The organism is Bradyrhizobium sp. Pha-3 (assembly GCF_042258325.1).
Taxonomy (GTDB): domain Bacteria; phylum Pseudomonadota; class Alphaproteobacteria; order Rhizobiales; family Xanthobacteraceae; genus Bradyrhizobium; species Bradyrhizobium elkanii.
Map to the genome: position 1 here is coordinate 4316362 of NZ_CP170151.1, position 109679 is coordinate 4426040.

General features: G+C 65.2%; 113 protein-coding genes and 5 pseudogenes (1 of these 118 running past the window's edge). 59 read left to right on the forward strand and 59 right to left on the reverse strand.

The genetic code is table 11. From position 1 onward, the window contains the following. On the forward strand, window positions 1-780 hold the 3' portion of the coding sequence (locus tag ACE10X_RS19985) for an ArgE/DapE family deacylase (protein WP_375764478.1). It extends 498 nt beyond the left edge of the window; 780 of the gene's 1278 nt are visible here — the last part of the coding sequence; its start codon lies off the left edge, out of view; it ends in the stop codon at window positions 778-780. Window positions 781-994: 214 nt separating this feature from the next. Here the strand turns inward: ACE10X_RS19985 and ACE10X_RS19990 are convergent, their stop codons facing one another. Beyond that, window positions 995-1780, reverse strand: a complete 786-nt coding sequence (locus ACE10X_RS19990) for a cobalamin-binding protein (RefSeq protein ID WP_375764592.1) — start codon at window positions 1778-1780, stop codon at window positions 995-997. A 148-nt stretch (window positions 1781-1928) separates the two neighbouring features. Between ACE10X_RS19990 and ACE10X_RS19995 the strand changes: the two genes are divergently transcribed. Then, window positions 1929-2327 carry a PaaI family thioesterase gene (locus tag ACE10X_RS19995; RefSeq protein WP_038383747.1) on the forward strand — a complete coding sequence of 133 codons (399 nt, stop codon included), beginning with the start codon at window positions 1929-1931 and terminating at the stop codon, window positions 2325-2327. A 140-nt stretch (window positions 2328-2467) separates the two neighbouring features. Then, window positions 2468-3091 carry a GNAT family N-acetyltransferase gene (locus ACE10X_RS20000; RefSeq protein WP_038383748.1) on the forward strand — a complete coding sequence of 208 codons (624 nt, stop codon included), beginning with the start codon at window positions 2468-2470 and terminating at the stop codon, window positions 3089-3091. 135 nt (window positions 3092-3226) lie between these two features. Here ACE10X_RS20000 and ACE10X_RS20005 read toward each other — a convergent pair whose 3' ends face one another. The 3 genes from ACE10X_RS20005 to ACE10X_RS20015 form a co-directional block, all read right to left on the reverse strand. After that, window positions 3227-3535: a hypothetical protein gene (locus ACE10X_RS20005; RefSeq protein WP_016843036.1), complete on the reverse strand. Its 309-nt coding sequence runs from the start codon at window positions 3533-3535 to the stop codon at window positions 3227-3229. A gap of 89 nt (window positions 3536-3624) precedes the next feature. After that, complete coding sequence (locus tag ACE10X_RS20010) at window positions 3625-3924, reverse strand: putative quinol monooxygenase (RefSeq protein WP_024581535.1); 300 nt, start codon at window positions 3922-3924, stop codon at window positions 3625-3627. A gap of 107 nt (window positions 3925-4031) precedes the next feature. Then, a complete protein-coding gene (locus tag ACE10X_RS20015; RefSeq protein WP_038383753.1) occupies window positions 4032-4715 on the reverse strand; it encodes a DUF2161 domain-containing phosphodiesterase in 684 nt (227 codons plus the stop codon). Between the two features lie 135 nt (window positions 4716-4850). Between ACE10X_RS20015 and ACE10X_RS20020 the strand changes: the two genes are divergently transcribed. Then, window positions 4851-5195, forward strand: a complete 345-nt coding sequence (locus tag ACE10X_RS20020) for a GrlR family regulatory protein (protein ID WP_035634127.1) — start codon at window positions 4851-4853, stop codon at window positions 5193-5195. 279 nt (window positions 5196-5474) lie between these two features. Here ACE10X_RS20020 and ACE10X_RS20025 read toward each other — a convergent pair whose 3' ends face one another. Further along, window positions 5475-5684, reverse strand: coding sequence for a hypothetical protein (locus tag ACE10X_RS20025; protein ID WP_375764479.1), 210 nt, complete (start codon window positions 5682-5684; stop codon window positions 5475-5477). Window positions 5685-5732: 48 nt separating this feature from the next. Beyond that, the gene (gene fabG, locus ACE10X_RS20030) at window positions 5733-6413 is read right to left on the reverse strand and encodes a 3-oxoacyl-ACP reductase FabG (protein WP_038383755.1); all 681 of its coding nucleotides are present in this window, start codon (window positions 6411-6413) and stop codon (window positions 5733-5735) included. A gap of 125 nt (window positions 6414-6538) precedes the next feature. Between fabG and ACE10X_RS20035 the strand changes: the two genes are divergently transcribed. Next, window positions 6539-7228 carry an SGNH/GDSL hydrolase family protein gene (locus ACE10X_RS20035; RefSeq protein WP_051002897.1) on the forward strand — a complete coding sequence of 230 codons (690 nt, stop codon included), beginning with the start codon at window positions 6539-6541 and terminating at the stop codon, window positions 7226-7228. A gap of 134 nt (window positions 7229-7362) precedes the next feature. Further along, the gene (locus ACE10X_RS20040) at window positions 7363-7569 is read left to right on the forward strand and encodes a hypothetical protein (protein ID WP_035634033.1); all 207 of its coding nucleotides are present in this window, start codon (window positions 7363-7365) and stop codon (window positions 7567-7569) included. A 75-nt stretch (window positions 7570-7644) separates the two neighbouring features. On the opposite strand, the gene ACE10X_RS20045 is transcribed toward ACE10X_RS20040, so the two are convergent. After that, window positions 7645-8388 (reverse strand): tyrosine-protein phosphatase, encoded by a 744-nt coding sequence (locus tag ACE10X_RS20045; RefSeq protein WP_038383750.1) that lies wholly within the window; start codon window positions 8386-8388, stop codon window positions 7645-7647. A gap of 85 nt (window positions 8389-8473) precedes the next feature. Here ACE10X_RS20045 and ACE10X_RS20050 point away from each other — a divergent pair, with 85 nt between their 5' ends. Further along, a complete protein-coding gene (locus tag ACE10X_RS20050) occupies window positions 8474-8785 on the forward strand; it encodes an MliC family protein (protein WP_038383751.1) in 312 nt (103 codons plus the stop codon). A gap of 90 nt (window positions 8786-8875) precedes the next feature. Here ACE10X_RS20050 and ACE10X_RS20055 read toward each other — a convergent pair whose 3' ends face one another. Beyond that, window positions 8876-9088 (reverse strand): DUF2735 domain-containing protein, encoded by a 213-nt coding sequence (locus ACE10X_RS20055; protein ID WP_051002896.1) that lies wholly within the window; start codon window positions 9086-9088, stop codon window positions 8876-8878. Window positions 9089-9627: 539 nt separating this feature from the next. Between ACE10X_RS20055 and ACE10X_RS20060 the strand changes: the two genes are divergently transcribed. The 5 genes from ACE10X_RS20060 (at window position 9628) to ACE10X_RS20080 (ending at window position 13320) form a co-directional block, all read left to right on the forward strand. Continuing rightward, window positions 9628-10662, forward strand: coding sequence for a glutamine synthetase beta-grasp domain-containing protein (locus tag ACE10X_RS20060; RefSeq protein ID WP_024581543.1), 1035 nt, complete (start codon window positions 9628-9630; stop codon window positions 10660-10662). Between the two features lie 198 nt (window positions 10663-10860). Further along, on the forward strand, window positions 10861-11565 hold the full coding sequence (locus ACE10X_RS20065; protein WP_038383752.1) for a hypothetical protein: 705 nt from the start codon (window positions 10861-10863) through the stop codon (window positions 11563-11565). A gap of 4 nt (window positions 11566-11569) precedes the next feature. After that, window positions 11570-12256 carry a substrate-binding domain-containing protein gene (locus ACE10X_RS20070; RefSeq protein ID WP_375764480.1) on the forward strand — a complete coding sequence of 229 codons (687 nt, stop codon included), beginning with the start codon at window positions 11570-11572 and terminating at the stop codon, window positions 12254-12256. Between the two features lie 32 nt (window positions 12257-12288). Beyond that, window positions 12289-13107 (forward strand): tetratricopeptide repeat protein, encoded by an 819-nt coding sequence (locus ACE10X_RS20075; protein ID WP_304555580.1) that lies wholly within the window; start codon window positions 12289-12291, stop codon window positions 13105-13107. A 63-nt stretch (window positions 13108-13170) separates the two neighbouring features. After that, entirely contained in the window at window positions 13171-13320 is a 150-nt protein-coding gene (locus ACE10X_RS20080) for a hypothetical protein (protein ID WP_016843021.1), read from the forward strand. 115 nt (window positions 13321-13435) lie between these two features. Here the strand turns inward: ACE10X_RS20080 and ACE10X_RS20085 are convergent, their stop codons facing one another. The 4 genes from ACE10X_RS20085 to ACE10X_RS20100 form a co-directional block, all read right to left on the reverse strand. Beyond that, window positions 13436-14053 carry a hypothetical protein gene (locus ACE10X_RS20085; RefSeq protein ID WP_038383759.1) on the reverse strand — a complete coding sequence of 206 codons (618 nt, stop codon included), beginning with the start codon at window positions 14051-14053 and terminating at the stop codon, window positions 13436-13438. An 11-nt stretch (window positions 14054-14064) separates the two neighbouring features. Continuing rightward, window positions 14065-14589 (reverse strand): (2Fe-2S)-binding protein, encoded by a 525-nt coding sequence (locus ACE10X_RS20090; RefSeq protein WP_038383760.1) that lies wholly within the window; start codon window positions 14587-14589, stop codon window positions 14065-14067. Continuing rightward, a complete protein-coding gene (locus ACE10X_RS20095) occupies window positions 14586-17360 on the reverse strand; it encodes a xanthine dehydrogenase family protein molybdopterin-binding subunit (RefSeq protein WP_038383765.1) in 2775 nt (924 codons plus the stop codon). Before ACE10X_RS20095 ends, ACE10X_RS20090 begins: the two co-directional genes overlap by 4 nt. 145 nt (window positions 17361-17505) lie before the next feature. Beyond that, a complete protein-coding gene (locus tag ACE10X_RS20100) occupies window positions 17506-18597 on the reverse strand; it encodes a hypothetical protein (protein ID WP_038383761.1) in 1092 nt (363 codons plus the stop codon). Window positions 18598-18883: 286 nt separating this feature from the next. Between ACE10X_RS20100 and ACE10X_RS20105 the strand changes: the two genes are divergently transcribed. After that, a complete protein-coding gene (locus ACE10X_RS20105; protein ID WP_375764481.1) occupies window positions 18884-19588 on the forward strand; it encodes a GrlR family regulatory protein in 705 nt (234 codons plus the stop codon). Between the two features lie 11 nt (window positions 19589-19599). Here ACE10X_RS20105 and ACE10X_RS20110 read toward each other — a convergent pair whose 3' ends face one another. Beyond that, entirely contained in the window at window positions 19600-20043 is a 444-nt protein-coding gene (locus ACE10X_RS20110; protein WP_016843015.1) for a DMT family transporter, read from the reverse strand. A gap of 159 nt (window positions 20044-20202) precedes the next feature. Between ACE10X_RS20110 and ACE10X_RS20115 the strand changes: the two genes are divergently transcribed. After that, on the forward strand, window positions 20203-21825 hold the full coding sequence (locus ACE10X_RS20115; RefSeq protein WP_304555575.1) for an ABC-F family ATP-binding cassette domain-containing protein: 1623 nt from the start codon (window positions 20203-20205) through the stop codon (window positions 21823-21825). 1 nt (window position 21826) lies between these two features. Here ACE10X_RS20115 and ACE10X_RS20120 read toward each other — a convergent pair whose 3' ends face one another. The 3 genes from ACE10X_RS20120 to ACE10X_RS20130 form a co-directional block, all read right to left on the reverse strand. Further along, window positions 21827-22459 carry a DapH/DapD/GlmU-related protein gene (locus tag ACE10X_RS20120; protein ID WP_038383763.1) on the reverse strand — a complete coding sequence of 211 codons (633 nt, stop codon included), beginning with the start codon at window positions 22457-22459 and terminating at the stop codon, window positions 21827-21829. Between the two features lie 75 nt (window positions 22460-22534). Beyond that, window positions 22535-23509 (reverse strand): glycerophosphodiester phosphodiesterase family protein, encoded by a 975-nt coding sequence (locus ACE10X_RS20125; RefSeq protein WP_304555572.1) that lies wholly within the window; start codon window positions 23507-23509, stop codon window positions 22535-22537. A 65-nt stretch (window positions 23510-23574) separates the two neighbouring features. Further along, window positions 23575-24486: a dienelactone hydrolase family protein gene (locus tag ACE10X_RS20130; protein ID WP_080583294.1), complete on the reverse strand. Its 912-nt coding sequence runs from the start codon at window positions 24484-24486 to the stop codon at window positions 23575-23577. A 110-nt stretch (window positions 24487-24596) separates the two neighbouring features. On the opposite strand from ACE10X_RS20130, the gene ACE10X_RS20135 reads away from it, so the two are divergent. Beyond that, window positions 24597-25472: an MBL fold metallo-hydrolase gene (locus tag ACE10X_RS20135; protein WP_038383768.1), complete on the forward strand. Its 876-nt coding sequence runs from the start codon at window positions 24597-24599 to the stop codon at window positions 25470-25472. 28 nt (window positions 25473-25500) lie between these two features. On the opposite strand, the gene ACE10X_RS20140 is transcribed toward ACE10X_RS20135, so the two are convergent. From ACE10X_RS20140 to ACE10X_RS20150, 3 genes and pseudogenes are all read right to left on the reverse strand, one after another. Then, window positions 25501-25698, reverse strand: a complete 198-nt coding sequence (locus ACE10X_RS20140) for a hypothetical protein (RefSeq protein WP_375764482.1) — start codon at window positions 25696-25698, stop codon at window positions 25501-25503. 52 nt (window positions 25699-25750) lie between these two features. Beyond that, window positions 25751-26054 (reverse strand): annotated as a pseudogene (locus ACE10X_RS20145) (PilZ domain-containing protein). A gap of 4 nt (window positions 26055-26058) precedes the next feature. Continuing rightward, the gene (locus tag ACE10X_RS20150) at window positions 26059-26850 is read right to left on the reverse strand and encodes a DUF2336 domain-containing protein (RefSeq protein ID WP_038383770.1); all 792 of its coding nucleotides are present in this window, start codon (window positions 26848-26850) and stop codon (window positions 26059-26061) included. A gap of 89 nt (window positions 26851-26939) precedes the next feature. Here ACE10X_RS20150 and ACE10X_RS20155 point away from each other — a divergent pair, with 89 nt between their 5' ends. The 3 genes from ACE10X_RS20155 to ACE10X_RS20165 all read left to right on the forward strand — a co-directional run bounded on the left by ACE10X_RS20155 (window position 26940) and on the right by ACE10X_RS20165 (window position 28447). Then, window positions 26940-27203: a hypothetical protein gene (locus ACE10X_RS20155; RefSeq protein ID WP_162136640.1), complete on the forward strand. Its 264-nt coding sequence runs from the start codon at window positions 26940-26942 to the stop codon at window positions 27201-27203. A gap of 94 nt (window positions 27204-27297) precedes the next feature. After that, window positions 27298-28131 carry a helix-turn-helix domain-containing protein gene (locus ACE10X_RS20160; protein WP_338132065.1) on the forward strand — a complete coding sequence of 278 codons (834 nt, stop codon included), beginning with the start codon at window positions 27298-27300 and terminating at the stop codon, window positions 28129-28131. Window positions 28132-28201: 70 nt separating this feature from the next. Then, a complete protein-coding gene (locus ACE10X_RS20165) occupies window positions 28202-28447 on the forward strand; it encodes a PilZ domain-containing protein (RefSeq protein ID WP_028344868.1) in 246 nt (81 codons plus the stop codon). 125 nt (window positions 28448-28572) lie between these two features. Here the strand turns inward: ACE10X_RS20165 and ACE10X_RS20170 are convergent, their stop codons facing one another. Further along, window positions 28573-28821: a hypothetical protein gene (locus ACE10X_RS20170; protein ID WP_028344869.1), complete on the reverse strand. Its 249-nt coding sequence runs from the start codon at window positions 28819-28821 to the stop codon at window positions 28573-28575. 150 nt (window positions 28822-28971) lie between these two features. Between ACE10X_RS20170 and ACE10X_RS20175 the strand changes: the two genes are divergently transcribed. Genes ACE10X_RS20175 through ACE10X_RS20185 form a run of 3 tightly spaced genes read left to right on the forward strand, consistent with a single transcriptional unit; the run spans window position 28972 to window position 31048 of the window. Further along, the gene (locus tag ACE10X_RS20175) at window positions 28972-29649 is read left to right on the forward strand and encodes a nitroreductase (RefSeq protein WP_304555565.1); all 678 of its coding nucleotides are present in this window, start codon (window positions 28972-28974) and stop codon (window positions 29647-29649) included. A gap of 35 nt (window positions 29650-29684) precedes the next feature. After that, window positions 29685-29855 carry a hypothetical protein gene (locus ACE10X_RS20180; RefSeq protein ID WP_157787913.1) on the forward strand — a complete coding sequence of 57 codons (171 nt, stop codon included), beginning with the start codon at window positions 29685-29687 and terminating at the stop codon, window positions 29853-29855. A 29-nt stretch (window positions 29856-29884) separates the two neighbouring features. Continuing rightward, window positions 29885-31048 (forward strand): acyl-CoA dehydrogenase family protein, encoded by a 1164-nt coding sequence (locus tag ACE10X_RS20185; protein ID WP_038383776.1) that lies wholly within the window; start codon window positions 29885-29887, stop codon window positions 31046-31048. Window positions 31049-31093: 45 nt separating this feature from the next. Here the strand turns inward: ACE10X_RS20185 and ACE10X_RS20190 are convergent, their stop codons facing one another. Then, window positions 31094-33175 carry a methyl-accepting chemotaxis protein gene (locus ACE10X_RS20190; RefSeq protein ID WP_375764483.1) on the reverse strand — a complete coding sequence of 694 codons (2082 nt, stop codon included), beginning with the start codon at window positions 33173-33175 and terminating at the stop codon, window positions 31094-31096. Between the two features lie 164 nt (window positions 33176-33339). Then, complete coding sequence (locus ACE10X_RS20195) at window positions 33340-33654, reverse strand: hypothetical protein (RefSeq protein WP_244435747.1); 315 nt, start codon at window positions 33652-33654, stop codon at window positions 33340-33342. Between the two features lie 134 nt (window positions 33655-33788). Between ACE10X_RS20195 and ACE10X_RS20200 the strand changes: the two genes are divergently transcribed. Together ACE10X_RS20200 and ACE10X_RS20205 are read left to right on the forward strand one after the other, a co-directional pair. Further along, on the forward strand, window positions 33789-34379 hold the full coding sequence (locus tag ACE10X_RS20200) for an NADPH-dependent FMN reductase (RefSeq protein ID WP_038383779.1): 591 nt from the start codon (window positions 33789-33791) through the stop codon (window positions 34377-34379). A gap of 34 nt (window positions 34380-34413) precedes the next feature. After that, a complete protein-coding gene (locus tag ACE10X_RS20205) occupies window positions 34414-35196 on the forward strand; it encodes an SDR family NAD(P)-dependent oxidoreductase (protein ID WP_038383780.1) in 783 nt (260 codons plus the stop codon). Window positions 35197-35280: 84 nt separating this feature from the next. Here the strand turns inward: ACE10X_RS20205 and ACE10X_RS20210 are convergent, their stop codons facing one another. After that, the gene (locus ACE10X_RS20210; RefSeq protein WP_016843931.1) at window positions 35281-35664 is read right to left on the reverse strand and encodes a hypothetical protein; all 384 of its coding nucleotides are present in this window, start codon (window positions 35662-35664) and stop codon (window positions 35281-35283) included. A gap of 175 nt (window positions 35665-35839) precedes the next feature. Here ACE10X_RS20210 and ACE10X_RS20215 point away from each other — a divergent pair, with 175 nt between their 5' ends. Further along, entirely contained in the window at window positions 35840-36469 is a 630-nt protein-coding gene (locus ACE10X_RS20215) for a L,D-transpeptidase (RefSeq protein ID WP_016843930.1), read from the forward strand. 75 nt (window positions 36470-36544) lie between these two features. Here the strand turns inward: ACE10X_RS20215 and ACE10X_RS20220 are convergent, their stop codons facing one another. After that, complete coding sequence (locus tag ACE10X_RS20220; protein ID WP_375764484.1) at window positions 36545-37630, reverse strand: hypothetical protein; 1086 nt, start codon at window positions 37628-37630, stop codon at window positions 36545-36547. 382 nt (window positions 37631-38012) lie between these two features. Between ACE10X_RS20220 and ACE10X_RS20225 the strand changes: the two genes are divergently transcribed. The 3 genes from ACE10X_RS20225 to ACE10X_RS20235 all read left to right on the forward strand — a co-directional run bounded on the left by ACE10X_RS20225 (window position 38013) and on the right by ACE10X_RS20235 (window position 40761). Further along, entirely contained in the window at window positions 38013-38597 is a 585-nt protein-coding gene (locus ACE10X_RS20225) for a septal ring lytic transglycosylase RlpA family protein (RefSeq protein ID WP_375764485.1), read from the forward strand. A gap of 286 nt (window positions 38598-38883) precedes the next feature. Further along, complete coding sequence (locus tag ACE10X_RS20230; RefSeq protein WP_375764486.1) at window positions 38884-40449, forward strand: serine hydrolase domain-containing protein; 1566 nt, start codon at window positions 38884-38886, stop codon at window positions 40447-40449. Between the two features lie 105 nt (window positions 40450-40554). Next, window positions 40555-40761, forward strand: a complete 207-nt coding sequence (locus ACE10X_RS20235; protein WP_038383782.1) for a hypothetical protein — start codon at window positions 40555-40557, stop codon at window positions 40759-40761. Here ACE10X_RS20235 and ACE10X_RS20240 read toward each other — a convergent pair. Continuing rightward, window positions 40758-41487, reverse strand: a pseudogene (locus ACE10X_RS20240) (class I SAM-dependent methyltransferase). The gene ACE10X_RS20235 and the pseudogene ACE10X_RS20240 sit on opposite strands and share 4 nt — an antisense overlap. 128 nt (window positions 41488-41615) lie before the next feature. On the opposite strand from ACE10X_RS20240, the gene ACE10X_RS20245 reads away from it, so the two are divergent. Next, window positions 41616-41801 (forward strand): hypothetical protein, encoded by a 186-nt coding sequence (locus ACE10X_RS20245; protein WP_016840754.1) that lies wholly within the window; start codon window positions 41616-41618, stop codon window positions 41799-41801. Between the two features lie 87 nt (window positions 41802-41888). Here the strand turns inward: ACE10X_RS20245 and ACE10X_RS20250 are convergent, their stop codons facing one another. The 7 genes from ACE10X_RS20250 to ACE10X_RS20280 all read right to left on the reverse strand — a co-directional run bounded on the left by ACE10X_RS20250 (window position 41889) and on the right by ACE10X_RS20280 (window position 45046). Continuing rightward, the gene (locus ACE10X_RS20250; protein ID WP_016840755.1) at window positions 41889-42125 is read right to left on the reverse strand and encodes a hypothetical protein; all 237 of its coding nucleotides are present in this window, start codon (window positions 42123-42125) and stop codon (window positions 41889-41891) included. A 322-nt stretch (window positions 42126-42447) separates the two neighbouring features. Next, window positions 42448-42621 carry a hypothetical protein gene (locus ACE10X_RS20255; protein ID WP_375764487.1) on the reverse strand — a complete coding sequence of 58 codons (174 nt, stop codon included), beginning with the start codon at window positions 42619-42621 and terminating at the stop codon, window positions 42448-42450. Between the two features lie 9 nt (window positions 42622-42630). Further along, complete coding sequence (locus ACE10X_RS20260; protein ID WP_038383784.1) at window positions 42631-42861, reverse strand: DUF6894 family protein; 231 nt, start codon at window positions 42859-42861, stop codon at window positions 42631-42633. 139 nt (window positions 42862-43000) lie between these two features. After that, window positions 43001-43345, reverse strand: a complete 345-nt coding sequence (locus ACE10X_RS20265; RefSeq protein ID WP_375764488.1) for a tRNA-binding protein — start codon at window positions 43343-43345, stop codon at window positions 43001-43003. Further along, window positions 43345-43971 (reverse strand): LysE family translocator, encoded by a 627-nt coding sequence (locus ACE10X_RS20270; protein WP_038383786.1) that lies wholly within the window; start codon window positions 43969-43971, stop codon window positions 43345-43347. Before ACE10X_RS20270 ends, ACE10X_RS20265 begins: the two co-directional genes overlap by 1 nt. A gap of 18 nt (window positions 43972-43989) precedes the next feature. After that, the gene (gene pdxY / locus ACE10X_RS20275) at window positions 43990-44862 is read right to left on the reverse strand and encodes a pyridoxal kinase PdxY (protein ID WP_063709662.1); all 873 of its coding nucleotides are present in this window, start codon (window positions 44860-44862) and stop codon (window positions 43990-43992) included. A gap of 10 nt (window positions 44863-44872) precedes the next feature. Further along, window positions 44873-45046, reverse strand: coding sequence for a hypothetical protein (locus ACE10X_RS20280; protein WP_016840760.1), 174 nt, complete (start codon window positions 45044-45046; stop codon window positions 44873-44875). Window positions 45047-45755: 709 nt separating this feature from the next. Between ACE10X_RS20280 and ACE10X_RS20285 the strand changes: the two genes are divergently transcribed. Both ACE10X_RS20285 and ACE10X_RS20290 read left to right on the forward strand, forming a co-directional pair. Continuing rightward, window positions 45756-45998, forward strand: a complete 243-nt coding sequence (locus ACE10X_RS20285) for a hypothetical protein (RefSeq protein ID WP_038383787.1) — start codon at window positions 45756-45758, stop codon at window positions 45996-45998. Window positions 45999-46083: 85 nt separating this feature from the next. Next, window positions 46084-46752 carry an FMN-binding negative transcriptional regulator gene (locus ACE10X_RS20290; RefSeq protein ID WP_038383792.1) on the forward strand — a complete coding sequence of 223 codons (669 nt, stop codon included), beginning with the start codon at window positions 46084-46086 and terminating at the stop codon, window positions 46750-46752. Window positions 46753-47024: 272 nt separating this feature from the next. Here the strand turns inward: ACE10X_RS20290 and ACE10X_RS20295 are convergent, their stop codons facing one another. Beyond that, window positions 47025-47828: an alpha/beta fold hydrolase gene (locus ACE10X_RS20295; RefSeq protein WP_038383788.1), complete on the reverse strand. Its 804-nt coding sequence runs from the start codon at window positions 47826-47828 to the stop codon at window positions 47025-47027. 116 nt (window positions 47829-47944) lie between these two features. Here ACE10X_RS20295 and ACE10X_RS20300 point away from each other — a divergent pair. The 7 genes and pseudogenes from ACE10X_RS20300 to panD form a co-directional block, all read left to right on the forward strand. Further along, window positions 47945-48397, forward strand: a pseudogene (locus tag ACE10X_RS20300) (LysR family transcriptional regulator); the annotation flags it as partial. A 115-nt stretch (window positions 48398-48512) separates the two neighbouring features. Next, window positions 48513-48884 carry a LysR substrate-binding domain-containing protein gene (locus ACE10X_RS20305; protein WP_375764489.1) on the forward strand — a complete coding sequence of 124 codons (372 nt, stop codon included), beginning with the start codon at window positions 48513-48515 and terminating at the stop codon, window positions 48882-48884. Window positions 48885-49380: 496 nt separating this feature from the next. After that, window positions 49381-50082: an ROK family protein gene (locus tag ACE10X_RS20310; RefSeq protein ID WP_028344887.1), complete on the forward strand. Its 702-nt coding sequence runs from the start codon at window positions 49381-49383 to the stop codon at window positions 50080-50082. 130 nt (window positions 50083-50212) lie between these two features. After that, window positions 50213-50473 (forward strand): PepSY domain-containing protein, encoded by a 261-nt coding sequence (locus ACE10X_RS20315; protein ID WP_016842771.1) that lies wholly within the window; start codon window positions 50213-50215, stop codon window positions 50471-50473. 182 nt (window positions 50474-50655) lie between these two features. Next, a complete protein-coding gene (locus ACE10X_RS20320) occupies window positions 50656-51939 on the forward strand; it encodes a cystathionine gamma-synthase family protein (RefSeq protein ID WP_018271374.1) in 1284 nt (427 codons plus the stop codon). Between the two features lie 60 nt (window positions 51940-51999). Next, on the forward strand, window positions 52000-52302 hold the full coding sequence (locus ACE10X_RS20325; protein WP_038383797.1) for a putative quinol monooxygenase: 303 nt from the start codon (window positions 52000-52002) through the stop codon (window positions 52300-52302). Between the two features lie 242 nt (window positions 52303-52544). Then, the gene (panD, locus tag ACE10X_RS20330; RefSeq protein WP_051002906.1) at window positions 52545-52934 is read left to right on the forward strand and encodes an aspartate 1-decarboxylase; all 390 of its coding nucleotides are present in this window, start codon (window positions 52545-52547) and stop codon (window positions 52932-52934) included. An 11-nt stretch (window positions 52935-52945) separates the two neighbouring features. Here the strand turns inward: panD and ACE10X_RS20335 are convergent, their stop codons facing one another. Then, window positions 52946-53296 (reverse strand): zinc ribbon domain-containing protein YjdM, encoded by a 351-nt coding sequence (locus ACE10X_RS20335; protein WP_028344891.1) that lies wholly within the window; start codon window positions 53294-53296, stop codon window positions 52946-52948. Window positions 53297-53570: 274 nt separating this feature from the next. Between ACE10X_RS20335 and ACE10X_RS20340 the strand changes: the two genes are divergently transcribed. After that, window positions 53571-54803, forward strand: a complete 1233-nt coding sequence (locus ACE10X_RS20340) for a S1C family serine protease (protein WP_375764490.1) — start codon at window positions 53571-53573, stop codon at window positions 54801-54803. Here the strand turns inward: ACE10X_RS20340 and ACE10X_RS20345 are convergent. Further along, window positions 54796-55797: an LLM class flavin-dependent oxidoreductase gene (locus tag ACE10X_RS20345; protein ID WP_038383799.1), complete on the reverse strand. Its 1002-nt coding sequence runs from the start codon at window positions 55795-55797 to the stop codon at window positions 54796-54798. The two genes, ACE10X_RS20340 and ACE10X_RS20345, sit on opposite strands and share 8 nt — an antisense overlap. 84 nt (window positions 55798-55881) lie before the next feature. Here ACE10X_RS20345 and ACE10X_RS20350 point away from each other — a divergent pair, with 84 nt between their 5' ends. After that, complete coding sequence (locus ACE10X_RS20350) at window positions 55882-56022, forward strand: hypothetical protein (protein ID WP_375764491.1); 141 nt, start codon at window positions 55882-55884, stop codon at window positions 56020-56022. Window positions 56023-56236: 214 nt separating this feature from the next. Here the strand turns inward: ACE10X_RS20350 and ACE10X_RS20355 are convergent, their stop codons facing one another. Beyond that, window positions 56237-57058: a hypothetical protein gene (locus ACE10X_RS20355; protein WP_375764492.1), complete on the reverse strand. Its 822-nt coding sequence runs from the start codon at window positions 57056-57058 to the stop codon at window positions 56237-56239. Between the two features lie 400 nt (window positions 57059-57458). Here ACE10X_RS20355 and ACE10X_RS20360 point away from each other — a divergent pair, with 400 nt between their 5' ends. Together ACE10X_RS20360 and ACE10X_RS20365 are read left to right on the forward strand one after the other, a co-directional pair. Next, window positions 57459-58583 (forward strand): metallophosphoesterase, encoded by a 1125-nt coding sequence (locus tag ACE10X_RS20360; protein WP_375764593.1) that lies wholly within the window; start codon window positions 57459-57461, stop codon window positions 58581-58583. A gap of 275 nt (window positions 58584-58858) precedes the next feature. Then, complete coding sequence (locus ACE10X_RS20365; RefSeq protein ID WP_375764594.1) at window positions 58859-59248, forward strand: lysozyme inhibitor LprI family protein; 390 nt, start codon at window positions 58859-58861, stop codon at window positions 59246-59248. A gap of 433 nt (window positions 59249-59681) precedes the next feature. Here ACE10X_RS20365 and ACE10X_RS20370 read toward each other — a convergent pair whose 3' ends face one another. Then, the gene (locus tag ACE10X_RS20370) at window positions 59682-60023 is read right to left on the reverse strand and encodes a DUF952 domain-containing protein (RefSeq protein WP_375764493.1); all 342 of its coding nucleotides are present in this window, start codon (window positions 60021-60023) and stop codon (window positions 59682-59684) included. Window positions 60024-60263: 240 nt separating this feature from the next. Between ACE10X_RS20370 and ACE10X_RS20375 the strand changes: the two are divergent. Together ACE10X_RS20375 and ACE10X_RS20380 are read left to right on the forward strand one after the other, a co-directional pair. Continuing rightward, window positions 60264-60386, forward strand: a pseudogene (locus tag ACE10X_RS20375) (glyoxalase superfamily protein); the annotation flags it as partial. Continuing rightward, a pseudogene (locus tag ACE10X_RS20380) lies at window positions 60384-60593 on the forward strand (ClpX C4-type zinc finger protein); the annotation flags it as partial. The pseudogenes ACE10X_RS20375 and ACE10X_RS20380, both read left to right, overlap by 3 nt. A gap of 229 nt (window positions 60594-60822) precedes the next feature. On the opposite strand, the gene ACE10X_RS20385 reads toward ACE10X_RS20380, so the two are convergent. Then, window positions 60823-64596 carry a vitamin B12-dependent ribonucleotide reductase gene (locus tag ACE10X_RS20385; protein ID WP_375764494.1) on the reverse strand — a complete coding sequence of 1258 codons (3774 nt, stop codon included), beginning with the start codon at window positions 64594-64596 and terminating at the stop codon, window positions 60823-60825. A gap of 822 nt (window positions 64597-65418) precedes the next feature. Between ACE10X_RS20385 and ACE10X_RS20390 the strand changes: the two genes are divergently transcribed. Beyond that, window positions 65419-66312 (forward strand): DMT family transporter, encoded by an 894-nt coding sequence (locus ACE10X_RS20390; RefSeq protein WP_038383803.1) that lies wholly within the window; start codon window positions 65419-65421, stop codon window positions 66310-66312. A 6-nt stretch (window positions 66313-66318) separates the two neighbouring features. On the opposite strand, the gene ACE10X_RS20395 is transcribed toward ACE10X_RS20390, so the two are convergent. After that, on the reverse strand, window positions 66319-68556 hold the full coding sequence (locus ACE10X_RS20395; protein ID WP_375764495.1) for a CHASE3 domain-containing protein: 2238 nt from the start codon (window positions 68554-68556) through the stop codon (window positions 66319-66321). A gap of 19 nt (window positions 68557-68575) precedes the next feature. Then, on the reverse strand, window positions 68576-68980 hold the full coding sequence (locus ACE10X_RS20400) for a response regulator (protein WP_026192708.1): 405 nt from the start codon (window positions 68978-68980) through the stop codon (window positions 68576-68578). Window positions 68981-69160: 180 nt separating this feature from the next. On the opposite strand from ACE10X_RS20400, the gene ACE10X_RS20405 reads away from it, so the two are divergent. Then, entirely contained in the window at window positions 69161-70057 is an 897-nt protein-coding gene (locus ACE10X_RS20405) for a DMT family transporter (protein WP_375764496.1), read from the forward strand. A gap of 68 nt (window positions 70058-70125) precedes the next feature. On the opposite strand, the gene ACE10X_RS20410 is transcribed toward ACE10X_RS20405, so the two are convergent. Continuing rightward, window positions 70126-70650: a BA14K family protein gene (locus ACE10X_RS20410; RefSeq protein WP_375764497.1), complete on the reverse strand. Its 525-nt coding sequence runs from the start codon at window positions 70648-70650 to the stop codon at window positions 70126-70128. Between the two features lie 269 nt (window positions 70651-70919). On the opposite strand from ACE10X_RS20410, the gene ACE10X_RS20415 reads away from it, so the two are divergent. Next, window positions 70920-71330 carry an NADH:ubiquinone oxidoreductase subunit NDUFA12 gene (locus tag ACE10X_RS20415; protein WP_375764498.1) on the forward strand — a complete coding sequence of 137 codons (411 nt, stop codon included), beginning with the start codon at window positions 70920-70922 and terminating at the stop codon, window positions 71328-71330. A gap of 392 nt (window positions 71331-71722) precedes the next feature. Here ACE10X_RS20415 and ACE10X_RS20420 read toward each other — a convergent pair whose 3' ends face one another. Continuing rightward, window positions 71723-72409, reverse strand: coding sequence for a DJ-1/PfpI family protein (locus ACE10X_RS20420; RefSeq protein ID WP_375764499.1), 687 nt, complete (start codon window positions 72407-72409; stop codon window positions 71723-71725). A 227-nt stretch (window positions 72410-72636) separates the two neighbouring features. On the opposite strand from ACE10X_RS20420, the gene ACE10X_RS20425 reads away from it, so the two are divergent. Then, a complete protein-coding gene (locus ACE10X_RS20425) occupies window positions 72637-73575 on the forward strand; it encodes a GlxA family transcriptional regulator (protein ID WP_375764500.1) in 939 nt (312 codons plus the stop codon). A gap of 122 nt (window positions 73576-73697) precedes the next feature. Beyond that, window positions 73698-73916 carry a hypothetical protein gene (locus ACE10X_RS20430; protein WP_375764501.1) on the forward strand — a complete coding sequence of 73 codons (219 nt, stop codon included), beginning with the start codon at window positions 73698-73700 and terminating at the stop codon, window positions 73914-73916. A 247-nt stretch (window positions 73917-74163) separates the two neighbouring features. On the opposite strand, the gene ACE10X_RS20435 is transcribed toward ACE10X_RS20430, so the two are convergent. The 4 genes from ACE10X_RS20435 to ACE10X_RS20450 all read right to left on the reverse strand — a co-directional run bounded on the left by ACE10X_RS20435 (window position 74164) and on the right by ACE10X_RS20450 (window position 77857). Next, window positions 74164-74598: a hypothetical protein gene (locus ACE10X_RS20435; protein WP_229193149.1), complete on the reverse strand. Its 435-nt coding sequence runs from the start codon at window positions 74596-74598 to the stop codon at window positions 74164-74166. A gap of 114 nt (window positions 74599-74712) precedes the next feature. Continuing rightward, a complete protein-coding gene (locus ACE10X_RS20440; protein WP_375764502.1) occupies window positions 74713-75936 on the reverse strand; it encodes an SLC13 family permease in 1224 nt (407 codons plus the stop codon). Between the two features lie 163 nt (window positions 75937-76099). Next, entirely contained in the window at window positions 76100-77041 is a 942-nt protein-coding gene (locus ACE10X_RS20445; RefSeq protein ID WP_038388317.1) for an alpha/beta hydrolase, read from the reverse strand. A 36-nt stretch (window positions 77042-77077) separates the two neighbouring features. Next, complete coding sequence (locus ACE10X_RS20450; protein WP_038388318.1) at window positions 77078-77857, reverse strand: SDR family NAD(P)-dependent oxidoreductase; 780 nt, start codon at window positions 77855-77857, stop codon at window positions 77078-77080. A 257-nt stretch (window positions 77858-78114) separates the two neighbouring features. Between ACE10X_RS20450 and ACE10X_RS20455 the strand changes: the two genes are divergently transcribed. Continuing rightward, entirely contained in the window at window positions 78115-79119 is a 1005-nt protein-coding gene (locus ACE10X_RS20455; protein ID WP_038388319.1) for a DUF2155 domain-containing protein, read from the forward strand. A gap of 106 nt (window positions 79120-79225) precedes the next feature. On the opposite strand, the gene aat is transcribed toward ACE10X_RS20455, so the two are convergent. Next, window positions 79226-79906 (reverse strand): leucyl/phenylalanyl-tRNA--protein transferase, encoded by a 681-nt coding sequence (gene aat / locus ACE10X_RS20460; protein ID WP_038388320.1) that lies wholly within the window; start codon window positions 79904-79906, stop codon window positions 79226-79228. A gap of 223 nt (window positions 79907-80129) precedes the next feature. On the opposite strand from aat, the gene ACE10X_RS20465 reads away from it, so the two are divergent. The 7 genes from ACE10X_RS20465 to ACE10X_RS20495 all read left to right on the forward strand — a co-directional run bounded on the left by ACE10X_RS20465 (window position 80130) and on the right by ACE10X_RS20495 (window position 91581). Next, a complete protein-coding gene (locus ACE10X_RS20465) occupies window positions 80130-81575 on the forward strand; it encodes a DASS family sodium-coupled anion symporter (protein ID WP_038388321.1) in 1446 nt (481 codons plus the stop codon). Window positions 81576-81831: 256 nt separating this feature from the next. Continuing rightward, on the forward strand, window positions 81832-83061 hold the full coding sequence (locus tag ACE10X_RS20470) for an MdtA/MuxA family multidrug efflux RND transporter periplasmic adaptor subunit (protein WP_304555527.1): 1230 nt from the start codon (window positions 81832-81834) through the stop codon (window positions 83059-83061). Then, a complete protein-coding gene (locus ACE10X_RS20475; protein WP_038388323.1) occupies window positions 83058-86165 on the forward strand; it encodes an MdtB/MuxB family multidrug efflux RND transporter permease subunit in 3108 nt (1035 codons plus the stop codon). The genes ACE10X_RS20470 and ACE10X_RS20475 overlap by 4 nt, the downstream gene beginning before the upstream one ends. 3 nt (window positions 86166-86168) lie before the next feature. Continuing rightward, on the forward strand, window positions 86169-89453 hold the full coding sequence (locus ACE10X_RS20480; protein WP_304555526.1) for an efflux RND transporter permease subunit: 3285 nt from the start codon (window positions 86169-86171) through the stop codon (window positions 89451-89453). 36 nt (window positions 89454-89489) lie between these two features. Continuing rightward, the gene (locus ACE10X_RS20485; protein ID WP_375764503.1) at window positions 89490-90926 is read left to right on the forward strand and encodes an efflux transporter outer membrane subunit; all 1437 of its coding nucleotides are present in this window, start codon (window positions 89490-89492) and stop codon (window positions 90924-90926) included. An 8-nt stretch (window positions 90927-90934) separates the two neighbouring features. Further along, window positions 90935-91243: a hypothetical protein gene (locus tag ACE10X_RS20490; RefSeq protein WP_038388326.1), complete on the forward strand. Its 309-nt coding sequence runs from the start codon at window positions 90935-90937 to the stop codon at window positions 91241-91243. 11 nt (window positions 91244-91254) lie between these two features. Further along, the gene (locus ACE10X_RS20495) at window positions 91255-91581 is read left to right on the forward strand and encodes a BA14K family protein (protein WP_244436036.1); all 327 of its coding nucleotides are present in this window, start codon (window positions 91255-91257) and stop codon (window positions 91579-91581) included. A gap of 25 nt (window positions 91582-91606) precedes the next feature. On the opposite strand, the gene ACE10X_RS20500 is transcribed toward ACE10X_RS20495, so the two are convergent. The 10 genes from ACE10X_RS20500 to ACE10X_RS20545 all read right to left on the reverse strand — a co-directional run bounded on the left by ACE10X_RS20500 (window position 91607) and on the right by ACE10X_RS20545 (window position 101813). Next, complete coding sequence (locus ACE10X_RS20500) at window positions 91607-92242, reverse strand: hypothetical protein (protein ID WP_375764504.1); 636 nt, start codon at window positions 92240-92242, stop codon at window positions 91607-91609. 203 nt (window positions 92243-92445) lie between these two features. Next, window positions 92446-93540: a sensor histidine kinase gene (locus tag ACE10X_RS20505; protein ID WP_375764505.1), complete on the reverse strand. Its 1095-nt coding sequence runs from the start codon at window positions 93538-93540 to the stop codon at window positions 92446-92448. After that, window positions 93537-93977 carry a response regulator gene (locus ACE10X_RS20510; RefSeq protein WP_038388329.1) on the reverse strand — a complete coding sequence of 147 codons (441 nt, stop codon included), beginning with the start codon at window positions 93975-93977 and terminating at the stop codon, window positions 93537-93539. Before ACE10X_RS20510 ends, ACE10X_RS20505 begins: the two co-directional genes overlap by 4 nt. Then, window positions 93974-95503, reverse strand: coding sequence for a CHASE3 domain-containing protein (locus ACE10X_RS20515; RefSeq protein WP_375764506.1), 1530 nt, complete (start codon window positions 95501-95503; stop codon window positions 93974-93976). Before ACE10X_RS20515 ends, ACE10X_RS20510 begins: the two co-directional genes overlap by 4 nt. A 99-nt stretch (window positions 95504-95602) precedes the next feature. Continuing rightward, window positions 95603-96961 (reverse strand): acetyl-CoA carboxylase biotin carboxylase subunit, encoded by a 1359-nt coding sequence (accC, locus tag ACE10X_RS20520; protein ID WP_028344933.1) that lies wholly within the window; start codon window positions 96959-96961, stop codon window positions 95603-95605. Window positions 96962-96985: 24 nt separating this feature from the next. Beyond that, on the reverse strand, window positions 96986-97477 hold the full coding sequence (gene accB / locus ACE10X_RS20525; RefSeq protein ID WP_375764507.1) for an acetyl-CoA carboxylase biotin carboxyl carrier protein: 492 nt from the start codon (window positions 97475-97477) through the stop codon (window positions 96986-96988). A gap of 52 nt (window positions 97478-97529) precedes the next feature. After that, window positions 97530-98003 carry a type II 3-dehydroquinate dehydratase gene (gene aroQ / locus ACE10X_RS20530; protein WP_038388332.1) on the reverse strand — a complete coding sequence of 158 codons (474 nt, stop codon included), beginning with the start codon at window positions 98001-98003 and terminating at the stop codon, window positions 97530-97532. A gap of 337 nt (window positions 98004-98340) precedes the next feature. After that, window positions 98341-99159: a DUF1236 domain-containing protein gene (locus tag ACE10X_RS20535; protein ID WP_051003323.1), complete on the reverse strand. Its 819-nt coding sequence runs from the start codon at window positions 99157-99159 to the stop codon at window positions 98341-98343. A 392-nt stretch (window positions 99160-99551) separates the two neighbouring features. Continuing rightward, window positions 99552-100319, reverse strand: a complete 768-nt coding sequence (locus ACE10X_RS20540) for a DsbA family protein (RefSeq protein WP_038388333.1) — start codon at window positions 100317-100319, stop codon at window positions 99552-99554. A gap of 87 nt (window positions 100320-100406) precedes the next feature. Continuing rightward, window positions 100407-101813, reverse strand: a complete 1407-nt coding sequence (locus ACE10X_RS20545) for a M48 family metalloprotease (protein WP_038388334.1) — start codon at window positions 101811-101813, stop codon at window positions 100407-100409. A 227-nt stretch (window positions 101814-102040) separates the two neighbouring features. Between ACE10X_RS20545 and ACE10X_RS20550 the strand changes: the two genes are divergently transcribed. Both ACE10X_RS20550 and ACE10X_RS20555 read left to right on the forward strand, forming a co-directional pair. Further along, window positions 102041-103228 (forward strand): pyridoxal phosphate-dependent aminotransferase, encoded by a 1188-nt coding sequence (locus ACE10X_RS20550; protein ID WP_375764508.1) that lies wholly within the window; start codon window positions 102041-102043, stop codon window positions 103226-103228. Window positions 103229-103441: 213 nt separating this feature from the next. Beyond that, window positions 103442-104776 (forward strand): dicarboxylate/amino acid:cation symporter, encoded by a 1335-nt coding sequence (locus ACE10X_RS20555; protein ID WP_038388337.1) that lies wholly within the window; start codon window positions 103442-103444, stop codon window positions 104774-104776. 10 nt (window positions 104777-104786) lie between these two features. Here ACE10X_RS20555 and ACE10X_RS20560 read toward each other — a convergent pair whose 3' ends face one another. Continuing rightward, the gene (locus ACE10X_RS20560; RefSeq protein ID WP_304500075.1) at window positions 104787-106019 is read right to left on the reverse strand and encodes an FAD-binding oxidoreductase; all 1233 of its coding nucleotides are present in this window, start codon (window positions 106017-106019) and stop codon (window positions 104787-104789) included. Between the two features lie 106 nt (window positions 106020-106125). Then, window positions 106126-108609 carry a ribonuclease E/G gene (locus ACE10X_RS20565; RefSeq protein WP_304557913.1) on the reverse strand — a complete coding sequence of 828 codons (2484 nt, stop codon included), beginning with the start codon at window positions 108607-108609 and terminating at the stop codon, window positions 106126-106128. 63 nt (window positions 108610-108672) lie between these two features. Between ACE10X_RS20565 and ACE10X_RS20570 the strand changes: the two genes are divergently transcribed. Further along, window positions 108673-109398 carry a hypothetical protein gene (locus ACE10X_RS20570; RefSeq protein ID WP_375764509.1) on the forward strand — a complete coding sequence of 242 codons (726 nt, stop codon included), beginning with the start codon at window positions 108673-108675 and terminating at the stop codon, window positions 109396-109398. The last annotated feature ends 281 nt before the right edge of the window (window positions 109399-109679 follow it).

Here is a 109679-nt window from a genome sequence, read left to right on the forward strand (position 1 = left end):
GTCATCGAGGAGGAGAGCACCGGTGTCGGCGCGCTCTCGACCCTGCAGCGCGGCTATCGCGCCGATGCCTGCTTCATCCCGGAGCCGACCAACGGCAAGATGATCCGCTCGCAGGTCGGCGTGATCTGGTTCCGCCTGAAGGTGCGCGGCTTCCCGGTGCATGTGTTCGAGGCCGGTGCGGGCTCGAACGCGATCATGGCGGCGTATCATCTGATGCATGCGCTGGAGAAGCTCGAGATCGCCTGGAACGAGCGCGCCAAAGCCGACCGCCATTTCAAGGACGTCAATCACCCGATCAATTTCAATCCGGGCATCATCAAGGGCGGCGACTGGGCCTCCAGCGTGCCGGCCTGGTGCGACGTCGACTGCCGCATCGCGGTCTTGCCGGGTTGGTCGATCGCCGAGTGCCAGAAGGAGATTCTGGCGTGCGTGTCGGCGGCGGCGCGCGATCATCGCTTCCTCTCCAACAATCCGCCGCAGGTCGAATGGTCGGGCTTCCTGTCGGAAGGCTACGAGCTGGTCAACTCCGAGGCACCGGAAGCTGCCTTTGCCAAGGCGCATCAGGTCGTCTATGGCGGCGTGGTGGAAGACCGCGCCTTCACCGCGTTGACCGACACGCGCTTCTACGGCCTGAACCACAACATCCCGAGCCTCTGCTTCGGCGCCACCGGCGCGGCGATGCACGGCTTCAACGAATATGTCGAGCTGGAGTCGCTGCGGAAAGCGACCAAGGCGATGGCGCTGTTCATCGCGGAATGGTGCGGCGTGGAGAAGGCGTAGGCAGCCTCTCGCTCACGTCATTGCAATGACAGTCTTGCGCGCGATAGCGCAGCAACAAATTCGCTGTCGTCCCGGCGAAAGCCGGGACCCATACTCCGCGGCGGATGTTGTGATTGGACTCGTCCTTGCAGAGCCGCACAACAAGCAAGATCTGTGGTTATGGGTCCCGGCTCCGTGCGCAATCGCGCACTCGGCCGGGACGACGCTGGAGGGGTCACCACTCCTCCCACAACGCCTTCACGATCGCATCGAGCCCATCGGTCAGCGCGGCGGGGCCGGGCTGCAGGATGATCGGCGACTTGATCTCGACGATGCGGTCGTTGCGTACCGCCGGGATGTCGCTCCAGCCCTCACGCTTGCGGATGCGGTCGGGCACGACCTTCTTGCCGCACCAGGACGCCAGGATCACGTCGGGCATCGCCGCACGCACGGCGTCAGGCGTGACGATGCGATCCTTGGCCGCCTTGTGCGCGCGCAGATGCGGCAGCGCATCGGTGCCGCCGGCGATCCCGATCAGTTCGGACACCCAGCCGATCCCGCTGATCAGCGGATCGTCCCATTCCTCGAAATAGACTTTTGGCCGCGGTGCCGGACGCGGCGTTGCCGCGATCGTGGCCAGCCGTTGTGCGAGGTTTTGCGCAAGCCGTTCGGCGCGGTCGGCGGCACCGACCATCGCGCCGAGGCTGCGGATCATCGCGAGGATGCCGGCGACGTCGCGCTGGTTGAAGACGTGGACGGCGACGCCGGCGCGCACGAGATCGGCGACGATGTCGGCCTGCAGATCCGAGAAGGCGAGCACCAGATCGGGGTCCAGCGCCAGGATTTTTGGCTTGTCGGCGGAGATGAACGCCGAAACGCGCGGCTTCTCGCGGCGGACCTGCGGCGGCCGCACGGCATAGCCGGAGACGCCGACGATGCGGTCCTGCTCGCCGAGCAGATAGAGCGTCTCGACCGTCTCTTCGGTCAGGCAGACGATCCGACGGGGAGGGAAGTCGCGCATCGATGACGGTATGCAGGCTCGACGGCACATTGTCACGGATGTCATGACGTCATTCGCGCCATTACCTCAGACGTCATTGCCGGGCCCGCTCGGGCAATCCATCATGCCAATATCAACCTCGAAGAAGGCCACGAAGCCGGGAGTGCCCATGACGCCGCTCGAAAAGATCCAATCGATGAAGATGCCGTTTGCGGAACTGAAGGGCGTCACCTTCACCGAGGCCGACCAGGACCGGGTGGTCGCGAAAATGGTGGTGCGGCCGGACCTCTGCACCCTCCGCAACACGATCCATGGCGGCGCGGTGATGGCCTTTGCGGATTCGGTCGGCGCCGCCGCGACCGTGATCAACCTGCCGGAGGACGCCAAGGGCACCACGACGCTGGAGAGCAAGACCAACTTCATCGGCGGCGCCAAGGAAGGGACGACCGTGATTGCGACCGCGACGCCGGTACACCGGGGTCGGCGGACCCAAGTGTGGCAAACCAGGCTGGAGACCGAAGACGGCAAGCTGGTCGCCGTCGTCACCCAGACACAACTGGTATTATAATGAGGCGATGATGTGATTTTGCAATCACAGCATTGTTTACTTAAATGAATCTGAGTGCTTGAATTTTATGGTGCGACGCACAATATAGGAGCTGCTAGGGACTCGACGCCTCCTCGAGGGCTACCAAGAGGAGTTATGAAATGAACTATGATTCCATTCGCGCGACGCCCGCCAAGGGCACCGTGCGGACGTTGAGCCAGCAGGAAGAGCTTCCGCTGCTGCGCGATCACCTGCTGCGGCTGGATCGCACCAGCCGCCATGATCGTTTTCATGGCTTCATCGACGACAGCTTCATCCGCCGCTACGCAGAGCGCTGCGCCAATGACGGCACCGTCATCATCGCCTATTTCGAGGACGGCGTGGTCCGCGGCGCGGCCGAATTGCATCCCCCGGAACAGTCTCCGGATGCACAGCCCGAGATCGCCTTCAGCGTCGAGCGGTCGGCGCGGCGGAAGGGCGTCGGCAGCACCTTGTTCCGCAAGCTGATCGCCGAGGCGCATGCCAAGGGCTACGGCAGCCTGCGCATCACCACCGGCGCCCAGAACGATGCGATGCGGGCGCTGGCCACCAAGTTCGGTGCCCAATTGACCTTCCGTCATGGGGAGTCGACCGGCAGCATCGACCTGAGCGAGCAGCAGCAGCCCGAAACGGCGCCGGCTGTCGCCGCGGTGACGCCGGTCGAGGCCGCGCGCGCGATCGTCGACATGAACCGCGCCTATTGGCGCATGGTGATGCAGATCTCCGGCTGGGGCCGGGCGGCCTGAGCCGGTAGCGTTCCAAGCGAAGTGGATACCGGTTCGCGTGAAGGAAACGCGTCCAACAAGAATCTCAAATCAGACGAAAAAGGGCAATCAATTCAATGGATTGCCCTTTTTCTTTCAGCAATTGGATGGTGCTTCTCAGGTGCCGGTGCGCTTGTCGGTCGCAAAGCGGCGGACCACGCGGCGCTCGACCACAACGGAGCGCTGCGCGCCCTGTTCGCCGGCGATGACGCGGGTTGCCGTGCCGGTCCGGGCACTGACGCGCGCAGTCTTCTTCACCTCGGCGAGCACATCGTCATAGGGCAGCCCCATCAGGGCCGACGCGATCTCGGCCTGGGCCTCCACGTCATCGGTGATGCCGATGGCAGCGAAGATTGCTTCTTCCAGCGTCGGGGGATCATGCCGCACGCGCCGGGTGCCATACTTGGTATTCCAGTCTCCGCTCATCGCCGCCTCATCTTTGAATCGCGGGAGATACGTAAGGTCCCCAATGTTGCATTGCAATATGAATGTGAGATGGCAATCCAGCCATGCAGCTAGAGTCTCTCAATCTTGTGAGCGTCATAAAGTTCGATGGTGGTCGCCGCGGCCGCGAGAGATTGCAGCGAGCGGACGAAATCGCGTGACGCAGGGACCGCGAAATGCGCAGCCAGCGCGGCGCGGTCGGCCCATTGCTCGAAGAACACCAGCCTGAGCGGATTCTCGCAGTCGACATGGACCGCATGCGAGATGCAGCCGGGCTCGGTGCGCGAGCGATGGACATGCTCGAGGCTCAAGCGCCGCACCTCGTCGAACGAGTCGGGGCGGGCGGTGACGCTGCCGGTGACGACGATCATGATATCCCCCTCCAATGCGCGATGAAGCCAGGTCATCATCGCGCTTTAGGTTCTTGTTTGAGCATGATCTTTTCGGAAAACCGCTTCGCACTTTTCCGGATCATGCTCTACGGGGTGGCTTCTGCCCCGGATGCACCCATCTGTTGCTGCGGCCAGCGCTTCAGCGCGGCGCGGCCGGCATCGGTCAGCTCATAGATGCCGCGCTCGGCCCGATCGAACCAGCCATAGACATTATGCAGCAGGATCTTGCCGGCGTCGGGAATGTCGGCCCGCAGGTCGCGCACCCGCCGCGGCCCATCCGAAAGCGCCGAGGCGCAGGCCAGCGCCTGCTGCCGGTAGGCGGTCATGATCGGCGCCCGCGTCGATCCGCCCATCGCGGGATCGCCCTTGCGCTTCCGGTGCTCGGTGATCAGCCGTGAACGTTTCTTCGGATTGCGGCGGGGCGCCGCGGTCGGCGGCGGTACCAGCACCTCGACGTCGCCGCGATCGGTCACGCCGAGCATGCCGAAGCCGAGCCGCCGGCACAGATTGCGATAGCGCGCGTCGCTCTCGCGGCCCTTGCCTCGGGCTGACACCTTGGCCGCGATCCACACCTCGTCGGCGGCGCCGGCGCGATCGACCGCCTGCAGGATCAGTTCGAGATTGAAGGCGAGCTTGAGCTCTCCGATCACGACGACCGGTGGATCGTCGCCGCTCAGCGCCACGAGATCGCAGCCGCCAATCTCGCCCTTCACCGTGAAGCCGAGCTTCTCCAGGAAGCGTTTGACGGGAAGATAAAGCGCGGTTTCCAACAGGCAGGCTCCTGCGGCAGCATCGGCCGCGACTCGGTGCGCCAGCATAGCGCGGAATTGCGCCCGCCGAGGCGGATGGAATTTGCTCAAGGCACGGCCGAGCGGCTATTGTCGGAACCGGGACCAGGGCAGCTCATGATCCGGAACGGGCTCTATCACATCACCGTCGAATTTCTCGACGGCGTCTCTGGCGGCAACCAGGGCGTCATGGTGCTGCGCGACGGACAGATGCGCGGCGGCGACTCGTTTTTCTTTGCCTATGGCAGCTACACCGCAGCCGACGGCAAGTGGAAGGGCGAGGTCACCAACGAGGAGCATTCGCCGACCTATGGCGAGCGCCCGGTGTGGGAACGCAAGGTGGTCACGATCGGATTTACCGGCACCTATACCGATCAGACCGCCGAAGGCGACGGCATGGCGCTCGCCGGCAAGCAGAGCATCCGCTTCAGGTCGAAACTGCGGCTGCTGGTTGCGGACTGACCTGCCGATGCTGGCCGCGCCCGCGGCGTCAGCGGATCAGGCGATCATATTCTGCGTGAGAGCCGATCCAGAACCAGAGATATCCCTCGTCTGTTTCGACGGCGAGTGCGCGATAACGCAAGCCAACCCGAACGGACCAAAATCGCCCGATCTTCTTGAGTTGCAGAGATGGATGACGTGGATTGCGTTTCAATAGCGCAAAGTTCGCGTCGGCGAGCTCACGCATTGGAACGGGTAGTTGTTCGTAGGCAGTCCAAAATTTGGGTGAGGCCGAGTGCTTCACAAGTCGCGCGACTGTCCGGCGCGATGAGCTGCCAAGGCCTCGTCCGCCAAGGCGTCGAGTTTCCCGGCCTTTGCGTCCCGTTCGATCGCTGCATCGAAACGTTCGGCATCGAACGTTTCAAACCAGGCGCGAAAGCGGGCCAGCTCACGAGGAGGCAGCCGTTCGACGGCCTTTTCGATGTCTTCTGCAGTAGTCATCACGAACATATAGCATTGGCCAGATCGACCCGAAAGGCGTCCAGGAGAGGGGCGGGTCTAAACCCGCCCGTTGACCGGCAGCAGCGCGCCGGTGACGGCGCTCGCGGCATCGCTGGCGAGGAACAGGATCACCTCGGCGAGCTCCCTCGGCGTCACCCATTTGGAGATATCGGCCTTCGGCATCGCGGCGCGATTGGCTGCGGTGTCGATGATCGAGGGCAGCACCGCGTTGACCGTAACCTTGCCCTTGAGTTCCGCGGCGAGCGACTCCGTGAGGCGGTGCACGCCGGCCTTCGAGGCGGCGTAGGGACCCATGCCGGAGGCGGCCTGCAAGGCGCCGAGTGCGCCGATATTGATGATCCGCCCGGCGCCCGACTTGGTGAGATGCGGGATGGCGGCGCGCGAGGTGTTGAGCGCCGTCATCACGTTCATCGCATACATGCGCTGCCAGGTCGCCGGGTCGCCGTCGCTGACCGCCTCGAAGGTAAAGCCGCCGGCGATGTTGATCAGCCCGTCGAGCCGGCCGAAATGCGCAGCCGCTTTGTCGATCGCGGCGGTCGCCTGCGCGGTGTCGGTGAGGTCGACACCGCCCAGCTCGATATGGTCGGCTGTCGCCGCAAGCGTTGACGCGGCATGATCGATGCCGGCGACGCGCACGCCGCGCGCCAGCGCCTCTGTGGCGACCACTTTGCCAAGCGCGCCGAGGGCGCCCGTGATGACGATGGCTCTTCCGTGCATGGCGGTCTCCGCATTCGCGAGCAAACGAATGCCCACTATGATCAGGCGGAATTCATTTGCAATGCCGCCAATTTCGCCTCCTACTGCGCGCATTCATCAATTCATTCGCCTCAAGGATGTTTGCGATGCCGACACCCAGACCGTGCGAAACCCATCTCGACCTCGTCAGGTTCGGACATAAGCTGCCGCACTTCGCGGATGCGCTCCGGCATCAGCGCAAGATCAAGCTGGTGGCGCTCGGATCGTCGTCGACCGCGGGCGCCGACAACATCCTGCCGTTCCCGCCGCGGCTCGAGATGCTGCTGCGGCAACGCTTCTTTGGCCGGATGATCGACGTGATCAACCGGGGGATCGGCGGCCAGGAGGCGCCGGAGGAGTATTCGCGCATCGAGTCCGACGTGACCGTTGAGGCGCCGGTGCTGGTGATCTGGCAGGTCGGCACCAACGCCGTCTACAAGAGCTACAATCCCGCCGAGGTGCGCGCGACGCTGGAGGCCGGGCTCGACGTGCTCGCGGCGCTTCCGCTTGACGTCGTCGTGATGGATTCCCAGTACACGCAGGCGATCGTCGGGACGGAAGCTGTGCTCAATCTTGCCAACGTGATCATGCCGATGATCGCCGAAGTGGCCGCAAGCAGGAAGGTGAATCTGTTCAGCCGCTTCGCGCTGATGAAGCGCTGGACCGATGACGGGATTCCGCTTGGCGAGCTCGACGATGGCGGACAGCTTCACACCAGCGAGTGGGCGACCAATTGCGTGACCCAGTCGCTGTTCGGCGCGATCGACGACTCATTGAAGCCGGAGGCGATCACGTAAGCCCAACGACGTCGGCCCGACTACGTAAGACTACGGGGTAGGGCCGGTTGGATAAAATTTGCAGTAGTTCCGTAAGTCGTTTGCAGAACCCTTTCCTTAGAAGCGGAACTCCAGCCAAGGTAGGGGTTATGCGAATGGGAAATCTTCCGGACCACGGTTTACCGCTCGTTCAGCTTAAGGAGCAGCGGCGCGATCTCGTGGTGGCGCTGCAAAATCGCAAGGGACCAGTGGGCAGCTGGGAATTGATGCAGATCGCGGCGATCCAGCAGGCGATCTCGGCGTTCGAGGATGTGATTGCCGACCTCGATGCGGAGCTCGAGCTCGAGGCCGCGGCGGCCTGAGCTTTTCGGCTTGGAGCCGTTTTCTTCACGCGAACCGGTGTCCACTTCGCTCGAAAACGCTGTCGCTCGGACTGATCAGGCCTGCAGATAGCGGCCTTCAAGCGCCTTGCGCTCGGCCTCGCCGAGCCCGAGGCCTTCGCGGAAATAACCGTCGAGGCCGCCGTAGTCGGCATCGATCGCCTCGAATGCAGCCTCCAGAAACGCCGCGCGCACCGTGCCAAGCACTTGCTTCACATCATCGGGCAACTCGGTGCTGTGGGCCGGGTCGCGTTTGTAGAACTGGTTGGTCAGGAGATAGTCGTCCGCGATCACCTGATCGGACACGCCGAGCGCGTGCAGGATCAGCGCGCAGGCGAAGCCGGTGCGATCCTTGCCGGCGGTGCAGTGGATCACCAGCGGCGCGCGGTCTTCCAATAGATGGGCAAACAGCGTGCGATAGCGCGCGGTGTTGTCCTGCACATAGCCCCGGTAGGAATCCCGCATCACGTCGATCGCATCGGCTTCCGAGAGCTGACGGTTGCTGGCGATCTCGCGCAGCGAAGCCACCACGGTCGGCTCGACAGGGAGTGAATGCACGGTGACGTCGCTCATGCCGCACAGCGCCTCGGCGCGCTCGGCGACGCCGCGAAAATCGAACGCGCTTCTGACCCCGAGCGAGCGCACCACGGCGACGTCGTGCTCGGTGAGATGCGCAAGATGGTTGGAGCGGAAGATCTGGCGCCAGCGCACCGTCCGCCCGTCGCGCGTCTGGTAGCCGCCGAGGTCGCGAAAATTGCTGGCGCCGGCGAGATTGAGGTGACGGGCAGGGGCATCGGACATCGGGCAGGCCTGTTGCAGCTGATGAGGTCTTGGCGCAGGAATAGCGGCGCAGACAGGTCTATAACCGGCCCGTCAGGGGGAGAATATGACTTATCGCGGGGGCGCCATTGTCATCGGCGCAATTCTTTTCGAACTCTTCGGTTCCGCGAACGTGTCGGCGCAGTCCGCCTTCCGGAATTATCGCTGTGCCGACGGCACGCAGTTCATTGCCGGGTTCTTCAACGGGGATACGCGCGCGCATCTTCAACTCGACGGCAAGGCGGTGACGCTGAAGAAGCGCCTGTCGCTGACGGGCACACGCTACAGGGGTGGCGGGGTCACGCTCGAGATCAACCGGGCCGGGCTTGCCAGGCTCCGGCATGCGAGGCGGCCGGCGACGGCCTGCGAGCTGGCATGAAAAAAGGGCCGAAACGCTCGCGTTCCGACCCTTGTTATTGCTCTGCTGCTGTCTGACGTCTTTGCGTCACGCCCCTCTGTCGCGTCGGCATCAGTGATCGCGGCCCGGCTTGGCGTCATCGATGGCCGCCTGATGGTACCAGCTCTCGCTGCAGGCCGAGGTCTCGACTTCAGCGGCGAGTTCGAGCGCGGTCCGCGTCTCGCCGTAGCGGCGTCCGCCAAGAGCCGCGCGGCCCCCTGCGGGGAATTGATAGATCGTTGCCGATCCCTGGATCGGTCCTTGGTTTTGGCCCGTGGTGATCATGTCAAAGTCTCCTTTGGCCGGAGCGAGCCTCCATGGTGCGCCCGACTCATTCGCGTGTGGTTACCGTGTTTTCGATATCGGCCCGGGCTGCGTGGGGTGCAAGTGACCAAGAAATAGTCATTGTTTGGCTAATTCGTGGGCAGATTCGGGTTTGCTTCCTGTGAGGCAGGATGCAGCTGACCAACGCTTGAGCCGTGGCGGTGGTTGCAGGGCGCCCGACCGTTGGACACGAACTGTCACATCGCGCTGCCGCCGCATTAAGCGGCAGGCGATGCCGTAGCCGAATTTGCTGCAGAAACGGGCGGTGGAGGGCGCTGAGAGAAGATTTTGACTGACCGCGGCGCATGCCAGCCGCGCTGCTATGTCGCAGAAAAAAATGCGATGTCCGCTGTGGACATCCGCGACCGGGCGGGCGCCGCAGTGCAGCGACTGGCATTTTAATTGCTTAGTAAGAGCCGGCCGATGGTGGCCGGGTACGCGTGCGGCGGCCGACTGGCTTTCGGTTCCTCACGGTTTTGCATCATCAACAGAGAGGTTCAATGACCAAGTACAAGCTCGAGTATATCTGGCTCGACGGATATACGCCGACGCCGAGCCTGCGCGGTAAGACGCAGATCAAGGAATTCGCGTCGTTCCCGACCCTCGAACAGCTTCCGCTGTGGGGCTTTGACGGTTCGTCCACCCAGCAGGCTGAAGGCCACAGCTCTGACTGCGTGCTGAAGCCGGTCGCCTGCTATCCCGACGCCGCGCGCGAGAACGGCGTGCTGGTGATGTGCGAAGTCATGATGCCCGACGGCAAGACGCCGCATGTCTCGAACAAGCGCGCCACCGTTCTGGATGACGAAGGCGCCTGGTTCGGCTTCGAGCAGGAATACTTCTTCTACAAGGACGGCCGTCCGCTCGGCTTCCCGGAAGAGGGTTATCCGGCGCCGCAGGGCCCGTACTACACCGGCGTCGGCTACAAGAACGTCGGCAGCGTCGCCCGCAAGATCGTCGAAGAGCATCTCAATCTCTGCCTCGCCGCCGGCATCAACCACGAAGGCATCAACGCCGAAGTGGCGAAGGGCCAGTGGGAATTCCAGATCTTCGGCAAGGGCTCCAAGACCGCCGCTGACCAGATGTGGATGGCCCGCTACCTGATGCTGCGCCTCACCGAGAGCTACGGCATCGACATCGAATTCCATTGCAAGCCGCTCGGCGACACCGACTGGAACGGCTCGGGCATGCACGCCAACTTCTCGACCAAGTACATGCGCGAAGTCGGCGGCAAGGAGTACTTCGAGAGCCTGATGAAGGCCTTCGACAAGAACCTGATGGATCACATCGCCGTCTACGGCCCGGACAACGACAAGCGCCTGACCGGCAAGCACGAGACCGCGCCCTGGAACAAGTTCAGCTACGGCGTGGCTGACCGTGGTGCCTCGATCCGCGTGCCGCACTCGTTCGTCAACAACGGCTACAAGGGCTATCTGGAAGACCGTCGCCCGAACTCGCAAGGCGACCCCTACCAGATCGCTTCGCAGATCCTGAAGACGATCTCCGAGGTTCCGACCGGCGCCAAGGCTGCGGCTTAAATGGCTGCGGCCTAAGCTGCTATCGGACCCGGATGGAGCCATCCGGTACCGCAAATCGGGTCCGCCAGGGCGACAGCCTTGGCGGACCTTCGCTATTTAGCGATACCCTTTGCAGGTGACGTTCCGCCGAAACCGGTTTCGCGGCGTTATGAACCGCGCTAGATAACGGGTGCATCTTGGCTGCCGGGGACACGGCGCTTGTTTGAGGGGTTTTACAAGGTCCGGTTCGAACTCGGCGGCGCCGTCGGCCGCAGCGTGATGTATGTCGGCGACGGCAAGATGCTCGGCGGCAATTCGGCGTTCGCCCATATCGGAACCTACCAGAAAGCCGGCGACGAGGTCGCAGTCGAGATCCAGACCGTCCGCCACAACCCCGATCCGAACTACCGCGCGATGGCCGGTACCGATGACGCCACGCTGATTGCCAAAGGCCGGCCGGACGGCGAGCTCTATCGCTTCAAGGGCGAGCTGAAGGAGTTGCCCGGCGTGCCGTTCCAGTCGGTGATGACGCCGATCACCGAGGAGGACATCCCGATCGCCGGCGGGGTCGGCGAGGGCGGTGTTATCAACGGGCTCTATTCAATCGACATCCGCGTGCTCGACGGGGTCGACGGCGGCCTCACCGGCGTGATGCTGCTGAACAACGGTCGCATCCTCGGCGGCGACGCCTTCTTCTACTATCTCGGCACCTACACCTCCGAGAAAGGCCGCTGGAAGGGCCAGATCCTCAATCAGGAGCACACTTCGGCGATGGGTGAGAATCCGATCTTTGGCGGCCACGAGGTCGGCATCGGCTTTGCCGGCACCTGCGACGCCGAGGGCGCCGTGCTGGAGGCGACCGCGCTTGCCGGCAAGCGCAGCCTGCGCCTCACGGCCGCGCTCAAGCTGATGCGCCGGGCATAGACATATGGGCAATTCGGTTCGCGTGCTCTCGACACTGGCGCTGAAGGGCGCCGTCGCGCGGCTTGCCGCCGCCTATCAGGCGGCGAGCGGCGTTGCGATCGACGCCGATTTCGCCCCGACGCTGGCGCTGCTCGAACGCCTGCGCGGCGGCGAGGGCGCCGACCTCGTGATCCTGACCCGCGAGGGCCTCGACGAGATGATCGGCGAGGGCCGCGTTGCGCGGGAGAGCGCCGTGGATCTTGCGCGCTCCTATGTCGGCGTCGCGGTAAAGGCGGGGGCCGCGCATCCCGACATCGCAACCGAAGCCGCGCTGCGTGCGGCGCTGCTCGGAGCGCGGGCGGTGGCCTATTCGCGGCTTGGTGCCAGCGGCATCCTGTTCGCGCAGCTGATCGCGCGTCTCGGCATTGTGGAGGCGATCAACGCGCGGGCGGTGATCATTCCGAGCGGCTTCACCGCGGACAAGCTCGTCAGCGGCGACGCCGATCTCGCAATCCAGCAGATCAGCGAGCTGAAGCAAATCGAGGGCATCGAGGTCGTCGGGCCGATCCCGCTGGATTTGCAGACCCCGGCGGTGTTCTCCGCCGGCCGCATGGCAGCGTCGCAGCGCGCGGCGGCCGCCGATCATCTGCTGCGCTATCTGTCGTCGGCTGACGTCGCGCCGGTGCTGCGCGAGACCGGGCTCGAGCCTTGAATTCGCCCGCACCGCGACGCAACCTGCCGGTCATGTTCAAACCACTTCACGCGATTGTCTTCGCTGTGGCGCTGGCCGCGCCCGTGCTTGCCCATGCGCAATCGGCCGACCTCGTGCTGTGCGACCGGCTTGCCGCCGATCCCACCGATCCCGACAAGCCGGCCGACGTGAAGGGCGTGCCCGACATCGCGTCGGCCGACATCGCGACCGCGATCAAGTACTGCGCGGTGGCCGCACGATCGTCGCGCCGCGCGATGTACCAGCTCGGCCGGGCCTATGCCGCCAACCGGCAGACGGCGGAAGCCGCAAGCGCGTGGCGCAAGGCGACCGACAAGGGCTCGACATCGGCGATGGTCGAGCTCGGCGTGCTCTACGGCAACGGCACCGGCCTCGCCAGGGACGAGGCCCAGGCGCGCAAATTGTTCGAGCGCGCGGCGCAGGCCGGCAATGCGCGCGGCGTCAGCAATCTCGCCGCGCTCGGCGGCGGCGCGGCGGCTGATCCAGCACGCGCGCGCGAATTGCTCGCCAAGTCCGCCGAGACCAATGCCGAAGCGCAGTACCAGCTCGGCATGATGCTGGCCGAGGGCAAGGGCGGCGCGCAGGACGACGCCGCCGCGCGGGCGCTGTTCGAGAAGGCCGCCGCGCAGAACCATCCCGGCGCGCTGGAGCGGATGGGGGCGTTTTCGCAGGCCGGCCGCGGCGGGCCGAAGGATAGCGATGCCGCAAAGGCCTATTACGAGCGGGCGGCGGCGCTCGGCGACGAGGATGCCAAGAAGGCGCTGGAGCGGGCCCGCTGTCCCTATGTCATCAAGGACAAGCGCGGCAATGCCGTGACCAATCTCTGCTTCTAACCGAACTGGAACGCTCGCCGCGGCATGTCGTTGACATGCGAATGGCATTGGCGAGGCGATGCGATGATCCGCAAACTGCGTTCCGGCGAGTACCGGCTCTATTCCCGCAAGGTCAATCCGAAAACCGGCAAGCGCCGCAATCTCGGCACCTTCAAGTCGCGCGCGGCGGCGGAGAAGCACGAGCGCGACGTGCAGTATTTCAAGCGCCACTAAGCGCGATGAGATTTGGGTAAATCGTCATCGCGCTTTAGCTCTTTGTTTGAGCATGATCTTTCGGGAAACCGCTTCGCACTTTTCCGGATCATGCTTTAGTTCGGACGCTGCGCCGTTACGGAGGCGGGCAGGCCGCGCCGGTTTTCACCCAGGCCTCGACCAGTGCGCCGGCCTGCGCTTGCGTGCCCGGTGCGGGTGCGCGGCCGAAGCCGGGATGCCAGGCCCAGCCCACCAGCGTGTCCTTGCCGATATGCTCGATCAGTTCCTCGACCTTGCGGCCGCCATTGCGCGCGGGGTCGCGGATTTGTGCGCAGATCTCGCCGACGGTCTTGCCGGCCCATGCCATCTCGCGCGGCGCGAGGTGCCATTCCGGGTGGCCCGGCACCCGACCGGGATCGAAATTGGCGTGCTGGTGACAGATCGAGCAGCGCATGGCGTCCTTGCCGTGGCCGTCGGCACCCCGTGTCACCGGTGGCTGATGCATGCGGCTGATATCGCCCTGCCGCGGGCTGTCGCCGGCGGGATGGCAGTTCGTGCAGCGCGGATGCGTCAGAACCTTGCCGAGCTCGGTGAAGATCGCCGCCGAGCGCTGCTCGACATTCTCGATGCCGGCAAAGCTTTCCGGCGAGGCGAGGGCATGGCTCGCGCTCTCCGACGCCGCGTAGCCTGCGCACAGGCTGGTCGCGAGTGCCGTCAGCACTGCAACGATCCGAAACCGCGTTTCCGATGGCATTGCTCGCGCGCTCACTTGTTGGCGGTCAGATAGCGTTTGGAATCGGCGAGGATCACGTCGCGCACCGCCTGGTGATACTTGATGTAGCCGGTGCAGCGGCACAGATGGCCATCGAGCGCATCCGCAATGACGCTCTCGAGCTGGTCCCGCGCCACCGGCGTCTTCGCCAGCCGTTCGAGCAGCACCTGGCCCTCGTTGAGGAAGCCGGCGGTGCAATAGCCGCACTGGAATGCGAAGTGGTCGATGAAGGCGCGCTGCAACGCCGACAGTTCGCCGTTCCTGGCATGGCCCTCGACGGTGCGGATCGCCTTGCCGTCGAAATTCGCGGCCGGCACCACGCAGGTCGGGGTGGTGTAGCTCGTGCCGTCGGGATTATCGATGATAACGGCGCAGCTCAGGCATTGCGCGGCGCCGCAGCCGAACTTGGTACCGGTCATCCCGAGCATTTCCCGAAGGAAATCGTTCATCGAGAGGTCGTCACGGACCTCGATCGGACCGTGCTTCTGGCCGTTGATGGTGAGGTTGAGCGTCGTCACGCCAGCGCTCCCTTGAGCAGGCTTGTTGTCACCGGCAGTGAGCGGAAGCGGTGACCGGTGGCATCGTTGATGGCGTTGAGCAACGCCGGCACGATCGGGATCATCACCACCTCGGCCATGCCCTTCGGCGGCTCGTCCGGCGTCAGTGGCGGCAGCATCTCGATCTCGAGATCGTGTAGCGGCAGGTCGGAGCCGCGCGCGATCAGGTACTGGCCGAGATTCCACTGACCGTTGCCGGGCCCGCCTTCGAACGGCGGCAGGGTTTCCAGCAGGGCGTAGCCGACGCCCATCGCAAACCCGCCATGCGACTGGCCGAGCACCACTTCAGGCACCAGCGCCTGGCCGCATTCGAACACGCTGTAGGCCTTGGCGATGCGCAAACTGCCGGTCGCGCGCTCGATCTCGACGCGGACCAGCGTGCCGCACATCGAGGTGTAGGCGGTGCCGATCCGGTTGTTGTCGGTCGGCGGGAATTTCACGCTTGTTCGGTCAATCCGCTCGAACTGGCTCCGGCCGCGACGAACAGCGAGCGCGTCGATCTCGGCGCGGTACTGTTCGCCGAACAGCGGGAAGCGGGCGCGCGACCAGGCCCAGCGCGAGAAGCTGTGCGCGATGGCGCCAGTGACGAAGCCGCGCGCATGCGCGGTCGCGGCAAGCTTTGCCAACGGCAGCGGTGCGAGATCATCGAGCACGAGCTGCCCGTCCTGCCAGCGCGCTCTGTCCCATTGCCGGGCGCGGGGATCGGCCTTGGTGATGTGCCAGAGCTCGAGCGCCGCCGGCCACAGGCCGAAGCGGAAGATGACGCGGGCCGCCTCGGCCGACGAGTGGGTGCCGACATGGGCGCCGATCGATGCGCTGGTCGCCGAGCTGATCGCGGGCACCCAGCGCGAGTTCTTCTCGGCGAGATCCTGGGTCTTCTGATCCATCGTGTAGGGATCGCCCGAGGTGACCAGCCCGAGCGTCTCGTAGCTGTCGACCCGGGAGACGGCGACCTCGTCGGCGACGGCGCCGAGATGGCTCGCGACCCGGTTGGCGAGCGCGGTGCCGACGCCATTGCCCATTTCGACGTGGTCGCAGTGGATCGCGATCCGCCCCTCGGGATCGATCTCGACCCGGCCGAGCGAGCAATCCGCACCCGAGCCGTAATCCTTGGTGACGCAGGCGACGCCGGTGCCGACCAGGCGTCCCTCCGGCGCCTTCTGCTTGAAGTCAGCGCGCTGCCGCCAGATCGGATGCGTCTCGAGCTTGTCGAGGATGTCTGGCGTGCGCACCGACACGATGTAGGGATTGCCGGTCATGGTCCGGCCGTTCTGCTTCAGCGCATTGTTGCGACGGAACGCGATCGGATCGACCTTGAGCTCGCTCGCCGCCTCGTCGATCAGGACTTCGAGCGCGGTCATGGTCTGCAGCGTCCCGTAGCCGCGCATCGAGCCTGCGGTGACGCCGCGCGAATGCAGCGCCACGGTGGTGACGTCGACCTTGGGGATGTCGTAGATGCCGATCGCGGCGGTTGCGGCGACGACCGCGACATTGGCCGAGAAGTTGGCGAGCCCGCCGCCGTCGAGCACATGGTCGGCGGCGAACGCGGTGATCTTGCCGCTCGCCCGATCGATGCCGATCCGCGAGCGCATCTTGATCGGGTGGCGTTTGATGCCGCCCTGGAATTGCTGGTAGCGGTCCTGCGCCAGCCGCACCGGCCCGCCCGGGAAGAACATCGCCGCCAGCGCTACGTAAAGCACGAACGGGGTATGGTCGCGGCCGCCGAAGCCGCCGCCGACATGGGCGAACTGCGCGTTGATGTGCGAGGGCCGGAACGGCGGACGGGCCTTGCCGAGCATGAAGGCGATCGACTCGGTCGCCTCATAGGGCGACTGCACGCCGAGCACCAGTTCGAGATTGCTGCTGTTGTCGCTGTACCAGGCGAGCCCGCTCTCCGGTTCCAGGAACATCGGATCGACCGACTGGGTCTCGAACTCACGGTCGAGCACGAGCTGCGTCGGATCGTCCTTGGCGAGCTGGGCGCGGATCGCTTCGCCATGGGTCGCGGCCTTGGCGTAGTCGGCCTTGGTCTCCTTGGCGAGCGGCAGCCAGACCGGCAGCGCCGCGTTCTGGATGCGGCTCGGCGAAACCCAGCCGGCCTGGATCGGCGAATAGACGTCGGGCGCCTCGGGCGCGGCGCCGGCGACCCGCGTGAAGCGATACGCGCCGTAGTTCGGCAGGACGACCGGCCCGGTCTCGTCGCCGAATTTGACGAAGCCGCCGTTGCGCAGCGCGAGGCGCGCGCGGTCGAAAGCGTCGAACTGCTCGAAGATCAACAGCGCGATCGGCTGTCCGAGATAGAGCGGCGTCTTGCCGACGGGGCAGAACAGGTCGCCGGTGTAGAATTCCGGGACCCGCGTGCCGATCCGGTCGAGATCGGCAGCGGTCACGACAACCGAGGGCTTTGCCGGACCATCGAGGCGGGCGAGGTCCATGCCGGCATAGACATGCGTTGCGTCATCGGCGCGGACCAGGATGGCGTGCGCGGTGGTCGCGGGCCAGCCGGGCATGTCGGCGGCGCGAAAGTCGGACGCGTAGAGCTTTGCGCCCGTGACCTTGGCCACGCCGTCGACGCGGCCGGCGCCCTTTTCCGCCGGATTGAAATGGCCGCGCCCGGGTAGCGTCTCGCGGGTCGCGAAAGCCGGTTCCTTCGCCAGCGCCAGATGCGACAGGCTGACCGAGATGCCGCCTGCCGACAACCACTTCACGAATTCGCGTCGCGAAGGCCGCATGGTCTGATCTTTCATCGACACCTCGACGACGGCATATCGCGCCGGGGTTTAATAATTTGTGCAATACACGCGAAAGTATTGCGGCAAAGCGAGCGCAACCGCAACGCCGCAATAGGTCGTAGCTGCCTCACTTGCAGCTTTGGCCTCACTTGAGGTCGGCGATGGTGGCCGGTCCCGGACCCGGCGTGATCAGCGTCGGCCACTGCTTGGAACCGAACGGCACCAGCGGCGGCAGGAAGGCGGTCATGCCGCGCTTCCTGGTCTCGGCGATGATCGCCTCGCGCGCATCGCCCCCCATCAGCTCATAGTCCATCAGGTGATAGCTGCCGAAGAACAGCGCGCCGACCGAGCGATCGGCGATAATCCGGGTCAGCGACTCCAGCATGTCCGACGGCGTCGTGGTGAAGGAGATCGTCTCGATCAGCATCAGGCGGCTGTTGATGGCGTCAGGCCCGAAGAACTGCGCCAGCACGCTGAAGATCACGTTGTTCTGCCGCGCCACATAGATCGTGTTGCTCGCGCCATAGGTCTTGTCCCAGTCGGCGCCGAGCTGGCTCTTCCAGTCGGCCATGACCGTCATCCAGTGCGCGACCTGGGTCTGCGCGGCCCAGGCGACGTTCCTGGCGAGCAGCGGCGCCTGCTTCTTGCCGAACGCCTCGAGCGTCGCGAAGGGAATGGCGCCGGCGGTGAGGCATTCATCCATGAACGCGATGTTGTTCTTGAGGATGGCGCGGTTGTTGTCGCGCCAGTCTGCCTGCATCGGCGTGGCATCGAGCCCGTCGAGCGCCGACTGCATCCGGCTGCGATAGGCCTGCATCGACCCGCGCCATGCCTTGTCGTCGGGATTGTTGACATAGGGGCCGACCACCTCGGCCAGCGCCATCGTGCTGTGGCCGACCGACTTGAGCAGCTGATAGACGATCGGCACCTGCGGCGCTTCGGTCGGCGGCTTGCCCGGCCGGTACAGGATCAAACGGCCGCCGGCGCCGGAGAACAGGCCGAGGATCACTGGATGCTTGTCGAGGATGTTCTTCTGGAAGATCCGCGCCGCATCGCCATAGAGCTCGAACATGCCGGTGTTGAGCGCGAGCACGTCCTTGGTCGCGACGTCGGCCGGCGTTGACGAGGTCTTGCCGGAGATCGGCCCCATATAGTCGGGCAGCGACTGCGCCAAGGCAGCGCCGCCGCTGCCGAGCAGCAGCGCCAGCGCGGCGGCCAGGCCAAAGCGATTGATCATGTGATGCTCCTCGAAGCCTCGCCTGTGTCGAGGCCGGGTGCGGCCGCGCGACCATTGGCGGAATGCGCAAATGCTTGGACACAATGAACAGGGAGAGTAGAGAACAGGCAGACCAGATCCCGCGTGACGAAGCACGACGCGGACGGTGCCTACAGCTAAGCGACGAATCGGCTGCTGTCCACACCCGGACATTGCGGGGGTTGCCTGCGCCAAAAGACGCAATGGTGCGGCGTCCGGCCCGGTGCTATGTGGCGAACAGAATCAATTTTATGTTTTGGATTTTTGCGTGCTCAACGGACTTTACAAGGTCGAGTACGGCATCAACGGCGCATTCGGCCGCAGCATCATGTGCATGCATGACGGCAAGATGCTGGGCGGTAATTCGGCCTTTGCCCATCTCGGCACCTATCAGGTGACGGAAGGCGAGATCGCCGCCGAGGTGATCACCGAGCGCCACAATGACGATCCGAACTTCAAGCCGCTGATGGGCGCCGACGTCACCGTCATCAAGGTGCGCGGCAGGAGCGAGGGTTCCACCATCCTGCTCGAGGGCAAGGCCGACGCGATGCCGGACGGCGTGTTCTGGGCGAATTTGGCGCCACTCGACGACGAGGCCTTGCCGCCGCGCGGGGCGGTCGGTCCCGGCGGTATCGTCAACGGACTGTACTCCATCCATCTGCGCGCGCTCGACGGTGTCGACGCCGGGCTCACCGGGGTCATGTTGCTGATGGACGGCCGCATCCTCGGCGGCGATGCGTTCTTCTACTATCTCGGTTCGTATTCGTCCGCGGATGGCCGTTGGCGAGGCGAGATCGTCAACCAGGAGCATACGCCGGCGAAGGGCGTGTACCCGGTGTTCGGCGGTTATGAAGTTGGCATCGGCTTCGCCGGTTCGTGCGGTGCGGACGGTGCCGAGCTCGAAGGCATCGCGCTGGCCGGCAAGCGCAGCCTTCGCCTGTCGGCCGAATTGCGGCTGATGCGCCGCGCCTGACTAGAGGTCCGTCAATCCTTGATCAGAAGCACGCCGCCGATGATCAGCGCGATGCCGGCCAGCCGTGAAACCGACACCGGGTGCTGCGCCAGCCCGAACAGGCCAAAATGGTCCATCGCGATGCCCGCGAGCATTTGACCTGCAACCACCAGTGCCAGCAGGGTCGCGGCGCCGAGTGGCGGCAGCAGCAGGATCATCAGCAGGATAAAGATGCCGCCGAGGACGCCGCCGCTCCAAGCCCACCACGGCACAGCAGTCACCAGCTTCCAGGAGGGCACCGGCTCGCGCGTCGCGACGAGCACGACCGCCATCGTCACGAGCCCGCCAAGATAGCTGACAAGCCCGGCCCAGGCCGGCGAGTTGAGGGCGGACCTGAGATTGCCGTTCAGGACCTGCTGAACGGCGACGCAGATGCCGGCGCCAAGCGCGAGGAGATAGAGAAACCAGACTTGCATAAGATGCCCCAAAACCGATCATCGAACCGCTTCATGTCATATGCGATCGGCAACGATCGTGGCATGCACGAAACGCGGCACGAACCTGCGGAATGGGCTTCCACCCACGTCCCAGATCGAATAAGAGGCCGCAAACCCTCAGTTCCCCAGTATTAGAGCATGATCCGCCTCGATAACGTCTCCAAGCAAGTCGGCCACCAGATCCTCTTCATCGAAGCCTCCGCGGCGCTCCAGAAGGGCGAGAAGATCGGCCTCGTCGGGCCGAACGGCGCCGGCAAGACCACGCTGTTCCGGATGATTTCGGGCCGGGAAATCCCGGACGAGGGTCAGGTCTCGCTCGATCGCGGCATCTCGATCGGCTATTTCAGCCAGGACGTCGGTGAGATGTCCGGCCGCAGCGCGGTCGCCGAGGTGATGGATGGGGCAGGGCCCGTCAGCGTGGTCGCGGCCGAGCTCAGGGAACTCGAGGCCGCGATGGCTGACCCCGACAAGGCCGACGAGATAGACGACATCATCGCGCGCTATGGCGAGGTGCAGCATCAATTCGAGGAACTCGACGGCTACGCGCTCGACGGCCGCGCGCGCGAGGCGCTGGCGGGGCTCGGCTTCAGCCAGGAGATGATGGACGGCGACGTCGGCAAGCTCTCCGGCGGCTGGAAGATGCGGGTAGCACTGGCGCGCATCCTCTTGATGCGTCCGGACGTCATGCTGCTCGACGAGCCGAGCAACCATCTCGATCTCGAAAGCCTGATCTGGCTCGAACAGTTCCTGAAGGGGTATGAGGGCGCGCTGCTGATGACCTCGCATGACCGCGAGTTCATCAACCGGATCATCAACAAGGTGGTCGAGATCGACGCCGGCCAGCTCACCACCTATTCCGGCAATTACGAGTTCTACGAACAGCAGCGCGCGCTCTCCGACAAGCAGCAGCAGGCGCAGTTCGAGCGGCAGCAGGCGATGCTCGCCAAGGAGATCAAGTTCATCGAGCGCTTCAAGGCGCGCGCCTCGCACGCAGCCCAGGTGCAGAGCCGGGTCAAGAAGCTCGACAAGATCGAGCGGGTCGAGCCGCCGCGGCGGCGGCAGACGGTGGCGTTCGAATTCCAGCCGGCGCCGCGCTCCGGCGAAGACGTCGTCAGCCTGAAGAACGTCCACAAGGCCTATGGCAGCAAGCGCATCTATGACGGGCTCGACTTCATGATCCGCCGCAAGGAGCGCTGGTGCGTGATGGGCATCAACGGTGCCGGCAAGTCGACGCTACTGAAGCTAGTCGCCGGTTCAACCGAGCCCGACGACGGCGCGGTCGCGGTCGGCGGCAGCGTCAAGATGGGCTATTTCGCCCAGCATGCGATGGACCTGCTCGACGGCGAGCGCACCGTGTTCCAGTCGCTGGAGGACGCGTTTCCGCAGGCCGGGCAGGGCAGCCTTCGCGCGCTCGCCGGCTGCTTCGGTTTCTCCGGTGACGACGTCGAGAAGAAGTGCCGGGTGCTCTCGGGCGGCGAGAAGGCGCGGCTGGTGATGGCCAAGATGCTGTTCGATCCGCCGAACTTCCTGGTGCTGGACGAGCCGACCAACCATCTCGATCTCGCCACCAAGGAGATGCTGATCAACGCACTCGCCGAGTTCGAAGGCACGATGCTGTTCGTGTCGCACGACCGGCACTTCCTCGCCGCGCTGTCCAACCGCGTGCTGGAGCTGACGCCTGACGGCATCCACCAATATGGCGGCGGCTACACTGAGTATGTCGCGCGTACCGGCCAGGAAGCGCCGGGACTGCGGAGCTAGCTCAAGCTCGCCACCGCGCGCAAAATGCCTCAACATCGCCGGACTGGAATTCCGGCAGGCGCTCCCAGATGGTCTCAGCCGGCCAGTTCCACCAGGCGATCTGCGATAGCTCGGCGGCGATCTTGCGGTTGAACCGCTCCTTGATCGGCCGGGCCGGCACGCCGCCGACGATGGTGTAGGGCGCGACATCGCGCGAGACCACCGCGCCGGCCGCCAGCACCGCGCCGTCTCCCACGGTGACGCCGGGCAGCACGATCACGCCGTGGCCGATCCAGACGTCGTTTCCGATCACGACGCGATCCGCGCGTCGGTTCCTGAAGAAGCCATGATCGCGCTCGGCGGAGGCCGTGTAGTATTCCGGGCAGTAGGTGAAGCGATGCTGGGAGGGGCGCTCGAGCGGATGATTGGGCGCGCCGATCCGAACCTGCGCCGCGATCGCGCAGAAGCGGCCGATCACGGCGTCGGCGACGATGCAGCCGCTGCCGAGATAGGAGTAGTCGCCAAGCTCGGTATATTCGATCGCGGTGTCGCCGAGCACTTCGCAACAACGTCCGACCTTGACCTCGCGCAGCTTGACCGTCGGCTCGATGACAGTTTCGGCAATCTTGGGGCGGGTCAGGCTCGGTGCGTTCATAGCGTTGTCCTCGATGCGACGAGCCGCTTCAGTCGCACAATTTCTATGACGGAGAGATGACAGGAGGAGGCGGATCTAACGCCCGGTGAGGCGGGCGATGGTCTCGATCTCGTTGGTCCAGATGCCGCCGGAATAGCTTTCGGGCAGGCGCCGGAACAGATCGGCATCGTCGACCCCGGTCGAGAATTCGCCGCCCTGATAAGGCCCGAGCACGAAGACCGCGCTGTTGGCCGCGGCCATGCGGTTGAGGAAGCGGTCCGGCCATCCCCAGAGCCAGGGCGCGTAGTTGATCGGCACCAGCACGATGGCGTTGCGGCAGGCATCGGGCACGATGCCGGTCCAGCCATAGCCGATATAGCGGACAAGGCAGCTCTTGAGCGCCGCGCGCGAAATGGTCCGGGTCTCCGGCGAAAGCCGCCGGATCGTCTCGATCGGCTCGTCGCCGCCATAGACCATGATCAGCTTGCGCCGTTCGGCGGGTAGCCGGTTCAAGACCGTTGCGAGCTTCTCGCCCTCGGCGGGGTCGCGGCTCTTGACGTTGATCAGGAGCCGGCGATCCGGAAAGGTCCTCAGCACCTCGTCCAGCGACGGTATCAGGCCGATGCCCTTGCCGCGGAACGGAAAGGTCTTGCCGCCATCGGCGGTGTAGCCATAGCCGATATCGAGCATCTTCAGCCGCGCCATCGGCTGCTCGCGGGTGACGCCCTGGCCGTCGGTGCGGCAATCGACGGTCCAGTCGTGAAACACCGCGAACTCACCGTCGGTCGTCGGATGGACGTCGAGCTCGACGATATCGGCGCCGCGATCGAAGCTCGCCCGCATCGAGCGGATCGTGTTCTCGAGATAGTCATGGGTTGGCGGCAGCATGCGCGCCGCGGTGCAGGTGTCGTTTTTGAGGTCGTGCTCGTCGAAGCGCTGCGCCATGCCGCGATGGGCGAGCAGCACCGGCTTGCCGCCGGCATGCGTTGCGAGAAGGCTGGTGTTGTTGAGGTAGATTGCGGCGGCGACGGCAACGATCGCCGCTGCCGCGTATTTCAGTTTCCTGCCCAAGCGACTCGGTTCCTTGCTGGATCGTCGCTCCGCCTAGGGGGCGTTTTGGGTCGATTTGCGGCGGCCTAATCCTTCAAGCCGTCGATTGCGGCAATCGCCCGCACCATCGCGTCCTGGAGCGCCGCGCTGTTGGCGGGATTCGACTGACGGCGGCGGCCGGGATCGTCGAAATCGTGGGTGGCGCCCGGATAGACCACCACGTCGATCTTGCTGCCGGCCGCAACGGAGCGGCCGGCGACGTCCTGGCACCGGTCGGGCGATACTTCCTCATCGTCCGTGCCGAGCAGCATCGTGATCGGTGCGCCGGACTTGATTGTCTGCGCCAGCAGCGCGGCCGGCCCGCAGCCCGGATAGAACACGAGCGCGGCGCGATAGCCCGACGTCGCCGCGCCCTGCCGCTGCATGACGTTCAGCGCCGTGCTGCCGCCGTTCGACCATCCCTGCAGGAAGATGCGATTATCGCTGATCTCCTTCTGGCTGCGCAGCCAGCTCAGCGCGCCCTCGGCATCGAGCGGCCGCACGGTCTTTTCATTGACGTCGGTCCGATCGGGATCGTCATGCGTGAAGCGGCTGAAGCCGTGCGCCTTGCCGCGCGGGCCAAAACTGTCCGGCAGCAGCGCGACATAGCCGTGGTCGGCCCAATACTGTCCCCACATCGCGTGGCGCTTCGACAGGCTGCCGGCGTTGCAGGCCGCCGACGGATTGGTCCGCGACACCAGCGTGCAGTCCTTGTTGACGTTGATCGAATAGGGCCCGCCGCGCCCGTGCAGCAGCACGATGGCGGGGTGCGGGCCCGGCGTTTGCGGCCTGAACAGGTAGCCGACGATCTCGGTCTTGCCGTCGGCGCTCGGAAAGAAAACGGTGTCGGGCTCGGCCGCCGCCGCTGTCGGCAATGTCGTAAGCATCAGGAGGACGATCGGAATGGCGCGATGGGTCATTCCCGCAGCATGAGCAGGATTTCGGATGAATTGCGGCATGGCTGTTTCCCGCCAGCAATGCAAAGCCGCATGGCGTGCTGCGCGGCGCTCGGCTTGTGGGGTTAGGCACCGCCCGCTACGCTTTACAAAAAACCGGGAGCGAAACAACCATGAAGCAAATCAGGATCGGCGACATCACGATCGACGCGGTGATCGAGCGCGAAGGACCGTGGCGGCGGCCGCAGGATTTCTTCCCGACCTACAACGACGAAGTGTTCAAGCATCATCTGAAGACGATGGAGCCGGAGGTCTTCGACGCCGCGCGCGGCATGATGGTGATCACCTATCAGACCTTCGTGGTGCGGACGCCGCGCTACACCATCCTGGTCGACACCTGCACCGGCGAGGACAAGGGGCACCCGCCGCCGTTCGACTTCCCGGGCAAGGAGCGCTGGCGCAACGAGCTGTTTGCGCTCGGCATCTCCTATGAGCAGATCGATTATGTGTTCTGCACGCATCTGCATATCGACCACACCGGCTGGAATACGACGCTGCGCGACGGGCGCTGGGTGCCGACCTTCCCGAACGCGAAATACGTCTTCCACAAAGGCGAGTATGCGGCCTGGGAGGCCGAGAACGCCAAGGGAGCCAATCCGCCCGGCACGGTGTTCCGCGACAATTGCCTGCCGATCGTCGAGGCCGGGCAGGCGCTGCTGGTCGACGACGACTATGCGCTCGACGACACCGTGACGTTGACGCCGACCCCGGGCCATTCGCCCTGCCATTGCTGCGTCAACATCTTCTCGAAGGGCCAGCGCGCGGTGGTCGCGGGCGACCTGATGCACCATGCGATCCAGTGCCGCGAGCCGGATTGGTCGGCCAAGCCCGACTGGGACCCGAAGCAGTCGGCACTATCGCGGCGGAAGTTCTTTGCCTCGGTTGCCGGGACCGATACGTTGATCCTGCCGATCCATTTTCCGGCCCCGACGGTCGGCCTGATCAAGGCGGACGGCGATCGCTTCGACTATCGCTTCAGGCGGGAGTAGGCGCGGCGCGGTCGTCGGCTGGTCAAGGTCAGCGTGCTGCGCGGGTCTTGTGCTGAGCCTGGGTCAGGAACCGTTCCAGATCGGCGCACAGGCGATGCGCCATTTCCTCGTCGATCGCAAACGTCGCGACGGTGCCGGCGCAGTCGATCCCGATGGTCCCGCGCAATGGCGCGGCGGAGGCGGTCGATACCGCGATGTTGGTCGCTCTCTGCACGCTCACGCTCATGTCGTCAGCTTTCCTTCAGGTCTGACGCCGCCAATCCTCATTTCGGCAATGCCTATTTCGGAATGACGGGACGTCCCTTTCGCCTTCGCTCTTCGATGAACCGCACGCCGATCTCGGCGCCGTCGACGCGAACCAACTCGCAGCGGCGGAAGGCCAATCCGCGCGAGGACAACACCAGGAAGAACTCCTGGGCCTTCAGCACATCGAGCGTTCCGTCGACCTCGAGCCGGGGCCCCGCTCTGCGAGACGTCGAGCAGGATGCAACTTCGCCGCCACGTGCCGTCGACACCCATGAGATTGACGGGATAGCGCGTCTCGAGCCTGACGCGTTCCGCCCTGCGGTCACCATATGTCATTGCATCACTCACACGACCTGAGAGCGCTTCCCGCCCGAGAGCGCTGCGTCGTCACCGTGGCCCGCGCCTCCGCATCGTCGATTGTGGCTGGTGGGATTGCGGAGGCGCGGGCGGCGCTTGCGTCGATGGCGGCGCGGATCGTGTCCTGAAGATCGGGCCGCGCAAGCTTGAGCAGCCGGGCCTGCCGGCGCGGCGTGGACCGCATCACGAGGTCGGCAAGAACGCGGCGAGGCAGGTCCTTGCGCGAGATCAATCCGTCGGCGATGTCGTCGTCGCGCTCGGCGGCATCGACCATCATGGCGAGGCCCGCGCTGGTCAGATCAGCGCCGGGATTGCGCGCGAGGACTCGAAGCACGCTGCAGTCGCCTCGCAGCAAGAGAATGTCCGTGAGCTCCGCATTGACGGCCTTGCGTCCCGCAATCGCGCAGAGATGTCCCTCGGCCCGCATCCAGGCGATGTCGATCAGGTCGGCATCGGGGAGGCATTCGCAGCGCAGGATCGGAGCGGCGACATCGGCGTCGTCATGGTTGGCCAGACGGCGCGCGAGTTCCCGCGGCACCAGGCGCAAATCGGCAAGCGAGCGGCTGAGCGTGGTCAGGGTCCGCAGTTCGACGCTGTCGGTCAGGCGGACCAGGATGCCGTCGAACATCTCGACGTGGTGCGCGCTGAGGCGGTGAGCGTCGTCGAGAAACATCCCGGCCACCTCCTGCAGCATGAGCGTGTGGAGGTCGGGGGAACCGGCTCTCAAGACATGGTCGAGCTTGGCAATAAGATCGGGCGAGGCAATGACTGTCATTGCGGTCTCTAAAATGGTCCGCGACGAGGAACATCATCGTTCCCAGTGCCAATCTGCTCCTCGAATCTTTAATAGGGGTATAGAAATTGATGGGGAGGATCGATCTCGGCGGTGGATATCCCGCTAAAGACTATCGAAATTCGGCAGCCGCGTTACATTGCCGGATTGTCCGGTTCGACGAACGGACCGCATTTTTCCTGATTGAACCTATTGGACGATTCGCATTTTGTGCATGGAAGTTATTGATAAGGCCGGCGCGCAAGGCGCCGCGTCGCGCGCAATTTTTCAAGAGCATTTCTCAGGAGCGGTCATTTGACGGCGCCATTACCGGTGCCGAGAGTCTTTCGTTTTGATGATGTTGATGCATTCCGGAGTTCGATCCGAAATCTGGATGTTGATTTCACGCCACTTGCGCGGAAGATTTCGGCCGAGCAGGTCATCCTGAGTTTGCCGGGATGCGAGCTCAACTACACGCAGTCCTTTCCGCGGATCGTCGATGCGCAGCTTGCGCCGCAGACCACCGCGGTCGGCTTCACGATGGATGACGGGGTCCCGATCCGCTTCAACGGCGTCGAGCGCGACCGCGCGGTCATTGTGCTCGGTGGCGGCGGCGCGTTCTACTCGTCGGTGGAGGAGACGCCCCGGCAATATGCCTCGGTGATGTTTACGCCGGAGATGGTCGACCGCGGCTGGCCGCAGGCGGGTCTTCATTTCAGCATTCACGAAATTTCTCAACGCGCGCAGGATCGGCTGCGTGAAGTGGTAAGGCACATCCTGCTCGTGACCTCGCAGCCGACCGACGTTGCCCCGTTCGCCAGCGGCGAGTCGATCAAGGAGGCGCTGCTTGCGGCGATCGACAACGCCTTCGCCGAGATCGTGCCGGCCAAGTGGACGACGCGGGCCAACACGACGCGCCAGTTCAAGGTCTTCAACGACGCGCGCGCAATTCTGGCAGGCGACGTGGCGCACCCGATCTACAGCGGCGAACTCGCCAGGCAGATCGGCGTGTCGGTGCGCACGCTGCATGATGCCATCCAGCGCTACCGGGGCATCAGCCTGCATCGCTATTTGCGGTTGCGCCGGCTCTGGCTGGTGCGCCAACAACTGCTTGCCGGTGCGCCGAGCGTCAAGACGTGCGCGCTGGCCTACGGATTTTGGCACCTGAGCGATTTTTCGCGCAGCTATCGGTCGCAGTTCGGGGAAGCGCCGTCGGAGACGCTGGCCGCCTCGCGCCGTCCGGGCGTCACCCACGCCGATCCGTCCCGCAGACACGGTTCGTAACCATCGATCTGAACGGAATCTTAACGACCGCCGACGAGCCTGTGGGTACGATTTCACCAGAGGCGGCCTGATGCATCCCCGGAGATTTGCGCGTGTTCGTCCGAGCGGATGCGTATCCAGTGTGGTCAAGCTCCAGCTTGAACCGAAGGCGCCGCTGATCGAGTGCCGGCTGGTGGACTATTCCGCCGGCGGGGCCTGCCTGGAATTTTCGAAGCCGGTCGATCTGCCCGAACGTTTCGAAATGTTTCACGGCAACACCAGGAAGCGTTGCCGGCGGGTCTGGCGCAGGGGCGTGCGGGTCGGCGTTTCGTTCTGAGGGCGCCCGCCGTCAGGGGCGATCCACCGGCCAATAGCCGTTCGGGCCGCGCCCTGCGCGACCCGATGGTTTGTCCCGATTGAAGTCCGTTCCCGATGAGGGGTGAAAAGGCGTCGGCGAGGGGCTCAGGCGCCGCTCTGGCACTTTTTCATGAACGAGGTTTTGGCCGCGCCGGCGAGCTTCTTGCCGTCGGAGCCGACCGCCTTGCTCGCGCAGGCATCGGTGGTGCACTTCTTCATGAACGAGGTCTTGGCCGCGCCGGCCAGCGGCTTGCCGTCCTTGCCGACCGCCTTCGTCTCGCAGGAGGCGTCCTGTGCAAATGCCGAACCGGCGGCAAAGGTCGCGATCACGGCCGCCAAGAAAATCCGCTTCATCTGGGTTCTCCCTAAACCAAACCAGTGGCCGGATTGGATACGGGATTCTTGGCCCGATCAAGTTCCCATGGCCGATTTTGTCGATAAAATACCCCGATCAGGTCAAGGAAACTCCGCGTGCAGCGCGGAACAAAATCGGGGAAGCGCGGAATGGAATTCGAGACGCTGGTACAGTCACGCAAAAGCGTGCGCGGGTTCAAGAAGCAGCCGGTGTCGCGGGCGACCGTCGAGGAGATCATCGAGGTGGCCAAGCGCGCGCCGTCCTCGATGAACACCCAGCCCTGGCATGTCCACGTCCTGACCGGGGCGCCGCTGGAGGAAGTGCGCCGCCGCAACATGGACGAGATGGTCGCCGGCGCCAAGGTGAAGCGCGACATCGTCAGCCACGGCGAGTACCAGGGCGTGCACCGCGGCCGCCAGGTCGACATCGCCAAGAAGCTGTTCGGCGCGATGGGGATCGCCCGCGACGACAAGCCGATGCGGCAGGATTGGGTGCTGCGTGGCTTCCGTCAGTTCGATGCTCCGGTGTCGCTGGTCCTGACTTACGACCAGATCCTCGATCCCGGCGCGGTCTGCCATTTCGATCTCGGCGCGCTCTGCTACGGCATCGTGCTGGCGGCCTGGGATCGCGGCCTTGGCAGCGTGATCAACGGCCAGGGCATCATGCGTTCCGACATCGTGCGCGAGGTCGCCGACATCCCGGAAGACGAGGTGATCATGACCTGCGTCGCGATGGGCTATCCCGACGACAGCTTTGCCGCCAATGCGGTGCGCTCCGACCGCGAGGCCAACGACGATTTTGTCCGCTACGTCGGCTTCGCCGATTAGCGCCGCATCGATCGCTTGCTCAGGGACAAACAACCTTGTGCGGCGCGATCGGCTGCTCGATGGCCGACGTGTTTGGCGTATTTGCGTACGCACCGACCACGCCGCGGGATATTGAATTCCGCGCCGTGAAACCATCGCGCGAGCGTGAGCGCGGCTGCGCGTTTCCGCTATTCCCGCCGATAAAAAATGCGCTACTGGTTTTCTGAAACCCAACAGCGCAGGCGAGGAATCTCAGATGAGCGATGATGAACAGACAGCCATGATCCGCGAGACCGTCGCGAGATTCGTCGATCGCGAACTGATCCCGCTCGAGCCGCACTATCTGAAATCGAAGCTGCCCGGCAGCGATCACCCCGAGCTCACGTCGGAACAGCGCAAGCGGCTGCGCGACGTCTCGAAGGAGCTCGGCCTGTGGGGCCTCGATGCGCCCGAGGATCTTGGTGGCCACGACCTGCCGACGCGCACGATGGCTGCGGTGCACGAAGAACTCGGCCGCAGCTGCGTGCCGTTCGTGCTGCCGCCGGACTCGCCGAACCTGCGCATGCTGCAGGCGGTCGGTACCGAAGCGCAGAAGAAGAAATATCTGCAGCCCTATATCGAGGGCCGGATGGCATCGGCGATCGCGATCTCCGAGCCCGGCGCCGGCGGCGATCCCGCGGGCATGAAGACGCGCGCGGTGCTCGAAGGCGACGAGTGGGTGCTCAACGGCCGCAAGATCTGGATCAGCAACGCACGCGCCGCCGACTTCATCATCGTGATGGCGCGGGTCGGCAACGATCAGCGCCAGGGCGGCATCACCTCCTTCATCGTTGAGAAGGGCACGGCGGGCTTCATCATCGAGCGCGAGATCCCGATGGTCGGCGGCGGCTCGACCTACGAGATCGTGTTCGAGGACTGCCGCATCCCGAAGGAGTCCGTGCTGGGTGAAGTCGGCAAGGGCTACGCGCCGATGCAGCTGCGGCTGCGCACGCGGCGGCTCGAGATGGGGTCGACCTGCGTCGGCATCACCAAGCGTGCGCTCGACATGATGTGCGAGCACGCCAAGCAGCGCGAGACGTTCGGCGTCAAGCTTGCCGAGCGCCAGGCGCTCCAGTGGTGGATCGCCGATATCTCCACGCGCATGCATGCGTGCCGGCTGATGGTGCGCGAGGCTGCCGACAAGACCGACCGCGGCGAGGACATCCGCCACGAGGCCTCGATGATCAAGGTGTTCGCGACCGAGATGGCCTATGACGCCTGCGACCACGCCATGCAGACGCTCGGCGCGCTCGGCGTGACGCTGGAATTGCCGCTCAACGCGCTGTGGCAGAAGGCGCGCCTGATGCGGGTGTACGAAGGCCCGAGCGAGGTGCATCGCCAGGCGATTGCCCGCCGCGTGCTCGGGTTGCGCGGCGGCTAGACGGTTCGTCAGCCGTCACAGGCGGGGCCGTGCCCCGCCATCACGTCAGGCCGCCCGCACGTCGGACAGGAAGCGGTTGACCTGGCCGGCGAGGTCCTTGGACTGCGTCGAGAGCTGTTCGGCCGCGCCCAGCACCTGGTTCGCGGCGCCGCCGGTGTCGTCGGCGGCGCGCTGCACGCCGGAGATGTTGGAATTGACCTCCTGCGTGCCGCGCGCGGCTTCCTGAACGCTGCGCGAGATCTCCTTGGTCGCCGAGCCCTGTTCCTCGATCGCGGCGGCGATCGCGGTGCCGATCTGGTCGATCTCGGTGATGACGTCGATGACGTTCCGGATCGCCGTCACGGTCTCGTCGCTCGCGGTCTGGATCGCGGTGATTTGCTCGGAGATCTCCGTGGTTGCCTTCGCGGTCTGGCCGGCCAGCGACTTCACCTCGGAGGCGACCACGGCGAAGCCGCGGCCGGCCTCGCCGGCGCGGGCCGCCTCGATGGTGGCGTTGAGCGCGAGCAGGTTGGTCTGTGCCGCGATGCTCTGGATCAGCGTCACGACGTCGCCGATCTTCTGCGCGCCCTCGGCCAGCGAGCGCGCGGTGTCGCCGGTGCGCCGGGCATGGTCGACCGCCCGCGCGGCGATCTCGGTCGAGGTCGCGACCTGACGGGCGATCTCCGAAATCGAGGAGGTCAGCTCCTCGGTGGCGCTCGCCACCGTCTGCACGTTGGTCGAGGTCTGATCGGATGCCGCGGCCACGACGGCGGCCTGGCGGTTGGTGGCGGCGGCGGTGTCCGACATCGATTGCGCCGTCTCCTCCATCACCGAGGATGCCGCGGACAATCCGCCGACCAGCTCGGTGACCTTGGCTTCGAAGGTGCGGGTCAGGTCGTCGAGCACGCGGGCGCGGCGCATCTTGACATCGTTCTCGGCTTCCTTCTCGGCAGCGAGGCGATCGGCTTCGATCTTGTTGTCCTTGAACACCTGCACGGCGGCGGCCATCGCGCCGATCTCGTCCTTGCGCGCGGCGCCCGGGATCGGCTCGGCGACTTCACCCGCGGCAAGGCGCGACATCCGGCCGGTGAGGGCGGCGATCGGGTTGAGGATGCGGCGGCGGACCATGACGATCAGGCCGGCGCTGACGGCAACGACCGCGAGCAGCCCGATCAGCGCCACCACGAAGCTGAAGCGCGCCGACGAATAGGCGCTCGCAAGGCCTTGCTCGGCATTCTCGTAGAATGCGTCGCGCACGGTGATGATGGAGGCGAGGCCGATCTGGGATTCGGCATAGTAGGTCTCGACGTCCTGCTCATACTTGCCGGAGATCGCGCCTTCCTTGGCGAGCTTCAGGGCCTTGCCGAAACGCTCGACATAGTCGGCCTGCATCTTGCCCAGCGCCGTCAGGACATTGGCTGATGTCACCGGATTGTTGCGCAACTCCTGCAGCGTCGAGAGGATCTGCTCGGTGCGGCCGGTGCTGCGGAACAGCTCCAGCTTTTCCTGTTCGGTCGCGACGCGCTTGGCGCCGACCAGCGCCTTGTGCAGGCTGGCATTGAGGCCGCCGGTGTCGCGCAGCGTCCAGGCCACATTGGCGTAGCTGGCCTGGCGGCAGGCGTTGCCGTCAAGGCCGGCGAGGCGGCGCACCTGCTCGTCGAGCAGCACGGTGACGCCGGCGTTGAAGACGGAGTTGTCGGCGACGATCTTGGTTGCCGCCGGGCGGCGGGCGTCGAGGGGACCTGCGATCGCCTTCTCGATGGCGTCGCGGAGCGCGGCGAACTTGGCCTTCAGCGCATCAATCGCGCTCGCAACCGCTTCGCCGTCGTCGAGCGAGCCGGGCAGCGTGGCGCGGACCTGATTGACCTTGGCGAGCGCGCCGTCGGTCAGCTTGCGCAGCCTGTCGAGATCGGCGATCTGCTTCTGGTCGATCGCGCCGGTGCCGAACAAGAGGTTGGTGGACATGCCGCGCTCGGAGTTCATGTAGCGCGGGATGTCGCCGACGGCGCGGACGATTTCGAGCCGGCTCAGCGCGGTCGAGACCTTGTCCATGGTCTGGTACTTGGTCACCGCGACATAGGCCGCCAGTCCGCCGCCGACCGCGGACAATGAGACGATCGCGGCCGTCAGGAGAGTACCGATTTTCATGGGATGCGCGCCATTCTTGACGAGAGAGGGGAGGCCTCAACCGTAGCGGGCGTGCATTAAGCTTGGGTTTATGATGCGGGAGCCGCCGCAGCGGTCCCGGCTGTTGGTCCGAAAGTCGAAGGCGCCACGTCGCCCGGCCGCGCGTGGCGGCAGGGCGTGACACATCAGTGCTCGTCGTCGTCAGCGCCCTTGGCCGCGGGGCGATGTTGGGTGGCGCCGTTCGAGCCCGCTTCGCCGCAGGGGAGCTGGTTCCAGGTGCCATCGGCGGCCTGCTGATAGGCCTGGCAGCCGGACGACGTGGTGGTGGTGGATTTTTCGTCGGCCTTCTGCCGCTCGGTGCTCTTGCCCAGCGCAGGCGTGGCAACAGCAGCGATGGCTGCCAGCGAGCCTGCGAACACCAGCTTTGCGATCCGCATGTCGGGTTCTCCTTCTCGAAGCGAAAACATATCCAGAAAAGAAATCTGGCGATTTTTGGCCATGGCGAGGGGCCTGCGACGAATTGCTTAATGCCGGCGAAGCGAGCCGGAAGGCCGGTTAACGCTTGTGCGCGCGCGGCTCGCCGCGCGCCGCACCGCAGGACGCTGCTGCCGCACCGTGCTAGGATCGGCTTGTCATGACCCACCGCATTCTCGTTTTCTACGGCTCCTATCGCTCGGATCGCATGGGCATCCGGCTGGCACATTTCGTCGTCGACGGCCTTCGTGCCCGCGGCAACGATGTCGAGTTGATCGATGCCAAGGAGGTCGGCCTGCCGATGCTCGACCGGATGTACAAGGAACATCCCAAGGGGCAGGCACCGGCCGTGCTCGAAACGCTCGCCGGAAAAATCCGCGACGCCGACGGCTTCCTGTTCGTCACCGGCGAATACAATTGGGGTATCCAGCCCGGGCTGAAGAACCTGACCGACCATTTCCTCGAGGAATGGTTCTGGCGTCCCGCGGCGATCGCAAGCTATTCGGCCGGGCGGTTCGCCGGCGTCCGCGCCGCGACCGCCTGGCACGGCACGCTGTCCGAGATGGGCATGGTGGTGGTATCGAGCACGATCAGCGCGGGACCGATCGCGCAGACGCTGTCGGCCGAGGGCAAGCCGATCGGCGAGGCCGGCAAGTCGCTCGAACGCGCCTTTCCGCGTTTTGCCGACGACTTTTCCTGGTGGATCGAAGCCGCCAAGGCACAGCGGGCGCGCAAGGCGCCGCCATACTGAGCGCAGGTCTGCCAATCCCGGGAGTTTCGCGATCATGAGCCTCTTCACATCGCCGTTCGATCCCGCGCGCGAGACAGCCCTGGTGACCGGCGCGGGCAACGGCATCGGCCGCGCCATTGCGCAGGCCCTGGTCGGCGAAGGTGTGCGGACGGTGTTTGCCGATCTGCATGAGGACAAGGTTCTGGCGGCGATCAAGGCCGCGCCGCGTCCCGAGCTCGCGGTCGCGTGGGCCGGCGATCTCGCGCAGCGCGCGGCGTGCGACGCGCTGCTGGCGCATGCGCAAGCCACAGTCGGGCAGGTGACCCATTTCGTTCACAGCGCTTCGCCGCCGCGTCGCGAAGCCGATCATGCGATGGCCGTCGGTGACGAGACCTGGCGGCAGATGCATGCGGTCAATCTCGATGCCGGCTTTCATTTGTCGCGCGAACTGGCGCGCAGGCTGATCGCATCGAAGACGCCGGGCTCGTTCCTGCTGCTCACCTCGCTGCATGCCGGCACGCCGCGCAACCTGCCGCACTACTCGACCACGAAGGCCGGCATGGCGATGCTGGTGAAGGAGCTTGCCAAGAGCTGGGGCCGCTATGGAATCCGCGTCAATGCGCTGGTGCCCGGCGCGATCGCGGCCGGCGGCTTCGTCGCCGATCCCGCGCTGGCAAAGCACATTCCGCTCGGACGGCTTGGCCAGGCGGACGATCTCGCGCCGATGGCGCTTGCCGTGCTCTCGCACAAGCTCTCCGGTTACGTTACCGGGGCGTCGATCGTGGTCGACGGCGGCCTGTCGCTGACCAACTGGTTCGCGCCGCCGGAGCTCGATTGAGGATTTTCGTCTGACGCGTTTTCTTCACGCGAGCCGGTGCCCATCCCGCATCAAGTGCGGGACAGGCTTCGCTCGAAACGCTTTCTATTCCTTCGTCCTGATGTAACCCGCAAGGCGCGTCTTCTGGTCCTGGCACCAGGTCGTCATGCTGCCGGCGCGGCGCTGATCGAGGTCGGTGGTCTGGGTCGCGATCGCGACTTCCGTCATCAGGTCGTCGGCCTGCTTCTCGCCCATCTTGCCGCCGGTATGCATGAAGGCGATCGCCTTGCGCACCTTCTCGGTGGTGCCGTCGGGCAGATGCATGTCCTGCGCCCGCTGCACGAGGTCCTGATAGACCAGATCGGTGCCGGGGCACTCGACCTTGGCGGCAAAGGCCTGCAGCACCATCGTGACATAGGCCGCGCGCGGATCGGCATGGGCAGGGGTTGCTGCGACAATCAGGCCGCCGATCAGCAGAGCGTAACGCATGAATTTCCTCCGGAGGTTTTGGACATTTTTTGTGAGGCTAGCGTCCAAGGGAACCGAGTGCAACCGGCAGGACACACTCGCGGAAAGAACCGATCAAACAGACGTGTTCCAACCTGCGCTGCCACGATTTAAGCACGATTTCGGCAGCATGTGGCACAAGTTGACGCAGGGGAGAATGATCGTGTCAAAGTTGGGGCTTGCCGCGGTGCTGGTGGGATCGCTTGCGCTTGGCGGTTGCATGCAGGCGACGCTGTCGCCGGCGACGGATGTCGCGATGACGTCGCGCGATCGGCAATTGCTGGCGCATCCGCCCTATGCGGATGCCAAGATCCCGCAGCAGTTCCAGCGGCACATTGTCGAGTACACCCGTCGGGAGCAGCCGGGCTCGATCCTGGTCGATACCGACGCGCGCTACCTCTATTACGTGCTGCCCGGCGGCAAGGCGATCCGTTACGGCGTCGCCGTCGGCGAGGAGGCGATGGCCTTCTCCGGCGTCGCCACCGTCGGCCGCCTGGCCGAATGGCCGGATTGGGTTCCGACCCAGGATATCCAGGAGCGGCTCGGGCCGTATCCGAAGCGTGTCGCCGGCGGACCGGCCAATCCGCTCGGTGCCCGCGGCATCTACCTCTACCAGGGCAACAAGGACACGCTGTATCGCATCCATGGCACCAACCAGCCCGAATATATCGGGCAGGCGATCTCGTCGGGCTGCATTCGCATGACCAATGGCGACGTGATCGACCTCTATCAGCGGGTCAAGCCGGGTGCGACCGTGGTTGTGTTGCCGCCCGGACAGAGCGCGTAATTCGAATACGAAGCGTATTGCGGCCGATCGCGTCATCGCGATCGGCCGCACGCTTTTTTACCGGTCAGTCAGGCTTCAGCGCAGCGGCATCGGCGGCCGAACCACCGGGCCGCCATCGTCCGCGTCGACAACCGAGGACTGCTGCTGCACCGGCCGCGGTGCCGCAACCGCCTGCGGGGCGGCGGCGGGTGCCGGCAGCGGCGCTGCTGCTGTGGGCGGCGGAGGCGGGATGTAGGCCTGCGCCGGCCGGCGCACCGGCGGCGGTGCAACGGCGGCATGCGGCGCCGCCTGTGGCGTGACCGCGGCGCGCGGACGCGGCGGAGCGACCGGCCGCGGCTCGACGGCCTTGGTCTCGGTCGTCTTCGCGACGCGCTGTGCCAACTGATCCTGGCTGGCCTTGAGCTGATCGATGCTGGTCTTGAGCTGCTCGATCTGTTGTCCCATCGACGTGAGATCGCGCGCCATCGATTGCAGCAACTGCGTCTGGTCGGGTGTCGCTGCGGCTGGTGCCGCCGCGGTAGCAGGCGCAACCGGCGCCTCTGCGGCAGCGGGCGCCGCCGCAGGTGCGGGCGCCGGGGTGGCTGTGGCGGGTGCGGCCGTGGCGACGTCCTGTGGCGGAGTGGCGGGTGCGGCCTCAGCTGCCGGCTTATCGGTGGCCGCCGCTTGCACGGCCGGCGCGTTCGCCTGGTCGGACGCGGACACGGACTTGCCCGGGATCAGGGAAGTCAGTGCAGCGATCTGGGGCGCCCACTCGGCGGCGATCTGCTTGGCGCGATCGCCGTAGTGCTGCCACGCAGCGGTGCCCATGGCGCCGGCGATCGCGAAGCAGAACCAGAAGGCGCGGATCGCCCATTTGCTGGTGGGGCGCGGCGCGCGGTCCAATCTGATGTCGTCAAGTCGGCCGTTATGGCTTGGCGCGCTATAGGCCGGCTCGGCCGGCGGCTCCGGCGCCACTGACATTGGCGTGACCGGCGGCACCGAGGCGACGGCCGCGGCCGGTGGCGCGGACGAAGGCGCGAGGCTCGGGCCGAAATAGGGCTCGCGCTGCCCCGGCGCTGCCCTTCCGGCAGGCGCAGCGGCGTTGTCCGGACGTGCCGGAGCGAAGCTGGGTTCGATCGCGAAAATATCGTGCGGATCTGCGTCTTTCAGTGTCGATTGCATGGCGGTCCCCGTTTCATTCCAAGGTCAACCGCAAATGGGCGGCCGGCAAATTTACGCTCTGTATTGACCCCTGACCCGGTCCCCACGACTCCAGTCCGGTTTGACCAAAGCAAGGCGAGAGGGTGGAGAGGTTGGGGAGTTTCGGGAACCCAAGCCCGGGGACGAAGGGCACGAGCGTCCGCAGCCTCTCGCGCAGCGCCCCCTACTGCATTCCGGATGAAAGCTCCCTGGGTTGTGTGGCGCATCCACCACAGCCGAGGGGAAATCGTGTCGCGCGCGACACGCCTGACCGCACTCCGCCACCGTTCCGCCCCGATTGGATTCGGCTGATAGGGCGTTGGATTTTCGGCTTGGGCTGGGGGCGCAAGTTGGGGGTGCAACAATGTCACGCGACGATGCAGTCATCTCGTACGTCGGCGTCAAACGCAGCGCGCATGGTGCTGCGGCCCCGATCCCGTTTGCGCATGCCCGAAAGCCGCTCCAGCTGCTTGCCGTGATGATCGGCGCGGCGTCGCTCGCGGCGTGTGCGCAGTCCTCCGTTGTCAGCCAGCGCTCGCAGGCGCTCGCGAGCCGGCCGGCATCGATCGAGCCGACACGGGCTGCATCTGTCACGCGCACGCGCACGCGCATCGCCACGGCACGCAAGCATACGCCTTATGCCTCGCGCAGGACCGGCGACAGCAAGATCGCCTCGCATGGCGTTGCGAGCTTCTACAGCGAGGAGCAGCCGACCGCGAGCGGCGAGAAGTTCGACGGGCGCGAACTGACCGCCGCGCATCCGACATTGCCGTTCGGCACCAGGCTGCGCGTCACCGACGTCAAGAGCGGCCGTTCGGTCACGGTGCGAGTCAATGACCGCGGACCCTACGTTCCCGGGCGCATCGTCGACGTCTCGCATTCTGCGGCGCAATCGCTCGGCATGATCGGCAAGGGCATCACGAATGTCAGGCTCGACGTCGTGCAGTGAACCGCGCAGCACAGGCCAGGTTCGGGATTTTTGCCAGCTCGATCGGGAAAAAGTCCCGGCGTTGCGCGCGCTTTAATCCTGTTGTCCGAACGACGGCGGCAAATAGAATTGTTGCCGCTACTTCCCCGCGCTCTCCATTTCCAGGCGCGTGGATTTCTACCCAATGAACCTTCCCCGCCCTGGTGTCCCTCCAGGGCGGGGTTTTTCTTGTGGCGGCCATGCGCGCCGCATGCGTTGACAGCGCGAGCCGTCGCCATAACCTCCGTTCTGCTTTTTGAGGGCGGCCATGCCAAGCAACAATCAAGAAACTGACGGCTTCGCATTGGGTCGGCCGTCACGGCGCGGGGCATTGCAGCTGTTGCTGGGCGGCGCCGCCGTCATGCTGGCGCCTGATGGGCGGCTCGGCATGACGGAGGCGCGGGCAGAGGCCGCGTTTGCCGACGGACTGTCGCGCGGCCGGCCGGACGAGCAGGGCATCGCGCCATCGGCGATCCTGGATTTCCTCGACGAGGTCGATCGTCAGGGCTACGAGCTGCATAGCTTCATGCTCTGGTGCAACGGCAAGGTGGTCGCGGAGGGCTGGTGGTCGCCGTACCGCGCCGATCGCAACCACATGATGCATTCGCTGACCAAGAGCGTCACCGCCTGCGCCGTCGGGCTTGCGATCGCCGACAAGCGCTTCGGCCTGCAGGACAAGGCGGTCTCGTTCTTCAAGGACAAGCTGCCGCCCGTCGTCGATGACAAGCTCGCGGCGATGACGGTCGAAGATCTCCTGACCATGCGCACCGGTCACGCGTCGATGACCTCCGGCTCGGCGTGGCGGCCGATCAAGACCAGTTGGGTCGCGGAGTTCTTCAAGATCCCGGTCGTCTACCAGCCCGGCACCAAATGGGTCTACACCTCGGCCGCGACCTATCTGCTGTCAGCGATCGTCACGAAGACGACCGGCGAAACCGTGGCCGATTATCTGAAGCCGCGGGTTTTCGATCCTCTTGGAATTTCAGGCTATGAATGGCCGGTCGGGCCGGAGGGCATTTCGCCGGGTGCCAATGGCCTGAGCTGGAGGACGGTCGATTGCCTCAAGCTCGGCATCCTGCATGCGCAGAACGGCCTATGGGACGGCATGCAGGTGCTGCCCGCCGACTGGGTCGCGGCGGTGCAGCAGCCGCACGTCAAGGACACCTATGGCTATCAATGGTGGATTGGCCCTGAGACGTTCTATGCCGACGGCCTGTTCGACCAGCTCAGCTTCGTGTTTCCCAGGCACAATGCGGTGCTGGCGATCACTGCCGGCATTCCGCAACGCAGCGGTTTCAACAAGCTGGTATTCCGTCATTTCCCGGCGATGTTCGCCGGTGCCGCGGCGAACAACGATGCCGACGCCGACAAGCTGAAGGCGCGGACCGCGGCCCTGCAATTGCTGCCGGTGCTGGTGCCGGCCTCGTCGCCGGTCGCAGCGCAGATTTCCGGCAAGACCTGGCACATGCCTGACAATGCCGACGCGATCAAATCGATCAATCTCAGCTTCGCCGACAAGACCTGCACCTTCACGCTCGAGGACGGCAGAGGCACGCACCGGATCGAGGTCGGCCTCGATGCGCCGCGCGAGGGCAACACGACGATGACCGGCAACAAGCTGCATCACGAGTACCAGCCGGACGTGATGCGCGTGGTCGCGAGCGGCACCTGGCGCGACCTCCGCACCTTCGTGATGACCTGGACCTTCGTGGAATCGGCGTTTCGCGACACCGTGACCTGCACCTTCGAGGGACCGCAGATGCGGTTCGCGCGCAGCGTCAACGTCAACTCATTGGCGCTGGATATGCCGACCTTGATGGGAAAGCTCGCCTAGGCGCGACCGCAAATTGCGCGCTGCCGTATCCTGCGCCGGCGCTTCCACCAAATTGTCACAGTCCCAGCGAAATCCGGCCCAAAGCCGCTGCCAACAAACCGCCGGATGGACCAAGTCGGCGAGGGACAAGCGTTGACCTACAAGATGATCGCAGAACGCGAGAACGAAACGGTCAGGATCGAGCGCGAGAGCACCTTCATCATCATCGCCAAGGCCAGGGTCTGGGCGAGCGAGGGATGGCAGGTGGTGATCACCGACAAGGACGGGAAATCATACCCGCCCGAGGAGTTCGACAAGCTGCTCGCGGCCTAGCGCTGCGCTGACACCAGCAGCATCATCGGGCGTTCGAGCTCGTCGGCCAGTTCGGGCATCGCCTTGATCTGCTCACGTGTCGGGGAAAATTCCTCGACGTGGCGAAGCGTGAAGCCGGCGCCGATCAACGCGTTGAGCGTGGTGCCGATGGTGCGGTGATATTTCAGCACGCCCTTCACATACCAGTCCGTCCGGCGTTCGCCTTCGATGAAGTAGCGGTTGACCGGCCAGGTCTTGCGGCCGTCTTCGTCCTGCCCCCAAGTCCGGATGGGCGGCCGCCATGTAGACCGGGTGCTCGATGGTGAAGACCAGATGCCCCTCCGGGACCAGCGCACGATACAGCATGCGCGCCAGGCGATCGAAGTCCCTGATGTAATGGAAGGTGAGGGCAGAGTAGGCGAGATCGAAGGTCGACTTCGGCAGCTCCAGCGTTTCGAGGTCGGCGATCTCGTAGGTGATCGCCGCGTCCTGCGTCATGGCCGCGGCGCGGGCGATCATGTTCTGCGAGAGGTCGATGCCGAGCACGTCGGATGCGCCTTGCTCGCGCATCCAGCGCGACATCCAGCCGAAGCCGCAGCCGAGATCGACCACGCGCTTGCCCGCGACATCGGGCAGCATGGCGCGGATCGCCGCCCATTCGGGCGCGCCGAGCAGTCCGCGGACCTGCCGCGGCAGCTGGCTGTAGCCGGCGAAGAAGCCGGGATCGTCATAGATGTTCTGCGCCATGGCTCTTTCTGTAACCGCCGCCGCGCCGCGTGGGAACCGCTCATTGTGCCGCTCACGGCGCGCTGCTGGAACCAGACGCGGCGCTCAGTGGTTTCTGATGTCAGCAGTCGACAGCCGAGGAGAGCGCCATGTTAGCCGAGATGCAGATCCACACCATCGCGCGGCAGATGCTGCTGAAGCACGGCCCCGAGGCGATCGCCCAGGCCGCGCAGAACGCCGTGGCCTGCGAGAGCAAGGGCGAGACCGACGACGCGCGCGACTGGCGCCATATCGAGGACGCGCTGAAGATGATGCGCGGACCGCATCAAAGCTGACGGCGGGCAGAGCAGACGTCCCCGCCGTCGCGCAACAGGACACTGGGATCGCGCGAGCGCGATCGCCGCAGATCTAACCGACAGACGCTAGCCCGCCCTGCGCCACCGCGGCACGGGATCGAGCGGCGTGCGGTAGAGCTCGCGCCGGTCGATGTCGGTGACGCGCACCGCGCAGCCGCGCGCCTTCAGCTCCGGCTTGACCTGCGACAGCTCGTTGGCGAGCTGGTCGGCGCGGTCGGAGGCGAGGCTGATGTCTTCGAGGATGATGGTTCCTTGATTACGGAACTCGTCCCCCACCACGAGATCGAAGGTGTAGTACGGCATTCCGAAGTCTCCGTTTCGGTTTGCATCACAGGGTAACACTGAGTCGAGCATTCCCTAAGATGCGTGGCGCACAATCGGCGTGCGATCGGCGCAAAAACGATGTGCAGCGCATCAAGCACGATGAACGAACAAGCCACGCCGCACGACGAAGGAGTCCTAGGATTTAGCTCACCGCCATGCCGTTAAGATTTGATTAAAACAGTCGTCGCAAGCTCAAGACCTAGGGAATCGCAGCGGAACCGGACTCCGGGAACCGGCAGCTGCAGGAGAAGGCCGGTGGCGTAACGCCCGCCGGCCTTTTCTCGTTGTGGATGCCGCGGAGCTAGTCGCGCAGTGCGGCTTGCCGCCGGGCGCGGCATTTCGGACCTGGTCCGCGCATGTAGTACAGTTCGGGGCGATAGGGATTGATGACGCCATCGATCAGCGCGACGCAGCGCGCGACGAGGTGGGCGAGGTGGCGCCGCAACGGCCGCAGGGCAAGTTCCATCGCATTCATGGGGTGCCCTCAGTGCAGCTCGCCGAGGATGGCGGTGAACGGCAGCTCGAAGATCTCGGTTCCGATGTCGTCGGTGACGTGGACCGCCCAGTTGCGCCAGTCTTCCACGCTCGGTGTCATAACATAGCTGCGCGCCAGCTGCTCCGCATATACACGCGCCTCCGCCAGATCCATCGCGGCGCCGGTGCGATCCAGGATGACGTGCTTGTCGTCGGAGCAGTGAAAGAAAACTGCAGACATCTTCCGATTCCCATGCCGAAGCGATTCTCGTGCGCTGAAATAGCAGCGCGCGCGGGCACTGAGAATCCGGGTGATCCCCCATCGGTAAACTACGGGGAATCCAGACGATTTGAATCACGCGGCCGTGATCGAGGCGGCCTCAGAAGATCGGCTCGCCGAGCGCAACCTCGCTGCGTGGACCGAGCACGATCACCTGGCCGCCGGCGTCCTTGGCGCCCAGGATCAGCAGTTCCGAGGTGAAACCCGCGATGTTCTTCGGCCCGAGATTGCAGATGCACACGACCAGTGAGCCGACCAGCGCCACCGGCTCGTAGTTCGTGATCTTTGCGCTCGACCACATGATCCGCCCGGCGCCGACATCGATGCCGACCTTGTAAGACGGATTGCGGGCGCGCGGAAACGGCTGCACCTCGACGACCTTGCCGATCCGGATATCGAGGCGGGCGAAGTCGTCATACGTGGCTTGCGGCTTGAGCGGGGACATCAGCGCTCCTGGAAGGCGAGGCGGACGCCGAGCGCGATGTAGATCGTGCCGACCACGCGGCCCTGCCACTGCCCGATGCGGCGATGCCGCCGGATCCACGGGCTGATCTGGCCGGCGGCGAGCGCCAGCAGCGAGGTGTAGACCGCGCTCATCACGACGAAGATCAGGCCGAGGGTCGCGAACTGAGCGACCGCCGAGCCGTGGCCGGGGTGCACGAACTGCGGCAGGAAGGCGAGGAAGAACAGCGCGGTCTTCGGATTGAGCATTTCCGCCCAGATCGCCTGCCGGAACGCGCGGCGCGGGTCGATCGGCTGCGCCGCCGGCAAATCCAGGTCGTCGTTCTTCTCGAACAGGGCGCGGACGCCGAGCACGATCAGGTAGATCACGCCGGCATATTTCACGACCGAGAACGCCAGCGCCGAAGTCATCAGCACGGCCGACAGGCCGAACGTCGCCATCGCGGTGTGGACGAGATCGCCGAGCGCGATCCCGAACCCGGTCGCGACGCCGACGCGCGCGCCGCCGGTGACCGAACGCGCGAGCACCAGCAGCACCGCCGGCCCGGGGATCAGGAACAGGCCGAGCACGACGGCGGCGTAGGTGAGGAGGGTGGTGATGTTGATCATGAAGACGTGTCCCGGATCTCAGGATGCGGCGATGGCGACCGCCGCGAAGCGCGGCTTCGGATCAAGCATCACGCCGGCGCTTTCGACAATGCGCATTTCCTCGGTTCCTCTCTGCGCCGTGCGCTCCAGCACGCCGTGGATGCCTGACGCGGCGTGGCTGAGCGCATCCGGCGTCGCCAGGCCGCGCGCGCGGGCGGCAACGAACAGCGCGGCGAACAGGTCTCCGGTGCCGGACGGGCTGATCGGAACCCGCGGCGTGCGCACGCGCCAGGCACAAGTCCTGTCGGATTGAGTGCGCTCGATCGCCAGCGTCTCGATCTCGCTCTGCGGCGTGCCGGCCAGTTCGGCGCTGGTGATGACGACGGTCGCGGGTCCCCGCGCCATCAGCGCGCTCGCCTGCGCCACGATGTCATCGACCGTCGTCACGCGCGCGCCGCAGAGGAATTCGAACTCGAAATGATTGGGCGTGATGATGTCGGCGAGCGGGCAGAGCTCGTCGCGCACCAGCGGCGGAATGTCCGATCGCACGAACATGCCGCGGTCGCGGTCGCCGAGCACAGGATCGCAGCAATAGAGCAGGGCCGGGTTCGCCGCCTTCGCGCGGGCGACGAAGTCGGCGACGTCCATCGCGATGTCGGCCGAGCCGAGATAGCCCGACAGGATCAGCCGCGCGGCCTCGACCGCGCCGCGCTCCTCGATGCCGCGCAGCAGGTCGGCGACCAGCTGCACGTCGAGTACCCGGCCGCGGATCGTCGGATAGCCCGGCCGGTTGCTGAGCAGCGTGGTCGGCACGGCGACGACGTCGATGCCGTGCAGCTGGATCGGAAAGGTGGCGGCGCTGTTGCCGACATGGCCCCAGGCGACCTGTGACTGAATCGAGATGACGGTCATGTGTTCCGCTTCACCCGAACAGCGCGGCGTAGATCACGTAGAGCCAGCCCAGGATACCGTGAATGATCGCCCACAGGATCGAATGGTTCTTGGTGTAGGAGATCGCGATCGCCAGCGCCGAGCCGAACCCCACGCCATATTTCGCGCCCTCGACGCGGACGCCATAATATCGATTGCCGTTCATGGGGATCCTTCCAGCGGGAGGGCGTGAGGTTGGAGGCAGCGTAACCTGCCAATTGCCGTCAGTTCAACGGCGGACACGGCTGCTGCGCGGCTTCCTCAGCATGACGGTGATAGTCCGAGCCCGCGTTTTTCCACATCGTCGTCCCGGCGAAGGCGGGACCCATAACCACAGGATTGGGTTGGTGAGGAAAGCTGTGGCCGCAGCGTCGCGCAACAATCACCTTCGGTGGTTATGGGTCCCGGCCGGGACGACACTGAATGTGTGGTTCGCTGCGAGTCATGCATCCGCATTCTCGCGACATCTTTTGCCCGAGCTTTGCTCTTCGTTCCGCCCCCTTTCGAACAGAGGGCGCAGGGAAAGCCGGGTGCCGATCGCACCCATGGGCCCCGAGCAATGGGCCAGCAATCGGAATATTTTCCTATTGTGAGATTGATAGGTTTTGCTGAGTTGCCCGTCGGGCTGTTTTGTCGCAGGCAGCGCAGCCGGATTTGGTTTGCGGGGTGCGTCGCAACCTCGTCTGTCACGCCGCGATCAACCGAACGTGTCGGATCGACGTGGAAGAAGATGCGCGGGTGGACTGTCCTGCATCCAAACGCTTGCCTCATGGCGTCGGAATAAGACGGCAGAGCGATCGATCATGATGTGAGCGCGAACCGATCGGCGGGCGGCGAGCAATGCGCCGGCGTGCCGAATCCAACAGGAGCAACTGATGTCCAGGATCAAACAGGTTGCGGCCGCGCTGACCGCGCTCGCCATGCTGACGGCGTCGGCCATGGCACACGAAGTGCCGGCGGCGGGCCCATCCGCGCTCGTGAAGAGCCATGCCGCCGCCGGCCGCTGGAGCGGTGGTCCGCCGCGCATGGCGGTCCCACACTTCGGCGAGTCCGAGGCGCTGCCGCGGGACCAGCCCGGCGGCGTCTGCGATCACGGCGACAATGCCATGATCTGCTGAGCCGGATCGTGCATGGCGGTGATCTCCGGCGAAAGTTGCGCTAGCCTTGCTGGTCGTCTCCCTCCAGCTCGCGAGCGCCGCCGCCATGCACATCCTCCGTCCCCAGTTTCGCATCGAGCAAGACCGCGCGCTCGCCTTTGCGGCGGCGCGCGGCTTCGGCGCCATCGTCGCCGCCGATGCGCGCGGCCCGCGCGCGTCCCATGTGCCATTCGTGATCGAGCGCCGCGACGAGCGCGTGATCGTGCAGATCCATCTCACCGCGAAGAATCCGCTGGTCGAGCTCGCCGACGGCACGCGGCGCTTCCTCCTGATCGTCTCCGGCGACGACGCCTACATCTCGAACGACTGGTATGTCTCACCCGACAACGTCTCGACCTGGCTCTACGAGGCGGTGCATTTGTCCGGCATCGCGCATCTGCGCCAGCACGGCGAGAACCGCGGCCACGGCGACGCGCTGCTCGCGGTCTCCGAGGCGCGGCTGCAAAAGCAGCCCTGGGACCTGACGCAGATGGAGCCCGGCAAGCGCGAAGCGATGCTGGCGGGGATCAGGGTGATCGACATCGTCGTCGACGAGATCGAGGGCCAGTCAAAGCTCAACCAGCACAAGAGCGATGCGGACTATGTCGCGCTCGTCAATCGCCTCGCGCAGGCGGAGGAGATGTCAAGCCAAAGGCTGGCGGAGAAGATGCGTGCGCTGCGGCCGGAGCTTGAATACAACGTTGGACGGTGCGTAGGCCGGGTTAGCTCGGCGTAACCCGGCGTTGTCTGAACGCGGCAGAGGGCGGATTACGCTTGCGCTAATCCGCCCTACAGAGCCGATCGGAATCAAATCTGCAACGTGTTGTTAAGAATCGCTTCGCGCCGATTTGTCCGATTCCGATTCGTTCTTTGCGAACAAAATGGAGTCGGATGGGGAACATGTGGTGCGTGATCCCTGTAGCCCGCATGAGTGAAGCGAAATGCGGGGCCCGATCGTGTACTCTTGGAGCGGTCCCGGATGTCGCTTCGCTCATCCGGGCTACACAGTCATGTGGCAGAGAGCGCCAGGAAGCTCGCCACCTCGCTGTTGAAGCGATCCGCTTGCTCGATATTGAGGATGTGAACGCCGGGCAGCAGGACGAGCTTGGCATCGGTGATCGTCGCGGCGATATCAGCGCTGTGGCTGGCCCGCGTGACGGTGTCGCTCTCGCCGCCGATCACCAGCGTCGGCGCCGCAATCAGCGAGATGACGCGGCGGAGATCGACGTCGCGCAGTGCCGCGTAACATCCGGCAAGACCGCGCGGCGGCGTGGTCAGCACCATGTTGCGGAATTCGTCGACCACCTTGTTCGGCGCAGCCAGCATCGCCGCGGGAAACCAGTTGCGCATGAAGCCGTCCGCGATCCCATTCATGTCCGGGGCAGCCAGAACCGCGCGGATCTGCTCGTCGAACGGCAGCTCGGACGCCAGATAGGACGAGGTGTTCGAGAGGATCAGGTGATCGATGCGTTCGGGCGCAAAGATGCCGAGCCATTGTCCGACGAATCCGCCTAGCGACAGACCGAGGAAATGTGCGCGATCGATCGCGAGGTGGTCGAGCAGTTCGACCACGTCGCGGCCGAGCCGGTCCATCGAGTATGCGCCCACCGGCGCGTCCGACCCGCCATGACCGCGGGTGTCGTAGCGGAGCACCCGAAACGACCGGGTGAGGGCGGGCATCGAACGATCCCACATGTGCAGGTTGGTGGCGATCGAGTTCGACAGCGCGAGCACCGGCCGATCGTCGGGACCGTCGATACGGTACGCAATCCGGCAGCCATCCGCCGTGGTGAAGTGTCGACCGGCGCTCATCCCGTCAGTCCCTTGTGCTGGTGGAAGCCGCCAGGCTTCGCGTCGAGCCAGGCTAGGACTCGCGCCGTCGAAGAAAAATTACTAAGATTGATCAATCTCTGTAGGTTTTATGGACAATGGATCGGATCAAGCTGCACGATTTGCGCTGCTTTGACGCTGTCGCGACCAAGGGAAGCTTTCAGGCCGCCGGCACCGCGCTGAACCGGTCGCATCCGTCGGTGTTCGCGGCGGTCGCCCGGCTCGAGCAGCAGCTCGGCCTCACACTGTTCGATCGCAGCGGATACCGCATCGGGCTGACGGATGCCGGCCGGACGTTTCACGCACGCGCGCAGGTGACGCTGCGCGAACTCGATCTGCTGCAGGGCTATGCGGAGCAGCTTGCCAGCGGAGAAGAGATGGTCCTGCGCATCGTCATCGGCGACCTGTGCCCGCGGCCGCCGGTCCTGCAGATGCTCTCCGGGTTCTTTGCCCGCTATCCCAACACGCGCCTGCACCTGGAATATGAGGCGGTCGGCGGACCGCTCGAGCGCCTGATCGATGATGACGTCGATCTGGTGTTTCATCGCGCGGAGCCGTCCGATCCGCGCTTCGAACAGATCAAGCTCTCGAGCACGACCATGGTGCCGGTTCGTCGCTCCCGGCTTTCTGCCGTTTGCGTGGACGAGGAAGGTCACGCCCGAGCAAATGCGCCCCTTCACGCAGTGCGTGATCCGCGACACGGCGCTGCGACCGTCGTCGGAAAGCTTCTTCCTGATCGACGGTGCGCATCAGTGCAGCGTGCCGGACCAGATGATGAAGAAGGAGCTGATCCTGCATCGTCTCGCCTGGGGCCATCTGCCGGCATGGCTGATCGAGGATGAACTGCGGGACGGCAGGCTGATCAGCATCGCCGGACCGAATTTTCCGGGCCGCGAGGAAAATCTTGCGGCCATCCGCCATCGTCAACATTCGCACGGACCGGTCGCCGAAGCGCTCTGGCTTCATCTCAGGAGCTGGCGGCCCGCCCGGCGCGCAGGGCGGCCGACGCGACCGGTCCGCGCGAATCGCGGCCGATAATTGGCGCGGCGTAATCCGCCGCAGTGATGTCGTCGATGGATGTCCGATTACGCTTGCGCTGATCCGCCGTACAAAGTGCCGCGGCATCGAAGTCACGCGAACGTCTTGTTAAGAATCGCTTCGCGCCGATTTTTCGATTCCGATTCGTTCCTCGCGAACAAACTGGAGTCGGATCGGGAACGCGGCCGTGGTGCGACTCATCGCTCGACCAGTGATGCCGGAGAATGCAGTGCGCTTGAAATGCGCCGCGATGTTCCGCGCCGAGAGCAATAATCCCATCATGATACAACATCGATTGTTCGGATGCGGCTTGTGTATATGTGTTGTTAACATCTGGCTCGCGCCGATTTTCCTGATTCCGATTCGTTCTTCGCGAACAAATTGGAGTCAGATGCAGAACGTCGCTGTGGCGCGCGATGCGTTTCTCTGCTCCACTCGCTGCGCACCAGAGAGCGGATTGATGGCCAACAAGGCAGGCAAGAAGACCAGTAAGAAAATGAAACGGCCCGCGTCGCATCGCACCGTGCTGGCGATCGACGTCGGCGGCACGCATGTGAAGGTCATGACCGACAAGGAGCGCGTCAAGCGCGAATTCGAGTCGGGTCCAACGCTGTCCGCGACCGAGATGGTGCGGCAGGTCAAGTTGCTGACCAAGGACTGGTCCTATGATGTGATCTCGGTCGGCTATCCCGGACCCGTCGTTCACAACCGTCCGCTGACCGAGCCGCACAATCTCGGCCGCGGCTGGGCCGGCTTCGATTTTCACCACGCGTTCGGCCGCCCGACCAGGGTCGTCAACGATGCGCTGATGCAGGCGATCGGCAGCTATCAGGGCGGACGGATGCTGTTTCTCGGCCTCGGCACCGGCCTCGGCTCCGCGATGATCGTGGACGGTGTTTACGAGCCGATGGAGCTTGGTCATTTGCCGTACCGCAAGGGCGCGACGTTCGAGGATTATGTCGGCGCCGCGGGGCTCGAGCGGCGTGGCCGGAAGAAATGGCGCAAGAGCGTCGACGACGTCATCGCGCGGCTGTCCGCCGCGCTGGAGCCCGAGTACATCGTGCTCGGCGGCGGCAATGCCGACAAGGTCGACAACCCGCCGCCCAAGGTGAGGTTCGGCGACAACGCCAACGCGTTCGAGGGCGGATTTCGAATGTGGAAGAAGAGAGCGCGCAAGGCGAGCAGCGCGCGTCGATGAAACCGGAACCGCCACCAAATTGCCGCAACTGCCGAAGTTTCGCGCTGCTTCGTCACCCCTGTTGTCGGAACTGATTGGGTGCGCCGCTCGTTTTATGCGGCATAACATCCCGTTCCATGAGGAGTGAGCCATGCGAAGTTTCATTATTCCCGCGATCGCGGCCCTGGCGATCGGCGCAGCGACGCCGGCGATGGCCTACGATTCCGGCAGCCAGATCTCGATGGAGGCCGCGCTCGACGTCGCGACCAATCTCGGCATCGTGACCGTGTCGAACACCCAGTTCCTCGGCGATGAGTGGGAGGTCGAGGGGCGTGACCGTCTCGGCCGCTGGATGCAGGTCGATGTCGATGCGCGGACCGGCGAGGTGCGCAACGTGGATCGCGGCTGGTAGCCGGCGTCTTCACCACTGCGTGACATTCGGAACGGCCGGCGGAGCAGGGCGCACGCCGGCCGTTCGTTATCCAGAACTGTCTGATGCCGTGCTTTGGCTGAATGGCATAAAGCTGGGGTATGCTGGTCCCATCATTCCGGGAATCGCCGCCAGCGCGGCGGCCCGTGAACAGGAGACCGGCCATGACAAAACCGTTTCCGTCCAAGACTCATATCGGCAATCACCTGCTGCATCCGGAAACCCAGATGCTGAACTACGGCTACGATCCGCAGCTGTCGGAGGGCGCCGTCAAGCCGCCCGTGTTCCTGACCTCGACCTTCGTGTTCCGCACCGCCGAGGACGGCAAGGACTTTTTCGACTTTGTCGCAGGCCGGCGCGAGCCTCCGGAAGGCATGGGGGCCGGGCTGGTCTATTCGCGCTTCAATCATCCAAACAGCGAGATCGTCGAGGACCGGCTTGCGATCTATGAGCGCACCGAGAGCTGTGCGCTGTTCTCCTCCGGCATGTCGGCGATCTCGACCACGGTGCTGGCTTTCGCGCGGCCCGGCGACGTGATCCTGCATTCGCAGCCGCTCTATGGCGGCACCGAGACGCTGTTCACCAGGACGCTGGCGGGCTTCTCGATTCACGCCGTGGGCTTTGCCGACGGCCTCGACGAGAGTGTCATCCGCGCCGCCGCCGACGAGGCGATGAAGAAGGGCCGCGTCGCGATGATCTTCATCGAGACGCCGGCCAATCCGACCAACGGCCTGGTCGATATCGCGCTGACGCGGCGCATCGCCGACGCGATCGGCAAGGCCCAGGGCCATACGCCGATCATCGCCTGCGACAACACGCTGCTCGGGCCGGTGTTTCAGCGGCCGATCGAGCACGGCGCCGATCTCTCGCTGTACTCGCTGACGAAATATGTCGGCGGCCATTCCGACCTGATCGCGGGCGCGGCGCTCGGCTCGAAGAAGCTGATGAAGGACGTCAAGGCGCTACGCGGCGCGATCGGCACCCAGCTCGATCCGCATTCCTGCTGGATGATCAGCCGCTCGCTGGAAACGCTCAGCCTGCGCATGGAAAAGGCCGACCGCAACGCGCGGATCGTCGCCGATTATCTGCGCGATCACCCCAAGGTGGCGCAGGTGCATTATCTCGGCCATCACGATCCGGCGTCTCCCGCGGGGCGCGTGTTCGCGAGCCAGAGCAGCGGCGCCGGCTCGACCTTCTCGTTCGACATCGTCGGCGGGCAGCAAGCGGCGGAGAAATTCCTCAACGCGCTGCAGATCTTCAAGCTCGCAGTCAGCCTCGGCGGCACCGAGTCGCTCGCGAGCCTGCCGGCCACCATGACGCATTCCGGCGTGCCGGCCGATATCCGCAAGCGGATCGGCGTGCTGGATTCGACGATCCGGCTCTCGATCGGGATCGAGCATCCGTCCGATCTGGTGGCCGACATCGCGCAGGCATTGAGCAGGGTGTGAGCGAATCAAAAGCGTGTAGGATGGGTCGAGCGAACGGGCTACCAATTCCGGAGAGAGTGCATGCTAGCGATTACGGCGATCATCAGGACCAAGAAGGGCCATGAGGCGACGATGCGTCAGGCGTTGCTCGACGTCGTCGAGCATGTCCGCGCCAACGAGCCGTCCACCGTCGGCTACTACGTCTCGCAGGATGTCGACAGCCCCCGGATATTTTCGACGTATGAGCGATACCTGGATCAGGCAGCCATGGACCGGCACAACAATTCGCCGGCCGTGGCGCGCTTCTTTGAGGTCGCGAAGCCGATCCTCGACGGCGAGGTGATCGTGGTCTTGGCGAACGAGATTGCGAACAAGCGGGAGTAGGGCGCTGGCCGCCGGATCACAAATAATAGCCTGCTCCGGAAAGGCTTCGCCGCAGCGCATTCATTCTCCGATTTTGGCTGCGCGGAGCATTGCAGACCGGCGCGGTCGGCGATTTCAGGACAAACCCGTCGCCGCGGAGCTGCGCTCGAAGCGAGCGTAAACCCGGATAACGTTGACGCGGAGGCGGCGCGCCGTTATTGGCGGCGCGGAAAATTCCGACGCAACGATACGGGATGGTCTCGATGCAAGTGACTTTGATGAAGGGCAAGATTCATCGCGCGCACGTCACCGAAGCGGACTTGCATTACGAGGGGTCGATTTCGATCGACCGCAATTTGATCGAGGCCGCCGGTTTCCTCATCAATGAACGCGTCGACATCTATAACATCGACACCGGCGCGCGCTTCTCGACCTACGTGATCGAGGCGCCGGCGGGATCGGGCACAATCGGCCTCAACGGCGCGGCCGCACGGCTCGCCATGGCCGGCGACAAGGTCATCATCGTCGCCTATGCCAGCTTCGACGCCGACGAGGCGCGCAAATTTCATCCGCGGGTCGTGCTGGTCGACGACAAGAACCGGCACGTCGCGAAGGCTGCCGCCTCATCGGTGAAAGCCCTGGCGGACGCGTAAGCCAGGCTGCGCTAGGCCTTCTTGACGAACTCCGATTTCAGATTCATCGCGCCGATGCCGTCGATCTTGCAGGCGATGTTGTGTCCGTCGCTGCCCTCGGTGAGGCGGATGTTCCTGACCTTGGTGCCGCCCTTGACGACCGACGACGAGCCCTTGACCTTGAGGTCCTTGATCACGATGACGCTGTCGCCGTCCGTCAGCGGGTTGCCGTGCGCATCGCGCACGCCCGCTTGCTGCGCGGTCTCGGCGGCCGCGGCCGCATCGCTGCTCCACTCATGGGCACATTCCGGGCAGACCCAGAGGGCGCCGTCCTGATAGGCATGCTCGGAATTGCATTTCGGGCAGTTCATTGCGGCGTCCATGGTCGAGATCGTCTCCGTCGTTGCGGGCGCACCGTAGGGGCGCAGGCGGGCAAAGCAAGCGAAAACCCGGCGATTTAATGCGCAAAAGGGCGCAAAGGTGGCGAGCCGCCCGTCCACCCGCGGATGCTGATGGAACGGTCTGTCGCTCCATCCGTTGCCGTTCGTCGCTCGGCATTGCGCCCCTGTGCTTGCGGGGAACGGTTCACTGATCGTCGCGTCCGGGCCGGCAACTCATCCAGTAGCAATCGGCTGATCCCAAACATGGACGCGGAAGATGAATCACAGAAACCCGGCTTTCGTCAGCCTCCGCACGCCGCTCGTCACCGCCGCCTTCACGTCGGCGTTGCTGGTGAGCGCAAGCCTTGTGAGCGCAAGTCTTGTAAGCGCTGGTCTTGCCCACGCACAGCCGGTGAATTCGCGCGCGGATCATGGCAATGGTGGTCCCGGCGAGTTCGCCGACCTTGCGGAGAAGGTCGGGCCGGCCGTGATTGGCGTCAACGCCAAGGTGGCGGCAGCGGCGGATGACGACGACTCTTCTCCCGGCCAGTCTCCCGGCGACTCTTCCGGGCCGAACGGCCCGCCCGATCAGGATGCGCCAGGGAAGGCCGTTCCAGGTCCCGGCAGGCGCGGACCGGGCAATCTGCCGAAGTTGGGTGAGATGACCTCGATCGGTTCGGGCTTCTTCATCTCGGCGGACGGCTATGCGGTGACGAACAATCATGTCCTCGGAGGCAGCGACCGCGCCGATGTCCGCACCAGCGACAACAAGGTCTACAAGGCGAAGGTCCTGGGCAAGGATCCGGTCAGCGACCTCGCCCTGCTCAAGGTCGATGGGCGCACCGACTTCAGCTATGTCAAGCTCGCCGATCAACCGCCGCGCACCGGCGATTGGGTGCTCGCGGCCGGCAATTCGTTCGGCCTTGGAAACACCGTCACCGCGGGGATCGTCTCGGCGCGTGCGCGCGATCTGGAGACCGGGTCTTCGGAGGATTTCGTCCAGATCGACGCGCGGATCAACCGCGGCGATTCCGGCGGGCCGAGCTTCAACACGCATGGCGAGGTGATCGGCGTGAACAGCCTGATCTTCTCGCCCTCCGGAGGCTCGGTCGGTGTCGCGTTTGCGATACCGGCGGATACCGTGAAGACGGTGATCCCGCAGCTCAAGGACAAGGGCTCGGTCACGCGCGGCTGGATGGGCGCGCAGATTCAATCGATCACCCCCGGCATTGCCGAAAGCTTAGGTGCGAACAATCTGCACGGCGCGGTCGTGGTCGGCGTGCAGACCGGCGGTCCGGCAGCGAAGGCCGGATTGAGGCGGGGTGACGTGATCACCTCGGTCAATGACGAGCCGATCAAGAGCGCCAACGAGCTGACCAAGAAGGTTTATGCGGGAGCACCGGGCAGTTCGGTCAAGCTTTCGATGCTGCGGGACAATGCGCCGAATTCGCTGAGTGTGACGCTCGGCCAGCTCGCGCAGTCGCAGGCGCCTGCCGGCCTGCTCAAGTGATCCCGCCGGCCTTGATCCCGCCGGCATTGGCGATCAGCTCGAACGATCGCAGCCGCTTCTGGTGATCATAGACGTCGGACACGATCATCAGCTCGTCGGCGCCGGTCTCCGCGACCAGCGCGTCGATGCCGGCGCGCACCGTCGCGGGCGAGCCGATGATGGAGCGCGCGAGCATCCGCATCGCCTGCACCTTCTCCGACGGCGACCAGTAGCTCTCGATGTCGTCGATCGGCGGCTGGCTAAGGCCGCGCGCGCCGCGGAAGATGTTGGTGAACGACATCTGCTGCGTGGTCGCCAGCCGCCGCGCCTCTTCGTCGGTGTCGGCGGCGATGATGTTGACGCCGACCATGGTGTAGGGATGCGCGAGCTGCTCCGACGGCTTGAAGCGGGCGCGATAGATCTGCAGAGCCTGGATCAGCAGCTCGGGAGCAAAATGCGAGGCGAAAGCGTAGGGCAGGCCGAGCTCGCCGGCCAGCATCGCGCCGAAATTGCTCGAGCCGAGAATCCACAGCGGCACGTCGGTGCCCGCGGCCGGCACCGCCTGGATGCGCTGGTTGGGACCGGCCGCGGCGAGGAAGGCCTGCACCTCGAGCACGTCCTGCGGAAAGTTCTCGGCGGATTCCGGCGTGCGGCGCAGCGCGCGCAGCGTGAGCTGGTCGGTGCCCGGCGCGCGGCCGAGGCCAAGGTCGATACGATCCGGAAACAGCCGCGCCAGCGTGCCGAACTGCTCGGCGATGACGTAGGGCGCATGGTTGGGCAGCATGATGCCGCCGGCGCCGACGCGGATGGTCTTCGTTCCCGCGGCGATGTGCCCGATCACGACCGACGTCGCGGCGCTGGCGATGCCCGCCATGTTGTGATGCTCCGCCACCCAGATGCGGCGATAGCCGAGCGCCTCCGCATGGCGAGCGACATCGCGCGCGTTATAGAGCGCGCCGCGCGCGTCGGTCTCCTCGGTGACGCGGACGAGATCGAGAATGGAGAGGGCGGCCACGACGACTCCGGAACGTTAGGGACGGGAGCCGATGGTATTTGGCTGTGTCCAGGTGGATGCGAAACGGCGGGGAGCAGCCGGTTCATGCAGATGCATATGGATGCGGTCGCCATGCCGGTCAATCCGCCTGATGCGAGCGAGGAAGGAGGGCTGCCCGTGGAAAATATCGAAAACAACCCCATGCAAAGGTGCTGGTTGCCGGCGGCACTCGGAAGTACGACTTGACGCGTCGGGCAAATCGGTGGTATTTTTCCATTATTCCGAAATTGTGCAGGCGGCCCATTGCAGCACAATGGCTTCTGCGGTCAGCAGCGTAGGATGGGTAGAGCCAACGGGTCCGCGCAACGCGCGGTCCGATGATAAACTCCGCGAAACCCATCATCTCGCCACTCGGCTGCAGCCTGATGGGTTTCGCTTCGCTCTACCCATCCTACAGTCCTCATTCGCACCCTCGACCGCCGCGATCGGAGAAGCGCTGCGTCACGCCCCAGACGATCGCAGCCGTGGCTGCCGTCGCGAGCAGATGCTTCAAGGTGTGTCCGCTGACGAAGCGAAGCGTGTCTGCGATCTGATGGTCGAGTACCTCGGTGATTTTTGCCAGAACGTACAACCCCATCGCTGCGGCGAACGCGATGCGCTCAGTGCGCGGCGCGCGATAGATCGCCTGCCACAGCGGGATCAGGATGAGCGGGAGGACCTGCAGCAGCAGATACGGCCGCAGGTCGCCCGCGCCATGCCGATCGGTATAAACGCACCATGCGACGCTGCCGACAGCGAACAAGCCGAGCACGATCGCTTCGAGTTCGGTCCTCAATCCGGACCTTGTGTCGCCGCGGACGCCGAGCAAGCCGGCGCCGGCAAGCGCGATCGGCAGCCGGTCCCAGATCAGGCGGCCATTGTCGGGAGCAAGGTGATAGAACGCCGACCCGAACGCGGTCAGGAACAGGCCGATCAGGAACAGGCGATAGCCGGGCCAGCCGGCGCGCAGCCGGTCGCTGTTGCGGTGAGGGCGCAGCGCCAGCCAGCCCCAGATTGCGACCAGGGCGAAGCCGATGTTCGACAAGACATCGGCTGCGTGCGGGATGCCGAAGATGGCCGAGTGGTCGGCGAAATCGTTGTAGTGGGCCGGCTGCGCGATGCGCCCGTGCGCCGCGAATGCCGCAACGATGCCGACCGTGATGATCGTCGGGGCGTGCTTGATCCACCGTTTCACGGGCCGCTCGGACCCGGTCAATCCGTCGATCCGGAAGGTCGTTTGCATCGTCGGCTCCCAATGAAAATGAACAATGTTCAATATCTGACATTAGAATGAGCGGCGTTCAAGTTCATTTTTCGGGAGGGGCCGATAATGCTGATGGGGAAGGTGCGCCAGGAGACGCAACGCGCGCGGCCCGTAGCCCGCATGAGCCAACGGGTCGCGCGAAGGCGCGCCCGATGACAGGCTCCGCGATATGCGGGGCCCGGTGGTGTGTTCTTGCGAAGCGGATCCCGGATGTCGCTTCGCTCATCCGGGCTACTGGGACAAAAGCGCAAGGCGTTTCGGCGGCGCGCAACTTGCCGAAAATGTGCTGACGATGGCGGCTTACGCCTGCGCCCGATCCACCCTACCTTCGCTGAGCGCCGAGCCCGCTGCCTCAACCGATCCGATCCGGAGCGAGACCATTCCCCAACTCATCTTCGGCCTGACCAGCCTCTTGATCCTGGCCCGCTTCATCTGGCCGCTCGACTGGCCGCTTCCGGCAAAGATCGTCGCCGCGTTGTTGGTGCTGGTCGCCTTGCAGTTTCACCGCTGGAACAGGCTGTCGTCGGGATCGGAATTCTCGCCGGAGTTTCCGCGTCCGGTGGTCGTCCTGTTCAACTGGGCGTTCGGCGCGATCATGCTGCTGGCGCTGCTGCAACTGGCGCTCGATGCCGGGCTGCTGATGGCCGCGCTGATCCACGGCGGCTTCGTGGGCGCGCCTGACGGCGTCCGCTACGCACTTGCAGCGGTCGCGGCCGCCGCCGCCGCGATCGGCGTCCATCAGGCGATGCGCATTCCGCCCCTGAAGGATATCGAGGTCGGCATAAGCGGACTTCCGCGGCAGTTCGACGGCTACACCATCCTGCAACTGACGGATCTTCACATCAGCCGGCTGTTTCCTGCGCCATGGGCGCGCGCCGTGGTCGAGCGGTCGAACAAGGTCGGCGCCGACCTGATCGCGATCACCGGCGACCTGATCGACGGCACCATCGATGCGCGGCGGGGCGACATCGCGCCGCTGCGCGACCTGATGGCCGCCGATGGCGTCTACGTGATCTCGGGCAATCACGAATATATCTTCGGCTATGACGGCTGGATGGCGCATTACGAAGCGCTCGGCCTGCGCTCGCTCGAGAACCGGCACATCGTGCTCGAACGCGGCGGCGGCCGCCTGGTGATCGCAGGGATCACCGACCGCGCCTCGCGCCACCGGGGGCATTCCATCCGCGACCTTGCCGCGGTCCTCGACGGCGCCCCCAAAGGCGCGCCCGTCGTCCTGCTCGACCACCAGCCGAGCGACGCACGAAAGGCAGCTCGGCTCGGCGTCGCCCTGCAGCTCTCCGGACACACCCATGGCGGATTGATCCTGGGGATCGATCGCCTCGCCGCGCGCGCCAATGCCGGCTTCGTCTCGGGCCGCTACGACGTCGACGGGATGACGCTCTACGTCAACAACGGCACCGCGCTCTGGCCGGGTTTTGCCTTGCGGCTCGGCCGCCCGTCCGAATTGACGCGGATCACGTTGCGCGTGGCGGGCGATACTTGAGTGATTGGTTTCGCATGCGATGATGCGAGCGCGGTGTTATCGCATTGGCGGGGAGCCCGAATACGCGCGGCGCACGTTTGCGGTTTGCTTCTCGGCCTGAGTCGCAGCAGTAGCCCGCATGAGCGAAGCGATATGCGGGGCCGGTCGTGCGTCTGGTGACGTTGGTCCCGGATATCGCTTCGCTCATCCGGGCTACGCTTGCTGGCTTTTGTTTCGGGCACTCTTGTGCGACGATGGTTGTCCGGAGATGCGGGTGGGGTGATTTTTACGTGGTCATGCTGTCGCGAAGGCTTGTCATTGTTGCAACTGCGCTCGTGCTCGGGACTTTGTCGGTGCGCGCGCAGCAAAGCACCGAGTATGATGCGTGCATGGACAAGGCCGAAGGGGTGTCAACGAAGATGCTCGCGTGCGGCAAGGCCGCAATCGAGAAGTGGGACATCAGGCTCAACACCGCCTATCAAGCGCTTCTCGCAAGGTCGAAGGGCGAGGCGCACGCGCAATTGCAGACCGAGCAGCGGGCCTGGCTGAAGCATCATCTGGGTGAAACCCATCGCCTCGCCGCGGACCCCAACAACGGGTCCGTCGCGTTCCTCGACTCCCAGGCGTTCGAATTGAAGGACATCGCCGACCGCACGCTGCTTCTTGAAAAGCGTGCCGGCCAGTAGCCCGCATGAGCGAAGCGATATGCGGGACGGATCTTGCGTCCCGGATGTCGCGAAGCCTGCCATCGGGCGCGGGTTCGCGCGACCCGTTGGCTCATCCGGGCTACGCTGCCGAGGTTTGCCATCCCCGCTGAACCCGTCGAAATGACCCCCCGCTGACCTCTGATGCTCAGCGACATGCCGTTGTGACCTGCTATCATGGCAGCTCACCTCAGCGATTCAGCCATGGTCGCTCGCAAACTTGACGAGGAATGATGTCCCAGTCTTTCAAAGTCGGCGATCTCGTCAGGAAGCGTGCCGGTTATGAGTATCCTGGCATCATCGTTTCAGTTTTCACGACGCGCGCCGGTGCCGTGCGTTACGTCGTGGAGGCCGATCATGCCGGATTTGCGGGGATGCTGCATATTTTCAATGGCGAGCAACTGGAGCCGCGATCCTAACTTTGCAGATCAAACGTGCCGTCGGTGTCCGGTTCGAACGGCTGGACGGCAACAACGGCACCCGCGTTGAGAGGGCCATAAATGTGCGGGTAGAGTTTGCCGTTGCCCGCGTCTTCGTACCGAATGGGCGGGATCACGCGAGCCGGATCGATGGCAAGCAGGATCAGGCCGCGTTGACCTCGGAAGAGGTAATTCGCGACTTCAACGAGTTGCTCGGGCGTCGAGCAATGAATGAACCCCTCGCTGCCGAACGACGCAGGGCGATATTCGCCGTTGTTCGCTGCTGCCCACGCGGCAGGCGAACAGATGTGGTAAATCACTGAAAGCTGCAAGTTCATCTCCATATCCGCCTTATGAGGTCGAGGGAGCGGCGTGCCTGTCGGGATTGACAACAGGTCGATCGCGCCCAATGATGGTGTCGGGTTGATACACCCGCTGCTTGCGCCCTTTGTGGATAGTGAACGTATCAAAATCCGCCACACCCTCGCTATTGGCGAACGGGTCGGCAAGGCAAGCACCGATCTCCTCCGCTCGCCGATAGGGGGGCACCCATGCGCGATTTTCGCGATGCGAAGGCCATGGCGCGGTCTCTGCGCAGCGCCTTGAATGCCAGGGCGATCCAAACCATTCACAGCGAATCTCTGGAGCTGATCGCGAAGGCGTTCGGCTGCGAGACCTGGAATATCCTGTCTGCCAGGATCGATGCCGCCGGCGCCCAGAAGCAGGCCGCCCAGGGCGGTCAGCTCTACTGCTCGTTCTGCGGCAAGAACCAGCACGACGTGAGCAAATTGGTGGCAGGTCCTGCCGTCTTCATTTGCGACGAATGCATCGACCTGTGCACCGATATCGTCGACGAGAATCTAAACCAGCTGATTGCAGGAAACGAGGAGGGCGCGCGCGCCTTACCGGATTGTCAAAGCACTTGACGCAGACCCTGAAGAGCGCCCTGCATTTCCTGATCACGACCGAACGCCTTGGCGACCCGCACCGTAATCATTCTAGCTTAGCGCTAACTTAGATGCCAATGCGACTATTGATGCGTTCCATTGATTCGCGTCGTTGCCATATGCAGCAATAAGGGGGCCGATTGGCCCCCTTCCTCTGCGCGTTGCTTGCCAACTTTGGCAATGCAGTATGTTAGCTGCACCCTGTCGTGCTTCCGCAAGTATCGCACTTCATACAGGTCCCATTCCGCACCAGCGTGAAGTTGCCGCACTCCGAGCACATCTCGCCTTCGTAGCCCTTGGCCTTGGCTTCAGCGCGACGCTCGGCCTTGGACGGGGCGGCGGCTGCGGCGGTGCCGGGCTTGCTCCAGTTCAGCGCCTCGAGCTTCTCGGTCGGCGAGAGGTCGTGGCTGACTTCCTGCTTCAGGGCGACCGCGCCTTCGACGGTGTCGGAGGCGCCGCGCGAGGTTGCGCCGTGGGAGGCGAGCGCGGTGACGCGGTTGCCGGCGGGCGCGTTGTCGGCGCCCTGGCTGACCGCGGCCGAGCCGCCGCGCATGACGACGAGGTTGTCGGTGCGCGACCGGGTCAGGCCCTTCGACAGGTACTTGGTCGCCTGGTGCTGGGCGGGGGCCTCATCCGGCTCCTTGCCTTCCTCGACGCCCTTGCCGAGCGCGTCGAAGCCGCTCTCGTTCGGATCGACATGGGCGAGGTCGAAGCGCGCCATGTAGCTCACCGCGAGCTCGCGGAAGACATAGTCGAGGATCGAGGTCGCGTACTTGATCGAGTCGTTGCCCTGCACGGGACCCGCGGGCTCGAAGCGGGTGAAAGTGAAGGCGTCGACATACTCTTCCAGCGGCACGCCGTATTGCAGACCCAGGGACACTGCGATCGCAAAATTGTTGATGAAGGAGCGCAGCGCCGCGCCTTCCTTGTGCATGTCGATGAAGATCTCGCCGAGACGACCGTCGTCATATTCGCCGGTGCGCAGGTACACCTTGTGGCCGCCGACAACCGCCTTCTGGGTGTAGCCCTTGCGGCGATCCGGCATCTTCTCGCGCTCGCGCATCACGACGATGCGCTCGACCAGCTTCTCGACGATCTTCTCCGAGACCTGGGCGGCACGCGCGGCCATCGGCTTCTCGTACAGCGCTTCCACCGCATCATCCTCGTCCTCATCGTCGGCGATGAGCTGCGAGTTCAGCGGCTGCGACAGTTTTGAGCCGTCGCGGTACAGCGCGTTGGCCTTCAGCGCAAGCTTCCACGACAGCAGGTAGGCGGACTTGCAGTCCTCCACCGTGGCGTCGTTCGGCATGTTGATGGTCTTGGAGATCGCGCCCGAGATGAACGGCTGCGAGGCCGCCATCATCCGGATGTGGCTCTCGACCGAGAGGTAGCGTTTTCCAATTTTGCCGCAGGGATTGGCGCAGTCGAAGACGGGATAGTGCTCGGCCTTCAGGTGCGGGGCGCCCTCGACCGTCATCGCGCCGCAGATGTGCACGTTGGCAGCTTCGATCTCGCGCTTGGTGAAGCCGACCGCCGAGAGCAGGTCGAAGCCGGGGGCTGCGATCGCTTCCGCGCCGATGCCGAGCTGGTCGCGGATGAAATCTTCGCCGAAGGTCCACTTGTTGAAGGCGAACTTGATGTCGAACGCGGTCGGCAGCGCCTTTTCCACCTTGGCAATGGCTTCATCGGTGAAGCCTTTTGCCTTGAGGGTCGAGGCGTTGATGCCCGGCGCATTCGACAGCGAGCCGTGGCCGACGGCGTAGGCCTCGATCTCCGCGATCTCGCTCTCGCGATAGCCGAGCGCGCGCAGCGCTGACGGCACCGCCTGGTTGATGATCTTGAAGTAGCCGCCGCCGGCGAGCTTCTTGAACTTCACCAGCGCGAAGTCGGGCTCGATGCCGGTGGTGTCGCAATCCATCACGAGGCCGATGGTGCCGGTCGGCGCCACCACCGTGGTCTGGGCGTTGCGATAGCCGTTGACCTCGCCGAGCGCCAGCGCGTCGTCCCAGGCCAGCCTGGCATGGGTGACGATGTCGGCCTGCGGGCAGGAGGCGTGATCGAGCGGCACCGGGTTGACCGAGAGCGCCTCGTAGCCGGCCGCGTTGCCGTGGGCGGCGCGGCGGTGGTTGCGGATCACGCGCAGCATGTGCGCGGCGTTCTTCTTGTAGCCCGGGAAGGTGCCGAGCTCGGCCGCCATCTCGGCCGAGGTCTTGTAGGCGATGCCGGTCATGACAGCGGTCAGCGCGCCGCACAGCGAACGGCCTTCCTTCGAGTCATAGGGCAGGCCCATGGTCATCAAGAGGCCGCCGATGTTTGCAAAGCCGAGGCCGAGCGTGCGGAACTCGTAGGAGAGCTCGGCGATCGCCTTCGACGGGAACTGGGCCATCATGACCGAGATTTCGAGCACGATGGTCCAGAGCCGGCACAGATGCTCGTAGGACTCGATGTCGAACCGCTTGGTGGTGGTGCTGTAGAACGTCAGCAGGTTGGCGGAGGCGAGGTTGCACGCCGTGTCGTCCAGGAACATGTATTCCGAGCACGGATTGGACGCGCGGATGTCGCCGGACGCCTTGCAGGTGTGCCAGTCGTTCATCGTGGTGTTGAAGTGCAGGCCGGGATCGGCGGAGGCCCAGGCGGCGTAGCCGATCTTCTCCCAGAGGTCGCGGGCCTTCAGCGTTTTTGTGACTTTCCTGGTGGTGCGGCCGACGAGATTCCAGTCGCCGTCGGTTTCGACCGCGCGCAGAAAATCGTCCTTCAGCGACACCGAATTGTTGGAGTTCTGGCCGGAGACGGTGAGATACGCTTCCGAATCCCAGTCGGTGTCGTAGGTGTCGAACGAGATGTCCTTGTAGCCCTGCCTGGCGAACTGGATGACGCGCTTGATGTAGTTGTCCGGCACGAGGTTGCGGCGGGCGAGCTTGATCTCGCGGCGGAGCGCAGGGTTCTTCTCGGGATCGAAGCAGTCGTCGCCACTGCCTTCGCAGTTGACGCAGGCCTTCATCACGGCCTTGAGGTGCTTCTGGTTGATCTTGGAGCCGGTGACGAGGGCCGCGACCTTCTGCTCCTCCTTCACCTTCCAGTCGATATAGGTCTCGATATCGGGGTGATCGGCGTCGACCACGACCATCTTGGCGGCGCGGCGCGTGGTGCCGCCCGACTTGATCGCGCCCGCGGCGCGGTCGCCGATCTTGAGGAAGCTCATCAGGCCGCTTGAGCGGCCGCCGCCGGACAGCTTCTCGCCTTCGCCGCGCAGGCTCGAGAAGTTGGAGCCGGTGCCGGAGCCGTATTTGAACAGGCGCGCCTCGCGCACCCAGAGGTCCATGATGCCGCCCTCGTTGACGAGGTCGTCGCCGACGCCCTGGATGAAGCAGGCATGCGGCTGCGGATGCTCATAGGCCGACTTCGACTTGGTGAGCTTGCCGGTCTTCCAGTCGACGTAATAGTGGCCCTGGCCGGGGCCATCGACGCCATAGGCCCAGTGCAGCCCGGTGTTGAACCACTGCGGCGAGTTCGGCGCGACCATCTGTTTTGCCAGCTGGAAGCGGAGCTCGTCGAAGAAGGCGAGGGCGTCTTCTTCCGTGGAGAAGTAGCCGCCCTTCCAGCCCCAATAGGTCCAGCAGCCGGCGAGGCGATCGAACACCTGCTTGGCCGAGGTCTCGCCGACGATGCGCTCGTTCTCGGGCAGGAGGCCAAGCGCCTCGGTGTCGGGCACCGAACGCCACAGCCACGACGGCACGGTCTCTTCCTCGACCTTCTTCAGGCGCGCGGCAACGCCCGCCTTACGGAAATACTTCTGCGCCAGCACGTCGGAGGCGACCTGCGACCAGAACTCCGGAACCTCGACGTTCTCGGCGCGGAACACGACCGAGCCGTCCGGATTGCGGATCTCTGATGTGGTCAGGCGGAAATTGATCCCGGCATAGGGAGATTGTCCGCTGGTGGTGTTGCGTCGTTCGATTCGCATGGTCGAGCCCCGTCTCTTCTTCTGCCCAGCCCCACGTTTCCCCGCAGGTTACCGGAATGTTGTCTGTTCGCGGACTCAAGGGGACACGCGTCAGCACGCCTCCCGTCATCCGCAGCTCAGCCGGTGGATCCGGCCTGTTTTCTCTCATCCGCTGGGCGCCGGTATGACCGGCCCTGCGGCGGCATCGTCCCGGCGCGGCGCCCGACTGGTCGGGTGCTCCGGGTCATGCATTCAACGCCCCAAAACGCTTCACGCGACACGTCACGCGTACGCTTCTTCGCGGGCCGGTTACGGCCTCTGTTTCCGGGTCCTTCGCGGCCCGTTCTGTCGTCCCCGGACTCGAAAGACCTCGGGCCCAAAATCAGGGCAGAGAAGCCCTTCACCCGCGGCCCGAAGGCCTGGCGGAGTGGTCATTTTGGAACCCTTGTGGGAGCGACCGGCGGGGACCCAAACACACTCGCGCCGAACAGGTTGAAAGCTAGGCCATGTCCGTCACGCCCGTCAAGGACTAGTACGAGTTTCTGAATCAAACACTAAATATGGTGGAAAGAGGGGGATAACAGGGGTCGGTGCCGCGCCTGTGATCGGGCCAACTATCGGTGAGTCCTCAGGGATTCCCAAGCCAAAAATATTCCTATCGCCTGTGGATCGGAGCTTCGCCCCGCTGTTCACAGGCGAAGTTTTTATTCGCGGTCCCGGATTGAATTTTGGGGACTCACGTAGCCCTACGGGCAAACTACGGATCAGGCATGTCAGAGCCGTGATGGTCGGGCGACAAAATCGCGGGCAAGGTGAGGCCGACTCACATCCCCGCCGGGTTCCATGACAGTCCAGAAGCCTTCCGCGCGGCCGCGCCTTGCGCCCGCCGGCCTGATGTTCCTCGCCATCACCTCGGTGGGCTGGGGGTTCAACTGGCCGTCCACCAAGTTCCTGCTCAGCGAGCTGCCGCCGCTGACCTTGCGCGGCACCACCGGGGTGATCGGCGCCGTGCTGCTGGCGGTGCTCGCGCTGATCCGCGCCCAGAGCCTGCATGTCGAGAGCCGGTTGTGGCCGCGGCTCGTGCTGTATGCGGCGCTCAACGTCACCGGCTGGATGGTGCTGATGGGGCTGGCGCTGCTCTGGCTGCCGGCGAGCGAGGCCGCGCTGATCGCCTACACCATGCCGGTATGGGCCTCGCTGCTGGCCTGGCCGGTGCTCGGCGAACGGCCGACGCTGCTGCGGACCATCGCGCTGGTGATGGCCTTTGCAGGCCTCGCCGCGATCATGGGCGGCAGCGGCATCACCGCAAGCAAAGAGAAGCTGCCGGGAATCGTCATGGCGCTCGGCGGCGCCTTCGGCTTTGCGCTCGGCACCGTGCTGGCGAAGAAATATCCGCTGGTGATGCCGCCGATCCCGGCCGCGGCCTGGCAGATCGGCCTCGGCTGCGTGCCGATCGCGATCGTCGGCCTCTTGATCGAGACCACGCATGTCGACCGCATCACGACGGTCGGCTGGTGGCTGCTGGTCTATTCGACGCTGATCCAGTTCTGCGTCGCCTATGTCGCGTGGTTCGCCGCGCTGGCGCGCCTGCCGGCCTCGGTGGCGGCGATCGGCACCATGGCGGTGCCTGTGATCGGCGTGGTCGCCTCCGCAATCGCGCTGCACGAGCCGCTGGGGCCGAGCCAGATCGTCGCGCTGCTGTTCACCCTCGCCGGCGTCGCGCTGGCGACGAGGTAGCGCGCATCACTCGCCGAGCGCCTGCTGCAGCATGCTGGCGAGCTGCGCCTTGCGGTAGGGCTTGGCCAGCAGCAGCACGCCTTCGTCGAGGCGGCCGTGATGCACGATCGCGTTCTCGGTATAGCCCGAGGTGTAGAGCACCTTGATGCCGGGGCGGCGTTTTTGCACCTCGTCGGCGAGCTGGCGGCCGTTCATGCCGCCGGGCATGATCACGTCGGTGAACAAAAGGTCGAACTTCTCGCCCTTGTCGACCAGCGCCAACGCGGCGCGGGCGTCGGGCACGGCGATGGTCTTGTAGCCGAGGTTCGTCAGCTGCGTGACGACGTAGTTGCGCACCAGCTGGTCGTCTTCCACCACCAGGATGATTTCGCTGCCGCGCCGCACCGGCTCCGGCGGAGGCGCCTCCACCTCGACCTGGCCGCGGGCAGGCGGCAGATAGAGCTTGATCGTGGTGCCGTGGCCTTCCTCGCTGTAGATCTTGATGTGGCCGCCGGACTGCTTGACGAAGCCGTAGACCATGCTCATGCCGAGGCCGGAGCCCTTGCCGACCTCCTTGGTGGTGAAGAACGGCTCGAACACCTTGTCCTGCACCGCATGCGACATGCCGGTGCCGGTGTCGCTGACCGCGAGCAGCACGTAGCGGCCCGGCGTGATGTCGGGATTAACAGCGGCGTAGGCGTCGTCGAGCACGATGTTGCTGGTCTCGAACAGCAGCTTGCCGCCGTTCGGCATCGCGTCGCGCGCGTTGATCGCCATGTTGAGCAGCGAGTTGGCGAGCTGCGACGGATCGATATGGACGCTGGCGACATCGGGCGCCAGCACCGAATTGATCTCGATCTGCTCGCCGAGCGTCGGCCGCAGCAGCTTGGCGATGTCGACCACGGTGCCGTTGATGTCGACGGTGCGCGGCTCGAGCGGCTGGCGGCGCGCGAAGGCGAGCAGATGCTGGATCAGCTCGCGGCAGCGCTCGGCGGCGCGGTCGATCAGCTCGGCGGTTTTCGCGAGCTGCGGCTGGGCGCGCAGGCTGTCGACCAGCGTCTCGGTGGTGCCGGTGATGACCGTCAGCATGTTGTTGAAGTCGTGCGCGACACCGCCGGTCAGCTTGCCGATGGCATCGAGCTTCTGCGCCTGTTGCAGCTTGTGCTCGGTTTCGCGCGAGGCGGTGATGTCGTGATAGATCAGCGCAGCGCCGGTGATCGCGTCGTCGCCATCGCGCAGCGGCCGGCCCGACACCACGAGGTGAATCTCCGGCGCGCCGCGCACCGGCTTGGCGACGAATTCCAGCCCGTCGAATTCCTCGCCGCGCAGCGCCTTGGCCGACGGCATGTCGTCGGCCTGCATCGGCGTGACGCCGTCGGACTGGAACACGTTGCTCATGGCGCGCAGCTGCCGGACCGTCATGCCCGGCTTGTAGCGCAGCATCTTCTCGGCGGCCGGGTTGGAGAGCAGCACGGTGCCGGCGCCGTCGATCACCAGCACCGCCTCCGCCATGGTGCGGAAGGTGGTTTCCATCACCGAGGTGGAACGGCGGAGCTCTTCGAGGGCGGCGCCGAGATCCTTGGTGCGTTCGGCGACCTTGCCCTCGAGCGACAGATTGGTCGCCTTGGTCGCGCTGAGCGCGCCCTGCAGTTCGCGGCTGGCGCGCCGGGCCGCCAGCGTCAGCGCGATCGCGAGCAGCAGGATCATCGCGACGCCGGCGAGGTCGATCGCCAGCAGCAGGCGTCCGTAGGTTTTCGACTGTCCGGTGCGAAGCCCGAGCACGCGGCGCTCTTCGGTGACGAGCCGCTCGAGCGCCGCGCCGACCTTGTCCATCAGCGCGCGGCTCTCGCCTGCGGACATCAGCGCCGCGGCGCCGGCCGTGTCGCCCGCGCTGCGCAATCTGATCAGCTCGGCGCCGAGCGCAATGCCGCGGTCGACCTGAGTCTTGGCGCCCGCGAGCAGCTGCGCCTCCTCGGGCGCCGTCTTCACCGCCGCCATCAGGCTGTCGAAAGCGGCGGTGAGGGCGGCGCTCTGCTCACGGAATTCGTCGGCGAAGGAGGCGTCGCCTGTCAGCGCGAATGCGCGGGCCGCGCTTTCGACGCCTCGCGGCAACGGCCGGGTGTCGGAAATCCGCTTGAGGATCCCGAGCGTGCGATCTGCCGAATCAATCTCGTTGCGCGACTTGACGTCCAACCCGATCGACGCCGCGCTGATGACGAGGAGGATCGCAAGGCCGCTGCCGAGAATGAGACGCTGGGAAGCCATCGACGATTAGTACGAGCAATTATTTCGAAAGACGAGCGGAAGGTGCATACTTCGCAAGACATTCGTTAACGGCGGCAATCAGCGCCTGCGGGGTGAACGGCTTGCGCAGGCAGGCGGAGGCGCCGAGCTCGATCGTCATCCGCAGGAAGTCCGGCGCGCGGTCGGCATTGGCGAAGGCATAGCCGGACATCGCGATCACGGGAATATCGGGCGCGCGCTCGTGGAAGACGCGGATCGCCTCGAACCCGCGCATATGCGGCATGAAGACATCGACCAGCATGACGTCGAAGGTGGCCTGCTCCAGCGCGCGCATGCCGGCTTCACCGCCATCGGCGACGGTGACTTCGAAGCCCTGGCGTTGCAAGCACACCTCGATGGCAACGCACACCATCGGGTCGTCATCAACCACGAGAACGCTCGGCACGATGCATCCTCTTTCTAACGGCCTCGCGTGCCGGCGACTCGCTTGGCCTGTTCGTCGATTAAGGCGGAACCTAGACGGAAAGTCTGTATCATAGAATGCATATGCTGTTTGCTGACAAGCGGATTTCCAGCTAGCCGTGACACATCACCTGTATTTGTCCATCCCCTTTACGACAGGTCCATGACCGCAGTTCCCATCGCCGGCCGCGCGCCGCTGTCACCGCTCGGCCTCGCATTCCTGGTGGTCGCCTCGACCGGCTGGGGACTCAACTTCCCCATCATGAAGTTCCTGCTCACGGAGTGGCCGCCGCTGTCGTCGCGCGGGCTGTGTGGCGTGGTCGGCGCGGTTGCGCTCGGCCTGGTCGCGCTGGTGCGGGGACAGACGCTGCGCGTGCCCGACGGCATGTGGTTGCGGCTTGCTTTGGTGTCGACGCTGTCGATCGGTGGCTGGGTCGCGTCCATGGGCCTCGCGCTGATCTGGCTGCGGGCCAGCGAGGCGGCCGTGCTCGGGATAACGATTCCCGTGTGGGTCGCGCTGGTGGCCTGGCCGGTGCTCGGCGAGCGCGTGTCGCTGCCGCGCGCGCTTGCGCTCGCGGTGGCGCTCGCCGGGATCGCGGCGCTGATCGGCGGCGGCGGCATCGACGCGAGCCTTGGCAAGCTGCCGGGGATTCTGTTCGCGCTCGCAGGCGCGATCTGCGTCGGGCTCGGCACGGTGCTGACCAAATCCTTCAAGCTCGCGATGCCGCCGCTGTCGCTCGCGGCCTGGCAGCTTGCGATCGGCTGCGTGCCGATCGCGATCATCGGCGTCTTGATCGAGCAGCCGCAGCTCGCCGCGCTGTCGCAGTTCGGCTGGGCGTCGATGATCTACATGACGCTGATCCAGTTCTGCCTTTGCTATGTCTGCTGGTTTGCGGCGCTCGAGCGGTTGCCGGCGGCGACCGCGTCGATCGGCACGCTGCTGGTCCCGGTCGTCGGCGTGCTCGCGGCAGCGGCGATGCTGCGCGAGCCGCTCAGCACGAGCGATATCGCAGCGCTGCTGGTGACCTTCGCGGCCGTCGCGGTCGCCTTGCGTACATGAGACGACTTGCGCACAAGAAAAAGGGCGGCGCTGGCGCCGCCCTTTGCAACTAGGAATTCAGGCCGTCATTACGGGCAGGGGTGCCGCCGGCCGTCATAGCCGAGATAGGTGCCCGAAGCCGGGTCGTAGGACCTGTAGCGCTGCGCGCAGTAGCTGGCGCCGCCGCCACTCGGCACCTCCACGGCGACAGACGGTTCATCGTAATAGCCGTAGCTGTCGTCATAATAGCCGGGGCCGTAGCCATAGCCGGAGCCGTAATACGCGCCCGAGGCGAGGGCGCCGCCGACGACCGCACCGGCCACCGCGCCGGGCCAGAAGCCGCCGCCACGATGGTAACCGCCGTGCCAGCCGCCACCGCCGCGCCAACCGCCGCCGCCACCACCGGCCCAGTGACCGCCGCCACCGCCCATGCCACCTCCGCGGCCGCCGCCGCCAAAGCCGCCACCACCACCACCGCCACCAACGTGGCCGCCGCCGCCGCCCATCGCACCCATCTGTGCGGCAGACTGGGCGAACGAAACGGTCGGCGCCACAGCCAACGGCAGCGCAAGCGCCAGAGCCGCGGCGGTGCTCAGAACCTTCATATTGATCATTTTGGACTCCATCAAAACGGTGAATGTCTAACCATCTCTGCGGTCGGACGTTCCCGTGCTCCACATTGATTGTGGGTCATCTTCGCGTAGCCGGCGGCTCATGTATGGCAGCTGAACAAAACTCCTCGTGAGCGCGTCATTTGGTCGCCAAACGGGCGCATAAACCGGGGGCTGTCCGAGGGGTGCGGGGCTACCTTGGCGGCGGCTGGACATTTGGGGAATGAGGTGGCATCAGAGCCGCATTGCCTCGAACCGACGGCCGGCCACGCATGAAACAATTCCTGCTGAAATTCTTCACCTGGTGGAATGGCCAGACCTTTGGCACGCAATTGTGGACCTCGCGATTCGGCGAACTGGTCGGCGAGGACGAGCAGGGCAACCGCTATTACCGCACCAAGGGCGGTGAAATCGACCCGACGCTGCATTTCGAGCGCCGCTGGGTGGTCTACAACGGCTACGCCGAAGCGTCGCGCATACCGGCGAGCTGGCACGGCTGGCTGCACCACACCGTCGATGTGCCGCCGACCGAGGAGAGCTACGTGGCGCGGGAGTGGGAGAAGCCACATGTGCCGAACATGACCGGTACCGCGCAGGCCTACCGTCCGTCCGGCTCGACGCTGGCGAGCGGCCGCCGCCCCAAGGCAACCGGCGACTATCACGCCTGGACGCCGAGAAGCTGACTTTCACGCATTGTTGTTCTGACGTGCACGTGGGTAACGCCGCGCGTGCATCGCACGCGCCGGCAGCGCAGCCGCGCGCCTGAGGCAACGCAAGTGCGTGCCTGTGGACAACGGTAACAGCGGGGACAGATGGGCCGCAGCCGACGCTGTCCGCTTGCGCCGAGCGTGGGTTCGCGGCTCAATAGGGTTATCTTACGGAGATGGGAAACCATCGCGTCGGATCGGGCTCCAGATCGCGACTGTCCCGATATGCAGCGGCCTCCGAGTTGGATGCGGCCGGGAGATAGGCCCCCGGTACAGACGTCCTGAAATCGCCCGCAAATGTGAGGCTACCGTGAGACAGGAAGGGCCGCTCGGGAAACCGGGCGGCCTTTTTCTTTGCGACGATCAGGTCAGGGCAGGCGTGCCGCGGCACGGCCCATCAAGTCGGCGCGGCGCGCCTGCGACGGCGCGATCCGCTCTTTCATGAAGGCGAGGATCTCGGCCGGTGCGGTATCCGGCGAGCCCGCGTTGAACGGCGGGGCCGGGTTGTATTCGAGCCTGAGCTGGATCGCTTCCGCGGTCTTGCGGTCGACGAGCTCCGACACCAGCGTCAGCGCGAAGTCGATGCCCGCGGTGACGCCGCCGCCGGTGAAGCGGTTGCGGTCGACGCAGACGCGCGTCCTGGTCGGAATGGCCCCGAAGCCCGACAGGAAATCAATCGCGCTCCAATGCGTGGTGGCGCGATAGCCCTTGAGCAGGCCGGCGGCGCCGAGCACCAGCGATCCCGTGCAGACCGACGTGACGTATTTGGCCCGCTCGGCCTGCTTGCGCAGGAAGGCCAGCATGTCCTGGTCACCGACCATGTCGTCGGTGCCGAAGCCGCCGGGCACGCAGATCACGTCGAGCTGCGGGCAATCGGCAAAGGTCGTGGTCGGCGTCAGGACCATGACGGAATCGGTCGGAACGGGTTCGATGCGTTTCCAGATCAGATGCACCTTGGCGCCGGGGACCGAGGAGAACACCTGCAGCGGACCGGTCAGGTCGAGCTGGGTCACCTTCGGGAAGACGAGCAATCCAATCTGCAGGGGTTCAGTCATCGGGGCCTCCAAATAGCGCTTGACGGAACCACGATGTCATGATGGCCTCTCGTCCAAAATGGCGCATTTCCCTCATTTTCGGACGCAAGTCTCCTGAGAGAAGCGAGTCTCCTGAGAGAAGCAAGTCTCCTGAGAGAGGCAAGTCTCCTGAGACAAGGCTCCTGAGAGACGGAAGGCTCCCGAGAGAGGGCCGCCAAGAAAGTAACGTCACCCGCGAGGATTTGGCGATGATCGGCATCCTGATCTTTCCCGACTTCCAGCTGCTCGACGCGGCCGGCCCGATCGCGGCCTTCGAGATCGCGGCGCGCTTCGCCAACAACGCGCCGGCGATCAGGACGATTGCGGCGAAGGCGGGACCGGTGCGCTCTTCGTCCGGTGTCGAGATGCTTGCGCGCGGCCTCAAGCCGTCGGCGGCGATCACGACTCTGATCATTGCGGGCGGCAACGGCGTGCGCACGCCGGCGAGCTGTCCAACCACGTTGTCATTCGTGCGGCGGATGGCGGGCCGCGACATTCGCGTCGCCAGCGTCTGTTCGGGCGCCTATGTGCTGGCCGAGGCGGGCCTGCTCGACGGCCGCCGCGCCACCACGCATTGGCAGCGCACGCCGCATTTCGTGAAGACCTATCCGAAGATCAAGCTCGAGCCGGACCAGATCTTCGTCCGCGACGGCAATATCTGGAGTTCGGCCGGCATCACCGCCGGCATCGACCTCGCGCTCGCGATGATCACCGAGGACTATGGCGACGAGATCGCGCAGAGCACCGCGCGGCAACTCGTGCTGTACCACCGGCGCAGCGGCGGGCAGTCGCAGTTTTCCTCGCTGCTGGAGTTGAAGACGCCGAACGGAAGGTTCGGGCCGCTGCTCGCCTGGGCGCGCGAGCATCTCGATGCACCGCTGACGGTCGAGGACCTCGCAGACAAGGCCGGGATGAGTTCGCGGCATTTCACCCGCGCCTTCATCGCAGAGACCGGCACGACGCCGTCGAAAGCGGTCGAGCGGCTGAGGATCGAAGTCGCGCGGCAGCGCGTGCAGTCGTCGGGCGAGGCGATCGAGCGCGTCGCCGAGATCACCGGCTTCCGCGATCCCGAGCGGATGCGCCGCGCCTTCATCCGCGCCTTCGGCCAGCCGCCGCAATCGCTGCGGCGCGCCGCGCGGGCAGGGTAGGCGCGTTTGGGACAAGCTCGTTGTCCGATTTCGCGCGATCGATGTCGTCTTTGCAGTGATGAACCTGGCGAGGGTTCCCGTGACCCACGTTAAGTGGGCATTGGGGACCCGAGGAGGTTCTAATGACAAAGCATCGAACGATTACCGGGTTCGTGGCTGTCGCCCTGCTGGCTGTCACCGCAACCGCCGCGACCATCAAGTCGCACGCGCCCCGGACCGACGGCATTGCCGTCGCCGGCACAGACGCGCTCCCGGCCAAGGATTTCAGCGACCGCTGGTCCGCGATATCCGATTTGCCTCCGGCAACGGACATCGCCGGGCGTGCGGCTGACGCGCATTAAGGTCATGGACCGAGGTCCGGCCCGTTCGAAGGCGCGACCCGCGCAGGGATTATTCGTCTCGCAACAAAAAATGCCCCGCCGAAGCGGGGCAAGATGTTGAGCGACTTAGTCTTGAGCTACTTGGTCTTGAATAGAACTAACGGTTTCGCCGCGCCGGAATAGCGCAGTCATTCACCAATACAGGATCAGCCCACGATCGCAGAGATCCACGGATGCGCTGATCACGAAACGTGCTTCAACCGAAAAATCACTGGCCCAATGTATCGGTCGCGATCTTCTTCTTGAGTGCTTCGCAGGTATCCCTGACCTCCGCGGTCATCAACGAGACGGCTTCGATCTGCAGGAAGAAGCGCTTGCCCTGATCGCGGTAACCGGCAGCGAACTCCTTGATCTCCGCGATCATGTCATGGACGCCTGCGACCATGACCTCGCAGTTCTTGGCGGCCAGTTGCAGTTCCGATCCAAGGGCCTCGATTTCCTTCACCGCCGCTTCATATTCGCGCACGACCGCCTCGGCCGACAGCTTGCCCACCTCGTTGACGCCGTTGCGATGCTCGACATAGTCCGGCATCGGCGAGAGGGGCCGGATGTTGCTGCGTGGTCGATGCGAAGTCACCGTGTTGATTTCGTCCTCCATCTGCTCCGACGGAGCGCGGGCGAGGACTTCTGCACTAACACTCATGCGGACTCTCCATAACTTGTTACGGCAAATGGAGTTTAGCAATGTCAACGGATTTGTCTCGATTTTCCACAGTTTTGAGCTAAGTGCAATTGTGCACTGCAGCATTGTGTTGCGTCAATGTGGCGCGTCGGGGTGCCAGCCAAGCAGGGCGAGCATCAAAAAGAAGCCGACGACATAGGCCGCCATGATCGGCCAGCCCTGGGTGATCCAGCGGACCACCGACTTGGCTTCCGGATACATGTTTGACACCGCAACGCCGGCCGACGAGCCGAACCAGACCATCGATCCGCCAAATCCGACCGCGTAGGCGAGAAAGCCCCAGTCATAGCCGCCTTGCTTCAGCGCCAGCGCGGTCAAGGGAATATTGTCGAACACCGCCGAGACGAAGCCGAGCCCGAGCGCGGTCTGCCACGATGCGGCGGGCAATTTCTCCACCGGCATCATCGAGGCCGCCGTCACCAGCGCGAGCAGGAACACGGTGCCCTTCAGCGTCTCGGGCATCACCGACCAGTCCGGCCGCCGCAGCAATGAGGTGACCAGGATCGCGGCCCAGACCGCGAGCCCGAGCACGGGCAGCGCATCGAGCAGCGCGGGGAACTTCAGATTGGCCGTGACATTGGCCGTCAGCGCGGCGAGCAGGATCACGGCCACGATCGCAACCCGCGCCCAGTCGATTCTGAGGCCGGACGGTGCATCCTTCACGATCGGGGAAAAGCGATGCTGTTGCAGCGAGGCCGGCACCGCAAACACCAGCATCGCGACGACGGCTGCGACATAGGCCTCCACAACGGTGAGCGGGCTGATGCCGTCGATCCACATCATCGTCGTCGTGGTGTCGCCGACGACACTGCCGGCGCCGCCGGCATTCGATGCGGCGACGATGGCCGCGAGATAGCCGATATGGACGCGGCCTCGGAACACATGGCGGGCCACGGTGCCGCCGATCAGCGCGGCCGCGATATTGTCGAGGAAGGCCGACAGCACGAACACGATGACCAGCAGGATCAGTCCGCCCTTCCAGTCATCGGGCAGCAGCGCCGGCATCTCGTCGGGAATGCGGCTCTCCTCGAAATGGCGCGACAGCAGCGCAAAGCCCATCAGGAGCAGGAACAGGTTAGCGAGCGTGACCCACTCATGCTCCATGTGATGCGCGAGACCGGGCAGGCCCGTGCCGAATTTCGCAAAGCCCGCGAACAGCAGCTTGTAGGCGACGATCGCGGCAAGGCCCGTCAGCGCCACCGCGAGCGTGTGGTGATGGAAGATCGCGACGCCGAGCAGCGTCAGCGCGAACAGGATGAAATCGAGCGGGATACCGTAGACGAGGAGTGGCGTGAGCAAGACGATCTCGATGGCTGGAGTGCCCGGCGGCGTGAGGCGCTGACGGCCGCACTATCGCGCGGCGTCGGGAACTTCAAGGCGCGCTAACGCCGCAACAGGCTCGCGATACGCTCGCGAGCCTCGATCGGAGACGACGCCAGGCACGTCGCCCACATCCGATCGCTCAGCCCAGCGTCTTCAGCCAGGCGCTGATCTCGGTCACCGCGATATTGGCCTGATTGAGCAGCTTGCCCATGGTGAAGAAGCCGTGGAACTGGCCGGGGAAATGCCGATAGGTCACCGGCACGCCGGCGTCCTTGAGGAATTTCGCATACTCGTCGCCTTCGTCGCGCAGCGGATCGGCGCCGGCGGTCAGCACATAGGCCGGCGGCAATGCGGCAAAGTCCTTTGCCCGCGCCGGCGAGGCGCGCCAGTCGTTGTTGTCGGCGTCACCGAGATAATGGTTGGCGAACCAGCCGATCACCGAATGGGTCAGGAGGATGCTGGTCTCGGGCTCGCGATGCGAGGGATGCTTCCGCGAGAAATCGGTCGCGGGATAGATCAGCAACTGGGCGGCGAGCTTCGGTCCGCCGTCGCGGGCGGTGAGGGCCACCACGGCCGCGAGGTTGCCGCCGGCGCTGTCGCCGCCGACGATCAGGCGCGAAGCGTCGATGCCGAGATCCCTGGCATTGGCGGCGACCCATCGGGTCGCGGTCACGGCGTCGTCGACCGCGGCAGGGAAACGATGCTCGGGCGCGAGGCGATAATCGATCGAGATCACGATCAGCTCGCCCTCATGGGCAAGCTTCTGGCAAACCACCTCATGGGTATCGAGATCGCCGATCACCCAGCCGCCGCCGTGGAAGAACACCAGGCAGGGCGCGAGCCCGTCTTTCTTGCGCAGCGTGTTCGGCGTGTAGATGCGGGCAGGGATCGTGCCGTGCGGCGCCGGGATCGCGAGCGGCTTGCTCGATTCCAGCGCGGGCGGCTCGGGATTGGAGACGATGCGTGCGGCCCGATAATAGTCGCGCGCTTCCGGCGCGGTCAGCGTCTCATAGGCGGGACGGCCGGCCTCCTGGAACGCCTTGTAGACGGCAGCGGCATCGGGATCGAGAACGACGGGCATGGACAACAAACCTTCTTGTGATGCTGGACTGAAATGTCAGGCGGCGGTGCGGCCGCCGTCGACGGTGTAGGCGGAGCCGGAGACGTAGCTCGCCTCGTCGGAGGCAAGAAAAGCGACGATGGAGGCGACCTCGCTTGCGAGGCCAAGCCGGCGCGCCGGGATGCGGTCGACGATCTTCTCGATCGGCGGCTGCGCGTTGCCGCCGGAGCGGCCCTGCAGGATGGTGCTCAGCATCCGGCTCTCGATCATGCCGGGGCAGACGCAATTGACCCGCACGCCGGTGCCGGTGCATTCCCAGGCCGCGCTCTTGGTCAGCCCGATCACCGCGTGCTTGCTCGCGCTGTAGACCGCGATCATCGGCGATCCCATCAGGCCCGCGATCGAGGCGGTGTTGATGATGCTGCCCTTGTTCTGCTTCAGCATGACCGGCAGCACATGCTTCATGCCGAGGAAGACGCCGACGACGTTGACATCGAGCACGCGGCGAAAGCTCTCCAGCGAATATTCCGGGATCGGCCTGATGTCGCCCTCGATGCCGGCGTTGTTGTAGAAGGCGTCGATGGTGCCGAAACGGTCGACGGCGGCCCGGACATAGTCCTTGACCTCGTCCTCGTCGGTGACGTCGGCTTCGATCGCGAAGGCCTCGGCCGAGGCCGGCAGGTCCTTGGTGGCGGCCTTGAGGTCGGCCCCCTTGCGGTCGACTGCGACAATCCGCGCACCCCGCTCGGCGAGCAGTTGGAGCGTGGCGGTTCCGATGACGCCGGCAGCCCCGGTGACGACGGCGACCCTGCCGTCGAGCCTGATGCGATCTGGCATGGTGGGTTTCCTCTGGCTGGTCCGGTTCGATCCGGATTTTCCTGGTTTTCACGCGTGGCCGCGTGCCTTCAGCGTGAGGACTATCACACGTGTTCCCAGGAGTGACCAGAGGGTGACCAGAGGCTGACCCGTGGGCCGGGGAGAGGTGGCCGGGTGCCCTTTCCCCGCCGTATTCGGCGTGTTAACCGGTGGCCTGCGAGCGGCCGATATCAAGGTAGACTGTCGCGAGCCCGATTCGCCCTTTAAAGCCGCGCGAGATGCTTCGAACCGTTGCCCTGACTGGCTTTGCGGCCCTGGTTGCCGCCTCAACCATCTCGCTTGCGCCGCCCGCGCGCGCGCAGATCGGAACGATTTTCTCCGATCCCGCGCCGCGTCCGCCCGGCTCGATCCCGCGTGGTCAGCCGGCCCCGCCCAGCGACGACGACGAGGAAGTGCCGGAATTGCCGCGCGGCCGTCTGCTGCCGACACAGCCGCGGGCGCTGCCGCCAGGCCAGGCGGTGCCGCCGCCCGGCAGCGTGCAGTCGCAGCCGCTGGCGCCGCCGCCCGGCTCGACGGTGGCTCCGCAGGGCACCCAGCCCGGGGTCGCCGTGCAGCCGCCGCAACCCGGCGGTCCCGCCGTTGCCAATACGCCGCCCGGCGCCAACCCGCTGCCGCCGGGGCAGCGTCCCAAGGGCGCGCCGCAAGGCACCGCGCCGCAGACGCCTGCCGCGTTGCAGCCGGGCGACGAGGTGGTGCAGGAGCCGCCGTCGACCAAGATCACCAACAAGAAGGCGAGCTTCTCCGGACTCGACAAGATCACCGGACGCATCATCAATTTCGACGAGGATATCGGCGAGACCGTGCAGTTCGGCGCGCTGCGGGTGAAGACCGATGCCTGTTACACCAGGCCGTCGACGGAAGCCGCCAACACCGACGCCTTTGTCGAGGTCGACGAAATCACGCTGCAGGGCGAGGTGAAGCGGATCTTCTCGGGCTGGATGTTCGCGGCGAGCCCCGGCCTGCACGGCGTCGAGCATCCGATCTACGACATCTGGCTGACCGACTGCAAAGGACCGGACCAGACCATCGTGACCGCCGCGCCCGATCCGCCGAAGGCGCCGACGCCGCCTCCGCCGCCGGCCCAGAAGCGCGCGCCGCAGAAGCAGGCCGCGCCGCGCCCGCCGCCGCAGCCGTTGCCGCAATATCAGCAGCAGCCGCCACCTCCGCCGCCTCAGCAACAGCAGCGGCCGGGCGGGCTGTTCGGCGGATTGTTCGGGAATTGATGGGCACTTCGTAGCCCGGATGAAGCGTAGCGAAATCCGGGTTTCTCGCCGCGGAGAGACTGTCCCGGATTGCGCTTCGCTGCATCCGGGCTACGCGATCAACCGTTCAATTGCGCTCGGCGATGATCGCCAGCGCATCGGCACCTTTGACCGGCTGGGTGGCGTCGAGCTTGCGGAAATCCGCCGGCGCGCCCGTGATCGCCTTGTCGAGCAGCGTGCGATAGCGGCGCCGCGAGATCTCGATCGCGCCGAACGTCCTCAGGTGCTCCGTCACATATTGCGTGTCGAGCAGCTCGAACCCGCCTGCGATCAGCCGCGCCACCAGATGCACCAGCGCGACCTTCGATGCGTCGCGCGTGGTGTGAAACATGCTTTCGCCGAAGAAGGCGCGGCCGAGGCTGACGCCGTAGAGCCCGCCGACCAGGTTGTCGTCCTGCCAGACCTCGACGCTGTGGCAATGGCCCGACGCGTACAGCCCGACATAGAGATCGCGGATGCGCTTGTTGATCCAGGTGTCGTCGCGGCCGGGCTGCGGCGCCGCGCAACCGGCGATCACGGCCTTGAACGCGGTATCGACGGTGACGGTGAAGGCATCCGTGCGCACGGTGCGCGCCAGGCGGGAGGCGACACGGAAACCGTCGAACGGAATCACGCCGCGCAATTCCGGCTCGACCCAGAACAGGGTGGGATCGTCGGCGCTCTCCGCCATCGGGAAGATGCCGCAGGCATAGGCGCGCAGCAGCACCTCGGGCGTGATCTCGGAGGAGGCGGAGTCGCGTGAGGTCATAGCGCCAAGGATAGCAAAGCGCGGGCGGTCTTGCGATGGGGGCTGCCACCGGGACGCTACGTGTTGACGAAACGCGCCGGTTCCTCCACAAGCCGCGCCGTTCCGCCGCAGTTTCCCGAGACGGACTGCGCGGTCGTGCTAGATTGCAACAAAAAGATGGCGGCGCTGCCGGGACACGGTGGCTTGCGCGCCCGACAATCGACACAGGTGAGGGGGACGCTGCATGAAATGGTCATGGCGGACGTTTGCGCCGTTGCTGGTCTGGCTGGTGATCTATCTGGTCCCGGTGCCGTCGGGGCTGAACGCCAATCAGTGGCACTATTTCGCGGTGTTCGCCGCCGTGATCACCGGGCTGATCCTTGAATCGATGCCGGTCGGCGCGGTCGGTCTGATCGGCCTGACGGTCGCCGGCATCGGCGGCTATGTCGAGCACGACCCGAACAAGTCGCTGCGCTGGATGCTCGCCGGCTTTTCCGAGAGCACGGTGTGGCTGATCGTCGGCGCCTTCGTGTTCTCGATCGGCTATCGCAAGAGCGGGCTCGGCCGCCGGCTGGCGCTGCTCTTGGTGCGCGGCCTCGGCCGCCGCACCATCGGGCTCGGCTACGCGGTGGCGTTCTCCGATCTCGTGCTGGCGCCGGCGACGCCGTCCAACACCGCGCGCTCGGGCGGCACCATCTATCCGATCGTCAGCAACATCCCGCGCATCTACGGCTCCGAGCCCGGTCCGACCGCGGGCAAGATCGGCACCTTCGTGATGTGGACCGCGTTCGCGACCACGGCCGTCACCAGCTCGCTGTTCCTCACCGCGCTGGCGCCGAACGCCGCCGCGCTCTCGATCGCCAAGAAGCTCGTCAACATCGAGGTCGGCTGGTCGCAATGGTTCATCGGCTTCGCGCCGCTCGGCATCCTCTTGCTGCTGCTGGTGCCGCTGCTCAGCTATCTGGTCTGCCGGCCCGAGATCAAGGAGAGCCCGGAGATCGTGACCTGGAGCGAGGGCGAGCTCGCCAAGATGGGGCCGCCGTCGCGGCACGAATGGATCATGGCGGTGCTGGTGGTGCTCGCGATGTTCCTGTGGATCTGCGGCTCCAATCCCAATATCAGCGTGCCGCTGCTCGGCTCGAACTTCATCAACGCGACCACGGTCGTGTTCGTCGTGATCTCGCTGATGCTGCTGACCGGCGTGATCGCGTTCGAGGACATCGTCGCGGAGAAGAGTGCGTGGGAGGTATTTTTCTATTTCACCTCGCTGCTCACGCTGTCGTCGGGCCTCAACGAGATCGGCTTCATCAAATGGGTGGCCGAGGGCTATGCCAAGCCGCTCTCCGGTACGTCGCCGCTGGTCGGGATGATCCTGCTCGTCACCTTCTTCTTCTGGATCCACTATTTCTTCTCGAGCATCACCTCGCATACCGCCGCCGTGCTGCCGGTGGTGCTCGCCGTCGGCTCCAGCATTCCCGGCCTGTCGGTGCAGACCCTGATGCTGCTCTGCGTCTACTCGCTGGGCCTGATGGGCGTGATCTCGCCCTATGCCACGGGACCGGCGCCGATGTATTACGGCAGCGGCTATATCGGCAAAGGCGACTTCTGGAAATTCGGGCTGATCTTCGGCCTGATCTACTTTGCCGGATTGTTGCTGATCGTGTTGCCCTGGTTACAAATGATCGGGTAAAATAGCCACAATCCAGCGAGAAACAGCCGCCGACCGGGAAGGAGCACTTTCCTTTCCGATTCTTAACGCGCTTTGTCCGGCAGAAGCCTTCAAAATGCTTCGTCGGATGTGGCGCGCGCGGAGTTCAGGGGACACATAGAGCCGCGCGAGCTCATTCGTGTTTCTTCGTGGGCAGGTTATGGACCAGCAGATCAAAGACCCGTCGATTGTGGCGCCCGAGCGAACCAGGCGGGGGGGGGTTCTGACCGGATGTCTCGTGTTGGCGGTGCTTGCAGGCATCGTCTGGTGGACGCGGCAGCAGGCCGCGCCGCCGCAGGCCGGTGGCGGGCGCAACGCCGGGCCGATGTCGATCGTGCCGGAGACGATCGGCAAGGGCGATATCGGCGTCAGCCTGAATGCGCTCGGCACCGTGACGTCGCTCGCGACCGTGACGATCAGGAGCCAGATCAGCGGCTATCTGATGAAGATCGATTTCAAGGAGGGCGATGAGGTCAAGAAGGGCGACCTGATCGCCGAGATCGATTCGCGTCCCTATGAGGCGACGCTGGCGCAGGCCAAGGGACAGCTCGCCCGCGACGAGGCGCAGCTGAAGGGCGCCCAGGTCGATCTCACCCGCTACCAGAACCTCGCCGCGCAGAATGCGGTGCCGCATCAGACGCTGGATACCCAGGTCGCGCTGGTCGCGCAGTATCAGGGCACGGTGGAAGCCGATCGCGCCTCGGTGAAGTCGGCCGAGGTGAATTTGCAATATTGTCACATCGTGTCGCCGATCAACGGGCGCGTCGGACTGCGCCAGGTCGATCTCGGCAACTATGTGACGCCCGGCGACACCAACGGCCTCGTCGTGATCACCCAGCTCGAGCCGATCAGCGTGCTGTTCACGCTGCCGGAGGACAATCTGCAGGCGGTCGCGAAGCGGTTGAGGGAGGGCGCGGTGCTGCCGACGGCGGCCTATGACCGCAGCGGCGCCAACAAGCTCGCCGAGGGATCGTTGCAGACCTTCGACAGCCAGATCGATGCGACCACCGGCACCATCAAGCTGCGCGCGCAGTTCGAGAACGACAAGCGCACGCTGTTTCCGAACCAGTTCGTCAACGTCCGCCTGCTGCTCGATACCCACAAGGATGCGACGACGATGTCGACCGCCGGCATCCAGCGCGGTGTCCCCGGCACCTTCGTCTATCTCGTCAACGCCGACAGCACGGTCTCGGTGCGGCCGGTCAAGCTCGGCGTCACCGATGGCGACCGGGTCGAGGTGCTGTCCGGGCTTGTGCCCGGCGATCGCATCGTGATCGACGGCGCCGACAAGCTGCGCGAGGGCGCCAAGGTGGTCGTGCGCTCCGCCGCCGACGCCGCGAACCCGGGGGCTGCGGCCAAGGGGACGGCGAACGGGGCCGCGAAGGGCGACGGCAAGGGAGATAGCAAGGACGGCGCCGATCCCGGAGGTGGCCACCACAAGCGGTCCGAGGACGGGCAGAAGAAATGAACCCGTCGCGGCCATTCATCCTGCGGCCGGTGGCGACGACCCTGATGATGATCGCCATCATGCTGTCGGGCATGCTGGCGTTCAGATTTCTCCCGGTCGCGGCGCTGCCGGAGGTCGACTACCCGACCATCCAGGTGCAGACATTCTATCCGGGCGCCAGCCCCGACGTGATGACCTCGTCGGTGACGGCGCCGCTCGAGGTGCAGTTCGGCCAGATGCCGAATCTGACCCAGATGAGCTCGGTGAGCTCGGCGGGCTCGTCCGTGATCACGCTGCAATTCGGCCTGTCGATCTCGCTCGACGTCGCCGAGCAGGAGGTGCAGGCCGCGATCAATGCCGCGGGCAATCTGTTGCCGTCGGACCTGCCGGCGCCGCCGATCTACGCCAAGGTCAATCCGGCCGATGCGCCGATCCTGACCCTCGGCCTGACCTCGAAGACCATGCCGCTGACCCAGGTGCAGGATTTCGTCGATACGCGGCTGGCGCAGAAGATCTCGCAGCTGCCCGGCGTCGGCCTCGTCAGCATCAGCGGCGGCCAGCGGCCGGCGGTGCGCATCCAGGCCGACATCCGCAAGCTCGCGGCCTACGGCCTCAACATCGACGATCTCCGCACCACGCTCGGCAACGCCAACGTCAACACGCCGAAGGGCAATTTCGACGGCGCGATGCGCGCCTACACCATCAATGCCAACGACCAGATCCGCAATGCCAGTGACTACCGCTCACTGATCATCGCCTACAAAAACGGCTCGCCGGTCCGCCTCAGCGACGTCGGCAACGTCGTCGACGGCGCGCAGAACGACAAGCTCGGCGCCTGGATGAACGAGACGCCGGCGATCATCCTCAACATCCAGCGCCAGCCCGGCGCCAACGTCATCTCGGTGGTGCAGGGCATCAAGGACCTGCTGCCGCAGCTGCAGGCCACGCTGCCGGCCGCGATCGACCTCAACATCCTGACCGACCGCACCGTGACGATCCGGGCCTCGGTCCGCGACGTCGAATATGAGCTGTCGCTCGCCGTGATCCTGGTCGTGCTTGTGATCTTCGTGTTCCTACGCTCGACCCGCGCCACGCTGATCCCGAGCCTGTCGGTGCCGCTCTCGCTGGTCGGCACGCTCGGCGCGATGTATCTGTTCGGCTTCAGCCTGAACAATCTGTCGCTGATGGCGCTGACGATCGCGACCGGCTTCGTGGTCGACGACGCCATCGTCGTGATCGAGAACATTTCGCGCTACATCGAGGAGGGCGAGCCGCCGCTCGAGGCGGCGCTGCGAGGGTCCGAGCAGATCGGCTTCACCATCATCTCGCTGACGGTGTCGCTGATCGCGGTGCTGATCCCGCTGCTGTTCATGGGCGACGTCGTCGGCCGCCTGTTCCGCGAATTCGCCATCACGCTGTCGGTCACGATCCTGATCTCGGCCGTGGTGTCGCTGACCCTGGTGCCGATGGCCTGCGCAAAGCTGCTGAAGCCGGAGGCGATGGCGCGGGAAAACACCTTCCAGCGGCTCAGCCGCGAAGGCTTCGATGCCGTCATTGCGATCTACGCCCGGATGCTCAATTGGGTGCTGGATCGCCAGACCTTCGTGCTGCTGATCGCGCTCGCCACCTTTGGTCTGACGGCGCTGCTCTATGTCGTCATCCCCAAGGGGTTCTTTCCGGTGCAGGACACCGGCGTGATTCAGGCGATCTCGGAGGCGCCGCAATCGGTGTCCTATGCGGCGATGGCCGAGCGGCAGCAGCGGCTCGCCAGCGCGATCCTGAAGGATCCGGACGTGCAGAGCCTGTCCTCGTTTATCGGCGTCGACGGCACCAACACCACGCTGAACAGCGGCCGCATCCTGATCAATCTGAAGCCGCATGAGCAGCGCAAGGCCAATGTCTCGACGATCATGGACCGGATCAAGGCGAGCACGGCGGCGCTGACCGGGATCACGCTCTACATGCAGCCGGTCCAGGACCTCACCATCGAAGGCACGGTGAGCCGGACGCAGTACCAGTTCATCCTGCAGGACGCCGATCCGAACGAGCTTGCGGAATGGACGCCGAAGCTGGTCGACAAGCTCCGGGAATTGCCCGAGCTCAGCGACGTCACCAGCGACATCTCGGCGCAGGGGCTCTCGGTGTTCGTCGACATCGACCGCGACCAGGCGGCGCGGTTCGGCATCACGCCGGCGACGATCGACAACGCCCTGTACGATTCCTACGGCCAGCGCATCGTCTCGACCGTCTTCACCAATTCGAACCAGTACCGCGTGATCCTGGAAGCCGATCCGTCGCTGCAGACTTCGCTGGATTCGCTGTCGTCGATCTATCTGCCGTCATCGGTGGGCTCGACGCCGGTGCCGCTGTCGGTCATGGCCAAGATGCGGGTGGAGACCGCGCCGCTGCAGGTCTCGCATCTCGGCCAGTTCCCGTCGGCAACGGTCTCGTTCAACCTTGCGCCCGGCGCTTCCCTTGGAGGGGCGGTGACGGCGATCAAGCAGGCGCAGGCCGACATCAACCAGCCGCTCGGCATGATCACAAGCTTCCAGGGCGCGGCGCTGGCGTTCCAGTCCTCGCTGTCCAACCAGCTGTTCCTGATCCTGGCCGCGATCATCACGGTCTATATCGTGCTCGGCGTGCTCTATGAGAGCTTCATCCATCCCCTGACGATCCTCTCGACGCTGCCTTCCGCGGGCATCGGCGCGCTGCTGGCGCTGATGATGGCCGGCCAGGATCTCACCATCATCGCGATCATCGGCATCATCCTCCTGATCGGCATCGTGAAGAAGAATGCGATCATGATGATCGACTTCGCGCTCGATGCCGAACGCAACGAGGGCAAGCCGCCGCGGGAGGCGATCTACCAGGCCTGCCTGCTGCGGTTCCGACCGATCATCATGACGACGATGGCTGCGGTGCTCGGCGCGCTGCCGCTGATGCTCGGCAGCGGCGCGGGGTCCGAGCTGCGGAATCCGCTCGGCATTTCGATTGTCGGCGGCCTGCTGGTGAGCCAGCTGCTGACCCTGTTCACGACACCGGTGATCTACCTCTGGTTCGATCGCCTCGCGCTGCGGTTCGCCGGGCGGGCGGACGAGATCGGCGAGGCGAGCGGGTCGCGTTGAGCCATGGATCCGTCAACGCCCTTCATCCGTAGGCCGGTCGCAACGACGCTGTTGACGTTCGGGCTTGCGGCGGCCGGCATCGTCGCGTTCTTCAAGCTGCCGGTGTCGCCGCTGCCGCAGGTGGATTTCCCGACCATCTCGGTGCAGGCGACGCTGCCCGGCGCCAGCCCGCAGGATGTCGCGACCACGGTCGCAAGTCCGCTCGAGCGCCATCTCGGCCAGATCGCCGATGTCACCGAGATGACGTCGTCGAGCTCGGTGGGCTCGACCCGCATCACGCTGCAGTTCGGCCTGAACCGCGACATCAACGGCGCGGCGCGCGACGTGCAGGCCGCGATCAATGCGGCGCGGGCCGACCTGCCGACCAGCCTGCGCAGCAATCCGACCTACCGCAAGGTCAATCCCGCCGACGCGCCGATCCTGATCCTGACGCTGACGTCGGATACGCTGACGCGCGGCGATCTCTACGACGCCGCCTCCACCGTGCTGGCGCAGAAGCTGTCGCAGGTCGAGGGCATCGGCGAGGTGGTGGTCGGCGGCAGCTCGCTGCCGGCCGTGCGCGTCGATCTGATCCCGCAGGCGCTCTACAAATACGGCATCGGCCTGGAAGACGTCCGCGCGGCGCTGTCGAGCGCCAACGCCCACAGCCCCAAGGGCGGCATCGACGTCGGCGACCAGCGCTACCAGGTCTACGCCAACGACCAGGCCAACAAGGCCGACGACTACAGATCGCTGATCGTGGCCTACCGCAATGGCGCACCGGTTCATCTCTCCGACGTCGGCGAGGTGGCCGACGGCGTCGAGAACCTCCGCAATGCCGGGCTCGCCAACGGCAAGCCGGCGGTTCTGATCATCCTCTACCGGCAGCCGAATGCCAACATCATCTCGACCGTCGACCTCGTGAAGGGGCTGATGCCGCAGCTGCAGGCATCGGTCTCGCCGGCGATCGACATCGGCTTTGCGGTCGACCGTTCGACGACCATCCGCACCTCGCTCCGGGACGTCGAACGAACCCTCGTTCTGGCGGTGCTGCTGGTCATCATCGTGGTGTTCGCGTTCCTGCGCAATGCGCGCGCCACCTTCATTCCGGTGGTGGCGGTCTCGGTGTCGCTGGTCGCGACCTTCGGGGCGATGTACCTGTTCGGCTACAGCCTGGACAATCTCTCCCTGATGGCGCTGACGGTCGCGACCGGCTTCGTGGTCGACGACGCCATCGTGGTGCTGGAGAACGTCACCCGTTACATCGAGGACGGCCTGAGCCCGCTCGAGGCGGCGCTGAAGGGCGCCAACGAGGTCGGCTTCACCGTGCTGTCGATGAGCATCTCGCTGATCGCGGTGTTCATCCCGATCCTGCTGATGGCCGGCATCGTCGGGCGGCTGTTCCGCGAGTTCGCGATGGTGATCTCGATCTCGATCCTGATCTCGCTCGCGGTCTCGCTGGCGACCACGCCGATGATGTGCGCTGTGCTGCTGAAGCCGGACGCCGGCGGCCATGGCCGGCTCTATTGGGCGAGCGAACGCTTCTTCGAGGCGATGCTGAATTTCTACCGCAGGACGCTGACCGCGGCGTTGGCGCATCCGCTCTCGGTGATGCTGATCCTGGCGGCGGTGTTCGGCCTCAACTTCTATCTCTACGACGTGATCCCGAAGGGCTTCTTCCCGCAGCAGGACACCGGCCGGCTGGTCGGCTCGATCCAGGCCGACCAGAGCGTGTCGTTCCAGCTGATGCAGCAGAAGCTCGCGCAGTTCGTCGGCATCATCAAGCGCGATCCGGCGGTGGAGACGGCGGTCGGCTTCACCGGCGGCGGGCAGACCAATTCCGGCTTCGTGTTCGTCTCGCTGCGCCCGCTCGATGAGCGCAAGATCGGCGCCGACGGCGTGATCGCGCGGCTGCGCCGCGAGATGTCGGTGGTGCCGGGCGCGAGCCTGTTCCTGCAGGCGGTGCAGGACATCCGGGTCGGGGGCAGGGCCTCGAACGCGCAGTATCAGTACACGCTGCAGGGATCGACGCTGGAGGAGCTCAATGAATGGACGCCGAAGATCGCGGCGGCCCTGCAGCGCGATCCTGATCTCGCCGACGTCAACAGCGACCAGCAGAACAAGGGCCTGGAATCCGATCTCGTGATCGACCGCGACGCCGCGGCGCGGCTCGGCATCACGGTGAGCCAGATCGATAATACCCTCTACGACGCGTTCGGCCAGCGGCAGGTGTCGACGATCTATGTCGCGCGCAACCAGTACCACGTCATCATGGAGGTCGCGCCGCGCTACTGGCAGAATCCGGAGACGCTGAAGGACGTCTATATCAGCACGTCCGGCGGATCGGTCGGCGGTTCGCAATCGACCAACGCGGTGGCCGGCACCGTGGTGGCGCCCGGGACCTCCACCGCGGCCAGTGCGGCCAACGCCCAGGCCGCGCGCAACCAGGCCACCAACTCGATCGGTTCGACCGGGAAGGGCGTGGCCTCGACCGGATCGGCCGTCTCCACCAGCAGCGAGACCATGATCCCGCTGTCGGAAGTTGCGGCGTTCAAGCAGGGCGCGACGCCGCTTGCGGTCAATCACCAGGGCCTGTTGGTCGCCAACACCATCTCGTTCAACCTGCCGCCGAACGTGTCGCTGAGCACGGCGGTCGGCAGCATCGAGGCGACCATGAACCGGATCGGGGTCCCGGCCACGATCCGCGGCACCTTCCAGGGTACCGCCAAGGCGTTCCAGGACTCGCTGAGCAACCAGCCGTTCCTGATCCTGGCCGCGCTGGTTGCGATCTACATCGTGCTGGGCGTGCTCTACGAGAGCTACATCCATCCGCTGACCATCTTGTCCACATTGCCCTCGGCGGGTGTGGGCGCCTTGCTGGCGCTGATGGCATTCAAGACCGAGTTCAGTATCATGGCGCTGATCGGCGTCATCCTGCTGATCGGCATTGTGAAGAAGAACGCCATCATGATGATCGACTTTGCGCTGGAGGCGGAACGCAGGCGCGGGCTGGAGCCGCTCGAGGCGATCCGGGAGGCCTGCCTGCTGCGCTTCCGCCCCATCATGATGACGACGATGGCCGCGCTGCTCGGGGCGGTGCCGCTGGCGATCGGCATGGGCGACGGCGGCGAGTTGCGGCAGCCGCTCGGCATCGCCATCGTCGGGGGCCTGATCCTGAGCCAGGTCCTCACGCTCTACACGACGCCGGTCATCTACCTCTATCTCGACCGGTTCCGCCTGTGGGCCCAGCGCCTCCGCCGCGGCGGCGCGCCGCGGATGCCGGGCTCCTCACTTCAAGCAGGCGAGTAAATGCCGACAGGTGCAGCGTTGCGAAATCTTCAGTTGATGCGCAAGCCGATCCGGTTTCTGCGCGTGGCGGCGTTCGGCGGCCTCAGCCTCGGTCTGTCCGGCTGCATCCCCGGGGCGGAGAAGCCCGAGCTCAGCCTCGAAGTGCCGGCGAGCTACAAGACTGCGGCCAAGGGCGATGCCGACGCGGCCGTTCCGGCGCTCGCCTGGTGGCGCGGCTTCCGCTCGCCCGAACTGACCGGGCTGATGGAATCCGCACAACTCTACAATCTCGACATCGCGGTGGCGATCGCCCAGATCGTGCAGGCCGACGCCCAGGTCGGCGTTTCCGGCGCCGCGCTGCTGCCGAACATCTCCGGATCGGCGAATGCCGAGCGTCAGCGTGTGGCAACGGGATCCAGTTCGTCGCTCGGCACCAGCGGCACTTTCTCGCAATACAGCCTGGGGCTGAGCGCAAGCTACATCGTCGATTTCTGGGGCAAGAACCGCGCGACGCTGTCGGCCTCGGAGGAGAGCGCGACCGTCGCGCGCTACAATCGCGAGGTGGTCGCGCTGACCACGATGGCGACGGTCGCCAACACCTATTTCCAGGTGCTGGCGGCGCAGGACCAGATCAAGGTCACCCGCCGCAACCTCGCGGCGGCCGAGCGCATCCTTGCGCTGATCAAGTCGCAATTCGCCGGCGGCACCGCCTCGCAGCTCGATTTGTCGCAGCAGGAGGCGCTGGTCGCCACGCAGCGCGCGGCGATCCCGCCGCTCGAGGTGACGGTCGGGCAGAACACCGCGGCGCTCGCCGTGCTGGTGGCGCGCGCGCCGGCCGATTTCAAGGTGCGCGGCGGGTCCACCACGCAGATCGCGGTGCCGCGCGTCACGCCGGGACTGCCGTCGGAATTGCTCTACCAGCGGCCTGACGTCCGCGAGGCCGAGGCGCAGCTGGCGTCGTCCAATTTCAGCGTCGACGCGGCGCGCGCGGCATTCTTTCCGCAGATTCAGCTGACCGGCACCACCGGATTCCAGAGCGCGGCGCTGGCCTCGCTGTTTGCGCCGGGCGCCTGGTACTACACGCTCGCCGCCGGGCTGACCCAGCCGCTGTTCGACGGCTTCCTGCTGGAGAGCCAGCTCAAGCTCGCCAAGGGCCAGCAGCTGCAAAACCTGCAGGCCTATCGCAAGGCGGTGCTGTCGGCCTTCGCCGATGTCGAGAAGGCGCTGATCGCGTTGCAGAAGTACACATTGCAGGAGCGCCTGCAGTCCGACGTCGTCGCCGCCTCGCGCAAGGCGTTCGAGGTCGCCGAGACGCAGCTGCGCGGCGGCACGGTCAACCTGATCACGGTGCTGCAAGCCCAGCAGACGCTGTTCACCGCCGAGAACAATCTGGTCACGGTCCGGCTCAACAAGCTGCTGGCGGCGAGCAGCCTGTTCCAGGCGCTCGGCGGCGGCTGGACGCCCGCCGGTACGCTGGCGGCGGCGGTGCCATGAGGTCAGCCATGCAGCGTTTTGCGACACTCCTCGTTGTCCTCCTCATCGCGCTTGGCGCATTGACCGGCGCGTGCCGCGCGCAGCAGCGGCCACCCAACAGCGTTCCGCTCGCCTTCGGCATGAGCGCCAACCAGGCCAGCCAGTCGCTCGGCGTTCCCCTGAATTACGTGCGCGGCACGCCGGGCAATGAATTGTTCGTCGCACTGCCCAATGTCGGGGGCAGCGTGCTGTCGAGGCGCAGCGACGGGCTCTATCTGCAATTCGGCAAGGGACGCCTGATCGCCTGGAAGGGCGATTGGGGCACCCTTCCGCAATGAGGGTCTCGGCCATGATCGCCATGAGAGGACTGATCGCCTGCGCCGCCATCGCGCTGAGCGTAGCCGCGGCGTCGGCCCAGCAGCGGCCGTTGCGCTACGGCAGCACCGGCGGCGCGTATTTCGACGGCAGGGACGACGATCGCGATTTTCGAAGCAACGGCTATTTCCCCGGCAATTTCGCCGCCGATCCCTTCAGCGCAGGTTTCGGTGCGGCCGGCCTGTTCGGCTCGACGCCGTGGCATTCCGCGCGGCCCTATCCGTCGCAGGTCGTGTTTGGCGCACCGTGTCAGGATTGCCGTCCGCAGCGCGCACGCCGGCACCGCGGCAGGCACGAGTGAGGCGCTTCGGAAGGGCTTGATGCCTCTAGGCCTTGCGCAAGAGCTCGTCGATGATGCGCGGCTTCATCCAGCCGGCCTTGTCGATGATTTCGTTGCGCAGGGTGTCCTTTTCCATCTCGTATTGTTCATGCGAGATTTCCCGGCCACCCGTCGCGGTGATCCCGAACGTCTCGATCAGGGCGTTGTGCCGCGTCTTCCACGCGGTCACATGCTCGGTCATGACTTGCGTCACGGATGGTAGGAAGCCGGGATGGCCTGCCAGGCCGCATGACGCGGTGGTCTGCGGGTCTCCCGCCAGCATGATCACGTTCCACTCGTCGTAGCCGATCAGCCCCATCTGCGCGTAGAGAAACGCGCCATGCGGTCCATCCCAGATCTTCTGGTCGATGACCAGGAACGGCACCGCGTGGCAGTGGCCGTGGCGCGCCGTCATGTCGCGGTTGAAGGTCTCGGTACGGTCCTGCAGTCGGTTGCTGGCCGCAGCGAACACGGCGAGGCGATTGTCGGCCGTCGGCACGATGCCGGCTTCGTCATCGGGCGCGAAGCCCGCATCGCGCAGCATCGACCCGATCAGCGGGTGATCCCACTGCTGCTTGTGAAAAGCGGGCGTCGCGCCGTCGGCGCCCGGTGCCGGACGCACGGTCTCCTTGAGCTCGCCCAAGGTCGTCTCTTGCTTCTTTCCAAAAACTGGCCTGCGCCCGAACATCGCGTGCCGCTCCTGCCAAGCAGTTGGCACAAGCATCGCAAAGGACGCCCAGAACTTTCTTAACCGGTCGGGCTCGGCGGACCGCGATCCATCAACAGCATGACGTAGCCGTTAAAGCGAACCAGACAAATCAATCGAATTTGCTGAAATTTGCGGCATTAGCTGGCGGCGGCGGCGCTGGTCGATTTGTCGAGCGCCGGGCTGACGCGGGCGAACCGCACCACGAAGCGGGTGCCCTTGTGGCCGGGGTCGCGCTCGACGCTGGCATCGAGCTTGGCGGCCATCGCGCTGACGATGCGCTGGCCCATGCCGGTGCCGCGCGGGTCGGCCGTGTCGGAAAAGCCGACCCCGTCGTCGCCGATCGCGAGCTGCAGATCGTCGCCTTGCGGCTTCAGCTCGACATGGATCGGGCCGGCGCCGTCGGGATAGGCGTACTTCACGGCGTTCATCACCAGCTCGTTGACGATGATGCCGATCGCGACCGCGCGGTCGGGATCGATCTCGATCGGGTCGGCCTTCAGGGTCAGCCGCGACATCTTGTTGCCTTCGGCCGATCGCCGGAGATCCTCGAGCAGTGCCTCGAGATACTGGTTGAGCATCACCGTCTTGAAGTCGTGCGAGGTGTAAAGACGGCGGTGCACCTGCGCGACGGCCGCGACGCGCCCCATCGCGTTGGTCAGCGCTGCCTTCACATCCTGCTGGGCCGCGGAGTTGGCCTGCAGATGCAGCAGCGAGGCGATGATTTGCAGCGAATTGCCGACGCGATGGTTGACCTCGCGGAGCAGAACCTCGCGCTCCGCGGCGAGCGCGGCATAGCGGTCGCGCGAGGCGTGCACCTCGGCCTCGGCCTCGTCGCGCGCCTTCTGCAGCGCGGCCTGCCGGACCGCGCCGTTCACCGCGACCAGGAGCAGGGGGATGAACTCGCCCCTGACGTCCTTGACCAGATAGTCCGCCGCGCCGGCCTTCAGCGCGGTAACGGCGATCGCCGAATCCTGCGACGCGGTGACGAACACGACTGGCGGGGCGTCCGGTATCTTGAGGATCTGCTCCAGCGTCTCCAGCCCGTCGAGGCCGGGCATATACTGATCGAGCGCGACGACGTCGATGCCGCCCTGGCCGAGCCGGTCGAGGCCTTCCTGGCCGCTTGCGGCGTGCACGACCTTGTAGCCCGCGCGCGTCAGCCCGCGTTCGACCAGGCGCGCCAGCGCCGCGTCGTCGTCGATGTAGAGCAGTGTCGGCGTTGCGTTGGTCATAAGGCAGCTGGCGGCACCTGAATCACGGAAAAGAACAGGCCAAGCTGGCGAATCGCATTGGCGAAGCTTTCGTAGTTCACCGGCTTGGTGATGTAGACGTTGCAACCGAGCTCGTAGCAACGCTTGATCTCCTGGGAGTCGTCGGTCGTGGTCAGCACGACCACCGGCGTCGACTTGAGATATTTGTTCTCCTTGACCCGCTTCAGAATATCGATGCCGGTCGTGTCGGGCAGATTGAGATCGAGCAGGATCAGCAGGGCTTGGCCCTTGCGCTCGATGGCGCTGCCATCCTTGCCGAACAGGTAGTTCACGGCCTCTGTACCGTTGGTGAACGGGATGATCTCATTGTTGACACCTGAACGCCGGATATTCCGCTCGATCAGGCGGGCATGGCCCTCGTCGTCCTCGATCATGATGATGGTGACTGGATCACTCATGTCACTTTGTCCCGATTCTTGCCTGACCAATTGATAGGCAGCGTGATCGTGAAGGTGCTGCCGTTGTGAAGTTCCGATGCTACCGACATGGTGCCGCCCAGTCTGCGCACAAGTGCGCGGACATGGGCAAGCCCGATGCCCTGACCGGGTTTGTCCTGGGTTCCGGCGCGACGGAACAAGTCGAAGATGCGCTGATGGTCCTTCGGATCGATGCCGCGGCCGTTGTCGGTGACTTCGAAGATCGCGAAGCCGAGCTTGGTGCGGCCCTCGATCGAAATCTCGCCGGGAACGCCGTTCCTGAGGTACTTGAGTGCATTGTCGATCAGATTGGAGAAGATCTGCTCCAGCGCGAGGCGGTCGCTGACGATATTGGGCAGCGCGCCGACCTCGACGGTCGCGTTGGCCTCGACGGCCTGGTGAGCCACCGTCTTGACGATGCCGTCGATCAGCTCGCGCAGATCGATGCGTTCGGGCTTGAACTCGCGGCGGCCCTCGCGGGTGAGATTGAGGATCGCACTGATCAGGCGGTCCATCTTGGCGATCGACGATTTGATGAAGCCGAGCGATTCGTTGAAATCGTCGGATAGCTGTTTGTCGGAGCCTTCAAGCTCGGGCTCGGTCACATCGGTCGCGTCTTCCGGCATCGCCGGCGCCAGCGACGCGGCGCGATTGAGCGTGGCGATCCGCTTGAAGATGTCGCCGCGCAGTTCCTCGAGCTCGCTGGTGAAGCCCATGATGTTGACCAGCGGCGAACGCAGATCGTGGCTGACGATATAGGCGAAGCGCTGGATTTCCTCGTTGGCCTCGCGCAGGTCGGAGGTGCGCTCGTCGACGATGGTTTCGAGATTGAGGTTGCTGTCGCGCAGGCTCGCCTCGGCCTCGTCGCGCGCCCGCGACGATCGCCGCAGCAGTACCACCGAGAGAGCGGCCAGCGCCAGCACCATGCAGGAGCCGGCGATCGTGACGGAAGAGGCCAGCACCTGGGTCCTGTCCGCAGTCGCGGTGCGTACCGCCAGCAGGCGATCCTCCTCGGCGCGCATGTCGCGGCCGATCCTGGCGATCGCCTCCAACGCATCGGTCGATGTGGTCTTGCGCAGGACGTCGATGCTGGTCGCCGTGTCGTCGTTCTTGACGCGCTCGATGCTGAGCGCGAACTCGGCCAGCCGTTGCTCGACGGCGGCCTTGAGCTTCGCGGCATTGGCGACCTGCGCCGGATTATCGACGGTCATCATCTGGAGATGGTTGAGCGCAGCCGGCACTCCGGCTGCCGCGGACTGGTACTCGGACAGGTATTGTGGTGCTGATGTCAGCAGATACGCCCTGGTCGCGCTTTCGGCGCGCCTGATGTCGAGCAGCAGATTGGCAACCTGGCTCTCGGTCTCGACGGTGTGAATCACCCAGGCGTTGTCTTCACGCGCCTTGTTGACCAGCACGACCGACGCCACGCTGACCGCGACCAGCACGAAAAATCCCGCCGAAAGCAGGAGGATCTGTAGCGTCGACCGGCGTCGTGAAACGACCGTCACGACGATCTCGCTATGGGAGTGGGATTCAACGCGTCCCCGTGGAAAGCCAATAATCCTATAGTACGTTTGAGGAAGGGCCGGGTTCCAGGGAGTTCCGAACTATTTTGCGGCGTCGGACGGCTGGCCGGCGAGGTACTGCTCCAGCCAGTGAATGTGGTAGTCGCCCTCGATGATGTCGGGTTCGCGCACCAGCGCGCGGAACAGCGGCAGCGTCGTCTCGATCCCGTCGACCACCATCTCGTCCAGCGCCCGGCGCAGCCGCATCAGGCATTCGCCGCGGGTCTTGCCGTGCACGATCAGCTTGCCGACCAGCGAGTCGTAATAGGGCGGGATCACATAGCCCTGATAGACGGCGGAATCGATCCGCACGCCGAGGCCGCCAGGCGGATGGAATTGCGTGATCCGTCCGGGCGAGGGACGGAAGGTCTGCGGGTTCTCCGCATTGATGCGGCACTCGATGGCGTGGCCGATGATCGCGATGTCGTCCTGCTTGGCCGGAAGGTCGCCGCCGGCGGCGATCCGGATCTGCTCCAGCACGAGATCGATATCGGTGATGCTTTCGGTGACGGGATGCTCGACCTGGATGCGCGTGTTCATTTCGATGAAATAGAACTCGCCGTCCTCGTAGAGGAATTCGATGGTGCCGACGCCGAGATATTTCATGTCCCGCATCGCCTTGGCGCAGGTCTCGCCGATCCTGGCGCGCGCCGCCGCCGCGAGCACGGGCGAGGGGCCTTCCTCCCAGACCTTCTGGTGACGGCGCTGCAGCGAGCAGTCGCGCTCGCCGAGATGGATGGCGCCGCCGCGGCCGTCGCCGAGAATCTGGATCTCGATGTGGCGCGGCTTCTGCAGGTATTTCTCCAGGTAGACCGAGGCGTCGCCGAATGCCGACTTGGCTTCGTTGGCCGCGGTCGAGAGCGCCAGCGCGAGGTCAGCCTCGGTGTGGGCGACCTTCATGCCGCGGCCGCCGCCGCCGGCCGCCGCCTTCACCAGCACCGGAAAGCCGATGTCCCTGCCGATCGCGAGCGCGTCGGCCTCCGAGGTCACCGCACCGTCCGAGCCGGGCACCACGGGAATGCCGAGGCGCTTGGCGGTCTTCTTGGCTTCGATCTTGTCACCCATCAGGCGGATGTGCTCGGCCTTCGGACCGATGAAACCCAGATTGTGGTCGGCGAGGATCTCGGCGAAGCGCGCGTTCTCGGACAGGAAGCCGTAACCCGGATGCACGGCGTCGGCGCCGGTGATCTCGCAGGCCGCGAGCAGCGCCGGCACGTTGAGATAGGAATCCTTCGACGGCGGCGGGCCGATGCACACGCTCTCGTCGGCGAGCCGCACATGCATGGCGTCGGCGTCGGCGGTGGAATGCACGGCGACGGTCGAGATGCCGAGCTCCTTGCAGGCGCGCAGCACGCGAAGCGCGATCTCGCCGCGATTGGCTATGAGGATCTTGTCGAACATCGCAGCGCCTGGTGTTGACGGAAGCTATTCAATGATGACGAGCGGCTCGCCGAATTCGACCGGCTGGCCGTCCTCGACGAGAATCTGCGTCACGGTGCCCGCGCGCGGCGACGGGATCTGGTTCATCGTCTTCATCGCCTCGATGATCAGAAGCGTCTGGCCGGCGGAGACCTTGGTGCCGATCTCAATGAACGGCTTGGCGCCCGGCTCGGGCGCCCAATACGCAGTGCCGACCATCGGCGAGGGCACGGCGCCCGGGTGCTTGGCGAGATCGGTCGCAGCCGTAGCCACCGGGACAGCCATTGCGGACGGTGCGGCAACGCTTGCCACGGTGGGCACCGAGGCCGCGATGCTGATGTTGCGCGCGACACGGACACGCAGGCCGGCACGCTCGATCTCGATCTCGGTCAGATTGGTTTCCGCGAGCAGCAGCGCGAGCTCGCGAATGAGGGCGCTGTCGTCGCTCTTGGGGTCGTTCTTTTTTGCGGCTGATTTGTCGTCTGGCTGGCGCGCCATGCTCTGTGATCCAAAATCTCTGTCTGGTGACGGGGAACGTCAGGATTGACGATTAAGTCTTTGGCTTGGCGTCGATCTTGACGCCGATCCTGGTGGCGAGGCCGATGAGGGCAAGCCGGTAGCCGTCGATGCCGAAGCCGCAAAGTGACGCGAAGGCGGCTTTAGCAGTGAACGAGTGGTGCCGGAAGCTTTCGCGGGCGTGGATGTTGCTGACATGAACTTCGACCGCGGGAATCTTGACCGCGACCAGTGCGTCATGCAGCGCGATCGAGGTATGAGAGTAGCCACCGGCGTTGATGATGATGCCGACCGCCTTCTTGGCATGGGCCTCATGGATGAAGTCGATCAACTCACCCTCGCGGTTGGACTGCCGGCAGTCGGCGGTCAACCCGAACTGGCGCGCGGTGTCCGCGCACAGCTTCTCGACATCGGCGAGGGTGGCATGCCCGTAGGTCTCCGGCTCGCGCGTCCCCAGCAGATTGAGGTTCGGGCCGTTCAGCACATAGATCGTTCCGGCAGCAGCCATTCCAGAGTTTCCTGCCAAGGGTTCCGGCCAAAGGTTCCGAGAGGGGATCCGACAAGGGGTGGAGTGGGCCGGGTTATAGGTAACAACCGGCCGAAGGGGAAGTCTTTAGGTGAAATCGGAACGTCTTCAACAACTTCCTCCACCCTGTTAGATGGCTGCCCTAACCTACGGAAAATGCTGATTAACCAAATCTTGCGGAAGCTGCCTTCGGCGGGCGCTCCGGCCCGCCATCCACCGGCCTGATGCCGGTTGCGGCCGAAAGCAAGACCCCGCCCGAAGGGGGCGGGGTCGAGGTGAAAGCGAAGGCCCGTCTTGGCTCCCTCGCACCGAGGCCGGTTTAGCCCTCGATGATGTAGACGATCTCATGGGTCTCAGGCTGCACGATCACGTAGCGGCCCTTGACCAGGATGAACTGATAGCCGCGCCACTGCGGGTAGATCGTCACGACCCGCTCCGGTACCGGGTAGAAGTGAATGTCGGCCGGAACGCGGGTGCCGACCGCCACGTTGAAGTTCACGTTGGTGGCTTCGGTCACGTGCTCCGACTTGATCGCGGTCGTGATCTGGCTGCGCTTCTCGGCCGGCGGAGCCGCGGTCGCCGACGTTGCCGCGTTACCGGTCGTCGTCTGCGTGCGGCTTGTGTCGTTGGTCTGCGCGCGGTTGGTGTCGGACGGGCTCTTGGTCTGAGCGTTCTGGTCGGTCGTGGCACCGCTACCGCTCTTGTCGCGGCTTTCGGCGTTCATCTTGCCGCTCTTGTCACGCTCCTCGGCTTTCATGTTGCCGCTCTTGTCGCGACCCTCGGCCTTCATGTCCTTCGAGCCCTCCTTGGAGCCCTTGGCCGCATCGTTCTCCGAGCTCATGCCCTTCGACTTTTGGGTACTGTCCTGCGCGCCCTTGGTGGCCGTGCCGGACTTCTCGGACTCAGCCCCCTTGGTGCTCGACTCACCCGTCGTCGAATGCTCGGAACCCTTCATGCCGCTCTTGTCATGCTGCATGGTGCCCGATGACGCGCCACCGGACGGTGCAGACTGCTGCGTGGTCGCACCACCACCAGCCCCGGTTTCCCTGTTGGCGCCGCCGGCGCCCTGTGCGTTCGCGAAACCGGTGCCGGCGATCAAAGCGGCTGCGGCGACCGAAATCAGAAAGCGGTTAGACATCGTAATTCCTCCTCGTTTTTCAGCATTGCCCGCGCCGACAACGGGAGAGCATGTGCGATGTTCCTGTTGATTTGCGGTTCCTTGCGGTTTGTTCTTTAGGTGAATGCGCGATGAACGCGCGAGATGAATGCGCGGCTGCTTCAACCGCGCATGCCCGGTCGAACTGGATGCTCGCAAGATCGACTGGCCGTTGCCGCCGCCGAGATTGAAGCTGCCGAAACGCTCCTCGAGCTCGAGATTAGGTCGCGCTGTATTTCGGCTTCCCGCGACTTCCGTTTTTGGTGACGGGCCTTGGTTGCGGCCCGCGCGGAATCGGTTCGGTGGCGGCAATAAAAAAATCCGGCTGCATGGCAGCCGGATTTTGCACGCGATGCGCGCTGTCGGAGCGGCGATCAGCAGGTCGCCTTGCCGCAGCGGGCAATGCCGATCTTTTCCTTGAGATTGTCGACGCCGACGGCGCCGATCACGACCTGCTTGCCGATCACGTAGCTCGGCGTGCCGTTCATGCCCATGGATTCGGCGAGGCGGAAGTTCTCCTCGATGGTCGCCTTCACTTCGGGGCTCGCCATGTCCTTCTCGATCTTCGCCATGTCGAGGCCGACCTCCTTGGCGACCGCCAGCGCGCGTGCCTTGTCGGCGGCGCCGCGGCCGCCGAGCAGCTTCTGGTGGAAATCGAGATACTTCTTGCCGGTCGGATCCTGCATGCGCACGGCGACCGCGACCTGCGCGGCCTCGACCGAGCCCTGGCTCAGCACCGGGAATTCCTTCAGCACGACCTTCAGCTTCGGATCCGCCTTCATCAAATCGAGCATATCGGACATCGCGCGCTTGCAGTAGCCGCAATTGTAATCGAAGAACTCGACGAAGGTGACGTCGCCGTCCTTGTTGCCGAGCATGACGCCGCGCGGCGAATTGAAGATGGTGTCGGCGTTCTTGGCGACGCTCTGCTCGTGCTTTTCGGCTTCGGCGGCGGCCTGCCGCTTGCTCAGCTCGTTCATCGCCTCCTCGAGCACCTCCGGGTGCGCGATCAAATAGTTGCGCACGATGGTCTCGATGTCGCCGCGCTGGGTGTCGGTGAAGCTCTGCGCGGACGCCGAAAGCGGCGCGGCGCAAACGCCGAGCGCGAGCAGGGCGGGGGCAAGAAAACGAAGCGCTGGCATGACAAAATCCTTGTTCGCGGTGGCCCAAAAAATCGGCGAGGCCGTGAGCCGGTTTCGGTGATCGTTGTATGGAACTACGGTTTATTTCTAGTTGTTTTTCTGACCCGGCATGGGCTTGGCGCTCACAATGTCGTCAGCTTTGACCCAGCCGGGCGTGCCGATCGCGAACCGCGTCTTGGCGCGTGACGCAAGGTCGCGGGCGGTCTTGGTGTCGCCGCGGAGATAGGCGGCCTGCGCCGAGGCGAGGTCGGCCTGGGCATAGTCGCCCTTGCGGCCATAGGCCATCGCGAGCTGGGTATAGCCGAGCGGTGCCTCGGGCTCGCGTGCCACCGCGGCGCGCAGCATGTTGATCGCCTCGTCGGTGTAGGCCTTGTTGTCGGAGGCGACCAGCGCCTGGCCGAGCAGCATCTCGATCAGCGGGGAATTGCTGGAGAGCTGCACCGCGCGGCGCAGCGGCGCGATGGCTTCGGCGGGCCGGCCGCCTTCGAGCAGCGCCTGGCCGCGCAATTCGTAGAAATAGGGATTGTTGGGCTGCATCTGGATCAAGCCGTCGATCTGCGCGATCGCCGAGCGCAGATCGCCGTGCAGATAGGTCGTGATCGCGCGTGCATAGCGTGCCGGCAGGCTGGTGTTGGACAGCGGATAGCGGCGGTAGACCGTGTCCTGCCGCTCCATGAAGCCCGAGATCTTGGCGCGCATCATGTCGTGGCGCAGCTGCAGCGCCGGATCGTCCTTCTTGTCCCAATAGGGGCTGGAGCGCGCCAGTTCCTGCAGCGCGGAGACGCGATCGACCGGCATCGGGTGCGACTGCAAGTAGGGGTCGGCGCCGCGCGCGGCGAACAGGCTCTCGTCGGTGAAGCGCTTGAACGTCTCGTACATGCCGCGGGCCGACTGTCCGGTCGCGTTCAGGAACTTGACGCCGGCGCGGTCGGCGTTCTCTTCCTGCTGGCGCTGATAGGACAACAGCGTGCGCTGAATGACCGCTTGCGGCGCCGAGATCGCCGCCGCGCCGGCGCTGGAGAGACCGTTTCCGCCGCCGCGGCCGCCCGCACCCGCGGCAAGCGCGCCGACGCCGAGCAGCATCGCGATGATCATCTGGGTCTGGGCCTGCGCCAGTTGCTCGCGCATCTTGGCGAGATGGCCGCCGGCGAGGTGGCCGGTCTCGTGCGCCAGCACGCCGATGATCTGGTTCGGCGTCTCCGATTGCAGCAGCGCACCGTAATTGACGAAGATGCGCCGGCCGTCGGCGACGAAGGCGTTGAACGAGCCGTCGTTGATGATCACGATCTGGATGTTCTGCTTCTCCAGACCGGCGGCGCGCAGGATCGGCCTTGTGTATTCGCGCAGCAGCTGCTCGGACTCGGTGTCGCGCAGCACCGGCGGGCCTTTTTGCTGGGCTCGCGCAGGGACGACGGGCCCGACCGCGAGCGCAACCGCAGTCATGAACGCGGTCAGCCTGAAGGTCCTGGTGCGAAGCGCGAGACGGAACAGCATGGGCGATCTATCGGCGATGACTGGCCGCGCCGGCAAAAATCCGGGGTCCGGGCCCGACCGGATTTGGCGCGTGGCGCAGTCTGTTGTTTTTGCAGTTCTTCTTCACGCGAACCGGGTATTCACTTGGCCTGAAAGCGTTATAAGGAGCCACCGAATGCGGCCAGTCTGGGGCGGCAGCCGGTAACGGGAACCCGAATTCGGCAGCGGCCGTGCAATAGCAGAAATCCATGCGTGAAGCGACACCGAGAGACCGTGCAAGCAGCCTGTTGACCGCGTCCGGACGGAGCGATGTTCCGCCGTTCATGGTGATGGATGTGATGGCGGCCGCCGCGCGAATCGAGGCCGCCGGCGGCCATGTCATCCATATGGAGGTGGGGCAGCCTGCCGCAGGCGCGCCGAAGCCGGCGATCGCGGCCGCGCAGGCCGCGCTTGCGGACGGGCGGATCGACTACACCTCGGCGCTCGGCATTCCCTCGCTGCGCGCGCGCATCGCCCGGCACTATCGCGACACGTATGGTTGCGCGGTCGACGCGGAGCGCATTATCGTCACCACCGGTTCGTCGGGTGGGTTCATCCTGGCGTTTCTTGCGATGTTCGAGCCGGGCGACCGCGTCGCCGTGACCGTGCCGGGCTATCCGCCGTACCGGCATATCCTGACCGCGCTGGGCTGCGAGCCGGTGCTGATCGAGACCTCCGGCGACACCCGCCATGCCCTGACCGGCGAGGCGCTGCTCGCCGCCCATCGCAAGGCGCCGCTGAAGGGCGTGCTGGTCGGCAGTCCCGCCAACCCGACCGGCACCATGATGTCGCGCGAGGCGCTGTCGAGCCTGATGGCGGCTGCCGACAGCGCAGGCATCCGCTTCATCTCCGACGAGATCTATCACGGGCTCGACTATGCATTTCCTGCGGTGACGGCCGCCGAGCTGTCGCCGAACGCGCTCGTGATCAACTCGTTCTCGAAGTACTTCTGCATGACCGGCTGGCGTGTCGGCTGGATGGTGGTTCCCGACGTGCTGGTGCGGCCGATCGAGCGGCTGCAGCAGAACCTCTCGATCTCGGTGCCGACCCTGTCGCAGATCGCGGCCGAAGCGGCGTTCGAAGGCCGCGAGGAGATGGAGGCGATCAAGCGCGGCTATCAGGAGAACCGTCGCATCCTGATCGAAGGGCTGCCGAAGGCCGGCCTGACCAAGTTCCTGCCCGCAGACGGCGCGTTCTACCTCTATGCCGAGGTCTCCGACTTCACCGCCGACAGCTTCGCCTTCGCCAGCGAGATGCTCGAGAAGGCGCATGTCGCGGCGACCCCCGGCGTCGATTTCGATCCGATCCACGGCCGCGCCTTCATCCGGTTTTCCTATGCACGCTCGGCCGCGGAGATGCAGGAAGCAGTTGCACGGATCGCGCATTGGCTTAAATAGCCCGCGAACTCCAAGGGGCCTTCAATAGCCTTCAAGAGCCTTCCGGAGTTCGCTTTGCCTTTCGGATCGGTTTCGCAGCGCAGCGCCGTGGTTTCGCCGGCGCTGTGGCAGGCGGATCGTCGCGGATAAGCGGCAGGGCCCACACAGTTCCATTTGACTTGAACCGCCAACTTGATCTTGGCTGTTTCCGCCATTTCTGAGGGGGAGTGACACATGGCAACGGCAACCGTTGTCACGGCTGCGCCGGCGAGCGCCGGCAGCAAGCCGTGGTATAAAGTTCTCTATGTCCAGGTCCTGATCGCGATCGTGCTCGGTGCACTGGTCGGCTGGTTGTGGCCGGGCCTTGCCACCAACGAGTGGATCAAGGCGCTCGGCGACGGCTTCATCAAGCTGATCAAGATGGTGATCGCGCCGATCATCTTCTGCACCGTGGTGTCGGGCATCGCCCATATACAAGATGCCAAGAAGGTCGGCCGCATCGGCGTCAAGGCGCTGGTGTATTTCGAGGTCGTCTCGACCTTCGCGCTGGTGATCGGATTGCTCGTCGGCAATCTGGTCAGGCCCGGCGCCGGCTTCGGCAATGCGGCGGCGAACGCGCAGGCGGTTGCCGGCTATGCCAAGCAGGCGGAGGCGCAGAAGAGCGTCGACTTCGTGCTGCACATCATTCCCGACACCGTGGTCGGCGCGTTCGCGCAGGGCGAGATCCTGCAGGTGCTGCTGTTCTCGGTGCTGTTCGGCTTCGCGATCATGGGCCTCGGCGAGCGCGGCCACACCATCCGCTCGTTCATCGACGACGCCGCGCATGCGGTGTTCGGCGTCATCTCGATCGTGATGCGGGCGGCGCCGATCGGCGCGTTCGGCGCGATGGCCTTCACCATCGGCAAGTTCGGCACCGGCGCGATCCTCAACCTGATGGGGCTGATCGCGACGTTCTATCTGACTGCCGCGCTGTTCGTGTTCGTGGTGCTCGGCACCATCGCGCGGATCGCCGGATTCTCGATCTTCAAGTTCCTGGCCTACATCAAGGATGAACTCCTGATCGTGCTCGGCACCTCGTCGTCCGAGAGCGCGCTGCCGTCATTGATGGAGAAGCTCGAACGGCTCGGCTGCTCGAAATCCGTGGTCGGCCTCGTGGTGCCCACGGGCTATTCGTTCAACCTCGACGGCACCAACATCTACATGACGCTGGCGACCCTGTTCATCGCGCAGGCGCTGGGCTTCGATCTCACCTTCAGCCAGCAGATCACGATCCTGATCGTGGCGATGCTGACCTCGAAGGGTGCCTCCGGCATCACCGGTGCGGGCTTCATCACCTTGGCGGCGACGCTTGCGGTGGTCGATCCGCGGCTGGTGCCGGGCATGGCGATCGTGCTCGGCATCGACAAGTTCATGAGCGAGTGCCGCGCGCTGACCAATCTGTGCGGCAACGGCGTCGCCTGCGTGATCGTCGCCTGGTGGGAGGGTGAGCTCGATCGCGACAAGCTCAACGCCAATCTCGCCCGGCAGATCGACCCGACCGACATGGAGACCGCGTTGACGACGGATTAATTCTCCTTCGTCAGAACCGGTCCAGCCGATACGGCGAGGTGTCCACGGAGGATGCCTCGCCGTTCATCGTTTCGGCCAGCACGCGCGCGGTCGCGGGGCCGAGCGTGAAGCCCTGATGGCCGTGACCGAAATTGACCCACAGTCCGCGATGGCGCGGCACCGGCCCGAGCACCGGCAGCATGTCGGTCGTGCAGGGGCGGGTGCCGAACCACGGCTCGGGCTCGACGCGGCTGCCGATCTCGATCAGCTCGCGCGCCGCCGCTTCGGCGTAGCCGAGCTGGATCGGCGTCGCCGGTGCGTCGGGACTGGTCAGCTCCGCGCCGGTGGTGATGCGGATGCCCTTGGCCATCGGCGCCATCGCATATCCATTTGCGGTGTCGACCAGCGGCAGGTCGAGCGAGCGGCCGCCCTGGTAATGCATGTGGTAGCCGCGCTTGCGCACCAGCGGGATCCGGTAGCCGAACTTGCGCAGCAATTGCGGTGACCACGGGCCGAGCGTGACCACGACATGGGCGGCATCGATCCGGCCGCCACTGGTGTCGACCGACCAGCCGGACGTCGTCTCCGTCAGCGTCTGCGCATCGCCGCGCAGCAGCGTGCCGCCGAGACGCTCGAACAGTCCGGCATAGGCGGAAACAAGCCCGCCGGGGTCCGACACGGTCCAGGGCCCAAGCCAATGAATGGCGCCGGGCAGGTCGTCGCGCAGCAGCGGCTCCGCCTTGGCGAGCTCGCGGCCATCGAGCACGCGAAACGTCACGCCGAAATCGCGCTGGTTCTCTTCGGCGACAGCGATCGCCTGCTCCAGCGCGGCCGGGTCGCGATGCAGCAGGCGATAGCCGGCGCGGCGGATCAGATTGTCGGCATGGGCGTCGCGGATCAGCGTGTCGTGCTCGGCGGTGGCGTAGGCGATCAGGCGCGCCCAGGCGAGGGTGGCTTCGCGGTGCCGCTCGGGCGTCGAGTTCCACCAGTAGCGCAGCAGCGGGCCGGCGTGCTGCGGCAGCGACGCCAGGCGATAGCGCACATCGTTGGTGCGCCCCATCGCGATCCTGGCGAGCGTGGCGGGATCGCGCGGCATCGGGTAGGGCCGCACCGCCTCGCTCTGAATGATGCCGGCATTGCCGTAACTGGTCTCGCGGCCCGGTTCCTTGCGGTCGACGAGCGTCACCGACCAGCCGCGACGCTGCAGATGCAGCGCCGTGCTGACGCCCACCATGCCGCCGCCAAGAACGATCGCGCTTTGCATTGGGATCCGTCTCCGTCAGGCTCCATTACGCCGGCGTCTGACGAACGGATTGCCTGTTCAATAAAAACGCCCGGCGTGAACCGGGCGTTTTGACTTGCAGGTGGCGCTAGTTGCCGCCGCCGAAGCGGCGCGACCACCAACCCTTGCGGGCCGGAGCCTCGGCCGCAGCGGCCGGTGCCGGCTCTGGAGCAGCCGCGGCCGGCTCAGGGGCAGCTTCCTCGGCCGGGCTCTGAACCAGCGCCGCTGATGCCTCGGGCAGGGGGCTCGACGCGAAGTTGACCTTTTCTCGCACCGTCGAGCGGCGGCGCTGCGCGCGGTCGCCTTCGGCAGCTGTGTCCTCGGCGGCAGAGGCCGCGGCAGTTTCGGGCTCGGGTGCCGCGACCGGCTCAACGGGTACGACTTCGGTCGGCCGCCACTCCGGCGGCTCGGCGACCAGCTCGGGCTGCGCCAGCGAGGGAGCCGGCTCCGCATCATGGCTATCGAAATCGGCGACTGCGTCGGAGGCCTCCGACGTCGCCGCCGGGCTCAACTCATCGGAGATCGATCCGGCGAGACCGTCGTCCGGTCCGCCGCTGCCGCGCCGGCGGCGGCCGCCGCGACGTCCGCGGCGCCGCGGACGGCGATCGCCATTGCCGGCCTGGTCGTCGCGGGCAGCGCCCTGCTGCTCGTCGCCTTCGTCCTCATCGCCTTCGGCATCGGCGGCGGCAACCGCCTCGGTGCCTTCGGGCAGGACATGCATGAGATCGCCGTCCTCGCGCGGCTGCTGGGCGCCTTCACGCGCCTCGCTGCCGCCGCGGCCGCGACGCCGGCGGCGCCGCTTGCGGCGCTGACCGTCGCCTTCGCCCTCGGCGGAGCCTGCTTCGTCACCGGCCACCCGCTCGTCGGCGAGGCCCTCGGTCTCGTCGGTCTCGATCTCGGCCTCATATTCGAACAGTTCTTCCTCGTCATCGGCCTCTTCGGCCTGGGCCGGCGCAGCGGCAGCCTGCGCAGCCAGCAGCGCCTTGGCGGCTTCGAGCGTATGCACCTGCTCGCCGCGGTCGATGATGTAGGACTGCTGGCCGTGCACCGTGGCGTCCGCGACGATCGACAGAGAAACCCGGAAGGAGTCTTCGAGATCGCGCAGATGGCCGCGCTTGTGGTTGAGCACGTACAGCGCGACGTCGGTACGGGTGCGGACCACCAGATTGTGGGTCGCGCCCTTCATCAGGATTTCCTCGATGCCGCGCAGCAGCTGCAGCGCCACCGACGAGACCGAGCGGACGTGACCGCTTCCGCCGCATTGCGGGCAGGGCTCCGTCGAGCTTTCGAGCACGCTGGCGCGGATGCGCTGGCGCGACATTTCCAGCAGGCCGAAATGCGAGATGCGGCCGACCTGGATCCGCGCACGGTCCTGGCGCAGGCAGTCGGACAGCTTGCGCTCGACCGCGCGGTTGTTGCGCTTCTCGTCCATGTCGATGAAGTCGATGACGATCAGGCCGGCGAGGTCACGCAGGCGCAATTGGCGCGCGACTTCTTCCGCCGCTTCCAGATTGGTCTTGAGCGCGGTGTCCTCGATATGATGCTCGCGCGTGGCGCGGCCGGAGTTGACGTCGATCGAGACCAGCGCCTCGGTCTGGTTGATCACGATGTAGCCGCCGGAGCGCAACTGCACGGTCGGCGAGAACATCGCGTCGAGCTGGCTTTCGACGCCCATGCGCGAGAACAGCGGCTGGCCGTCGCGATATTGCTTCACCGCCCGCACATTGGCCGGCATCAGCATCTTCATGAAGTCGCGCGCTTCACGGTAGCCGGCTTCGCCCGCCACCTGGATCTCGTCGATCTCCTTGTTGTAGAGGTCGCGCAGCGAGCGCTTGATCAGCGAGCCTTCCTCGTAGACCAGCGTCGGTGCCTGCGACTTCAGCGTCAGGTCGCGCACCGTTTCCCACATCCGGATCAGGTATTCGAAGTCGCGCTTGATCTCCGGCTTGCTGCGGGAGGCGCCAGCGGTACGCAGGATGATTCCCATGCCCTCGGGCACATCGAGATCCTGCACCACTTCCTTCAGCCGCGAACGGTCCTGGGCGGAGGTGATCTTGCGGCTGATGCCGCCGCCGCGCGCGGTGTTGGGCATCAGCACGGCGTAGCGGCCGGCGAGCGACAGATAGGTGGTCAGCGCGGCGCCCTTGTTGCCGCGCTCTTCCTTGACGACCTGCACCAGCATCACCTGCCGGCGCTTGATCACTTCCTGGATCTTGTACTGGCGGCGCGGACGGAACGGGCGTTCCGGAACCTCCTCGAGCACGTCGTCGCCGCCTACCGACTCGACGACGTCCTCTTCCTCGCCTTCCTCGCCGTCATCCTCTTCGTCATCTTCGCCGGCCTCGTCGCCGGGCCCGGTCTCGGGCGCGACCACCTCGGCGAGCGCGCCATATTCGGCGACCGCGTGTTCATCGGCGGCGGCGTGAACGTCGTCGGAAGCCACATGCGGCGCGTCGTCGGCATGCGCGGCGTTTTCCTCGATCTGCTCCTCATGGACCCGCTCGGGCTCATGATTGACCTCGATCGCCTCGACGGTCTCGGGCGCGGCTGACGCAGCGGAGGCTTCGACCACCGCAACGACGGGGTCGGACGGGGCGTCGGCAGCCGCCGCCTCGCTCACTTCGGAGGCGTGGTCGTGATCATGCGCATGATCGTGATCGTGGTGGTCGTCGTGACCATGATCGTGGTGGCCATGATCGTCGTGGTCATGATCATGGTCCTCGTGATGCGCATGATCATGCGCCTCATGCTCGTGGCCTTCGTGGGCGACCACGCCGTGATCGTGGTGTCCGGCATCATGTTCATGATGCTCGGCATCGACCGGATGTTCGTGAGCCTCGATGGTGGGCAACGCCTGCGTGTCGTTCGCACCCTCGATCACCTCGCTCTGGACGCGCTCGCCATGGCCGCGGCGACGGGCATTGCGATGGCGCGACCGGCGGCGATGGCCGCGGTTCTCGTGCTCTTCCTCGGCCTCGCGGTGGGCGCGCTCGTCGGCTTCGATCAGCGCCTGACGGTCGGCGACCGGGATCTGGTAATAGTCGGGATGGATTTCGCTGAAGGCCAGGAAGCCGTGCCGGTTGCCGCCATACTCGATGAAGGCGGCCTGCAGCGACGGCTCTACGCGCGTAACCTTGGCGAGATAAATGTTGCCGCGCAGCTGTTTGCGCTGGGCGGTCTCGAAATCAAACTCTTCGACGCGATTGCCACGGACCACAACGACCCGGGTCTCTTCCGGGTGGGTGGCATCGATCAACATCTTGTTGGGCATTTTGGAGCTCTTGACGGCGGCGGGCGCGGATCATGGCGCGCGCAAACTGCGCCGCCCGGTGACGCGACGGTCCACCTGATTCGGGGGTGAGGGGAAGGCCGAAACGCATCTCGCGGCGCAGCGCCGGACGGGAACTCACCGGGATGATGCGACGGGCGAAGTTTTCACCTCGCGTCAGCGCGATCATTCGGGGGATCCTGGTCGGCAATACAGTCTGGCGCATTAAGCGTCGGCCCGTCTAAACATGTTGGCGGCGAAAAATACCGCCGTATCTTTTGCTGAAAGCCCCGCCTGGCGCCGAAGCGCCCGTCGGCCATCGCATATCGAGGCCCCAAGGGACCGGATAATCGGTTATGCCATGTCTCAAACCG

What these genes read in the sequence shown, in the direction of transcription:
- ACE10X_RS19990 (WP_375764592.1), bottom strand. Translation starts at nt 1,780, where the DNA reads ATGCGCGACTTCCCTCCCCGTCGGATCGTCTGCCTGACCGAAGAGACG.
- ACE10X_RS19995 (WP_038383747.1), top strand. Translation starts at nt 1,929, where the DNA reads ATGACGCCGCTCGAAAAGATCCAATCGATGAAGATGCCGTTTGCGGAA.
- ACE10X_RS20000 (WP_038383748.1), top strand. Translation starts at nt 2,468, where the DNA reads ATGAACTATGATTCCATTCGCGCGACGCCCGCCAAGGGCACCGTGCGG.
- ACE10X_RS20005 (WP_016843036.1), bottom strand. Translation starts at nt 3,535, where the DNA reads ATGAGCGGAGACTGGAATACCAAGTATGGCACCCGGCGCGTGCGGCAT.
- ACE10X_RS20010 (WP_024581535.1), bottom strand. Translation starts at nt 3,924, where the DNA reads ATGATCGTCGTCACCGGCAGCGTCACCGCCCGCCCCGACTCGTTCGAC.
- ACE10X_RS20020 (WP_035634127.1), top strand. Translation starts at nt 4,851, where the DNA reads ATGATCCGGAACGGGCTCTATCACATCACCGTCGAATTTCTCGACGGC.
- ACE10X_RS20025 (WP_375764479.1), bottom strand. Translation starts at nt 5,684, where the DNA reads ATGTTCGTGATGACTACTGCAGAAGACATCGAAAAGGCCGTCGAACGG.
- fabG (WP_038383755.1), bottom strand. Translation starts at nt 6,413, where the DNA reads ATGCACGGAAGAGCCATCGTCATCACGGGCGCCCTCGGCGCGCTTGGC.
- ACE10X_RS20035 (WP_051002897.1), top strand. Translation starts at nt 6,539, where the DNA reads ATGCCGACACCCAGACCGTGCGAAACCCATCTCGACCTCGTCAGGTTC.
- ACE10X_RS20040 (WP_035634033.1), top strand. Translation starts at nt 7,363, where the DNA reads ATGGGAAATCTTCCGGACCACGGTTTACCGCTCGTTCAGCTTAAGGAG.
- ACE10X_RS20045 (WP_038383750.1), bottom strand. Translation starts at nt 8,388, where the DNA reads ATGTCCGATGCCCCTGCCCGTCACCTCAATCTCGCCGGCGCCAGCAAT.
- ACE10X_RS20050 (WP_038383751.1), top strand. Translation starts at nt 8,474, where the DNA reads ATGACTTATCGCGGGGGCGCCATTGTCATCGGCGCAATTCTTTTCGAA.
- ACE10X_RS20055 (WP_051002896.1), bottom strand. Translation starts at nt 9,088, where the DNA reads ATGATCACCACGGGCCAAAACCAAGGACCGATCCAGGGATCGGCAACG.
- ACE10X_RS20060 (WP_024581543.1), top strand. Translation starts at nt 9,628, where the DNA reads ATGACCAAGTACAAGCTCGAGTATATCTGGCTCGACGGATATACGCCG.
- ACE10X_RS20070 (WP_375764480.1), top strand. Translation starts at nt 11,570, where the DNA reads ATGGGCAATTCGGTTCGCGTGCTCTCGACACTGGCGCTGAAGGGCGCC.
- ACE10X_RS20075 (WP_304555580.1), top strand. Translation starts at nt 12,289, where the DNA reads ATGTTCAAACCACTTCACGCGATTGTCTTCGCTGTGGCGCTGGCCGCG.
- ACE10X_RS20080 (WP_016843021.1), top strand. Translation starts at nt 13,171, where the DNA reads ATGATCCGCAAACTGCGTTCCGGCGAGTACCGGCTCTATTCCCGCAAG.
- ACE10X_RS20085 (WP_038383759.1), bottom strand. Translation starts at nt 14,053, where the DNA reads ATGCCATCGGAAACGCGGTTTCGGATCGTTGCAGTGCTGACGGCACTC.
- ACE10X_RS20095 (WP_038383765.1), bottom strand. Translation starts at nt 17,360, where the DNA reads ATGCGGCCTTCGCGACGCGAATTCGTGAAGTGGTTGTCGGCAGGCGGC.
- ACE10X_RS20100 (WP_038383761.1), bottom strand. Translation starts at nt 18,597, where the DNA reads ATGATCAATCGCTTTGGCCTGGCCGCCGCGCTGGCGCTGCTGCTCGGC.
- ACE10X_RS20110 (WP_016843015.1), bottom strand. Translation starts at nt 20,043, where the DNA reads ATGCAAGTCTGGTTTCTCTATCTCCTCGCGCTTGGCGCCGGCATCTGC.
- ACE10X_RS20115 (WP_304555575.1), top strand. Translation starts at nt 20,203, where the DNA reads ATGATCCGCCTCGATAACGTCTCCAAGCAAGTCGGCCACCAGATCCTC.
- ACE10X_RS20120 (WP_038383763.1), bottom strand. Translation starts at nt 22,459, where the DNA reads ATGAACGCACCGAGCCTGACCCGCCCCAAGATTGCCGAAACTGTCATC.
- ACE10X_RS20130 (WP_080583294.1), bottom strand. Translation starts at nt 24,486, where the DNA reads ATGCCGCAATTCATCCGAAATCCTGCTCATGCTGCGGGAATGACCCAT.
- ACE10X_RS20135 (WP_038383768.1), top strand. Translation starts at nt 24,597, where the DNA reads ATGAAGCAAATCAGGATCGGCGACATCACGATCGACGCGGTGATCGAG.
- ACE10X_RS20140 (WP_375764482.1), bottom strand. Translation starts at nt 25,698, where the DNA reads ATGAGCGTGAGCGTGCAGAGAGCGACCAACATCGCGGTATCGACCGCC.
- ACE10X_RS20150 (WP_038383770.1), bottom strand. Translation starts at nt 26,850, where the DNA reads ATGACAGTCATTGCCTCGCCCGATCTTATTGCCAAGCTCGACCATGTC.
- ACE10X_RS20155 (WP_162136640.1), top strand. Translation starts at nt 26,940, where the DNA reads ATGGGGAGGATCGATCTCGGCGGTGGATATCCCGCTAAAGACTATCGA.
- ACE10X_RS20165 (WP_028344868.1), top strand. Translation starts at nt 28,202, where the DNA reads ATGCATCCCCGGAGATTTGCGCGTGTTCGTCCGAGCGGATGCGTATCC.
- ACE10X_RS20170 (WP_028344869.1), bottom strand. Translation starts at nt 28,821, where the DNA reads ATGAAGCGGATTTTCTTGGCGGCCGTGATCGCGACCTTTGCCGCCGGT.
- ACE10X_RS20175 (WP_304555565.1), top strand. Translation starts at nt 28,972, where the DNA reads ATGGAATTCGAGACGCTGGTACAGTCACGCAAAAGCGTGCGCGGGTTC.
- ACE10X_RS20185 (WP_038383776.1), top strand. Translation starts at nt 29,885, where the DNA reads ATGAGCGATGATGAACAGACAGCCATGATCCGCGAGACCGTCGCGAGA.
- ACE10X_RS20190 (WP_375764483.1), bottom strand. Translation starts at nt 33,175, where the DNA reads ATGAAAATCGGTACTCTCCTGACGGCCGCGATCGTCTCATTGTCCGCG.
- ACE10X_RS20195 (WP_244435747.1), bottom strand. Translation starts at nt 33,654, where the DNA reads ATGGCCAAAAATCGCCAGATTTCTTTTCTGGATATGTTTTCGCTTCGA.
- ACE10X_RS20200 (WP_038383779.1), top strand. Translation starts at nt 33,789, where the DNA reads ATGACCCACCGCATTCTCGTTTTCTACGGCTCCTATCGCTCGGATCGC.
- ACE10X_RS20205 (WP_038383780.1), top strand. Translation starts at nt 34,414, where the DNA reads ATGAGCCTCTTCACATCGCCGTTCGATCCCGCGCGCGAGACAGCCCTG.
- ACE10X_RS20210 (WP_016843931.1), bottom strand. Translation starts at nt 35,664, where the DNA reads ATGCGTTACGCTCTGCTGATCGGCGGCCTGATTGTCGCAGCAACCCCT.
- ACE10X_RS20215 (WP_016843930.1), top strand. Translation starts at nt 35,840, where the DNA reads ATGATCGTGTCAAAGTTGGGGCTTGCCGCGGTGCTGGTGGGATCGCTT.
- ACE10X_RS20220 (WP_375764484.1), bottom strand. Translation starts at nt 37,630, where the DNA reads ATGCAATCGACACTGAAAGACGCAGATCCGCACGATATTTTCGCGATC.
- ACE10X_RS20225 (WP_375764485.1), top strand. Translation starts at nt 38,013, where the DNA reads ATGTCACGCGACGATGCAGTCATCTCGTACGTCGGCGTCAAACGCAGC.
- ACE10X_RS20230 (WP_375764486.1), top strand. Translation starts at nt 38,884, where the DNA reads ATGCCAAGCAACAATCAAGAAACTGACGGCTTCGCATTGGGTCGGCCG.
- ACE10X_RS20235 (WP_038383782.1), top strand. Translation starts at nt 40,555, where the DNA reads ATGGACCAAGTCGGCGAGGGACAAGCGTTGACCTACAAGATGATCGCA.
- ACE10X_RS20245 (WP_016840754.1), top strand. Translation starts at nt 41,616, where the DNA reads ATGTTAGCCGAGATGCAGATCCACACCATCGCGCGGCAGATGCTGCTG.
- ACE10X_RS20250 (WP_016840755.1), bottom strand. Translation starts at nt 42,125, where the DNA reads ATGCCGTACTACACCTTCGATCTCGTGGTGGGGGACGAGTTCCGTAAT.
- ACE10X_RS20255 (WP_375764487.1), bottom strand. Translation starts at nt 42,621, where the DNA reads ATGAATGCGATGGAACTTGCCCTGCGGCCGTTGCGGCGCCACCTCGCC.
- ACE10X_RS20260 (WP_038383784.1), bottom strand. Translation starts at nt 42,861, where the DNA reads ATGTCTGCAGTTTTCTTTCACTGCTCCGACGACAAGCACGTCATCCTG.
- ACE10X_RS20265 (WP_375764488.1), bottom strand. Translation starts at nt 43,345, where the DNA reads ATGTCCCCGCTCAAGCCGCAAGCCACGTATGACGACTTCGCCCGCCTC.
- ACE10X_RS20270 (WP_038383786.1), bottom strand. Translation starts at nt 43,971, where the DNA reads ATGATCAACATCACCACCCTCCTCACCTACGCCGCCGTCGTGCTCGGC.
- pdxY (WP_063709662.1), bottom strand. Translation starts at nt 44,862, where the DNA reads ATGACCGTCATCTCGATTCAGTCACAGGTCGCCTGGGGCCATGTCGGC.
- ACE10X_RS20280 (WP_016840760.1), bottom strand. Translation starts at nt 45,046, where the DNA reads ATGAACGGCAATCGATATTATGGCGTCCGCGTCGAGGGCGCGAAATAT.
- ACE10X_RS20285 (WP_038383787.1), top strand. Translation starts at nt 45,756, where the DNA reads ATGTCCAGGATCAAACAGGTTGCGGCCGCGCTGACCGCGCTCGCCATG.
- ACE10X_RS20290 (WP_038383792.1), top strand. Translation starts at nt 46,084, where the DNA reads ATGCACATCCTCCGTCCCCAGTTTCGCATCGAGCAAGACCGCGCGCTC.
- ACE10X_RS20295 (WP_038383788.1), bottom strand. Translation starts at nt 47,828, where the DNA reads ATGAGCGCCGGTCGACACTTCACCACGGCGGATGGCTGCCGGATTGCG.
- ACE10X_RS20305 (WP_375764489.1), top strand. Translation starts at nt 48,513, where the DNA reads ATGCGCCCCTTCACGCAGTGCGTGATCCGCGACACGGCGCTGCGACCG.
- ACE10X_RS20310 (WP_028344887.1), top strand. Translation starts at nt 49,381, where the DNA reads ATGAAACGGCCCGCGTCGCATCGCACCGTGCTGGCGATCGACGTCGGC.
- ACE10X_RS20315 (WP_016842771.1), top strand. Translation starts at nt 50,213, where the DNA reads ATGCGAAGTTTCATTATTCCCGCGATCGCGGCCCTGGCGATCGGCGCA.
- ACE10X_RS20320 (WP_018271374.1), top strand. Translation starts at nt 50,656, where the DNA reads ATGACAAAACCGTTTCCGTCCAAGACTCATATCGGCAATCACCTGCTG.
- ACE10X_RS20325 (WP_038383797.1), top strand. Translation starts at nt 52,000, where the DNA reads ATGCTAGCGATTACGGCGATCATCAGGACCAAGAAGGGCCATGAGGCG.
- panD (WP_051002906.1), top strand. Translation starts at nt 52,545, where the DNA reads ATGCAAGTGACTTTGATGAAGGGCAAGATTCATCGCGCGCACGTCACC.
- ACE10X_RS20335 (WP_028344891.1), bottom strand. Translation starts at nt 53,296, where the DNA reads ATGGACGCCGCAATGAACTGCCCGAAATGCAATTCCGAGCATGCCTAT.
- ACE10X_RS20340 (WP_375764490.1), top strand. Translation starts at nt 53,571, where the DNA reads ATGAATCACAGAAACCCGGCTTTCGTCAGCCTCCGCACGCCGCTCGTC.
- ACE10X_RS20350 (WP_375764491.1), top strand. Translation starts at nt 55,882, where the DNA reads ATGCAGATGCATATGGATGCGGTCGCCATGCCGGTCAATCCGCCTGAT.
- ACE10X_RS20355 (WP_375764492.1), bottom strand. Translation starts at nt 57,058, where the DNA reads ATGCAAACGACCTTCCGGATCGACGGATTGACCGGGTCCGAGCGGCCC.
- ACE10X_RS20365 (WP_375764594.1), top strand. Translation starts at nt 58,859, where the DNA reads ATGCTGTCGCGAAGGCTTGTCATTGTTGCAACTGCGCTCGTGCTCGGG.
- ACE10X_RS20370 (WP_375764493.1), bottom strand. Translation starts at nt 60,023, where the DNA reads ATGAACTTGCAGCTTTCAGTGATTTACCACATCTGTTCGCCTGCCGCG.
- ACE10X_RS20385 (WP_375764494.1), bottom strand. Translation starts at nt 64,596, where the DNA reads ATGCGAATCGAACGACGCAACACCACCAGCGGACAATCTCCCTATGCC.
- ACE10X_RS20390 (WP_038383803.1), top strand. Translation starts at nt 65,419, where the DNA reads ATGACAGTCCAGAAGCCTTCCGCGCGGCCGCGCCTTGCGCCCGCCGGC.
- ACE10X_RS20395 (WP_375764495.1), bottom strand. Translation starts at nt 68,556, where the DNA reads ATGGCTTCCCAGCGTCTCATTCTCGGCAGCGGCCTTGCGATCCTCCTC.
- ACE10X_RS20405 (WP_375764496.1), top strand. Translation starts at nt 69,161, where the DNA reads ATGACCGCAGTTCCCATCGCCGGCCGCGCGCCGCTGTCACCGCTCGGC.
- ACE10X_RS20410 (WP_375764497.1), bottom strand. Translation starts at nt 70,650, where the DNA reads ATGATCAATATGAAGGTTCTGAGCACCGCCGCGGCTCTGGCGCTTGCG.
- ACE10X_RS20415 (WP_375764498.1), top strand. Translation starts at nt 70,920, where the DNA reads ATGAAACAATTCCTGCTGAAATTCTTCACCTGGTGGAATGGCCAGACC.
- ACE10X_RS20420 (WP_375764499.1), bottom strand. Translation starts at nt 72,409, where the DNA reads ATGACTGAACCCCTGCAGATTGGATTGCTCGTCTTCCCGAAGGTGACC.
- ACE10X_RS20425 (WP_375764500.1), top strand. Translation starts at nt 72,637, where the DNA reads ATGATCGGCATCCTGATCTTTCCCGACTTCCAGCTGCTCGACGCGGCC.
- ACE10X_RS20430 (WP_375764501.1), top strand. Translation starts at nt 73,698, where the DNA reads ATGACAAAGCATCGAACGATTACCGGGTTCGTGGCTGTCGCCCTGCTG.
- ACE10X_RS20435 (WP_229193149.1), bottom strand. Translation starts at nt 74,598, where the DNA reads ATGAGTGTTAGTGCAGAAGTCCTCGCCCGCGCTCCGTCGGAGCAGATG.
- ACE10X_RS20445 (WP_038388317.1), bottom strand. Translation starts at nt 77,041, where the DNA reads ATGCCCGTCGTTCTCGATCCCGATGCCGCTGCCGTCTACAAGGCGTTC.
- ACE10X_RS20450 (WP_038388318.1), bottom strand. Translation starts at nt 77,857, where the DNA reads ATGCCAGATCGCATCAGGCTCGACGGCAGGGTCGCCGTCGTCACCGGG.
- ACE10X_RS20455 (WP_038388319.1), top strand. Translation starts at nt 78,115, where the DNA reads ATGCTTCGAACCGTTGCCCTGACTGGCTTTGCGGCCCTGGTTGCCGCC.
- aat (WP_038388320.1), bottom strand. Translation starts at nt 79,906, where the DNA reads ATGACCTCACGCGACTCCGCCTCCTCCGAGATCACGCCCGAGGTGCTG.
- ACE10X_RS20465 (WP_038388321.1), top strand. Translation starts at nt 80,130, where the DNA reads ATGAAATGGTCATGGCGGACGTTTGCGCCGTTGCTGGTCTGGCTGGTG.
- ACE10X_RS20475 (WP_038388323.1), top strand. Translation starts at nt 83,058, where the DNA reads ATGAACCCGTCGCGGCCATTCATCCTGCGGCCGGTGGCGACGACCCTG.
- ACE10X_RS20480 (WP_304555526.1), top strand. Translation starts at nt 86,169, where the DNA reads ATGGATCCGTCAACGCCCTTCATCCGTAGGCCGGTCGCAACGACGCTG.
- ACE10X_RS20485 (WP_375764503.1), top strand. Translation starts at nt 89,490, where the DNA reads ATGCGCAAGCCGATCCGGTTTCTGCGCGTGGCGGCGTTCGGCGGCCTC.
- ACE10X_RS20490 (WP_038388326.1), top strand. Translation starts at nt 90,935, where the DNA reads ATGCAGCGTTTTGCGACACTCCTCGTTGTCCTCCTCATCGCGCTTGGC.
- ACE10X_RS20495 (WP_244436036.1), top strand. Translation starts at nt 91,255, where the DNA reads ATGATCGCCATGAGAGGACTGATCGCCTGCGCCGCCATCGCGCTGAGC.
- ACE10X_RS20505 (WP_375764505.1), bottom strand. Translation starts at nt 93,540, where the DNA reads ATGACCAACGCAACGCCGACACTGCTCTACATCGACGACGACGCGGCG.
- ACE10X_RS20510 (WP_038388329.1), bottom strand. Translation starts at nt 93,977, where the DNA reads ATGAGTGATCCAGTCACCATCATCATGATCGAGGACGACGAGGGCCAT.
- accC (WP_028344933.1), bottom strand. Translation starts at nt 96,961, where the DNA reads ATGTTCGACAAGATCCTCATAGCCAATCGCGGCGAGATCGCGCTTCGC.
- accB (WP_375764507.1), bottom strand. Translation starts at nt 97,477, where the DNA reads ATGGCGCGCCAGCCAGACGACAAATCAGCCGCAAAAAAGAACGACCCC.
- aroQ (WP_038388332.1), bottom strand. Translation starts at nt 98,003, where the DNA reads ATGGCTGCTGCCGGAACGATCTATGTGCTGAACGGCCCGAACCTCAAT.
- ACE10X_RS20535 (WP_051003323.1), bottom strand. Translation starts at nt 99,159, where the DNA reads ATGTCTAACCGCTTTCTGATTTCGGTCGCCGCAGCCGCTTTGATCGCC.
- ACE10X_RS20540 (WP_038388333.1), bottom strand. Translation starts at nt 100,319, where the DNA reads ATGCCAGCGCTTCGTTTTCTTGCCCCCGCCCTGCTCGCGCTCGGCGTT.
- ACE10X_RS20545 (WP_038388334.1), bottom strand. Translation starts at nt 101,813, where the DNA reads ATGCTGTTCCGTCTCGCGCTTCGCACCAGGACCTTCAGGCTGACCGCG.
- ACE10X_RS20550 (WP_375764508.1), top strand. Translation starts at nt 102,041, where the DNA reads ATGCGTGAAGCGACACCGAGAGACCGTGCAAGCAGCCTGTTGACCGCG.
- ACE10X_RS20555 (WP_038388337.1), top strand. Translation starts at nt 103,442, where the DNA reads ATGGCAACGGCAACCGTTGTCACGGCTGCGCCGGCGAGCGCCGGCAGC.
- ACE10X_RS20560 (WP_304500075.1), bottom strand. Translation starts at nt 106,019, where the DNA reads ATGCAAAGCGCGATCGTTCTTGGCGGCGGCATGGTGGGCGTCAGCACG.